This is a genomic window from Stenotrophomonas sp. YJH_SMC_73, from assembly GCF_059370155.1.
The window spans coordinates 220,260-332,505 of record NZ_JCAFTJ010000005.1; the positions used below are offsets into that span (position 1 = coordinate 220,260).

The following is a 112,246-nucleotide window of genomic DNA, read 5'->3' on the forward strand; positions in this document are numbered from 1 at the left end:
GTCCGGTTTGCGGCCGTAGCCGGCCAGTTCGCCGCCGACTTCGATCAATGCTGCAGCGATGCCTTGCGCGCGCAGCCAAGCGGCGACGTGATCGACGCCGAAGCCCTTGGCGATCGCAGAGAGATCCAGTTCCAGCCGGCCCGGTTGCAGCAGCGCATCATCCTGCCACTGCAGGCGCTGCCAACCGCAACGCTCACGGGTGGCCTGCAGGGTAGCGGCGTCGGGCTGGCGGCGTTCACCGGCCTGTGCACCGAAGCCCCACAGTGCAACCAGCGGACCGATGGTGGGATCGAAGGCGCCGTCACTGGCGGCAGCGATGGCCTGTGCGCAGGTCACAACGTGGCGGGTCTCCGCCGGCAGCACGCACCATTGGCCAGCGTCGGCGCGGTTGTAGCGGCTCAGATCCGAGCCGGGCTCCCAGGTGCTCATCTGCGCGACCACGTCGTCCAACCGCGCCTGGATGCCGGCGTGCAGCGGGTGCAGGTCGCGCTGGCGCGACGCGACCAGCGACACGCTCCAGGTGGTGCCCATGGTGGTGCCACCGAGGCGGGCGATGTCGAGATGGGAATCGGTCATGGTGATGCGTTGCGGTGGCGATGCCGGGGAATGCCCGGCATCGCGGTCCACATTACTGCGGCAGCACTTCCAGCGTGGCGACGTAGCTCAGGCGGCGCTTGGCGGCCTGCTTCACCGACGTCTTGTTGTCCTCGGTGCCGGTCTCCAGCCAGTACATGCCGGCTTCCGGCCAGGTCACCTTGATCTCGCCCTTGGCATCGCTGGTCAGCTTCAGCTCGTCCTGCGCGTTGCGGTAGCGGGTGGCGCCACGCACGATCTCGAACTGCAGGCCGGCGGTCGGCTTGCCATCGACCAGCACGCGGAAGGTGGCTTCCTCGCCGGCGAACAGGTCATTCGGGTGGCCGACGGCGACCAGCTCGATGCCACGGTTGGTCGGCTTCAGCGCGGTGTCGTTCGGCGCACCGTTGGTGACAAAGGTCTCCACGCGGCCGATCGACTGGCTCACTTCCAGCTTCTTCGCGTCCTTCGGCAGTTCACCGAAGGTAGCCACGCTGCCGCGCCAGCGCTTGCGCTCGCCGTTCTGCTCGTACGTGGCGAACAGGCCGTCATTGACCGACGCGATGCGGTAAGTGCCCGACTGCTTCAGTTCGATGTCGAACACGCTGCGGTACTTGCCGGTCGACGCGTTCTGCGGCTGCACGGTGCTGCCGTCCGGCGCGGTGATCACCAGCGATTCCAGGCGCAGCGGCACGTGGTTGAAGTAGAACAGATCGTTGGAGACCGCACCGTCGACGGTGATCCACGGCGCGTTGCCGGCGATCACGGTCTGCGAGGGCAGCAGCCAGGCCTTGTGGGCCAGGGCGGAGAAGGGAAGGGCAGCGGCCAGGGCGGCGGCGAGGACGAGCGTGCGCTTCATGCGGAAGACTCCAGTTGGAAGGGGTCGGATCCCTTTCCAGCGGAAAGGGCTCTGACCCCGAGGGATAGGGCGATGGGGTCAGAGCCCTTCCTGCGGAAGGGATCCGACCCCGGCTCAGGCAGTTATGGTTTGACGGCGAGGGTGACCTGGCCCAGTTCGGTGGCGCCCTGCGCCTTGCCGTTCTGCGCGGCGGTGGCCGGCCAGGTGAAGGGGATCTTCAGCAGTTCGCGGCCACCGACTTCGCGCACCGCTTCCACCACCAGGGTGTAGTTGCCCGGGGCCAGTTGCTTCAGTGCCGGCTGCCTGTCGTTGAACGACAGCGCGTGCTTGCCGGCCGGGCGGGTCGGGCCGGTCACGCCGTCCACCGGCACCTGCAGGGTGCGGCCGCTCTTGCGCCACCACTGGCGCAGGTCGGGCAGCCACTTGGTGCCGTGGCCTTCGCTGTTGCTGGTCTGCTGGTACCAGACCGACAGGTTGGCCGCGACCTTCTGGTCGGCGCCTTCCAGCCACACCGCCACGTACGGGCGGTGGTACTCGGCCACGTTGAGCTTGGGCACTTCGACGTTGATGTCGAGGGTGGTGGCGTACGCCGGCGAGGTGGCCAGCAGGCCGCTGAGGGCGATGGTCAGGGTGACGCGCATGGGGCGGCTCCGGAAACGAAGGAAAGTCAGTGGATCAGCAGCAGGGCGATCAGCAGCGGAATCATCAGGCCGAGGCCGACCAGCGGCCAGGTCATGCGCCGCTGGCGTGCATGCAGGTGCAGCAGGAACAGGCCGGTGATGCAGAACACCAGGCAGGCCACGGCGAACAGGTCCAGGAACCAGCCCCACGCCGGGCCCGCGTTGCGGCCCTTGTGCAGGTCGTTGAGGTAGGACACCGCGCCGCGCGAGGTTGATTCGTACTCCACCGCGCCGGTCCCGCGATCGATGCTCAGCCAGGCGTCGCCGCCGGGGCGCGGCAGCGACAGGTAGATCTCCTCGGCCGACCACTCTGCCGGGCGCCCGCCGATGGCGATGCCCAGCTGCGTGTCCAGCCAGTGCCGGGCCGGGCGCGGAATCGGTGCATTGCCGTTTTCGCGCGTGCCGAGCTGGCCGAGCAGATCGGCCGGCAGTTCCAGATGCTGGTTCTGCACCTGGGGTTTGGCTTCGATCTTCGCGGCGTGGTTGAGGGTCAGGCCGGTCACCGCGAACAGCAGCATGCCGATCAGGCACACCGCCGAGCTGATCCAGTGCCACTGGTGCAGCGTCCGCAGCCAGAAGCCACGGTTCTGTTGCTGCGCCACGGTGGAAGAGGCAGGACGGCTCACGGCACGGTTCGAGGCGGACGGGGACTGCCCATTACATCATTGATGAGAATAGCTCGCAATTGCGTGTCGTTCTGTATCGCTGGAGGGCGATTGCCGGCCAGCGGCCGGCACTACCGATCGGTAGATCCACGCCACGCGTGGATGAAGCGGTGCCGACCAAGGTCGGCACCCACCGGGGCCGGGCGCGGCGATCAGAACTTCGCGTTCAACGAGATCCAGTAGCTGCGGCGCTGGTCCTTGGTCGCGTAGTCGTCCACGCAGTTGAACTCGCTCTGGCTGATCAGCAGGCACGACTGCGAAACGAAGTCCTTGTCGAACAGGTTGTTGACCCGTGCGTTCACCGTCAGCCATGGCGTGGCCTTCCAGCTGCCACCGAGATGGAAGATGGTGTAGTCCTGGTAGTAGCGGGTGTGGCTGGCGCCGTTGGCGTCCAGCAGCGTGTCGCGGTAGCGGTCGTAGCGGCCTTCGCCGATCAGCGACAGGCTGATCGCTTCGTTGACCTGCCAGTTGAGGCTGGCATTGGCCATGTGCCTGGCCGGCATCGTGCCGCTGATCGGCAGGCCCTTCTGCGCGCCGCTGGTCTGCTCGCTCCTGGTCCAGGTGTAGTTGCCGCGCAGCTGCAGGGTGTCGAGCAGGTCGACATGCGCGGCCAGTTCGGCACCGCGGGTCTCGGCCTTGTCGATGTTCACGCTCTGGGTGAACGTGCTGTAGCCCAGTGCCGCCCAGCCCGGGCCGATGTCCACGCAGTAGCCGCTGCCGGCGCGGGCTACTTCGCAGTTCGCAAAGGTGCCGCCGCTGGCGATCTTGTCTTCGAACGTGTTGAAGAAGCCGGTGACGTTGAAGCCCCAGCGCTGGCCTTCGTAGTAAGCGGCCAGCTCGTAGTTGGTGCTGGTTTCCGGCTTGAGGTTCGGCGAACCGACCAGTGGCAGCACGCCCTGGCCACCGAAGCCGGTGATGCCCGGGAACAGCTGGTCCGGACGCGGGGTCTTGTAGCCGGTGCTGACGCCGCCCTTGAAGGTCCACGCATCGCTGGCATTCCACACCAAGTAGCCACGCGGACTGACATGGCTGCCGAATACGTTGTGGTCGTCGTAGCGCAGGCCGAAGGTGGAGGTGAGGGTGTCGGTCAGCGCCCAGTTGTCCTCGGCGAACAGCGCCCACATGCGGTGCGTCTGCTTGACGTTGCTGCGGTAGCCGGCGCCATCCATGCCGAACACACCGTCGACCATGTCAGTGTCGTTGTACTGGCCGCCCACGGTCAGCGTGTGCGCGCCGAAGTCCAGGTCGAGCATCGTGTCGAGCACGTAGCCTTCCAGTTCCATGGTGCGCAGCGGGCGCGGCAGGAACGCCTGCAGGCGCGCCATCTCGCTCGGGTTGAGGGCAGCCAGGGCGTTGCCGCGGCCGGCCGCACAGTTGTTGGCAGCACCGGTGCGGCGGCAGACGTCATTCCATAGCGTCTGCAGGTTGGCGCGCTCTTCCAGGGTCAGCGGCAGCGAACGGCCCAGGTTGCTGCTCTTGCTGTGGGTCAGCGAGGTCTGCCAGGTACCGAAGCTGTAGCGGCCCTGATGGGTCAGCGACAACTGGTCGCGTTCGTAGCGCTGGTAGGCGGTGTAGCCCACGCGCGGCTGCACCACGCGACGGGTGACGGTACCGCTGCCGTTCGGGTTGGGAATGACGGCATTGCCGACGCGCCACAGGCTGGCCAGGCTGTCGAGGGTGCCGGTCTGGCCTTCGCTGTTGTCGAACTTCTGCCGCGACACGTCGTAGTCCAGCCACAGTTCGTGATCGTCGTTGATGCGGACGTCCAACCGCACGCCGCTGTTCCAGTTGGTGTTGGCCACCGACTTGCCACCACCGCCGAAGCCGATGCTGCGCTCCCACAGGGTGCCGTCGGGCAGGGACAACGCATCCCATTCCGGGTTGGAAGCCTTCGCGTCGTAGTAGCTGCCGCGTACTGCCAGGCTGAGGCGCTCCTTCAGCAAAGGGCCGCTGAGGTAGAGGTCGGTGGTGCGTGCATCGCCGAACTGGTCGTCCTGCTGCACGGTGAAGCCCTGGCTGACCGAACCGTGCCAGCTGTCCTGGTTTCGGCGGGTGATGATGTTGATGACACCGCCCATCGCGTCCGAACCGTACAGCGTGGACATCGGCCCGCGCACGACTTCGATGCGTTCGATCGCATCCAGCGGGGGCAGGTAGGCGAACTGGCCGCCACCGAAGTTGTTCGGATAGATCTGGCCGACATTGCTCTGGCGGCGGCCGTCGATCAGCACCAGGGTGTACTCGGACGGCAGGCCGCGCATCGACACGGTGGCGCGGCCGTTCTTGTCGGTCGCTTCCAGGCCGACGTCGATGCCTTCGACGTCGCGCAGCGCATCGACCAGGCTGGTGTACGGGCGCTTGCTCAGTTCCTCGCGGCTGACCACGCTGATGCTGGCCGGGGCATCGATCACCTTCTGCTCGAAGCCGGCGGCGGTGACCACCACCTTGTCCAGCGTCTGCGGCGCGCCTGCGGCGTCACCGTGGGCGAAGGCGGGGCTGGCGCAAGCCGCCAGCACGGCGCTGGTCAGCAGGGTACGGGACAGGGACGAACGGACACGATGGCGCTGGGCCATGGCAGTTACCTCGAAGGATGCAGGGTGGCGCGGTGCCGTGCGCGAAGGGCGCGGCAGGCACGGAAGGGCCGGTCAGGGGCGGCAGGGATGAAGCAGGCAGCGGCGTGCAGGCGCGACCGCGCAGGCGGTCACGTCGGGCCGTGGATCAGGCGAGCGGCGGCGCCTGGCCGCGTTGCTGACGGCGCCCGGGCGCATCGGCCCAGGGCGTGTCCGGAGCGGCCAGCGGCCAGTCCGGGCGCACGCCGGGCATGGCCGGCATGGCGGGTACGAGGTCGAGCTCAGTGCGCAGCCAGTGGCTGGCCAGCAGCAACGGCGGGCGTGCCTTCTCGGCCGACTTCACCGGAGCGGAGGCGCCGCGGCGCAGCTTGGCCGGCGCCTCTTCCTGCAGGGGTGTTTCGCCGCCACGTTCTTCCAGTGGCATCTGCACGGCCATTCCGGCCTGGGCCTGTGGCAGCAGCGGCAGGGTGCCCAGCAGCAACGCCAGCATCGCCACCCACGCCAGCAGGCTGGCCAGCGCGGGACGATGGCCGCGCATGGCGGTGCCCATCTTGCGATGGACGAGTGGGCGAGGGCGAAGCGGGCGAAGCAAGCGGGGGTCCCCTGGGGCTGCCGGCAGCGGCGGGCATCAACGGGGCGTGATTGTAATGAGAGCTGTTAGCCGTTGCAAATGAGAATGATTGACAAATCTCGCAGGCCGGCCCGGCAAGGCTCAGACTTCGCTCCAGCGCCGCAGCAGGTTGTGGTACACGCCGGTCAGCTGCAGGATCGCCTCGGCGTCGCCGCCGGTCTGCCGCAGGCGCTCGATCGCGCCATCCATTTCCCACAGCAGGCGGCGCTGCACATCGTCGCGGATCATGCTCTGCACCCAGAAGAACGAGGCCACGCGCGCGCCGCGGGTGACCGGCCGCACCTGGTGCAGGCTGCTGGACGGGTACACGATCAGGTCGCCGGCCGGCAGCTTCACTTCGTGCTCGCCGTAGGTATCGCTGACGATCAGCTCGCCGCCTTCGTATTCGTCCGGCGCCGACAGGAACAGGGTGCAGGAGATGTCCGAACGCAGCTGTTCGCCATTGGCCAGGTTCATCACCGCGCCATCGACGTGGTAGCCATAGGTGCCGCCACCGCTGTAGCGGTTGAAGCGTGGTGGCAGGTACTTCAGCGGCAGCGCGGCACTGAAGAACAGCGGGTGCCGGGCCAGCGCGACGAGGATGATCTCGCCCAGTTCGCGGCGCAGCGGCGAAGCCTCGGGCAGCTGCTGGTTGTGCTTGGCCTGTGCGCCCAGATGCCCCACGGTTTCGCGGCCATCGGTCCAGTCGGCGGCGTCGAGGCGGCGGCGGAAGTCGGCGACCTGGTCGGCGCTGAGAATGTCGGGGATGTGCAGCAGCATGCGGGACTCCTCAGAGGGACGGCGGTGCGACCAGGGCGCGCACCTGTGGATGCGGTGACGCGGCCAGCTCCGGCACGATGTGCGCCATGAATGCCAGGCTGCCGTGCGCCAGTGCGAGCCGCAGCCAGTGCACGGCCTGCTCGACCTGGCCGGCCTGCAGCAGGATCGAGGCGTAGTTGGCCTGGCCGCGGAAATCACCGGCCTCGGCCGCGCGCTGGTACCAGGCCAGCGCCGCCTGCGGATCGGATGCGGTATCCAGCCCGTCTTCGAGGTGGCGGGCCAGCAGGTTCATCGATTTGGCGTGGCCCAGGTGCGCGGCACGGGTGTACAGGGCCAGTGCCTGCGCGCGGTCCTGCGCAATGCCGCGGCCGGTGGCCAGCAGGTTGGCCAGGTTGTACAGGCCCCAGTCCAGGCCGGTGTCGGCCGCGCGCCGGTACCACACCGCCGCCAGCGCCAGGTTGACCGCCGTGCCGTGGCCCAGCTCATGGCAGCGGCCGAGCATGTTCATCGCCATCGGCGCGCCGTTGTTGGCGGCGGTTTCGTACCAGAGCAGCGCCGCCGAGGCGTCCTGTGCGGTGCCTTTGCCTTCCATGTGCATCTGCGCGAGCAGCAGCTGTGCCTCGACCTGCCCAGCCTGCGCAGCGTCGCGCACGCGTGCGAACGCGGCCTGCGGATCGTGCTGCAGCAGCTCGGCCAGGGCGTCGCTGTCGATGGGGGTACGGGTTGCCATGGGGTGAGTATCGCCGGAAACAAAAACGGCGGCAGGAGAGCCTGCCGCCGTGGTGGAGCGAAGCTACATCAGAACTTCACGTTCAGTGCCAGGGTGGTCGAGCGACCCGGGGCGATGCTCGCGTAGTGCGAGGCATAGGCCTTGGTGAAGTAGGTCTTGTCGGTCAGGTTCTGCACGTTGAGCTGCAGGCTGATGTTGTCCTGGATCGCGTAGCTGGCCATCGCGTCGAAGCGGGTGTAGCTGGCGATCCACTTGGTGTTGGCGACATCACCGTACTGCTTGTCCGAGTAGAACGCACCGGCACCGACGGTCAGGCCGATGGGGAAGCGGTAGGTGGTCCACAGGTTGGCGCTGTGCTTGGCGGTGTTCGGGAATACGTTGCCGTTGTACGGCGAGGGCACGTAGACGTTGGACGGGCAGGTGCGGCCGACCGGTGCACCACAGACGAAGCCGTTGTCCTTCAGTTCCGAGTCCAGGTAGGTGTAGCCGCCGTACAGGCTCCAGGCGTCGGTCAGCTGGCCGGTGAAGCCCAGCTCGAAGCCGTTGATTTCCTTCTTGCCGGCATTCTGGCTGGTGCCGTTGTCGACCGTCACGCGCGCGTTGTTCATCACCGTGTGGAAGATCGCCGCGGTGAGGTTCAGGCGCTGGTCGAACAGGTCCCACTTGGTGCCCAGCTCGAGGTTCTTCGTATCCTGCGGCTTGAGGTCGGCCACGGCGGCGCTCAGGCCGTCCGAACCATCACCACCGTCCATGCCCGGCGGAGTCGAGGAGGTGCCCCACGACAGGTAGATGCTGCCGTTGGCGGCCGGCTTGAACACCACGCCGGCCTGGTAGTTCAGGAAGTCGTTGCTGTTGCGCACGCGGGTCGGTGCCTTGCCGGCCACCGGGGTGGTCAGGGTGGTGCGGAAGTCGTCGTAGCGCAGGCCGAGGTTGATCATCCACTGCTCATTGAGCTCGATGGTGTCGAACACGTAGGCCGAGGTGGTCTTGGTGCGCTGCTCTACGTCCAGTGCCTTGTCGCTGCGGTACACCGAATGGGTGGCCGCCCACGGATCGCGCGGGTTCGGATTGGCGAAATCGGTGCAGTTGTAGCCGGTGGCCGCGCCGGTGGTCGGGCACTTGCTGTTGCCGGTGAGCGGGTTGCTGGTGCCCGGGGCCATCAGATAGCTGCCGCGGGTCATCTTCTCGTCGCTGTATTCCACGCCCGCGCTGTAGCTGTGCTTGAGCGCACCGGTCTGGAAGGCACCGGTCAGGCCCAGCTGGTCGGCGAAGCTCTTGACGTCGACGGCACGGCTGTTGGTCCGGCGCCACAGGGTGCCGTAGTTGTTCGGGTTGCCCTGGCTGTCGTCCGGCTGGGTCCACAGGTAGTCGTTGCTGGTGTTGCCCAGGCGCGCGATGTTGCGCAGCTTGTGGCCGCCGAAGTCGTAGCTGGCATCCAGGGTGCTGATGTCGGCGCGGGTACGCTGGAAGTCACGGTCGACCAGGCCGTAGTAGTTGTTGCGGTCCGGCACCATCGGGCGGCCGTCGACCCACTTCGAGGCCGGCGCACCGTTCGGGTTGCCATACGGGAAGCCACCCGCGTCCGGCAGGTCATCGCTCTGCATGTGGTAGTGGCTGGCGATCAGCTGGGCCGGGCCGTTCAGGCCGAACGCGATCGACGGCGCGATACCCCAGCGGCTGACATTGGCGGCGTCACGGCCGGCGATGTCCGACTCGTGCTTCATCAGGTTCAGACGGGCGGCGATGCCATCGCCCAGCACGTAGTTGGCGTCCACGGTGCCGCGCGCGTAGCTGTCGGTGCCGATGCCCATGCTGGCGCTGGTCTCGTTCTTCAGCTTCGGCGTCTTGCTGACCAGGTTCAGGCTGCCACCGCCGGAATCACGGCCGCCGTAGGCCGAGCTCGGGCCCTTGACTACTTCCACCTGCTCCAGGTCGAAGATCTCGCGGGTCTGCGAGCCGACGTCGCGCAGCCCATCGACGAAGACGTTGCTCTGCGAATCGAAGCCACGGATGAAGGGGCGATCACCGGTGGGGTTGCCGCCTTCGCCGGCACCGAAGGTGATGCCCGGCACCATGCGCAGCGCATCCTGCAGGTTGGTCGCACCGGTTTCGGCGATCAGCTTCTCCGAGACGATCGACACCGACTTCGGGGTGTCCAGCAGTTCAGCGGTGAACTTCGGCGAGGACGGATTGAACCAGCTGCCGCGCACCTGCACCTTGTCCAGCTCGGTGGCCTTGCGGGAGGAGGCTGCGTCAGCGCTGTCGGCCGCCTGTGCGGCCAACGGCGCGAAGCCGGCGGCCAGGGTGGCGGTGGCGAGCAGGGAAACGCGCGGGGCGCGCTTGCGGGACGTGATGTGGGTCATGGCTTGGGTGGTAGTGGCTGGGATCGGAAAGGGGCGAGGGCCGAAGCGCAGACAGCGCGACGGCATGTAGAGGGCGTTTTCTGTAGAGCCGAGCCGATGCTCGGCTGGGCGGCGGACGACTCCAGGCGCACGGCAATGGCCGCAGGGCGCCTCAGCTGGCGTGCGGTGCGGGCGGTGCGTGGCCGGGGTTCAACCGCAGTGCGGGATCGTGCAGCTGCCAGTGCAGGGCATCGGAGCGCCACAGCGGAACATGCGCGACCAGGGCGGCGCGCGGGGGAGCCAGTCCGGTACAGGGCGTTGTGCCCTCGCCATCCAGCGGCGGCTCCGGTGCTGGCACCGCATGGCGCGGGCACTCGTCCGCCGGCGGGGCCGGCATCGGCATAGCCTGCTGAAGATCTTCAGCGTGTGCCTGCCAGCCGTAGGTGGCGGGTCCATCGCGCCCTTCGTGCAGGGCCGACCAGCCCAGCAGCAGCGTCAGCAGCAGGGCCACAGCCAACGGCCACCCATGGCGGGCAAGCTGGCACAGCGTGGCGGCGGGCGCGGGCAAAGCCATGGCGCAGGGGACGGAGTCGTTACGAAGATGTTACGTAGGATAACATCAACGATAATGATTCGCATATGCGCGGGCGAACGAGCGGTCTGGAGGCCCGGGGGGCCCCTGAACGCCTCTCAGCGCGCTCCGCTGGCTTCCACCCCCCTGGGCGGAGTCGCCGGCGGCCGAACGCCGCGTCAATCGCGGTCGTCGCGGGTCCAGACGGCGTCGTGTTCGCGCTTCACCGGGAACTTGGGTACCGGCGTATAGGCCGGGGCGCACAGGGCGCGGCCATCGCGCACGTCGAAGCGCGCGCCGTGCAGCACGCATTCCACGCTGCCTTCGTCGGTGTTGAACTCGCCCGAGGACAGCTCGAACTCCTCATGCGTGCACTGGTCTTCCAGCGCGTACAGCTCGCCGTCGAGGTTGAACACCACGATCGGCGTGCCGGTCACTTCGTCGAACACGCTCTTCATTTCACCGGGCAGCAGCTCGTTGCCGGCACACACGAAGGTCCAGGTATCGCTCACGCGGCGGCTCCGGCCAGTGGCTTTTCCAGGACCTCGAAGCGCAGGTCGTCGCGCTTGGGGATTCCGAAGCGTTCGTCGCCATACGGGAACGGCTTCTTGATGCCGGTACGCTGGTAGCCGCGGCGCTCGTAGAAGGCGATCAGTTCGTCGCGTACGTCGATCACCGTCATCTGCATCACCGGCACCTTCCATTCGCGTGCGGCGTGCGCTTCGGCGGCGTCCATCAGCTGCTTGCCGACCCCGCCGCCCTGCTGGGCAGGATCGACCGAGAACATGCCGAAGTAGCCGTTGCCGTCGACGTCGGCAACGTGGGCGCAGGCCACCAGCTGGCCCTCGCGCTCGGCCAGCAGGATCGTGGAGCGCGGGCGGTCGAGGTCGGCCTGGATGCCTTCGGCGTCGATGCGGGCGCCATCCAGCAGGTCGGCTTCGGTGGTCCAGCCAACGCGGCTGGCGTCGCCACGGTAGGCCGAGGTGACGAGGGCGATCAGGGCGGGGATGTCGGCCGGCGTGGCGGCGCGGAAGGTCAGGGTGCTCATGGCCCCATTCTAGGTGGGGCGTGGGCGGGCGCAAATGGGGGAGTGGGGTCAGATCCCTTTCGCAACGCGAAAGGGATCTGACCCCGGCATCTACTGACTCAACGGCAGGCCATGGACCGACTGGCACGGGCCCGGAATCGGCAGATGCTCGGGGTCAGATCCCTTTGCGCAGCGAAGGGCCCTGACCCCCTGCTACCAGGAGCAGCCCATGCCAAGGCCACGGCGCATCGATGCGCCCGGATATCCGCAACATGTCGTCCAGCGCGGCAACAATCGTCAGCGCGTGTTCTTTGCGGATGGCGACCGCGTCGCCTACCTGCGCCTGCTGTGTCATCACGCAGGTCAGCAGCAGTGCCGGGTCCACGCCTATGTGCTGATGGACAATCACATCCACCTGCTGGCGACACCCGATGTGTCCGGCGGCTTGTCTCGGATGATGCAGGCGGTAAACCGGGCCTACGTGCGCCGGGTGAACGATCGACAGGGCCGCACGGGAACCCTGTGGGAAGGACGTTTCCATTCCACGCAGGTGGATACGGATCGCTATCTGCTGGCCTGCCAGCGCTACATCGAGCTCAATCCGGTTCGGGCGGGGAAGGTGGCGCATCCCGGTGACTATCGCTGGTCGAGCTATCGTGCCAATGCGCGTGGCAGGCCCAATGCGCTGCTCGAGCCGCATTCGGCATTTGAGCTGATGGGTTCTGATGCGGATGAACGGTGCAGGCGCTATGTGGAGTTCATCGAGGCGGGTATTCCGGCGGGGGATCTGCTGGCGATCCGGCGGGCATTGCAGTCGCAACGGCGGCTGTCGGGAATGCTGGTGGGGTCAGATCCCTTTCGCGTGGCGAAAGGGATCTGACCCCGGTGTGCTGCGGGCGGTATGCCGCGTTCATCTGGTCGCGATCCGGCGGGCATTGCAGTCGCAACGGCGGCTGTCGGGAATGCTGGTGGGGTCAGATCCCTTTCGCGTGGCGAAAGGGATCTGACCCCGGTGTGCTGCGGGCGGTATGCCACGTTTATCTGGTCGCGATCCGGCGGGCATTGCGGTCGCAACGGCGGTTGTCGGGAATGCTGGTGGGGTCAGATCCCTTTCGCGTGGCGAAAGGGATCTGACCCCGGTGTGCTGCGGGCGGTATGCCACGTTCATCTGGTCGCGATCCGGCGGGCATTGCGGTCGCAGCGGCGGCTGTCGGGAATACTGGTGGGGTCAGATCCCTTTCGCGTCGCGAAAGGGATCTGACCCCGGTGTGCCGGCTCAGCCCAGAAGCTTGCGCACCTTGGTCAGCGCGGTCATGAAGCGCTCGATCTCGGCGTGCGTGTTGTAGAACGCCAGCGAGGCACGGCAGGTGGCGGCGACGCCGAAGTACTGCAGCAGCGGGTGTGCGCAGTGCTGCCCCGAGCGCACGGCCACCCCTTCCAGGTCGAGCAGGGTGGCCAGATCGTGCGCATGCGCGCCATCGATCAGGAACGAGACCACGGCGGCCTTCTCCGGCGCTTCGCCGATGATGCGCAGGCCGTCGACGCGGCGCAGCTCCTCGGTGAAGTGCGCCAGCAGTTCGGCTTCGCGGGCTTCCACGTTCTCCTGGCCGAGCTGCTGCAGGTAGTCGGCGGCCACGCCCAGGCCGATGAAACCGGCGATGTTCGGGGTGCCGGCTTCGAACTTGTGCGGGGCATCGTTGAACACGGTGCCGTCGAAGCTGACTTCCTTGATCATCTCGCCGCCGCCGAGGAACGGCGGCATCGCGTCCAGGTGCTCGCGGCGCGCCCACAGCGCACCAGTGCCGGTCGGACCGCACATCTTGTGGCCGGTGATGGCGTAGAAGTCGCAGCCGATCGCGGCGACGTCGACCTTGCGGTGCGGCACCGCCTGCGAGCCATCGACCACGGTGATGATGCCGCGCTTGCGCGCTTCACGGCAGATCTCGCGCACCGGATTGACCGTGCCCAGCACGTTGGAGACATGGGTGACCGCCAGCAGCTTGACCTCCGGGGTCATCGCCGCGCGCAGCGCATCCAGGTCCAGCGCGCCATCGGGCGTGATCTCGGCCACGCGGATGGTGGCGCCGGTACGTTGCGCGACCAGCTGCCACGGCACGATGTTGGCATGGTGTTCCATGCGCGTGATCAGGATCACGTCGCCGGCCTTCAATCGCGGCAGCGCCCACGAGTAGGCCACCAGGTTGATGGCGAAGGTGGTGCCGCTGCACAGCACCAGGTCGCTGGCGCGCACGTTGAGGAAGCGTGCCAGCTTGTTGCGTGCGCCTTCGTAGGCGTCGGTCGCTTCGCTGCCCAGTGCATGCACCGCGCGGCTGACGTTGGCGTTGTAGCGGCGGTAGAACTCATCCACCGCGCCGATCACCTGTACCGGCTTCTGGCCGGTGTTGGCGTTGTCGAAATAGACCAGCGGCTTGCCGTGCACTTCACGCATCAGCAGCGGGAAGTCGAGGCGGACGCGATCCCAGTCCGGGGCGCCGGTGCGTTCTTCGATCGGGCGTGGCGTGGACAGGTTCATGCCACACCCGCCTCGGCCAGGGCCTTGTCCAGGCGGCGTGCCAGCTGCTCGCGCAACGCGTCCGGCAGGATCTTCAGCGGTTCATGGCAGAACGCAGCGCTCAGCAGTGCCTGCGCCTGGACCTGGGGCAGGCCACGCGAGCGCAGGTAGAACAGCGCATTGGCATCGAGCTGGCCGACGGTCGCGCCGTGCGCGGCCTTCACTTCATCGGCGTCGATCACCAGCGTCGGCTGGGTGTCGATCTCGGCATCGGCCGACAGCAGCAGGTTCTTGTTGGACAGGTTCGCGTCGGTGCCGTCGGCGCCTTCGCGGATCTGGATGCCGCCATGGAACACCACGCGGCTGCGGTTGGCGGCAACGCCGCGCCACAGCAGCTCGCAGGCGGTATCGCGCGCGATGTGGTCGATGCCCAGGCGGGTCTCGACGTGGCGGCGGCCATTGCCGAGCAGCACGCCGTTGGCGGTCAGCCGGGCGTTGTCGCCTTCCAGGCGCACGTTCAGTTCGTGGCGGCTGAGCGCGGCGCCCAGTTCCAGGTCCACGCGGTGGTACTGCGCGTCGCGGGCCAGCACCGCGTCGGTACGCAGGAAGCTGGTCTGGCGGGCGCTGCCGGCCTGCACGCGGGCGTGCTTGAGTACGCCATCGCGGGCGACGTGGGCATGCAGCACGGTGTTGTCCAGGTGGGCGGAGTCACCCACGCTGAAGCGGTGCTCGACCACGCCCAGGCTGGCGCCGGCGCGCAGTTCGATCAGGTGGCGATGGTGCCAGGCCAGGTCGGCTTCGCCGGCGACGCTGGCGAATACCAGCTGCAGCGGCGTTTCGACCTGCACGCCTTCATCCACGCGCAGCACCACGCCTTCATCGGCCAGTGCGGCGTTGAGCCGGGCGAAGATCTCTTCGCTGCGCTCGTAGCGACGGCCAAGGAAACGCACGGCGTCTTCGCCAGCGGCCAGCGCGGCCGACAGCGGCTGCAGCTGCACGCCGGACGGCAGGGCCTGCACATCGCTAAGCGCGGCATCCAGGCGGCCGTTGACGAACACCAGGCGCGGCGCCGGGATGTCGTCCAGCAGCGCGGCGTCCAGCGCCGGGCCCTGCAGCGGCGCTGCAGCGAACGCACGGCGTTCCAGCTGGCGCAGCGAGGTGTACTTCCAGGCTTCATTGCGGGCGGCGGGCAGGCCGTCGCGCAGGGCCGCATCCAGCACTTCGCGGCGCGCATCGCTGCCACAGAAGGCCTGGGCCATGGAATCAAGCAGGGCGCTCATCAGACCGCCGCCTCGGGCACGACCCGGTCCTTCAGGAAATCATAGCCGTGCGCTTCCAGCTCCAGCGCCAGCTCGGGGCCGCCGCTCTTGACGATGCGACCATCGGCCAGCACGTGCACGACGTCCGGCTTGATGTAGTCCAGCAGGCGCTGGTAGTGGGTGATGACCAGGAACGAACGGTCGGCGCCGCGCAGTGCGTTGACGCCGTCGGCCACGCTCTTCAGCGCGTCGATGTCCAGGCCCGAGTCGGTCTCGTCCAGGATCGCCAGCTTGGGTTCCAGCACGGCCAGCTGGAAGATCTCGTTGCGCTTCTTCTCGCCGCCGGAGAAGCCTTCGTTGACGCCACGGTGCAGCAGTTCGTCCTTCAGGTGCAGCACGGCCAGCTTCTGCCGCACCAGCTTGAGGAACTGCATGGAATCGAGTTCTTCTTCGCCGCGCGCCTTGCGCTGGGCGTTCAGCGCCGCGCGCAGGAAGTAGGTGTTGTTCACGCCCGGGATTTCCACCGGGTACTGGAACGCCAGGAACAGGCCCGCGGCGGCACGTGCTTCCGGGTCCTGCTCCAGCAGGTCGACGCCGTCGAACTGCACGCTGCCTTCGGTCACTTCGTAGCCGTCGCGGCCGGCCAGGACGTTGCCCAGGGTGGACTTGCCGGCGCCGTTCGGGCCCATGATGGCGTGCACCTGGCCGGGCTTCACATCCAGCGACAGGCCCTTGAGGATTTCCTTGTCGCCGATGCGGGCGTGGAGGTTTTCGATCTTCAGCATGGTGGGGGTTTCCGTGGGGCGGGCCAGGGCCCGCCGGTAAAGAGAATGCGTTTGCGAGGGGCAGGGGCGGGCGGTCAGCCCACCGAACCTTCCAGCGAGACTTCCAGCAGCTTCTTGGCTTCCACCGCGAACTCCATCGGCAGTTCGCGGAACACCTGCTTGCAGAAGCCGTCGACGATCATCGACACCGCGTCTTCCTGGCTGATGCCACGGGCGCGGCAGTAGAACAGCTGGTCATCGGAGATCTTGGAAGTGGTCGCCTCGTGCTCGACGGTGGCGCCCGGGTTCTTCACCTCGATGTAGGGGAAGGTGTGCGCGCCGCACTGCTTGCCGATCAGCAGCGAGTCGCACTGGGTGTAGTTGCGCGCGCCCTCGGCGTTGCGGTCCACCCGCACCAGGCCGCGGTAGGTGTTCTGGCCACGGCCGGCGCTGATGCCCTTGCTGACGATCTTGCTCTTGGTGCGCTTGCCGACATGGATCATCTTGGTGCCGGTGTCGGCCTGCTGGCGGTGATGGGTCAGCGCGACCGAGTGGAACTCACCGACCGAATCGTCGCCCAGCAGCACGCAGGACGGGTACTTCCAGGTGATCGCCGAGCCGGTCTCGACCTGGGTCCAGGTGACCTTGCTGCGCGCGCCACGGCATTCGGCACGCTTGGTCACGAAGTTGTAGATGCCACCGACGCCGTTCTCGTCGCCCGGGTACCAGTTCTGCACCGTGGAGTACTTGATCTCCGCATCTTCCAGCGCGACCAGCTCGACCACCGCGGCGTGCAGCTGGTTCTCATCGCGCATCGGCGCGGTGCAGCCTTCCAGGTAGGAGACATAGGCCTTGTCCTCGCACACGATCAGGGTGCGCTCGAACTGGCCGGTGTGGCCGGCGTTGATGCGGAAATAGGTGCTCAGTTCCATCGGGCAGCGCACGCCCTTGGGAATGAACACGAAGCTGCCATCGGAGAACACCGCCGAGTTGAGCGCGGCGAAGTAGTTGTCACCGACCGGCACCACGGTGCCCAGGTACTGGCGCACCAGCGCCGGGTGTTCCTTGATGGCCTCGGACATCGAGCAGAAGATCACGCCCTTCTCGGCCAGTTCCTTGCGGAAGGTGGTGCCCACAGATACCGAGTCGAACACCGCATCCACCGCCACGCCGGCCAGCTTGGCGCGCTCGTGCAGCGGCACGCCCAGCTTGTCGTAGGTGTCGAGCAGTTCCTTCGGCACATCATCCAGCGAGGCGTACTTCGGGCCCTTCGGCGCGGAGTAGTAGCTGAGCGCCTGCAGGTCGATCGGCGCGATCTCCAGCTTGGCCCAGTCCGGCATCGGCAGGGTCAGGAAGTGGCGGTAGGCATCCAGGCGCCACTGCGTCATCCACTCCGGCTCGTCCTTCTTGGCCGACAGGGCACGGATGGTGTCCTCGTCCAGGCCCGGCGGCAGGGAGTCCGACTCGATCTCGGTGATGAAGCCGGCCGAATACTTGCGGCCGAGCTGCTCGTGGATCTCGCGGTTGGGGGTGTCGTCGTGGGCGACGTTTTCGATGGTTTCGGTGGCCATGGGGGCTGCCTACGGATCAGGAGACGACGTCGACAGCGATGGTGCGGCGCTGTTCGTCATCGGCAAGGGGGAGAGGGGGCAGGATCTGCGCGAGGGTGACATCGCGCAGGGCCTCGGAGACCACGTCGTTGATCAGCCGCCAGCTGCTGCGCGCGCCGCACTTGGGCGCCATGCCGCACTGGTGGTGGTCGTGGCTGCATTCGGTCAGGGCCAGTGGCCCTTCCATCGCTTCGACCACTTCGAACAGCGAGATCTCGATGGCCGGGCGGGTCAGGCGGTAGCCGCCACGGACGCCACGCAGGCCTTCGACCAGGCCGGCCTGGGCCAGTGGCTTGAGCACCTTGCTGACGGTGGGCGGCTCCAGACCGGTGAATTCGGCCAGCTCGGTGGCACTGAGCACTTCGCCCGGACGGGCGGCCAGCACGGTCAGCACGACGGTGGCGTAATCGGTGAGTTTGGTGACGCGCAACATGCGGATGCGAGTGGTTCTTAAAGCGGACTGAAATTGTACGCTTTTATTCGCCACCATCCAACCCGGGCATTCAGCCGGCGCTTGGGCCAAGCCGGGAGGACACACCGCGGCCGTTGCCGGGGCGCAATGCTGCGCCAACGGGGTGATTTTCGCAATCACCCGGAATGGGCGAGAATCCCCATTCCATTCGCTGCAAACAGCCCGCGCCGATGCCGAAGAAGATCCAAGCCCGCAAGTCCGCCATCCATGGCAACGGCGTGTTCGCCGTGGCCCCGATCAAGCAGGGCGAGCGCGTGATCCAGTACAAGGGCCTGCTGCGCAGCCACGGCGACGTTGATGCCGATGACAGCGGCGACGTCGAAAGTGGCCATACCTTCCTGTTCACCCTCAACGATGACTGGGTGATCGACGCCAACTACAAGGGCAACGACGCGCGGTGGATAAACCACAGCTGCGACCCGAACTGCGAGGCGGTGATCGAGGAGGACGAGGACGGCGACAGCCGGGGCGACAAGGTGTTCATCGAGGCACTGCGTGATATCAAGGCCGGCGAGGAGCTGACCTACAACTACGGCATCACCCTGGCCGAGCGCCACACCGCCAAGCTGAAGAAGATCTGGGAGTGCCGTTGCGGCTCGCCCAAGTGCACCGGCACGATGCTGCAGCCCAAGCGCTGATCGGTACCGGGTAGTGCCGGCCGCTGGCCGGCAAGGCGCAATCCAGTGCCGGCCAGCGGCCGGCACCACCCGGCGGCTCTCCACCTGCCGTGCACGACAGGGTCACCGCCGCGCAAGGGCCGTTCTTCCATTCTGTGGGCTCCCCCAACCGGAGTGCCTCCATGGCAGAGCGATTGAAGGGCAAGCAGATTGCCATCCTTGCCACCCACGGCTTCGAACAGTCTGAACTGATCGAACCCAAGCGTTTGCTGGAAGCGGAAGGGGCGCGCGTCAGCGTGGTCTCGCCCGCAAAGGAAGCGACGATCAAGGGCTGGAAGGAGAAGAACTGGGGCGACGCCGTCGCGGTGGATATCCCGTTGGATGAGGCGGATCCTGCACGCTTCGATGCGGTGGTTCTGCCCGGCGGGGTCATCAATCCGGACACACTGCGCACCGATGATGCCGTACTGGCCTTCATCCGTTCAGTGGATGAAGCCGGCAAGCCCGTGGCGGCGATCTGCCATGGCCCGTGGCTGCTGATCAACAGCGGCCTGGCCGATGGCCGCGAGCTGACCTCCTGGCCTTCCCTGCAGCAGGATCTGGCGAACGCGGGTGCGACATGGCGCGATGCCGAGGTGGTGGTCGACGGCAACGTCATCACCAGCCGCAAGCCGGATGACATTCCGGCTTTCAGCGAGGCGGTGGTAAAAGCGCTTGCCGCCTGATGCGCTACCGGTAGTGCCGGCCGCTGGCCGGCAGATGCAGTGACGTGCTGCCGGCCAGCGCCCGGCACCACCTCATTTGCCCAGCAGGCCTGCCGGTACCAGGTTGCCCAGGTTCTGGTTGAAAGTGACCACCAGCTTGCCGTTCTTCACCTGTGCCGACTGCACCTGCAGGGCGCCGAGCACCCCGGCCACGGCCGGGTCCAGCTTGTAGATCGGTTCGCGCTGGGCGTAGTCGCTCAGCCACGCATTGAGCAGGCCACGGGTGCGCGAGTCGAGGCGGCCGCCCTGGTTGGCCGGGGTGAAGTCATCCACGCTCGGCTGCTGCAGGTGAAAGCCCTGGGTCTGCGCGTCGTAGCGCAGGCCGCTGCTGAGCTTCACCGTGCCCAGTCGGGCCGGGTTGCCGCCGGCGGTGGCCAGCGCGACGTCCATTCCCAGGTTCAACCGTTCGCCGGCCGGAAGGCTCAGCTGCGGATGGCTCATGGTCAGGGCGATCAGGCCGCCGAGGGCGTCCTGGGTGCGCGGGAAGCTGCCATCGAGGTACTGCTGCACGTCGCTGGCGCCCACCGACAGTTCGCGGCCGGAAATGGAGGGAGCCGCCTGAGCACCGATCGCAGCGGCGATCAGCACGGTGGAGGCCGCGAGGCGGGTCATCAGGGAACGCAGGCGCATGTCGGTGACCGGTGGGAAGCAGATGGATGGATCAAAGAGTAGCCGCGCAGGCTGAATCGCGCGTGCATGCCGCTGCAACGGTTCAGTCCAGCGTTGGACGCAGCTGTGCCGACTGGATCTGCCAGGCGCTGCCGTCGCTGCTGGGCTGCACGCGGTACCAGCCGCCGAAGCGGAACGTGCCATTGGCGGTGACCGCACGGATCTGCACAGGGACTTCAAGCAGCCGCGGTGGCTGCCGGTCATCTCGGGCGATCGGGGTATCGCTGTGCAGGCGCAGCGTGCGCAGGTCCTGCAGCTGCCGCAGCGCGGCGTCGTCTGCATGCCGCGGGTCGCCGGGTGGGATCGTCCAGGCAGCATCGCTGGCGGCGCGGTCGCGGTTGAGCAGTGCGGCGACGTAGCGGTTGAGCATCGTCGACGGCGGCTCTGCGCCGTCGTCGACGGCGGACAGCAGCGTCATATCGCTCGCCTGCAATGCTGCGGGACCGGGACCGGGGCCGGTACCGGTGTCCGCTGCTGCGGCGACGGGAGCGGACGCTGCCGTGATGTGATCATTCGTCTGTGCCGCCGGGCGTGAACAACCCAGCAGCACCAGTGGTGCGATCAGGAACAGGATCCTGCGCATGCCCGCCTCCTCCCCGAGGCAACCTGGAGGGCGGCAGTGTATCGGTTGCGCCGCTATCAGCGGGAGGAGGGCAGCTGCTCCAGCGCGTCCAGCGCCGGCAGGACCTGGCCGGCGATGGCGGCCAGTGCGTGGCCGTCGGTCTCGGCGTGGCGTTGCACGATGTCGCGCAGCAGCTGGGTGGCGATCACCAGGGTCGCGCGCTCGTCGCCACTGATGCCGGCGGTACGCGGGGCCGCTTCCAGCAGGCGCATCAGGTCGCGGCCGGCGCGGTGTTCGAGTTCGATGGTGCAGCGCCCGGTGCACTGCAGCCCGTCCTTTTCGATCGGGGTTACCGAGATCCGGTAGCGGGTGGAGGGGCTGGCCATGAGGGTGTGCTCGCCGTAGCTGTGGAGGATGTGCCCACCATAGGCAAGGCCACGGCTGGCGGCGACGGCCGGCGCTGCACGCAGTGTTCCACCCGGTACGTTCCGCGCCCTTTGCGGAGCACCGGCAGCCAATGCTGGCGGGCCTGTACGGGGATTGCCGGGGCCGCGGCAACGCTGTGTTGCGGGGTGTGGTGCGGACAAAAAAAACGGGACGGCCAGAGCCGTCCCGTCGGAATCCGCGTTGGGGCGCGCGCTTACAGCGCGGCGTCCTTCAGCTTCTTCAGCGGACGCACCTTCAGCTTGGTGGTGGCCGGCTTGGCAGCGAACCACTGCTCTTCCTTGGTGAACGGGTTGATGCCCTTGCGCTTCGGCTTGGCCGGCACATTGACGGTGGTGATCTTCAGCAGGCCCGGCAGGGTGAACGAGCCAGCGCCCTTCTTGTGCACCGAGGAGGCGACGGCGCTTTCCAGCGAGGCCAGCACAGCGCGGACGTCCTTGGCGATGACGCCGGAGGCTTCAGCGATGTGTGCAACCAGGCCGGACTTGGTCAGCACTTCCTTGATCGGCTTCGGAGCGGCCGGCTTGGCGGCTGCCTTCGTCGCGACTTTCTTCACTGCCTTCTTCGGGGCAGCCTTCTTAGCGGTCTTTGCCATGGTTTCCTGTTCCGTGAACGGTTGGTTGTGTGGTCGGCGCCGAACCCCGTCGGCAAGCGCAATGTAGGGCAACTCTCGGGCGCCGCCAATAGCCCGAAGCGCGGAAAGTGCATGTTTTTTCATATCCAGGCCGATTCAGTACATGGCCGGCGGTGGGGGGGCGGGGGCGCTGCAGCGTGCGCGATGGCTGCTGCCTGCCCGTTGCTGGAATGTGCGAAACCACTGAAAACAAGGGAAAAGTCCGCGTCAGTCTGGCGAAGAAGTGACCAGCTGTCCGATGTCCGGCGGACGTGCGGCATGCGGCGGAGCGACGCAGGGCTAACGCGTCCCGTGCGAGAGTGGCCGTTCATCACCGCCACGCAGGAGCAGCACATGGGAATCTCGCGACACGCCACCGCGCACTGGGAAGGCGATCTGAAGTCGGGCAAGGGACAGCTGAGCACGCCGCAGAGCGGGCTGCTGGACAAGACCCGCTACGGTTTCAACAGCCGCTTCGGCGACGAGAAGGGCACCAATCCGGAGGAGCTGATCGCCGCCGCGCACGCCGGCTGTTTCACCATGGCGCTGTCGGCCAAGCTTGGTGAGGCCGGCTTCACCCCGACCTCGCTGGACACCGAGGCCAAGGTCGATCTGTCCCTGGAGGGCGGCCCGCAGCTGTCGCAGATCCGGCTGAAGGTGAAGGCCGTGGTGCCGGGCATCGACGCCGCACAGTTCCGTGCCATTGCCGATGACGCCAAGCAGAACTGCCCGGTGTCCAAGGCGCTGAGCGCGGTGCCGATCAGCCTGGAAGCCGAACTGGGCTGAGCCACGGTAGTGCCGGCCGCGGGCCGGCAACCGCATGATGCCGGGGTCCATGTAGCAGCCGGCCAGCGTTATGGCGGCCTTCCTGGTCCCCACCCTCCGGGCCGTCGCGTCCGACGTTGGCAGCGGCTCCTGCCGCTGCCTTCGGCTCTACCACCCGCCAGCGCGATCACCAATCAAGGGTGCCGGTAATCACCGTCTGCACCTGCCCGCCCGACCAGACCTCGCCGTCTTCATCGACGCGCAGGGTCAGGCGCGCGTCATGGCCGACTTCGCGGCCCTGGCTGACTTCGAACGGTGCACGGCCCCGCGGCAGCGCATCGCGCAGGTCCAGCCATGCGGCCAGCACCGCATTGGCAGCACCGGAGGCGGCGTCCTCGAAGCGGCGGCCATTGCCGACAAAGGCGCGCACCGCCAGATCGAAGCCTTCGCCGCCATCGCTGAAGGCGTAGGCAAACACGCCCATGCTGTCGGTGGATTCGGCCAGAGCCGCGACCGCGTCCCAGTCCGGGCGCAGTGCGCGCAGTGCCGCTTCATCGGCCACCTGCACCACCCACCAGCTGCGCCCGCCCTGCATGCGCGCCGGCGGCAGCGAGCCCAGCGGCCAATCCTTCAGCGCCGCCTGCAGGCGCGGGTCGGTGGCCTCGGCGATCTCCGCCAGCTGCGCGCGCGGGGTGCGGATGGCAATGCGCTGCTGCGCGCCCTCGCCGCTGACGCGCAGCGGCAGCGCACCGGCGATGCCGTCCTGCACGAGCACGCCGTCGACTGGCGCGGCCAGGCCCGCCTGCAGCACCGCATGCGCGGTGCCGACGCTGGGGTGGCCGGCGAACGGAACCTCCTTCTGCGGGCTGAACATGCGCAGCCGGTAGCTGGCGCCTGCGACCTGCGGCGGGAACACGAAGGTGGTCTCTGGCAGGCGCGTCCAGCGCGCAATGGCCTGCATGCTGGCATCGTCCAGGCCTTCGGCATCAAGCACCACGGCCAGCGGATTGCCGGCACCGGCGCGCGGGGAGAACACATCCAGCTGCAGGAAACGGCGGGTGGACATCGGGCGGGACTCCAGTAGACAGGCGGCATAGCGTAGCGCGGGGCACAAAAAAGGGGACGGAGGGAATTAAGTCGCTTGTGCCCCAAGTGCCATAAGCGACTTAATTCCCTCCGTCCCCTTTTTTCGTGCGCTACCAGCGAAGGTGGCCGTCGATGACCGGCTGCACCTGGCCGCCGATCCAGACCGTGCCCTGCGCGTCGACCTGCACCTGCACGTGGCCATCGCGGCCGACTTCGCGGCCCTGGCTGGCCACGTAGTGGCCCTCGCGGCCGGGCAGGGCGTTGCGCTGCCGCAGCCAGGCAGCGATCAGGGCATTGGCGCTGCCGGTGACCGGATCTTCCGGCACGCTGGCCGCATCGGCGGGGCAGAATGCGCGCACCACACGGGTGTGGTCGGTACCGGCTTCGTCGGCGAATACGGCCACGCCGGTGGCGTCGGTGGCAAGGCTCCAGTCACGCAGGGCGGCCATGTCCGGCGCCAGGCCGCGCACAGCGGCGGCATCGCGCAGCGGCAGCAGCCACCAGCGCGCGCCGTTGTCCCAGAGTTCGGGCACGTGCCCGTTGGCGGCGAGGGCCAGCAGTGTTTCGGGTGCCGCATCTGCGCCAGTCGCCAGTTGCCGCGCCGGTGGGCTGGCCAGCTGGATCTGGAGTGCTTCGGCCGGGCCGCTCACCCGCACGGGCAGCACCCCCGCCGCGCACTGCTGCAGCAGGGCGCCGTCGCGAGGCTGGGCCAGGCCGCAGCTCACCGCCGCCCAGGCCGCGCCGACGCTCGGGTGGCCGGCGAAGGCCAGCTCACGGGTCGGGGTGAAGATGCGGATGTGGTAATCGGCGCCGGGCGCGCTGGGGCGCAGGAAGTACACCGTCTCGGACAGGTTCAGCCAGGCGGCCAGGGCCTGCATCTGCTCGCCGGAGAGCGCATCGGCGTCCAGGAGGGCACCCAGTGGATTCCCGGTTCCGGGGCGGGAGGCGAAGACATCGAGCTGCAGGTAACGGAGGAGGGCCATCTACGGGGATATTGCGCTTAGAATCAAAGGTTCCGCCCCCAAGGGCGGCTTCCCCACATTCTACATAGCCAATCCATGTCAGCTTCCCCCCTTGTCGATCGTTGGATCGTACTGAAGTTCGGCGGCACCTCGGTGTCGCGTCGTCACCGCTGGGACACGATCGGGAAGCTGGCGAAAAAACGCGCGGAAGAGACCGGCTCGCGCGTGCTGGTGGTGGTGTCGGCGCTGTCCGGGGTCACCAACGAGCTGACCGCGATCGCCGATGGCGCGCCGGACAGCCGTGATCGCGTGGCCGCGCTGGTCGAACGCCATGAAGGCTTCCTGGCCGAACTGGGCCTGGGCCGCGAAGTACTGGCCGAGCGCCTGGCGGCACTGCAGGGCCTGCTCGACGACCCGCGTGCGGCCACCCGTCCGCTGCAGTGGCAGGCCGAAGTGCTGGGCCAGGGCGAACTGTTGTCGTCCACGCTGGGCGCGGCCTACCTGCACGCCTCGGGCCTGGACATGGGCTGGATGGATGCCCGCCAGTGGCTGGACGCGATGCCGCCGCAGCCGAACCAGAGCGACTGGTCACAGCGCCTGTCGGTGAACTGCCAGTGGCGTGCCGACGCGGAGTGGATGCAGCGCTTCCGCGCGCAGCCGACCCGCCTGCTGATCACCCAGGGTTTCATCTCGCGGCATGCCGATGGCGGTACCGCCATCCTCGGCCGTGGTGGCTCGGATACCTCGGCGGCGTACTTCGGCGCGCTGCTCGGCGCCAGCCGCGTGGAAATCTGGACCGATGTGCCGGGCATGTTCAGTGCCAACCCGAAGGATGTGCCGGACGCGCGCCTGCTGACCCGCCTGGACTACTACGAGGCGCAGGAAATCGCCACCACTGGTGCCAAGGTGCTGCATCCGCGCTCGATCAAGCCGTGCCGCGATGCAGGCGTGCCGATGGCCATCCTCGATACCGAGCGTCCGGAACTGCCGGGCACCAGCATTGACGGCAGTGCTGCACCGGTACCAGGCGTCAAGGCGATCAGCCGCCGCAACGGCATCGTGCTGGTGTCGATGGAAGGCATCGGCATGTGGCAGCAGGTCGGCTTCCTGGCCGATGTGTTCAACCTGTTCAAGAAGCATGGCCTGTCGGTGGACCTGATCGGTTCGGCCGAGACCAACGTCACCGTGTCGCTGGACCCGTCCGAGAACCTGGTCAACACCGATGTGCTGGCCGCGCTGTCGGCCGACCTGTCGCAGATCTGCAAGGTGAAGGTGATCGTGCCGTGCGCGGCGATCACCCTGGTCGGCCGTGGCATGCGTTCTCTGCTGCACAAGCTGTCGGACGTGTGGGCCACCTTCGGCCGCGAGCGCGTGCACATGATTTCGCAGTCGTCCAACGACCTGAACCTGACCTTCGTCATCGACGAGGCCGATGCCGATGGCCTGCTGCCGATCCTGCATGCCGAGCTGATCGACAGCGGTGCGATGCCGGTGGAAGAAACCGAAGTGTTCGGCCCGCGCTGGCGCGAGATTGCCGGCACCGTGCGCCCGCGCGGCACGCCGTGGTGGCGCGGCCAGCGTGCGCACCTGCTGCAGTTGGCCGATGCCGGTACGCCGCGCTATGTCTACCACCTGCCGACGGTGCGCGCCCGCGCCCGCGCGCTGGCCGCGATCAAGCCGATCGACCAGCGTTACTACGCGATCAAGGCCAACAGCCACCCGGCCATCCTGCAGCTGCTGGAAGCCGAGGGCTTCGGGCTGGAGTGCGTCTCGTACGGCGAGCTGAAGCATGTGTTCCAGCACCTGCCGGAGCTGTCGCCGCGGCGCGTGCTGTTCACTCCCAGCTTCTGCCCGCGCAGCGAGTACGAGGCGGCGTTCGCCCTTGGCGTGACCGTCACCGTCGACAACGTCGAAGCGCTGCAGCGCTGGCCGGACCTGTTCCGCAACCGCGAGCTGTGGCTGCGCGTCGACCTGGGGCGTGGCGAAGGCCACCATGCCAAGGTCCGCACCGGCGGCAAGGAGTCCAAGTTCGGCCTGCCGATCGCCCGCGTGGACGAGTTCGTGCGCGCGGCCACCGAGCTGGGCAGCCGCGTGGTCGGCCTGCATGCGCACCTGGGCAGTGGCGTGGAAACCGCGCAGCACTGGCGCCTGATGTGCGATGAGCTGGCCGGCTTCGCCCGCCGCATCGGCAGCGTGCACACCATCGACATCGGTGGCGGCCTGCCGATTCCGTACAGCGACGAAGACGAGCCGTTCGACCTGGACGCCTGGGCCGAGGGCCTGGCCGAGGTCAAGGCGCTGCACCCGGCGTTCCGCCTGGCGATCGAGCCGGGCCGCTACCTGGTGGCCGAATCGGGCGTGCTGCTGACCCATGCCACCCAGGTGGTGGAAAAGGACGGCGTGCGCCGCGTGGGCCTGGATGCCGGCATGAACACGCTGATGCGCCCGGCCCTGTACGACGCCTGGCACGACATCGAGAATCTCAGCCGCCAGGGTGGTTATGCCGAAGCGGCGTTCGATGTGGTCGGCCCGATCTGCGAATCCAGCGATGTGTTCGGCAAGCGCCGCAAGCTGCCGGTGTCAACTGCGCCGGACGACGTGATGCTGATCGCCGACGCCGGCGCGTACGGCTATGTGATGGCCAACACCTACAACCAGCGGATGCTGCCGCGCGAAGACGTGATCGAATGACCACCGCGCGCGCCCTGCACCCGCCCACCGACACGCCCCGCGCCATCGCGCGGGCCCGTGCCTGACCGGATACACCATGACTGCTTTCGACAAACACCAGGTTTCCCGCTTCCGCTTCGTCCGCTGCGAATTCGCCGCGGATACCGGCGTGGCCAGGCTGGTCTACGCCTTCGATGACGGCCCGGAGATGGTGGAAACCATCACCGTGCCCGGCGCCCCGTTCGTGCTGGACGAAGCGCGTAGCGCCGCCGTGCAGCGCGCGCTGCAGCTGCTGCACCTGATCGCCGGTGTCAGCTACTACAAGGCCGGCGTACCGGATACGGTCAGCATCGACAGCTACAGCATCGATGCCGATACCGCCGCGCTGGTGGAGACCATTTACCTCAACGGCCTGGGCGAATTCGCCTACCGCAACGGCCTGAACCTGCGCGGCCGCTTCCGGTTGCCGGTGCAGGGCGAGGCCGTGCAGGCGCCGGCGCTGGGCCTGCAGCCGCATGCGCTGGTGGCCATCGGCGGCGGCAAGGATTCGCTGGTCAGCATCGAAGCGCTGCGCCGTGCCGGCGTGGACGAGACCGTGACCTGGATCGGTGGCTCGCAGCTGATCCGTGCGTGCGCCGAGCGCACTGGCCTGCCGACCTTGAACCTGGGCCGCACGCTGGCACCGGAACTGTTCGAGTTGAACCGCCAGGGCGCCTGGAACGGCCATATCCCGGTGACGGTGGTGAACTCGGCGATCATGGTGCTGGCCGCGTTGCTGCACGGCGTGGACCAGGTCGTGTTCTCCAACGAGCGCTCGGCCAGCTACGGCAGCCAGATTCCAGGCACCGGCGAAGTGAACCACCAGTGGTCCAAGGGGTGGGCCTGCGAGCAGGCCTTCGGTAGCCATGTGCAGAAGTACGTGGCGGCGGACCTGCAGTACTACTCGCTGCTGCGCCCGATGTCCGAGCTGGCGGTGGCCCGCCAGTTCGCCAAGAGTGACTTCTACGACGCGCATTTCTCCAGTTGCAACCGCAACTTCCACATCCTCGGCGAGCGCCCGGTGAACCGCTGGTGCGGCGTCTGCCCGAAATGCCATTTCGTGTTCCTGGCGCTGGCCCCGTTCATGCCCAAGACGCGCCTGGTGCGCATCTTCGGCCGCAACCTGCTGGACGATGCCGAGCAGGCCGGTGGCTTCGATGCGCTGCTGGAATTCCAGGACCACAAGCCGTTCGAGTGCGTGGGCGAAGGCCGCGAATCGCGTGCGGCGATGGCGACCCTGGCACAGCGCCCGGAGTGGAAGGAAGACGTGCTGGTGAAGCGCTTCTGCAACGAGATCCAGCCGCAGCTGGATGCCGCCGAACTGGAACTGGCACCGCTGCTGCAGCTGCAGGGCGAGCACCGTGTTCCAGCTGCGCTGTGGGAACGGGTGCGTGAAGATTTCGAAGCTTGAAGGAAAGCGCGTCGCGCTGTGGGGCTGGGGCCGTGAGGGCCGCGCCGCGTTTGCGGTGCTGCGCGCGCGCCTGCCCACGCTGGCATTGAGCCTGTTCTGCCCGGCGTCCGAGGTCGAGGCGGCGCGTGCGGAAACGAAGGGCGCGCTGGACGTGCGTGGCGAGCCTTCCGCTGAAGCGCTGGCCGCGTTCGACGTGGTGATCAAATCGCCCGGCATCAGCCCCTACCAGCCGATCGCGCTGGCGGCTGCAGGGCAGGGCACCAGCTTCATTGGTGGCACCGCGCTGTGGTTCGCCGAACACGCGGCCGACGATGGCATCGTGCACGACACCGTGTGCGTGACCGGTACCAAGGGCAAGAGCACCACCACCGCCTTGGTCGCGCATCTATTGCGCGCGGCCGGCCATCGCACCGGCCTGGTCGGCAACATCGGCCTGCCGCTGCTGGAAGTGCTGGATCCGCAGCCCGCGCCCGAGTACTGGGCGGTGGAACTGTCCAGCTACCAGACCGGTGAGGTGGCACGCAGTGGCGCCCGCCCGCAGGTGGCGGTGGTGCTGAACCTGTTCCCGGAACACCTGGACTGGCACGGCAGCGAACAGCGTTACATCGAAGACAAGCTGCGGCTGGTGACTGAAGCCGCACCGCGCATCGCTGTGCTCAACGCCGCCGATCCGCACCTGGCCGCGCTGTCGCTGCCCGACAGCGAAGTGGTCTGGTTCAACCAGCCGCAGGGCTGGCACATGCGCGGCGACATCGTGCATCGCGGTGAGCAGGCCGTGTTTGATACCCGCAACACGCCGCTGCCAGGCCGCCACAACCGCGGCAACCTGTGCGCGGTGCTGGCCGCGCTGGAAGCGCTGGGGCTGGATGCCGCGGCGCTTGCGCCGGCGGTGCAGGACTTCCGTCCGCTGCCGAACCGCCTGCAGCGCATCGGCGTGGCCGATGGCCTGACCTACGTCAACGATTCGATCAGCACCACGCCGCATGCCAGCCTGGCCGCGCTGGAGTGCTTCGCCGGCCAGCGCATCGCGCTGCTGGTGGGAGGGCATGACCGTGGCCTGGACTGGACCGATTTCATGCAGCACATGGCGCACGATGTGCCGCCGGTGGAGATCGTGACCATGGGCAGCAACGGCCCGCGCATCCACGCGATGCTGCAGCCGTTGGCCGACGCCGGTCGCTTCGGCCTGCATGCGGCGGGCGATCTCGCCGAGGCGATGGCCTTGGCGCGCGCCGCGCTGGGCGAACAGGGCGGGGTGGTGCTGCTGTCGCCGGGTGCACCGAGCTTTGGTGCGTACCGCGACTACGTGGCGCGTGGCCGTCATTTCGCCGCGCTGGCCGGGTTCGATCCGGCCAGCATCAGCGCGATTCCGGGGTTGGGCATCGGGTAAGGGGTCGTATCCTTTTCCGCAGGAAAGGGCTCTGACCCCGGCGGGATCCTGTGCAGCTATCCACGCATGGCGTGGATCTACAGATCTTCGTCGATGAACGCGTAATCGCCGTCAATCAGCTGCTGCAGGTAGGCGTCGAAGCTGGGCGCGATCACCGCGTAGCTGTCCGGATCGTGCAGGTAGCGCACCACCTGGCCGACCGTACCGCCCGGTGCGGGATCGAAATCCAGGTACAGCATCGAGGTGCCGCCATTGTTCATGCAGTGCGAGAAGCACAGCCGACGGCTCATCGGCAGATCGGCGTCGATGCCCTCACCCAGGATCTCCGGTTCGTCATCCAGCCACTCTTCGTAGATCGAACGGATGCTGTCGTCCCACTGCTGCTGGTCCTCGAAGATCTGTGCGACCGAGCGCAGGTAGTACGGATAGCCGCCGTCCTCAACGTCCGAGCCGAGCATCAGCACGCAGACCTCGCCGCCGGGGTACTCGCGGAAGTGGGTGCCATCCACGCGCGACAGCAGTTCGACCAGGCTGTCCGGCACCTGCGGCCACTGCACACGCAGGCGCTGCAGGTCTTCGGCGCTGGCGCCCTGGACGTGGATCCATTGCGAGGCGTCATCAGCAGGCAGGCGCGGGTTCAGGCCAGACAGAAAGCGGTCAACAACGTTCATACGGAAAAAGGGGACGGAGGGGATTAAGTCGTATCCAACCACACCTGCGTCACGTCGCCAATGCAGAATGCGACGCGGGAGGGGCAAATGCGGCTTAATCCCCTCCGTCCCCTTTTTCTTGCGGAGCAGGCGCATGAATCGTTGGCGATGCGGTGTGGCGGTGATCCTGGGGCTGGCGGCGATGCCGGCGTGGGCGGCGATGAAGACCCAGCCGGTGGAATGGAAACACCAGGGCACGACCTTCAGTGGCGTGCTGGTCTATGACGACGGCGACAACGACAAGCGCCCGGGTCTGGTGATGGTGCCGAACTGGAAGGGCGTGAACGAATCGGCGGTCGAAAAGGCCAAGCAGCTGGCCGGCGATGATTACGTGGTGCTGGTGGCCGATGTCTACGGAAAGGGCGTGCGGCCGAAGACCGATGCCGAGGCCGGGCCGGTGGCAACCAAGCTGCGCAATGACAGGCCGCTGCTGCGCGCACGTGCGCTGGAGGCGGTGAACGTGCTCAGGGCGCAGGCGGGCAAGGTGCCGCTCGATGCCGGCCGGATCGGCGCGGTGGGCTTCTGTTTCGGCGGCACCACGGTGCTGGAACTGGCCCGTGCCGGTGCGCCGCTGGCCGGTGTGGTCAGCCTGCACGGTGGGTTGGGTTCACCGCTGCCGGCGCAGGCTGGTGGCGGCCATCCGTCGGTGCTGGTGCTCAACGGCGCAGACGACAGGAGCGTGACCGCCGAGGACATCGCTGGCTTCCAGAAGGAAATGGACGCGGCCAAGGTCGAGTGGGAGTTCACCAACTACAGCGGTGCGGTGCACTGCTTCGCCGAGCGCGATGCCAACAGTCCGCCGGGGTGCCAGTACAACGAGCGGGCGGCGAAGCGCGCATGGAAGGCGCTGGATGAGTTCTTCGAGGAACGCTTCGAGAAACGTTGATTCGTGCAGTGGTAGTGCCGGCCGCTGGCCGGCAACCTCATGATGCTGCGGATGTCATCGGGAATGCCGGCCAGCGGCCGGCGCTACCGATGCTTCAGTGCCGACCAACGGTCGGCACCCACCGGAATGCCGGTTTGGTGGGTGCCGACCGTTGGTCGGCACACCTCAGCCGGTCAATGCGAGCGCTGCACCGCGTAGCGGGCCAGGCCGCGCAGGGCGGCCACGGCATCGTTGTCGCCCAGGCCGTCGAGCGCGCGCTCGGCGGCTGCGGCATATTCCTCGGCACGCGCGCGGCTGTACTCCAGGCCGCCGGTGGCACGGATCGCGGCCAGCACTTCCGGCATCGCCGAGGCGTCACCGTCCTGCACGATGGTGCGCAGGCGCTCGCGGGTGGCGTCGTCGGAGTGGGCCATCGCGTGGATCAGCGGCAGCGTGGCCTTGCCCTCGGCGAGGTCGTCGCCCAGGTTCTTGCCCAGCTCCTCGGCGTTGGCCGAGTAGTCCAGCACGTCGTCGGCGATCTGGAACGCGTAGCCCAGGTGCATGCCGTAGTCGAACAGGGCCTGCTGGGTCGCTTCATCCACGCCGCTGGCCAGCGCGCCCAGGCGGGTGCCGGCGGCGAACAGCACCGCGGTCTTGCGCTCGATCACGCGCAGGTAGGCGGCTTCGTCGGTGTCCGGGTTGTGTACGTGCAGCAGCTGCAGCACTTCACCCTCGGCGATGCGGTTGGTGGCGTCAGCCAGGATCTGCATCACCGGCATGCGCTCCAGCTCGACCATCAGCTGGAAGCTGCGCGAGTACAGGAAGTCGCCGACCAGCACGCTGGGCGCGTTGCCCCACAGTGCGTTGGCGGTGCTGCGGCCACGGCGCAGGCTGGATTCGTCCACCACGTCGTCGTGCAGCAGGGTGGAGGTGTGGATGAACTCGATGATCGCCGCCAGCTGGTGGTGCTCCGGGCCAGCCTGGCCGACCGCATGGCCGGCCAGCATCACCAGCATCGGGCGCAGGCGTTTGCCGCCGGCGGAAATGATGTGGTCAGCGATCTGGTTGATCAGCACGACGTCCGAGGACAGCCGGCGCCGGATCAGGGCGTCGACGGCGGCCATGTCGGCCGCGGCAAGCGACTGGATCTGGGGCAGGCCCAGGGCGGGACGGGTGTCTTCGGTGATGGTCATGCGATCAGGCTTTCAGGCTCACCACCGATTATAGGCGCTGGCCGTGAATTCGGGCGCAAACCGGCCCGAGCGGCAATTCCAGCCCGGCCTGCGCGGCCCTGCGCGTGAATACGTATGCAGGTTGCGCCATGCCTGGGAGCCCGCCGCTAAGCTTGCCGGATCAGGATTTCGGCCCGCTGCCGGCGGGTCCCGCATGCCCGGAGGGGGGCTGTCGATGTCGCACTATCCATGGTGGCGCGGAGCCGTCATCTACCAGATCTACCCGCGCAGTTACCTTGATGCCAACGGCGATGGCGTGGGCGATCTGCCCGGCATCATCCAGCGCCTGGACCACATTGCCGCGCTGGGCGTGGATGCGATCTGGATCTCGCCGTTCTTCAGGTCGCCGATGGCCGACTTCGGCTACGACATCGCCGATTACCGCGATGTCGACCCGCTGTTCGGCAGCCTGGACGACTTTGACCGCCTGTTGGCCAAGGCCCACGGCCTGGGCCTGAAGGTGATGATCGACCAGGTGCTGAGCCACACCTCGATCGAGCATGCGTGGTTCCGTGAGAGCCGCCAGGACCGCAGCAATCCGAAGGCCGACTGGTACGTCTGGGCCGACCCGCGCGAGGATGGCACCCCGCCCAACAACTGGCTGTCGCTGTTCGGCGGCTGCGCCTGGCAGTGGGAGCCGCGCCGTGAGCAGTACTACCTGCACAACTTCCTGGTCGACCAGCCGGACCTGAACTTCCATCACCCGGACGTGCAGCAGGCGACCCTGGACAACGTGCGCTTCTGGCTCGACCGCGGCGTGGATGGCTTCCGCCTGGATGCGATCAACTTCTGCTTCCACGACGCACAGTTGCGCGACAACCCGGCCAAGCCCGCCGACAAGCGGGTGGGGCGCGGCTTCAGCCCGGACAACCCGTACGCCTACCAGTACCACTACTACAACAACACGCAGCCGGAGAACCTGCCGTTCCTGGAGCGCCTGCGCGCGCTGCTGGACGACTACCCGGGGGCGGTCAGCCTGGGCGAGATCTCTTCGGAAGACTCGCTGGCCACCACGGCCGAGTACACCCGCGATGGCCGCCTGCACATGGGCTACAGCTTCGAGCTGCTGGTGGACGACTACAGTGCGGCCTACATCCGCGATACGGTCTCGCGCCTGGAAGCAGCGATGACCGAAGGCTGGCCGTGCTGGGCGGTGTCCAACCACGATGTGGAGCGCGCGGTCAGCCGCTGGGGCGGCCACCCCGCCGACCCGCGCCTGGCGCGGATGCTGGTGGCGATGCTGTGCTCGCTGCGCGGTTCGGTCTGCCTGTACCAGGGCGAGGAGCTGGGCCTGGCCGAGGCCGAGGTGCCGTTCGAGGCCCTGCAGGACCCCTATGGCATCACCTTCTGGCCGAATTTCAAGGGCCGTGACGGCTGCCGTACCCCGCTGCCGTGGACCGATGCACCGCTGGCCGGCTTCACCACTGGCCAGCCCTGGCTGCCGATCCCGGCCGAACACCGGGCCGCGGCGGTCGCCGTGCAGGAGCGCGACCCGCATTCGGTGCTGGCGGCGTTCCGCGCGTTTCTGGCCTGGCGGCATACCCAGCCGGCCCTCCTGCATGGCAGCATCAGATTTCTTGAAAGCGCCGAGCCCGTGCTGCTGTTCGAGCGTATGCTTGCAGATGAAACCCTCCTGCTGGCCTTCAACCTGTCGGCCGAAGCGGTGAGCCATCCGCTGCCGCCGGGCAACTGGCAGCAGGTGGTGGTACCGGGCCCGGATGCGGGCACGGTGCAGGGCAATGAACTCCAGCTGCCGCCACGCGCGGTGTATTGCGCCCGACGCAGCTGACCGTTTTCTCCGGTGGCGGTACTTGCGGGGACGGGGCCGAAGCGCCCCGTCCCTTTTTTGTGGGTGGGCCTTGCCGACCAGCGGCCGGCATCCGCGCAAAGGAAAACCCGCTGCCTGCGCAGCGGGTTTCCGGTCCTGCTCCCTGTTTTCTGTTGCCGGCCAGCGGCCGGCACTACCGGGTCCGGGGCTGCCGGGCAGGGCCCGGCGCTGCCTCAGAACTTGTAGTTCACGCCCAGCATGTAGGTGCGGCCCCATTCGATGTACTCCAGCGGGCGGTCCTTGCTGCCGGCGTAGGTGCGGTACGGCTCGTTGGTCAGGTTGCTGCCCTGCAGCAGCAGGGTCAGGCCACGCAGGGCGCTGCTGTCGCTGAAGGTGTAGCTGACCTGCGCATCGGTCACGTTTTCGCCGACGACATAGCGCAGGCTGCGGTTGCCGTTGAAGTTGCCGATCTCACCGATGAAGTCCGACCGGCGGCGCTGGCTGACGCGTGCTTCAAAACCGCTGCGCTCGTAATAGGCAGTGAAGTTGTACACGCGCTTGGACAGGCCCGGCAGGCTGATCGGGTCACTGCCCACGCTGGAGGCGCTCTCCGGATCCAGGATGGTGATGTCGCTCTTGTTGAAGGTCGCGCTGGCCTGCAGGCCGAAGCCACGCAGGCTGTCGGTCAGCATGTCCAGCGGGAACGATGCGGTCAGTTCCAGGCCCTTCAACGTGCCGCCCTTGCCGTTCTGCGGCGCGGAGAAGGTGCCGGTGGTCAGCACCGGCGCATCACCTGGTTGAGAAACCCAGTTGGCCACTTGGTCGCTGAAATCATAACCATCAATTGTCTGCGTATAGACGTAACTCTTCAGGTCCTTGTAGAAGATCGCCGCCGCTACGTAGGCCTTCTCGCCGAAGTACTTCTCGTAAGACAAGTCGACCGCGGTTGCACGCCAGGGATCCAGCAGGGGGTTGCCGCCGCTGGCCCCGGGCTTGCCGGTTTCTCGGGCAACACCAAAATCCAGACCGGCGCGCATCTGATCCACGCGCGGGCGTGCGACCTGCTTGGCGACGGCGAAGCGAAGGGTCTGCTGGTGCGGGAACAGGAAGGCCAGGTTCAGGCTCGGCAACCAATCGTTATAAGTTTTCCCGCTGGCGATAGGAAGAACGTTCTCGCCCGCTGGGCGGGAGCGGTCAAAGTAGCGCGAATCCGAGCTCTGGTCGGTGTGCTGCATCTGCACGCCGATGTTGCCGCGCACGCCCACTTCACCGATGTCGGTGTTGATGTTCAGGCGCGCCCAGGCGGTGGTGATCTTCTCTTCGACCGTCCACGACTTGGGGATCAGGTAGTCCAGGTTGTCGACCGGGTTGAAGGTCATGTAACGACCCACAGCGGCCGGTACGTTCCAGGCCGGGATGGTGCCGAGGCCGGCGAAGCCCAGGTCCACCGGACGGTACTGCAGGTCCGAGGCGATGTTGGCATCGCCCTGTGCGCCGAGCAGGATGTTGCCTTCGGACTGGGTCTTCACCTTGCGGCGGTCGGCATAGTTCACGCCGATGTCGATGTCCGGTGCCCACGAGGCGATGGCATCAGGAAGGGCGATGGTGGCAGCCAGCTTGCCGCCCTTCAGGCGGTCTTCCACCTGCGGCACCTTGCCGTAGCCGGAGCCGTAGATCGTGTTGGTCAGGAACAGCGCATCGGGGTTGGAGTAGTTCAGGCCCGGGGTGATCTGCGAGAAGCCGTCCTGGCGGATCGACACGCCGACCGTATCCAGTTGCGGCATCGGGGTCAGCTGCAGGTTGTTTTCCAGGTTCAGCTCGTCGCGCGTGGCCTTGGAGTAGTTCAGGTCAGCGACCAGCTTGACGCCGCCGAAGTTGAACTCGTTGTTCCAGCCGAACGCATCGATCTTGTCCTTGCGCTTGTTGTACATGCCGCGCACCAGCGGATACACGCCGCTGGCGGTGCCGCCGGTGAACGAGCCGTTGGCGTTGACCTGCGGGTTGCTGACCAGCAGGCCCGGGGTGTAGTTGCCGTTGTAGTTGCTGAGGTTCAGCTCGAACTGGTTGGCGGTGTCGATCTGCTCGGCTTCGGTGTGGAAGGCATCGAAGGTGCTGGTCCAGCTGTTGTTCGGGCGGAACTGGATCGTGGCCATCACGCCGTCGCGCTTGTTGTTGCCGGTGCGGCGCAGCGCCTTGATGCCATCGGAGAAGTAGGTGCCGGCACCCACGCCCGGGCGGTCGCCCTTGTCGGTGTGCTCGGTGGTCCACGGCTCGTACAGGCCGACCTGGTTCTCCTGGATCGGCATGTCGCTGTGCGCATAGCCGATGGCGATGCCCAGGGTCTTGTCCAGGAACTGGTCGATGTAGCTGGCGCTGAAGCGGTTGCCGTACGGATCGGTGTTGGCGGCGCGGCCCAGCGAGCTCTTCTGGTAGCGGCCACTGACCGCGATCACGCGCTCGCCGAAGCTAAGCGGGCGCGCGGTCTGCATGTCGATGGTGCCTGACAGGCCCTGGCCGACCAGCGCCGCGTCCGGGGTCTTGTACACCGTCACGCCGTTGACCAGCTCGGACGGGTACTGGTCGAACTCGACGCCGCGGTTGTCGCCGGTGCTGACCACTTCGCGACCATTGAGCAGGGTGGTGGCGAAGTCCGGCGACAGGCCGCGCACGCTGATCACCTGCGCACGGCCGGCCACGCGCTGGGCGGCCAGGCCGGGCAGGCGCGAGATGGATTCGGCGATGCTGACGTCGGGCAGCTTGCCGATGTCTTCAGCGGAGATTGCCTCGACCACCGAGGTGGCGTCCTGCTTGACCGCGATCGCGCTCTCGATGCCGCGGCGGATGCCGGTGACCTGCACCGTATCCAGGTTGGTGGCGGCGGTGCCGGCCGGCGTGGTGGTGTTCTGCGTGGACTGTGCCGACGCCAGCGTCGGCGCCAGGACAACGGCCAGCGCGATGCTCAGCGCGCTGCGCTTGTGGTTCAACATTTTCCCCTCCCAGGCAATGTTGCAGATCGATTTGTGAGCGTTCCGGCGGGGCCGTGAACGTGCGACGCGGTGGCCGCTGTCGTCGCCGCTATGGTAGGCAGCGCGTTCTTCGCGGGAATCACCCTGCATACGTATTCAATGGCGTCTGCAGGGTTGTAATCGCTTTCAGGTGCCTTGTTCGGTAGAGCCGGGCCCATGCTCGGCTGCGTTTCGGTGCTACGCACCGCCGCCCGAGCATGGGCTCGGGCGCTACGGGAGCGCAGGTAGGAAAACGTTCAGTGGATGGGCGTGAAGCGAATGGCCTGCCCACCGCCCGGTGCCAGCACCAGCGTCAGTGCATCGGCACTGGTCACCTCGCGGGTTTCGCGTGCGAACGCGAACGGGTTGCTGCGGAAATCAGCGCCTTCACCATCGCGGTAGATCTCGGCGCGATAGCGCACGCCTGGCTCCAGGAAGCCCAGCGGTACCGGCAGCACGCGGCCGTGTTCGTCGGTGATGCTGCCGAGGAACCAGTCGCGGCTGTTGCGGTCGCGGCGCACGATCGTCACGTAGTCACCCACTTCGCCATCGAGCACGCGGCTCTGCTCCCAGTCCACCGCCACGTCCTCGATGAAACGGAACGCCTCGCGATGCTGCAGGTAGTGTTCGGGCAGGTCCGCGGCCATCTGGATCGGGCTGTACAGCACCACGTACAGGGCAAGCTGGCGGGCCAGCGTGCTGGGAATGGCCTGGCCGTGGCGGCCCTTCAGGCTGAGGATGCCGGGGGTGTAATCCATTGGCCCGGCCAGCATGCGGGTAAACACCAGGTTGACCTCATGCTCCGGCGGGTTCGGTGGCTGGCCCCAGGCGTTGTACTCCATGCCGCGCGCGCCTTCGCGTGAGATCCAGTTGGGATAGGTGCGGCGCAGGCCGGTATCCTTTATCGGCTCATGCGGGTTGACCGACAGGTGCCGGCGCGCGGCTTCCTGCACCACCTTCAGGTGGTGGCGGGCCATGAACTGCCCGTCGTGCCACTCGCGCCACAGTGGGCCCCCGGCCGGATTGCGGCGGTCGACCTGGCCGTCGTCGCAGACGTAGCCGGTCTTGAACTGGTCCACGCCCAGCCGTGCATACAGGTCCAGCGCGGCACCCAGCTGGTCCTCGTAGTGCTCGATGGCGCAGCCGGTTTCATGATGGCCGATCAGGTGCACGCCCTTCTTCAGGCCATACGCCGTCAGCGCTTCGATATCGAAATCGGGCGTGGCACGGGTGAAATCGAAGTCGTAGCCATTGCCCACCCAGTTGCCGTCCCAGCCCGGGTTCCAGCCTTCCACCAGCACGCCACGGAAGCCATGCGCGGCGGCGAAGTCGATCACCTTCCTGGTCTTGGCGGTGGTGGCCGCGTGCTTCGGTCCGGTTGCCCAGCTCTCGTTGTCCAGGTGCATCGACCACCACACGCCCAGGTACTTGGCCGGCTTCACCCAGCTCACATCGCCCAGCGCGTTGGGTTCATTGAGGTTGAGGATCAGGTCCGATTCGACCAGGCCACCGGCACGATCGGCGATCTGCAGCGTGCGCCACGGCGTGGCGAAGGGCGGGGTGCGGCGTACCTTCCAGCCTTCGGCAGAGGGCGACAGCTGCGCGCGCAGGCGCTGCCCCTCGGTGCGCCGCAGCCACATGCCGGCATAGTCCACCAGCGCGGCCTCGTGGATCGCCACGTGCAGGCCATCGCGGCTGCGCAGGGTCATCGGCGTATGCACCAGCGGCACTTCGCGCAGCGGCGTGCGCTGATACAGGTATTCGTAGTGCATCGGTTCGCCGGCGGGAATCCACCAGGCGGTTGATTCGGGCGCGATGGCGAATTCGGTCAGTTCGTCATCGATGATGGCTTCGCGCAGGTTCGGTTGCTCAGGGAACACATAGCGGAAGCCAAGGCCATCATCGTAGACGCGGAACACCACATCCAGCCGCCGCTTGCGGCCGGTGGTTTCAGTCAGCTGCACGGTCAGCTCGTTGAAGTGGTCGCGGGTGAGCCGGCGCTCGCCCCACGGCTGCTCCCAGGTGTCGTCGACGCTGCGCCGCTGCTGGCCCAGCAGGGCGAAATCGCGGTCCAGGCGACCGTCGCGCAGGGCAAAGCCAAGCTTCGAATCCTCCACCACGGTGTCGCCCAGGCGCTCGACACGGTAGCGGGCGGTGCCGCCGTCCAGCAGCAGACTGACCTTCAATACCTTGCCCGGCGATTCGACGCTGGCCACCTGCGGCGTGGCCTGTACCAGCGTGGACCACCCGATCAGGGCCAGCCCAAGCATGTGCGCGAACACCGCGCGTACAGCAGTGGATGACATCGGCAATTCCCCTCCCAAGGCGCCGTTGGCAGACCCGGACCATAAGCCAGCGCGGCGGGCGCGCCACCGCGCGATGCCATGAATACGTATGCAACTGGACGCAGCCGACAGCCCCGCGTCTACCATGGGGCCCAGGCACCTTGAGGGAGGGGCCGCGCCCGCCCGCCGGCAACGACGGTGCGGACCTACAACGCGTGCAGAGAGGGAGGGAGGCCGACGGGCGCAAGCCGGTCCGCCGCTTCGATGCTGAAGATCATTTGCCTGACCGCTGCCCTGGGGGCAGCGCTGGGATCGACCGCGCAGGCGGCCGACCTGCAATTCGACGGTCGCCATGCGCGCGCCGAAGCCGCTGCCAAGGGCAGCTTCGTGCTGCATGCGCCGAAGGGCGCAGTGCAGATCGCAGCCGCACCGATGCGCAGCCAGACCGGCAGCGTGATGTTCGATGCCCTGTTCGCGCTCGCCCAGCAGGAGATGTCCCAGGACCGCGTGGACGCGATCCGTGATCCGGCGTTCGACGAGGGCCGGCCGGTCCCGTGCGAGTGCTTCCAGACCGGTGCACGCTGGCCCTATGTGTGGACCCGTGATGTCAGCTTCGCCGCCGACCTGGCGCTGGCGCGGCTGGACCCGCAGCGCACCCGGCAGTCGCTGCAGTTCAAGCTGTCGGCAGCCCGTGACGGGCGTACGCCCGGCCTGTTCGTGGCGCAGGACACCGGTTCCGGCGGCAGCTGGCCGATCAGCAGTGATCGCGTGGTGTGGTTCCTGGCGGCACGCCACCTGCTGGAGGACCGAGCGTTTGCCGATCAGGTCTGGCAGGCGCTGCAGGGCACGCTGGCGCAGGACCGCGCGATGGTGTTCGACGCGCAGATGGGCCTGTACCGCGGCGAGACCTCCTTCCTGGACTGGCGCGAGCAGACCTATCCAGACTGGACCCGCGAGGACGTGCGTTTCATCGGTGATTCCTACGCACTGTCCACCAACGTGCTGCACTACCAGGCACTGCGCCTGGCCGAACGCCTGGCCGGGCAGCACGGCGATGCCCGCGCGACCGACTACAGGGCCTGGGCCGATGCGTTGGCGCAGCAGATCGATGCGCGCTTCTGGCGCGAGGATATCGGCCAGTACATGAGCTACATCGGCGAGGCCGCGCACCCGGTGCCGTACGCCAAGGTCGATCTGCTCGGCCTGTCGCTGGGCATCCTGGCCGAGGTGCTGCCGCCCGAGCGCGCGCGGCGTGCGCTGGCGGCGTATCCGATGGGCCCGGCCGGCAGCCCGGTGGTGTGGCCGCAGGAGGCGCAGCAGCCGATCTACCACAACCGCGCGATCTGGCCGTTCGTCAGTGCCTATTCGCTGCGCGCGGCGCGCCAGCTGGACGATGCACCGCGCATCGCCGCCGAGATCCGCTCGCTGATGCAGGGCGCCGCGCTGGCCGGTTCCAACATGGAGAACTACGAGCTGGTCAGCCAGGCGGTGCATGTTGACGAGGGCGTGCTGAGCGGCCCGGTGGTCAACTCCGAACGCCAGCTGTGGTCGGTGGCCGGCTATCTGTCGATGGTGGTCGAGGGCGTGTTCGGCGTGCAGGACGATGGCCGCGTGCAGCCCAAGCTGCCGGCCGTGCTGGTGCCCGAACTGTTCGGCAATCAGCGCCGCATCTCCCTGGAGGCCGATGGCAGGCGTTATGTGCTGGAGCGACCGAAGCAGGTGGGTGATGGCCTGCTGGTGGCGGGCAAGGTGAAGACCCGTGGCGCCACCACCACCGTGCAGCTGGTGCCCGCCGCAGCCGCGCCACGCAGCGCGGCGACGACGGCCGACGCAGATGCGCGCGCACCGGCCACGCCGGCCGCACCGCAGGTGCAACGCAAGGGCAGGGGCTGGAATGTCGTGGTCGCTGCCGGCCAGGTGCTGTGGCAGGACGGCCGGGCGCTCGCCGCCAGCAATGGTCTGGCACGCATCGGTGACGATGGCCTGCAGCATTGCCTCAGCCTGACCCGGCGCGACGGTGCAATTGAATCGCTGCACAGCCCGATGGTCTGCGTCGGTCCGCAGCAGCGACTGAAGGGTACGCAGCGCTGGCAGTTCACCTCCGCCAGGGCCGGGCAGGTGCGCCTGCGCCTGCAGTACCGCAATCCGAACGGGCCGATCAACACCGGCGTCACCGCTGCGGTGAAGCAGCTGGTGCTGCAGTGCCCGGGCCAGCCGTTGCAGCGGCACACCGTCACCCTGCCGCACAGCGTGGCCGTGCAGGACTCGACCTCGGCGACATTCACGGTGCCCAAGGGCCGATGCACGGTCACGCTTGAAGAAGGCTTCAACATGAGCGCGCTGCAGCACTTCGCGCACTACACCGGGGGCAAGGGCGGACGCGATGGCGTGCTCAACCAGGCCCAGGTGCAGGCGCTGATGGTGGCGCCGGTGGCCGCGGCAGAGGGCGCACGATGAATCGTACCGCCAAGCCGCAGCTGTCGTTCTGGCAGATCTGGAACATGTGTTTCGGCTTCCTGGGCATCCAGTTCGGCTTCGCCCTGCAGAACGCCAATGCCAGCCGCATCTTCGAGACGCTGGGCGCGGACATCGACGCGGTGCCCGGGCTGTGGATCGCCGCGCCGCTGACCGGCCTGCTGGTGCAGCCGGTGATCGGTTACCTGTCCGACCGCACCTGGACGCGCTGGGGGCGCCGCCGTCCTTATTTCATGATCGGAGCGGTGCTGACCACGCTGGCGCTGCTGGTGATGCCGAACTCGCCGACGCTGTGGATCGCCGCCGGCACGCTGTGGGTACTCGATGCCTCGATCAACGTGTCGATGGAGCCGTTCCGCGCCTTCGTCGGTGACCAGCTGGCGCCGCGCCAGCGTCCGGCCGGTTATGCCATGCAGAGCTTCTTCATCGGCGTGGGCGCCATCGTCGCCAGCTTCCTGCCGTTCATCCTGGCCCACTTCGGGGTCGCCAATACGGCTGCCGCAGGTGAGGTGCCTGATACCGTGCGCTATGCGTTCTACTTTGGCGCGGTGGTGCTGTTGGCGGCAATCACCTGGACGGTGGTCAGCACCCGCGAGTACTCACCGGCGGAGCTGGCCGGTTTCGATGACGCCGAACCTCCGGCACGTCACGCAGCAGCGCCGATCAGCGGCCCGGCGCCCTGGGTGCAGGTGGCCGCATGGCTGGGGCTGGGCGTACTGCTGGCGCTGCTGATCACCTGGCGGCAGGGCGACCGGATGCTGTACGTGCTGGCCGGCCTGTGTGCCGGCTATGGCCTGCTGCTGGCGCTCGCGCGTACGCTGCCGGCCACGCACATGCTGGCCGCCATCGTCGGCGACCTGCGCGCGATGCCGGTCACCATGCGTCGCCTGGCGTGGGTACAGTTCTTCTCGTGGTTCGCGCTGTTTGCGATGTGGATCTACACCACCGCCGCGGTGGCTGGCGCCCATTTCGGTTCGACTGAACCAGAGTCGGCGGCCTACAACGAGGGCGCCAACTGGGTGGGCGTGCTGTTTGGCGCCTACAACGGGTTCGCCGCGTTGGCGGCGGTGCTGATTCCACTCATGGTGCGTGCGATCGGCCTGCGCTGGAGCCACCTGGTCAACCTGTGGCTGGGCGGTGCCGGCCTGGTCTCGCTGATGTTCATCCGCGACCCGCACTGGCTGCTGCTGTCGATGGTCGGCGTCGGTTTTGCCTGGGCGTCCATCCTCTCGCTGCCGTATGCACTGCTGTCCGACAGCGTGCCGGCATCGAAGATGGGCGTGTACATGGGCATCTTCAATTTCTTCATCGTGATCCCGCAGCTGGTGGCGGCCAGTGCACTCGGCTTCGCCCTGCGCACGTTGCTGGGCGGCCAGCCGATGCATGTGCTGGTGCTGGGCGGCTGCAGCCTGTTCATTGCCGGCCTGTGCGTGTTGTGGGTTCCGTCCCGTCCGGAGGTGGTGTGATGCGTGCTGCGTTGTCTGTTGCTGTTTCCTTGATGCTGCTGGCCGGCCATGCGGCGGCCGCGCCGCGCCCGGACTATGTGGGCACCACCGAACCGTTCGCCAGCGATGCGGTGTACTTCGTGGTCACCGACCGCTTCGTCAACGGTGATCCGTCCAACGATCACCGTGACCAGGGGGGCGTGCACCGCACCTTCGATATCCCGGTGCCCTGCCCGGACAAGGTGGACGGCAACATCGGCTATCTCGGCGGCGACTTCCGCGGCGTGCTCGACAATGCGCAGTACATCCGCAACCTCGGCTTCGGCGCGGTGTGGATCACGCCCATCGTCGACAATCCGGACGAGGCCTTCACCGGCAGCAAGCCGATCAGCTGCACCAGCACGCTGACCGACCGCGGCAAGACCGGTTATCACGGCTACTGGGGCATCAACTTCTACAGACTTGATGAGCACCTGCCCAGCAAGGACCTGGATTTCGCCGGGCTGACCAAGGGCCTGCACGGTGCCGGCTTGAAGGTGGTGCTGGACATCGTGGGCAACCACGGTTCGCCGGCCTGGACCATGCCGACACGGCAGCCGCAGTTCGGCCAGATCTTCGACAAGGACGGAAAACTGATCGCCGACCACCAGAACCTGCCGCCGCAGGAACTGGATCCGAAGCACAACCCGCTGCACGCGTTCTACAACGGCATTGGACCGGTCGACAGCAAGGACGGCTCGATCTTCGATGGCAACCTGGCCGAGCTGTCCGACTTCAACCAGGACAATCCGGCGGTGATGGACTACCTGGTCGGTGCTTACCTGCAATGGGCCGCTCAGGGCGTGGATGCGCTGCGCATCGACACCATCGGCTGGTTGCCGCACCCGTGGTGGCATGCCTTCGTCAAGCGCATCCGCGCCGAGCACCCGGGCATGTTCATGTTCGGCGAAGCGTTCGATTACGATGCCGCGCGCATTGCAGAGCACACCTGGCCGGCCAACGCCAACGTCAGCGTGCTCGACTTCCCGTTGCGCGGTGCACTGGAGCAGGCGTTCGGCACCGCCGGCAAGGGTTTCGAGACCCTGGCCGAGCCGCTGCATCTGAGCGGTGGGCCGTATGCCAACCCGTACGAGCTGATGAGCTTCTACGACAACCACGACATGCCGCGCCTGCAGGCCAGTGACAACGGCTTCATCGATGCGCACAACTGGCTGTTCACCGCGCGCGGCATTCCGGTGGTCTATTACGGCTCGGAGACGGGCTTCATGCGTGGCCGTGCCGAGCATGCCGGCAATCGCGCTTACTTCGGCCAGCCGCGTGTGGATGCTGCGCCGAAGAGTCCGATCTTCGCGCCGCTGCAGCGTATCGCCCGGCTGCGCGCAGCCACTCCGGCGCTGCAGCGCGGCCTGCAGGTGAACGAGCGCCTGCAGGGTGATGAGGCGGTGTTCTTCCGCGTGCTGCAGCATGGCGAGGTGGCGCAGACCGCGCTGGTGCTGCTGAACAAGGGCGACAGTGCGAAGACCTTCACCGTGGCGCGGTACGTCCAGGCGGGCCGCTGGCGTGATGCGCTGGACGGCGGTTCGTTGCAGGTGGATGCTTCCCTGAAGGCCGAAGTGCCGGCGCACGGGGTGAAGGTGTACGTGCTCGATGCCGCCGTGCAGCAGCCGGCGCTGCAGGCCGAGCTGGACAAGGCGATGGCCGACCAGCGGGCGCGGGACGTGCGTCTGGGGCGGTAGTGCCGGCCGCTGGCCGGCAACCCATGAATCCATGGCACCTTCAGGTGCCGGCCAGCGGCCGGCACTACCGGGGTGACCATATCCGGCACAATAGGCCCCCCTCACGCCCCGCCGTATCGCCATGACCGACCTCGCCCCGCAGACCCCGATCGAAACCCTGCTGAAGGCGGCGATGGACGGGTCGGTGCCGATCCGCGCCTTCATGGAGGCCTTCGTCGCCTCCAAGGTGGTACTGCTGACCGGCAGCCTGGTGACCCCCGATGGCAGCGGCTTCGACCCGCTGCTGTTCGACAAGCAGGGCACCCTGCACGTGGCCGTGTTCACCGATCCGTCGCGGGTGGGCATCTACAGCCAGCAGGCCGAACACCAGATCCGCTGGCGGATGCTGGACGTGCTGCGCCGCGTGCCGGGTGGCTACGGCGTGGTGATCAACCCGGGCACTTCGCTGGGCTTCGAGATCTCGCCCAGCGGCGTCGGCGAGATCCTGAAGGACTTCGCCCAGGGTTGATTGTCATGTAGAGCCAAGCCCATGCTCGGCTGCCGTTCGCGCAATGCCGGATCAGTCGAGCACGGCTCGATACTACAGAGAGCTTCCCTACTACAGAGAGCTTCCCTTCGGGCACCGTACGTGATCCCCTTTGGACTACATCGGGATCGAGGCACTCTCCATGGAATTCAGCGAATCACCCGCCGACGCACCGGCACGATCACGCCATTCCCGCTCCGCACTGGTCTTCCTGATCGCGGCCATCGTCGCCGCACTGGTGTCCATGCCTGTTCTGCGTGCGGTGGGCATGGTGCTGTGGCCGGTGTTCGCCATTGCCTGGCTGATCAACCTGGGGGCGGCCTGGCATCTGGGCCAGTGGGCGCGCCAGCAGGGCCGTCCGGCGTGGGCATTCGGGTTGCCGGCGGTGCTTGGCACCGTCGCCTCGATCGTGGTCTTCGTGCTGCTGGCGTTGCTGGGGCCGAAGGCCCCGGTGCGCTGAACTTTCGCGGTTGTCGTGGACGGTGTGCGGGGCAGGGCTCGGCACTACAGCAAGGCCAAGCCAAGCCCGCACGCGTCGCGCGGAGCACCGGCACATCGGCCGGCGCCCCGTTGCTTCACATCGTCACCTTGCGCCGGTTGTCATCGCTCACCCGGTCGATCAGCTTGTTGTAGGGATCGAAGCCTGCTTCGTCCGGCTTTTCATCCACCGTCACCGTGATCTTCGGCGCGGCGCTGGTGATGTGGTGGCGCTGCAGGTACAGCACCTTCTGGTCGCGCTCCTTGCCCGACGGTCCGGTGGCGAACACGCCGATCTCGACCCAGTCATCCATCTTCGCGTCGCTCTCCCTGCCCTTGCCATCGGCGTACTGCTTGGCGGCATGCAGGTCCAGGGTCACGTCGTAGCGGCCGTCAGCACGTTTGCGGGCGCTGGCGGCCATCACCCGGTTGTCGTAGAAGCTGATCTTCTCGAACAGGTCGGTGACCAGCTGCTGGCGGTCGGCCGGGGTCTCGGCGCGGATGTAGCCCAGCAGCTCGCGTGAGGTGGTGTACGGCGGCTGCTGGTAGCCCTTGTCCTGCAGGAAGCGCTTCAACGCACGGTTCAGCGCCTGCTCGCCGATTTCCTCGCGCAGGCGGTAGAACACCAGCGAACCCTTCTGGTAGTGGATGTACTGCTGGTTTTCCACGCGTTCCAGCGGCTGTTCCTCGATGGCTTCGCCACCGCGGCCGGACAGGTAGCCATCCAGTTCGCGCTTGAGGAACTGGCGCATGTGCTGGCGGCCGTATTCCTGCTCCATCACCATCAAGGCCGAGTACTGCGACAGCGATTCGGACAGCACGGTCGCGCCCTGCACGTTGGCGCCGATCACCTGGTGCGCCCACCACTGGTGCGCGATCTCGTGCGCGGTCACGTAGAACACGTAGTCCACCTTGTCCGGGTCGCGCAGGTCGGCGATGAAACCGATGGCCTCGGAATAGGGGATGGTGTTGGCGAAGGACTGCGCGAAGCGGGCATAGCCCGGGAATTCGATGATGCGTACCTGGCGGTGCTGGTACGGGGTGAAGTTCGCCTCGTAATAGGCCAGCGACTTCTGCACCGCCTCGATCATCCGGTCCACGTTGTAGCCGTGCGCCGGATCGAAGTAGACCTCGATCGGGATGTCCTTGTACTTCGCCTTGCGCACCTCCCAGCGTGCCGATAGATAGGCATAGAAGTTCAGCATCGGCCGGTCCATGGCGTAGCTGAAGCAGCGCCGGCCGTTGACCGTGGTCTCGCGCTGCAGGTAGCCCGGGGCCAGCGCCACCTGGTCCGGTGCGGTGCAGACCGTGGTGCGGAAGTCGAGCCAGTCGGCATCGTTGGCAATGTACGTGTTGGCACGCGCCGCTTCGTCCTCCAGCCTGGGCATGCGCCGCGGCTCACCCAGGCCGCGCTTGCGCCGCTCGTTGCGGTCGCTGATCTCGGCGCCCTCGTTGTAGCCGAACGAGGGCAGCACGCGGCTGTTGAAGAAGGTGCCGTTGTCCACGATGTTGCTAGGCGCCAGCCCGGCGGTGATGCCGTTGGGTTTCTGCACCACCCGGAAATGCACGCTGCGGGTTTCGCCCGGCTGCAGCGGCTTCTGCAGGCGGTAGATGCGGTAGCCGAGATCGGCATCGTGCAACGACAGCGTCTGCCCACCCAGGTCGACGTCGACCAGCTGCTTGTCATCGCCCATCGAGACATGCACGTCCTGGATCGGCGTGGCATGGGTATTGCGCACCGTCCAGTTCGCATCGATCACCATCGACTGCGATTCCGGGAACAGGTCCACGCGGTTGTCCACCGCCACGATGCGCGGCTGCGGCTGGGTGCGGTACTTCGACAGCTCGCGCTCGTAGCGGGCCTGCAGGTCCAGCTGCTGGTCGGGCGAGATGAACTCGTTGCGGATATTGGTGCTCCAGTACAGCCAGCTGCCCACGCCGGCGAAGGCCAATGCCGCAAGTCCGGCGAAGACGCCGGTCGGGCCGCGCAGGCGGCGGCCGGCCAGGACCAGGCGCTGGCGCAGGCCCTGGCTGACACCGCGCACCCAGAGCGCCGATGCCAGGCACATCAGGGTCAGCAGGAACAGCGCCCAGTAGCCCTGGAATGCCAGCTGCCCCGGCAGGAAGTGGCCGTAGCCGTTCATGTCCGAATAGGGAGCGTTGGGCCAGCCACCGAAGGTGTACAGGTTCTGCGTGTAGTCCAGCATGCCGAGCACGCCCTGGCCGATCATCACCACGATCAGCAGCGCGTAACCGACGAACTTGTTGTTGGTGAGCACCTGCAGCACCAGTGCCAGGCCCCCCATCAGGATGTAGATCACCGAGTCCAGCGCCAGGCTGCGCAGGTACAGCAGCGGCTCCAGGTGGGTGTAGCCCTTGACCAGCTGCACGCCCATCGCCGCCAGTGCACCGGCGGCCTGGAAGCAGATGATCACTGCCAGCAGTGCGGTGAACTTGGCCAGCAGCGGTACCCAGTTCGGCACCGGCATGGCATCGGTCACTTCGTTGATGCGCGCGCTGCGTTCCTTCCACACCAGCTCACCGGCGAAGAACAGCACGATGATCACCAGCAGCCAGCTGAAGGCCCCCTGCAGGCCCATGATCATCTGCGAGGTGACCGGCCAGATCGAGGTGCCGTACAGGGTCTGCCGGAACAGCGCGTTGGGCAGGAAATTGGCCAGGCCCAGCACCAGCAGCACGATGAACGGCACGCTGCGCAGGACGCCGCGCGTGTCGAAGCGCACCTGGCGCAGGAACTGTTGCCACGCGGTGGTCGCGCTGAATGCCGGTACCACGCGCGGCAACGGGTTGCGGTTGGGCCGGAGGGCGGCGGCGTCGGCAACCGGCTGCGCCTGCCGGCGGCCCCAGCGACGACGGCCGCTGCCGCTGCGCTCGGTGCGGAACAGGGCGAACGTGGCGGCGAACAGCAGCGCCGTCACGCCCAGCCACAGGGCACGGTTGGCCAGCAGGTAGCCCGCCAGGCCGGGAACGCCGCTGTTGTGCTCGGCGGTGGACCAGTAGCGGATGGTGCGCGACAGGGCGCGCATGCCCAAAGGCTCGCTGAGCACCGCCAGCCAGGTGTTGTCGATGTCGCGCAGCACCGCCGCGCTGGCGCCGAACAGGACCAGGTAGGCCACCAGCCCGATGTAGACCCACAGGATCGAACGCGTGACCGCTGCCAGCAATGACAGCAGCGCGGTGGTGAACAACAGGTTGGGAATGACGATGACCGCAAAACTCCAGGCATAGCCCTGCCAGCTGATCGGCCCCATGCGCTCGGCGTCCACCCAGGGCATGAACGGTGCCAGCCAGAGCCCGAAAGCGACCAGCAGGTAGAACAGCAGGCCGGTAGCCAGGGCGGCGGCGATGCGGCCGGCCAGGTAATCGCGGCGTTTCACCGGGCTGGCGAAGATCAGCTCGGCGGTGCCCAGTTCGAAGTCACGCAGCAGCGCATTGCTGACGAACAGGGCGGTGACCAGCATGCCGAGCAGGGTGAAGATGCCCAGCATCTGCGCGATCACGGTGGGAGCGTTGCTGTGCACGTTGCCGCTGCCACCACCGATCTGTACGGCGTCGGTGGACGCAGCGGCGAAGGCGAGCAGGGCGAACAGCGCGGCCAGCAGCCACAGCAGCGGGGAACGCAGCTGCTCGCGCAGCTCGAAACGGAAGAAATTGAGGATCATGGCGTGCTCCGCTCAGGCTGCCGCGCGAGCACGGGCCTGCAGGCGCAGGCGCTGGAAGTACACGTCTTCGAGGTCGGGAGCCACGGCCGCAAAGCCGTCGCCGGGGTCGTTGGCGCTGTGCACATGGATCACCGGGCGGCCACCGACCAGACGGGTCGACAGCACCACGTAGCGCGCTTCATGGTCGGCCAGCTCCGAAGGATCGACCTGCTTGCGCCAGACCTGGTGCTGCAGGGCGTTGATCGCTTCGCTGGGGCGGCCGGTCAGCAGCACCTGGCCCTTGTTCATGATCGCCATCGTCGGGCACAGGTCGGTCACGTCCTCGACGATGTGGGTGGACAGGATCACCGCTACGTTCTCGCCGATCGCCGCCAGCAGGTTGAGGAAGCGGTTGCGTTCCTCCGGGTCGAGGCCGGCGGTGGGCTCGTCGACGATCACCAGCCGCGGGTCGCCCAGCAGCGCCTGGGCAATGCCGAAGCGCTGGCGCATGCCGCCGGAGTAGGTGCCCAGCTTGCGCTTGCGGGCATCCCACAGGTTCACCTGCTGCAGCAGCCCATCGACCACCTCGCGGCGCTGCGCACGCTGGGTCAGGCCCTTGAGCACCGCGAAATGCTCCAGCAGGTCCAGCGCGCTGACTTTCGGGTACACGCCAAAATCCTGCGGCAGATAGCCCAGCCGACGGCGCACGGCGTCCTTGTCGCGCAGCACGTCGATCGACGCCTCACCCGGAATGCTGAGCGTCACCGTACCGCTGTCGGCCTCCTGCAGGGTGGACAGCGTGCGCATCAGCGAGGACTTGCCGGCGCCGTTCGGGCCGAGCAGGCCGAACATGCCCCGCGGGATGTCCAGGGTGACGTTGTTGAGGGCATGCACGCCGTTGGCGTACGTCTTGGACAGCGAATCGATCTTCAGCATGCGACGTACACCTTTCCATGGGCAATGTCTGCGCGTTATCCGCGCAACCGCCTCCGTGCGCATCCGCCGTTGGTCATGGGGGGAGAATCCCGCCGTCGTGCGTTGGCCAGCGCGCCGGCCCTGTGGGGGCCTACCCGCGCAGCGACGATTCCCGCACCACCAGCTTCACCGGGATGCTCTGGCTGTCCACCGGCTGCCGGCCGATCAGCGCCAGCAGGCGTTCCACCAGCAGCTGGCCGGCCTGCTTGGTGTCCTGCTGCACCGTGGTCAGCGCGGGGGATACCGAAGCGGCCAGCGGGATGTCGTCGAAGCCGGTCACCGCCACGTCCTGCGGCACCCGCAGCCCGGCCTCGCGCAGGGCGCGCATCGCACCGATGGCGATCAGGTCGCTGGCCGCGCAGATCGCATCGATCGGCTCGCCGCGCGCCAACAGGGCCTGGCAGGCTTCCTGGCCGGAGGCTTCAGTGGTGATCGCATCGTGCTGCAGCGCCGGTTCGGCGGCCAGGCCGTGGTCCTGCAGGGCCGCGACGTGGCCGCGGTAGCGCTCCTGGAATTCGGGGTAGTGGCTGGAGGCATGGCCGAGGAAGGCGATGCGGCGGCAGCCCTGCTGCAGCAGGTGGGTGGTGATGTCATGCCCGCCCTGGAAGTTGTCGCTGCCGATCGAGACACCGGGCTGGCCGGGCAGGGCGGCGCCCCAGCGCACGAAGTGCGTGCCCTGTTCGACCAGCCGCTGCAGGCGGTCGCGCGATTCGTGATAGTCGCCGTAGCCGAGCAGGATGATGCCGTCGGCCTTGTTGCTGTCCTCGTAATCGGCCTGCCAGTCGGTGGACAGCTGCTGGAACGAGACCAGCAGGTCCTGCCCGTGCAGGGCGCAGGCGCGGGTGATCGAGCCCAGCATCGAATGGAAGAACGGGTTGATCAGCGAGTCGTCGTTGGTCGGGTCCTCGAAGAACAGCAGGGCCAGCGTGCCGGCATTGCGCAGGCGCAGGCTGGAGGCATTCTTGTCGACCTTGTAGTTCAGCTCGCGGGCAATGCGCAGGATGCGCTCACGGGTCTCGGCGTTGACCATCGGGCTGCCACGCAGGGCCCGCGACACGGTCGGCTGGGAGACCCCGGCCAGGTGGGCGATGTCCAGGGAGGTGGCTTTGCCTTTGATCGTCATGTGTGGGCGGAGCGGGCATGTGGGAGGTGCCCGGGCATGATGCCATGCGCAGACGCGAATGCCCCTCTTAACGTCGGCCTGGGCACAGGTAAGTCATTGCCGGACAAGGAAATCAGCGTGATCCTTCGGTGTGGTCGGGGTCTCCTGACCGGGCGGATGGCGGCGGCAATGGTAAGATGCGTCGTTCTCGCATTCCCCCAAATTTCAACAGGGGCGGCCCAGCGTACTGCACCCCCGGCCGGGGCTGTGCTATCACTGGCGGTCTGCCCCTGGACAACGGACGAAGGTACCTATGGCGCGCGGCATCAACAAAGTCATCCTGGTCGGCAATCTCGGCAACGACCCGGACGTGAAGTACACCCAGGGCGGCATGGCGATCACCCGCATCAGCCTGGCCACCACCAGCGTCCGCAAGGACAAGGATGGCAACCAGCAGGAGCGCACCGAATGGCACCGCGTGGTGTTCTTCGGCAAGCTCGGCGAGATCGCCGGCGAGTACCTGCGCAAGGGCAGCTCGGTCTACGTCGAAGGCAGCCTGCGCTACGACAAGTACACCGGCCAGGACGGCGTGGAGAAGTACTCCACCGACATCATCGCCGATGAAATGCAGATGCTGGGCGGCCGCGGTGAAGGCGGTGGCGGTGGTGGTGGCAACTACGGCGGCGATCGTCCGCAGCGCCAGCAGGCGCCGCGCCAGGAGTATGGCGGTGGCGGCGGTGGCCAGCGTGGCGGCCAGGGCGGTGGCTATGGCAACCAGGGCGGCAACCAGGGCGGGGGTTACGGCAACCAGGGCGGCAACCAGCGCCCGCAGCCGCAGCAGGCGCCGCCGATGGACGACTTCGCTGACGACGATATTCCGTTCTAATCGGACGCTCGCCTGCAGCAGAAAAGAAAGCCCCGCTCATGCGGGGCTTTTCTTTGTCCGCGATTCCTTCGGAGTTGTGCTTCGCAGCATCAATTTTCGTGCACCGCAACTTGCAAGCATCCAATTTCCTCCCCTATGGTGCAATCGATTGCATTGCTGTGAATCGTTGCGTTTGATACCGGTTGGGAGGCCGGTAGGTGGATGTCCATCCATTCGATCAGACCGGCCCCGGCGATGGGGCTCACGCGGCGTGATGCGCTGCGCATGGCGGTTGCGGGAGGCGTAGCCCTGGGTATTGCGGGAGCGTTGCCTGCATTCGCCGCCACTGCACCGCTGAAGGGCAACCTGAAGCACTCCGTGGCACGCTGGACCTTCCCGCAGCTGTCGGTCGCCCAGCTCTGCACGACGGTGAAGGACATCGGCTTCGCCGCCATCGACCTGGTCGGCCCGGAAGACTGGCCCACGCTGAAGGCAAATGGTGTCTACAGCTCGATGTGCAATGGCGCGGAGCTGGGCCTGACCAAGGGCTTTGCCGGCCGCGAATTCCACGACCCGCTGGTGGAGCGCTACACGCGGCACATCGACCTGGTCGCCGATGCCGGTTACCGCAACCTCATCTGCTTCTCCGGCAACCGCAATGGCATGGACCCCCATGACGGCATGGCCAATGCCGAAGCCGGCCTCAAGCGCATCCTCGGGCATGCCGAGAAGCGCGGCGTGGTGCTGGTGATGGAGCTGCTGAACTCCAGGGTCGATCACCACGACTACCTGTGCGATCACTCCGCCTGGGGCGTGGAGCTGTGCCAGCGGCTCGGCTCGGACAATTTCGGTCTGCTCTACGACATCTACCACATGCAGATCATGGAGGGCGACATCATCGCCACCATCGGCAAGCATCACGCCTGCTTCAAGCATTACCACACTGCAGGCGTGCCGGGCCGGAACGAGATAGGAGACCAGCAGGAGCTCCACTATCCGGCCATCTGTCGCGCGATCCGCGACACCGGTTTCAAGGGGTATCTGGCGCAGGAATTCACGCCTGCAGCGCCCGATCCCGTTGCCTCATTGCGCGAGGCGATCCGCCTCTGCGACGTCTGAAACGATATCCACCCAGGTGAGAGACCATGGCAGATAATCACTACGACGCCATTGTTGTTGGCTCGGGAATCAGTGGCGGTTGGGCAGCGAAGGAGCTGACCGAGAAGGGCCTGAAGGTCCTGATGCTGGAACGCGGGCGCAACATCGAGCACGTCAAGGACTACGTCAATGCGATGAAGGAAGCGTGGGACTTCCCGCATCGCAACCGGCCGACGCAGGCGATGAAGGCCGCCTTCCCGGTGCTGATGCGCGACTACGGCCTGGCCGAGAACCTGGAAGGAATGTGGGCCAACGAGCAGGACTCACCCTACATCGAAACCAAGCGCTTCGACTGGTTCCGTGGCTACCACGTAGGCGGGCGCTCGCTGATGTGGGGCCGGCAGAGCTATCGGTTTTCCGACCTGGACTTCGAAGCGAACCTCAAGGATGGCATCGCCACCGACTGGCCGATCCGCTATGCCGACATCGCGCCGTGGTACGACCATGTAGAGAGGTTCGCCGGCATCGCCGGCACGCGCGAAGGACTGGACGTGCTGCCGGACGGCGAGTTCCTGCCGCCGATCCCGTTGAACATCGTCGAGAAGGACGTGGCCGCGCGGATCAAGAAGGCCTTTGGCGGAACGCGGCACATGATCCACTCGCGCACCGCCAACATCACCCAGCCGATGCCCGAGCAGGGGCGCGTCAACTGCCAGTACCGCAACAAGTGCATCCTGGGCTGTCCCTTCGGTGCCTATTTCTCGACCCAGGCGGCGACGCTGCCGGCGGCGATGAAGACCGGCAACCTGACCTTGCGGCCGTTCTCGATCGTCAAGGAAGTGCTCTACGACAAGGATCGCAAGCGTGCGCGCGGCGTGGAGGTGATCGATGCCGAGACCGGGCAGACCTACCAGTACACCGCCAAGGTCATCTTCCTCAATGCATCGTCGTTCAATTCGACCTGGCTGCTGATGAACTCGGCGACCGATGTGTGGGAGGGGGGACTGGGTTCTTCGTCGGGCGAGCTGGGGCACAACGTGATGGACCATCATTTCGGTGCGGGCGCCTCGGGCCGGGTCGAGGGCTACGAAGACAAGTACTACTTCGGCCGCCGTCCGTGCGGTTTCTACATTCCGCGCTTCCGCAACGTCGCGGCCGACAAGCGCGGCTACCTGCGCGGGTTCGGTTACCAGGGCGGTGCCAGCCGCACCGGCTGGTCGCGCGAGATCGCCGAGCTGAACATCGGTGCCGACCTGAAGGAGGCGCTGACCGTACCGGGCGACTGGCGCATCGGCATGACCGGGTTCGGTGAAATGCTGCCGCACCACGACAATACGATCCGCCTGGACCACGACCGCAAGGACAAATGGGGGCTGCCGGTGCTGGCGATGGACGTGTCCATGCGCGCCAACGAACTGGCGATGCGCAAGGACATGGCCGCCGATGCTGCCGAGATGCTGGAGGCGGCTGGCGTCAAGGACGTGAAGATGCACGACCACGACTATGCCCCGGGCAAGGGCATCCACGAGATGGGGACGGCACGCATGGGACGTGACCGGAAGAGCTCGGTATTGAACGCGCACAACCAGGTCTGGGATGCGCCCAACGTCTATGTGACCGACGGTGCCTGCATGACCTCCAGCGCCTGCGTGAATCCTTCGCTGACCTATATGGCGCTGACCGCGCGCGCGGCCGACCACGCGGTACGCGAACTGAAAGCGGGGAACCTCTGATGGATCGCCGCGAACTGTTGAAGATGATCGTTGCCGCCACCGGCGCGGCCATGGTCGGCCTGCCTGCGCTCGCGCAGGGAAACGCCGCTGCGGCACCGGTGAAGACCCTGTTCTCCGATGCCGACATCGGCACGCTGGACGAGATCGCCGAGACCATCCTGCCGCGGACCCGGACGCCAGGGGCGAAGGATGCCGGCGCCGGCCTGTTCATGGCGACCTTCGTCAGCGATTGCTACACCGCCCGGCAGCAGGCAACGTTCCGGGCAGGCCTGGTCGATATCGACAAGCGCGCCGGCGGCCGGTTTGTGGCGCTTGCGCCGGAAGCCCGCACCCAGTTGCTGCGAACGCTGGACGCCGAAGCCAAGGCGCGCTCTGCCGACGTGACCGAGACCGGTACGCCTGAAGAGGGCGAGGCGATGCCGCATTACTTCACGATGATCAAGCAGCTGGCCATCTTCGGCTTCTTCACCTCCAAGGTCGGGGCGACCGGCGTGCTGCAGTACGTCGCGGTGCCCGGCCGCTACGACGGCGACCTCGCCTATGTCCCCGGTACGCCCGCGTGGGGGACCAGCTGATGGACACCACCCTGATGATCCGCCCTGCGTTGATCACTGTTGGCCTGCTGGCCGCTGCATCTGCATTCGCGCAGGACAGTGCCGACGCTGCGCGCGACCCGAAGAAGACCGAAGTGTGGACCCCCGTGCCCGCTGTCGTGGCCACGCCGCCAGGCAAGGCCCCCTCCGACGCGATCGTGCTGTTCGATGGCAAGGATGTCTCCGCGTGGGAATCGGAGCAGGGCGGACGCGTGCCCTGGAAGGTTGCCGGGGGCGCCATGACCGTCGTTCCGGGCAGCAAGGGCATCCGCACCCGGCAACGCTTCTGCGATGTCCAGCTGCATGTGGAGTGGCGCACGCCCACTGACACGAAGGGCTTCGACGGCCAGAACCGGGGCAACAGCGGGATCTTCCTGCAGGAACTGTATGAACTGCAGGTGCTCGACAGCTACAACAACCCGACCTATGCCAATGGCCAGGCGGGCTCCATCTACAAGCAGGCCATGCCGCGGGTGAATGCCTCGCGCGCGCCGGGCCAGTGGCAGGCCTACGACATCATCTGGAAGGCACCGCGCTTCTCGGTGGGCGGTGGGCTTGTGTCGCCCGCGCGCATCACGGTGCTGCACAACGGCGTGCTGGTGCAGGATGACACCGTGCTGGCAGGCAAGACCGAGTACATCGGGGCGCCCTCGTATTCGCCCCATGCGTGTGCGCCGCTCTATCTGCAGGAGCATGACTCCAGGGTCAGTTACCGCAACATCTGGGTGCGCGAGCTGTAGCCGCACACGGCCGGCGTGGTCGCCGGCCGCTTACTTCGCCAGGTAGCTGGCGATATCGTCGATCTCCTGCTGTGACAGCTGGGAGAAGGGCGGCATCAGGCCGCCGCCCTTGCTGATCTTTTCCTTGATCTGTGCAGGTGCCATGCGCTTGCCGATGTCGGTGAGTGCCGGGAACGCGCCCGGCATGCCCGCGCGATCGGCGCCGTGGCAGGCCACGCAGTTCGCGGTGTAGAGCTTTGCTCCCGCAGCCGGGTCGCCCTTGCACCAGGCGGCTGTCGCAACACTCATGCCGCTCAGGGCCACCGCCATTGCCAGGATCATTTTCATGTGGGGCTCCTTGATGCGTCAGCGCCGCGCACGGGCAGGCGTATTGGTGGTCAGGTGTTCACGCAGATAGTCGGCGCCGGCCTGGACGACCTTGGCCGGCTCGCGTGGCTGGTCGTGTTCGATGATGTACCAATGCACGCCGGCGACCGCCGCGGCAGGCAGGATCGCGTTCCAGTCCAGTACGCCCTGGCCGACCGCAGCGAATCCGCCCTCGTCTTCGGCCTGGCCCTTGGGCGCATTGTCCTTGGCGTGTACCGCGAATACGTGGCCGCGGAACTTTCCCAGCATCACCGCCGGGTCCAGGCCCGCACGCGCGACCCAGGCCAGGTCCAGCTCGGTCTGCAGGTCGGGGCCGGCGGCGGCGAACAGCAGTTCCAGCCCGGTCCTGCCATCGAAGTCGACCAGCTCGAAGTCGTGGTTGTGATAGGCCAGGCGCATGCCCTTGCCGCGCACCTGTTTCGCGATCCGGCCCAGTTCCTGTCCCAGGGCGGTCCAGCCGGCGGCATCTCTCGGGCGTTCCTTCCTGTCCAGGTACGGCACCACCAGCGTGGTGTTGCCGATCGACCGGTTGAAGGTCACCACCCCATCCAGGTTGCTGCGCAGCTCGGCCAGCGGCACATGCGATGAAATGGCCTTGATCGAATATCGGTCCAGCAGCTGCTTCAGTTCCGCGGCACTGACGTTCTGCGTGCCGACGGTTTCCACCGCGTGCACACCGGCATCGTGGACGATCTTCAACTGTTGCTCGAGCGAGCCGGCATTGCGCAGGGTGTACATCTGCACCGCGATCGGCTTCTGCGCGCTGGCGGCTTCGACTGCGAAGGCGGGCAGCGCCGCGAGCAGCAGGACGAGGCTTGCACTTCGACGGACAAGGGCTTTCATCAACAGATCCTCCCGGGATTCAACCGATGGTGGTCCAGGCGCGTGACCTGGCCGATGCAATGACACGATCAACGATCCGCGCCGAACGCATGCCGTCCTCGAAGGTGGGCAGGCCGTCCGGTTGCTCGCCGTCGATGGCGCGATAGGTGTCGGCGACAAACGCCTCGAAGCACTGGGCGTAGCCCTGCGCGTGCCCGGCCGGCAGCACCGACAGCCGGCGCTGTTCGGCAGTGCCCGCGCCGGGCCCGCGCACGAAGATTTCCTCGCGCTGGTCGGGCAGGCCGATCCACAGCCGCTCGGCGTCCTCCTGGTCGAAGGCGATGCTGGCGTTGGCGCCGTCGATCTCGAACCAGAGGCGGTTGCGGCGTCCGGCCGAAACCTGGCTCACCGTCAACGACGCCAGCGTACCGGCGCCGGTCCTGAACATCGCCGTTGCCACGTCCTCGCTCGCGACCGCCTGCGTCGCGCCGTTCGCTGCCGGTGTGCTGAAGCTCTGGCCGGTGACGGCGCTGCGTTCGGCGATCACCGTGGCAAACGCCGCGTTCACTTCGGTGAAGCGCTCGCCACTGACCCATTCGACCAGGTCGCACCAGTGCGAACCAATGTCGGCGAACACGCGCGAGGTGCCGCCCAGCGCCGGGTCCACGCGCCAGTTGTTGCTGGCCGGGTCCAGCAGCCAATCCTGCAGGTAACTGCCATGGATCAGGTGCAGCGGCCCCAGGTCACCCTGGGCGATGCGTGCACGCGCCTCGCGCACCACCGGGTGGTAGCGGTAGACGAAGGGGACGGTGGCAACCAATCCGGTCGAGGCGGCCAGTATCGCCAGCGCCTGCGCATCGTCCAGCGTCGTCGCCAGCGGCTTCTCGCAGATCACGTGCTTGCCGGCTTCCAGCGCAGCCTGTGCCATGGCGCGGTGCAGATGGTTGGGCGTGCACACGTGCACCACCTGTACCTGCGGATCGGCGATCACCTCCTCGATATCCAGGTAGGCGCGCGGGACATTCCAGGAGTGCGCTGCCTCATGCGCGCGCTGCGGTGACGAGGCGGCCACGCCGCGTACCTCGGCGCCGGCGAGCAAGGCCGCGCGGCGGTGCACGGCGCCGATCATGCCGGTGCCGACGATGGCGATTCCAAGCTTGGGCATCGACGGGGATCCTCAGGGTGTGGAGGCCGCGGCCGCAGCCGCCGGCCGGTCGCGGAACAGCAGCAGGAAGGCGACCAGCACCACCAGCGCAACAGCGGCCGGGAACAGCCAGATCTGCTGCCAGTCGGGACCGGCCTCGGTGGTGAAGTGCTCCACCACCGCGCCGGACAGGAAGGTGCCGATCAACATGCCCACGCCATAGGTGGCCAGGGTGATGAACCCCTGTGCGCTGCTGCGCGCGGCAGGGCCGGCATGTGCATCGGTGTAGATCTGGCCGGTGACGAAGAAGAAGTCGTAGCAGATGCCGTGCAGCACGATGCCGATCACCAGCAGCGGGAAGCCGCCACCTGCATCGCCGAAGGCGAACAGCGCGTAGCGCACCACCCAGGCGGCCATGCCGACCGCCAGCATGGTTTTCACCCCCAGCCGAACGAACAGGAACGGCATGGCCAGCATCAGCAGCACTTCGGAAACCTGGCCCAGCGACTGCAGGCCCGCCGCGCCGCGCACGCCGAGGTCGTTGAGATAGGGATTGGTGAAGTTGTAGTAGAACGACAGCGGGATGCAGATGGCGATGGAGGCCAGGAAGAACACCAGGTAGGCGCGCGACTTCAGCAGCCGCAGCGAATCCAGCCCCAGGATCTGCCCCAGCCCGGCCTCGCGCTGCTGCGCCAGTGGCGGTGTGTGCGGCAGGGTGAACGCATACAGCCCGAGCACCAGCGACGCCGCCGCCGCCATCCGGAACGTCAGCTCAAGCCGATGCGCCTGTTCCCAGCCCAGCCAGCCGATCAGCACGCCCGCCACGATCCAGCCGATGCTGCCGGCCACGCGGACCAGCGGGAACTGCTTCTCGGGTGATTGCATGTGCCGCATGGCCACGCTGTTGGCCAGTGCCAGGGTCGGCATGAACAGCAACATGTAGCCCATGACGCACGCAGAGAACATGCTGAAGCTGGTTGCCGTGGACGCCAGCCACATCAGCGCGGCACCGGCCAGATGCAGTACCGCAAGAATGCGCTGCGCCGCGAAGTAGCGATCCGCGATCAGCCCGACCAGGAACGGCGCCACGATGGCACCGATCGACTGGCTGAGGAACGCGGTCGCCACCTGGCTCGCGCTGGCCTGCAGCGGGCCCTGCACCAGGTAGGTGCCCAGGGTGACGAACCACGCCCCCCAGATGAAGAACTGCAGAAACATCATCGCGCCCAGGCGCGACATGGCGTGCGTCATGGCTTGCCCTCCCGGGGCGGTCTTGGCTCAGATTCCCAGCATGCGGTGCAGTGATGCGGCGTCGGTGCCACTGTCGGCGAAGTCATCGAAGGCGCGTTCGGTCACGCGGATGAGGTGGTCGCGGATGAAGGCGGCACCCTCGCGCGCGCCGTCTTCCGGGTGCTTCAGGCAGCACTCCCATTCCAGTACCGCCCAGCCGGGGAAGTCGTACTGCGCGAACTTCGAGAAGATCGCCTTGAAGTCGATCTGGCCGTCACCGGGTGAACGGAACCGGCCCGGACGGTCGATCCAGTCCTGGTAGCCGCCGTACACGCCGCTGCTTGCGCTGGGGCGATGTTCCGCGTCCTTGACGTGGAAGATGCCGATGCGCGCGTGGTAGCGGTCGATGAAACCGAGGTAATCCATCTGCTGCAGCAGCAGGTGGCTGGGGTCGTACAGGATCTTCGCGCGGGGATGGTGGTCGACCTCATCGAGGAAGCGCTCGAAGGTTGCACCATCGTGCAGGTCCTCGCCCGGGTGGATCTCGAAGCACAGGTCAACGCCGCAGGCATCGAACGCATCCAGGATCGGGCGCCAGCGACGGCCGAGTTCGGCGAAGGCTTCTTCCACCAGTCCCGGCGGGCGCTGCGGCCAGGGGTAGAAGTAGGGCCAGGCCAATGCACCGGAGAACGTGGCATGCGCGGTCAGCCCCAGGCGCTGGCTGGCCTGCGCCGCCAGCCGCAGCTGCTCCACCGCCCAGGCCTGGCGGGCGGCCGGGTTGCCGCGCTTGTCCGGTGGCGCGAATCCGTCGAACAGGCTGTCGTAGGCAGGATGGACGGCAACCAACTGCCCCTGCAGGTGGGTCGACAGTTCGGTGATCTGCAGGCCGTGCCCGGCCAGCATGCCGGCAATGTCGTCGCAGTACGCCTGGCTGCGCGCCGCCTCCGCCAGGTCGAACAGGTGGGGCGCGGAGGTGGGGACTTGTACGCCAGAATAGCCCAGACCCGCGGCCCATCCGGCCAGCGTGTCCAGCCGATCAAAAGGAGCTGTGTCGCCGATGAACTGCGCCAGGAACAGCGCTGGACCCTTGAGCGTCTTCAACGTGATTCGCCCTCGATGCAATCGATTGCATTATCCTAGCAGGGGCTTACGCAGGACCTGTTGTGCAGTGCACAGCGGGCAGGAGGACTAACGCCATGGCCACCATCTACGACATCGCAAAACACGTCGGCGTGTCCGCCGGTACGGTGTCGCGCGCGCTTTCCCGGCCGGACAAGGTGCTGCCGGCCACCCGCGCGCGCATCGAGCAGGCCGCCGCCGCACTGGGCTATGTGCCCAACACGGTGGCGCGCACGCTCAAGACCCAGCGCAGCGGCAAGATCCTCGTCACCGTCCCGGACATCGCCAATCCGTTCTTCGCGCAGATCCTGCAGGGGGCGGAGGAGGCCGCGCAGGCGGTGGGCTATGCGGTCCTGCTGGGCGATACCCAGCATCAACCCGATCGTGAGGAGCGCTACGCGCAGATGCTCCGGCGCAACGAGGCCGACGGCATGATCGTGCTGGGCCATCGCCTGCCACCGACCGCGCGCGAGATCGTCGAGCAGCGCGGCGCCGCCGCACCGGTGGTCAACGGCTGCGAGTTCGACCCCGCGCTGGGCATCCCCAGCGTCCACATCGACAACGCCGCCGCCGCACGCGCGGTGATGGAGCATCTGTACGGGCTGGGACACGAACGGATTGCGGTGGTCGGCGGGCCGCCTGACAACCCCCTGCACCAGCAACGGCTGGAAGGGGTCCGCGCGGCCGGCAAGGCGCGTGGCCGCCTGCGCCAGCTGAGCATCGTGCCGGGTGACTTTTCCGTGGAATCCGGCCATGCAGCGGCGATGGCGCTGCTGGATGGCACGGCCGCGCCGACCGCGGTGTTCTGCTTCAGTGACCAGATGGCACTGGGTACACTGGCCGCTTGCCGGGACCTGGGCATCCGCGTGCCGGACGAGCTGTCCGTGGTCGGCTTCGATGATCTGGCGTCCTCCCGCTACCTCACGCCCCCGCTGACGACCATCCGGCAGCCGATGCGGGAGATTGGCGAGCGTGCGGTCAACCTGCTGCTCGCCATCATCGAGCACGTCGATGTGCCGCTTCAGCAGACGCTGGAGTTCAGCTTCAAGCTGCGTGGCTCGACGGCTGCGCCCCGCCCCGGGTAACCACGGGGAGCGGGAGGGGCAGCGGCAGCGGCCCGCGCGATATCGCGCAACCTTGATCCCGAATTGACGCAAAGCTGTCAGACTCATCGCAGGCAGCCCGGCAAGGGCCGTAGCACCAGGTGCGATCGCGCAAGGGGGTCGGCAATGCCATTCTTCACCGATTCGGCGGAAGGCGCGGTCGAAGGCATTGGCGCGGCACGTCGCATCGGCTGGATGCGTTTCGTCGGCAATGGGCTGGGGGCGATCCCCATCGCTTCGATCATGCTTGAACGCCATGACGGCGGGCTGGCCTGGGTCCTGCTGCTGCTCAACGCGCTGGCGTGGCCGGCACTGGCACTGCGGCTGACCCAGCGCTCCCGCCAGCCGGCGGTCGTCCAGTTCCGTTGCATGGTGGCCGACTCCTTCTTCGGCGGTGGCTGGATCGCCTTCATGGCGTTGAGCGCGGTGCCCAGCGCACTGTTCGCCGCGCTGCTGGTGGCCGACAAGATCGCCGCCGGTGGCGTGCGCCTGGCGATGCGCGCCACGCTGGCCCTGCTGCTGGGCTTCGCACTCACCTGGTGGTTGCTCGGCTTCCCTTACCAGCCGGTCACCTCGCAGCGCACGATCGTGCTGAGTGTCCCGTTCCTGTTCGTGTATGGCATCGGCCTCAGCATTCTCAGCTGGCAGCTGGCGCGCCGGGTCAAATCGCAGAACCGTCAGCTGCAGCGGCTCAGCCGGATGGACCCGCTGGTCGAGCTGGCCAACCGTGGCTTCCTGATCCTGCGTGCGCAGCAGGCGCTGGACCGGGCACAGGGCCAGGGCGGTTTTGCCTGCCTGCTGATGCTCGATGTGGATGATTTCAAGCGCATCAATGACTCGCATGGCCACCGCGCCGGTGACGAGGTACTGCGGCATATCGCGGCGACATTGCGCACCTTTGCCCGGCCCGGTGATACGCCCGCGCGGCTGGGGGGCGATGAGTTCGTGGTGCTGCTGCGCGACTGCGCACCCGTCGATGCGATGCACGTGGCCGAGCGGGTGCGCCTGCACCTGCTGGAGGCCGCGCAGCAGGCCACGCCGGGTGTGGAGTTCAGCGTCAGTATCGGCATTGCCGCCACACCGCGTGGCGGCAGTGTCGAGGACTGGTTGGCACTGGCCGACCGCGCGCTGTACCACGCCAAGCGGCAGGGCAAGAACACGGCCAGCTACGGCGAGTGAGTGCGGCACCGCCGCCGCCGAACGAGGGTGAAATGCCGGTTCATCCTGCACGCGGAATCGGCACGCCAATCCTCTACCATGGGCCACCCCGCCCGGACGCGCTCCCATGCAAGACGCTCTCGTTGCCCAGCCCAAGCCCCCCATTCCAAGGATCGCGGCGTGGCTGATGATGCTGCTGGGCATGTGGCTGGCGCTGAAGCTGGGCCTGGTGGTGACCCTGCTGTCCGGCCTGCTGGTGTTCCAGCTGACGCACGTGCTGGCCTCCACCGTGGAGGGCAAGCTGCCGCCGGGGCGGGCACGAGCGATCGCAGTGATCGTGCTGTCGGCGATCATCATCAGCGGGCTGGTACTGGCCGGCATCGGCGTGGCCTCGTTCTTCCGCAACGAGACCGGCGGCCCGGACGCATTGCTGGCGCGCCTGATGGAGATCCTCAACACTTCGCGGCACCAGGTGCCGGCGCTGCTGCAACCCTACATTCCCGAAGACATGCCGGCGTTGCGCGCGGCGCTGAACGACTGGGCTGCCGAGCACCAGCGGCAGCTGGGCGTGGCCGGTACCTCGGTGGTACAGGTCGGTGTACGCGTACTGATCGGTATGGTGCTGGGCGCGATGATCGCGCTGTATGACGAACTGCCGCTGCCGAAGATGGGCCCGCTGGCGCAGGAGCTGGTCGGGCGCACCAGCCGCCTGGCCACCGCGTTCCGCCAGGTGGTGTTCGCGCAGGTGAAGATCTCGCTGCTGAACACCGTGTTCACCGCCATCTTCCTGCTGGGCGTGCTGCCGTTGTTCGGCGTGCACCTGCCGCTGTCCAAGACCCTGGTGCTGATCACCTTCCTGGCCGGCCTGCTGCCGGTGGTGGGCAACATCATTTCCAACACGATCATCGCCATCGTCGCGCTGTCGGTCTCGTTCTATGTGGCGGTGGCGGCGCTGCTGTACCTGATCGTGATCCACAAGCTGGAGTACTTCCTCAACGCGCGCATCGTCGGTGGCGAGATCCAGGCGCGTGCCTGGGAGCTGCTGCTGGCCATGCTGGTGATGGAGGCGGCCTTCGGCCTGCCGGGCCTGGTCGCCGCACCGGTGTTCTATGCCTACGTGAAGCGCGAACTGGTCGACCAGCGCTGGATCTGACGCGGCGGGGCATGACGTAATTTGCCCCGATTCGACAACCCGTGCGGCCTTTGTCGGTGCGTTCGCGGCGGACGCGGTATACCCATGGCAACGATTGATCCGGTAGCGGCTTGGCGCCTGTGCAGGCGGCCGCTACAGTGTTGTGCACTACAGGGGAAATGTGCATGGCCCGCAAGGCGTCGCCCATCGGATTGCGGACCTGGGTCTGGATCCTGGCCGGGCTGTTCGTAGTCTGTACGCTGCCATTGATGGCCATCGCGCTGGTGCAGGGCACGCTGCGCTTCACTGCCGCCGAGGACAACCTGGTCAGCCTGCGCCAGCTGCGGCAGACCTTCGACCTGGCCAACCTGGTGTCGGCCGAGCGCGGCCCCGCCAACAGCCTGCTCGGGGCCAACACGGCCGATGCGGGCGAACAGGCCCGGCTGGCGGCGGAGCTGGCAGTCGCGCGCAAGCGGGTCGATACCGCCCTGCAACGCCTGGACACCGTGTTCAACGCTGACCCGGGCGTGGTCGACGAACACGGGCTGCTGGCCGATGCGCAACGTCGCCTGCAATCGGCGCGGGCCGCGGTGGACCGGGTGGCGGCACAGCCGCATGGCGCGCGCCAGGTGGAGGACGTGGAGCGCGCGATCAGCAGCATGTTCGCCGTGGTTGATCGCCTGCACGTGCTGACCTCGGCGCAGATCAACGTGCTGGTCAGCGCCGACCGCGAAGCGGCGATTCCGGCGATGCAGGGCCAGGTACTGATCGACCTGCGCGAGCATGGCGGCCGCCTGGCCTCGAACGTGATGGCGCCGGTGGCGGTACCGGGGGCCTGGCGTGACGAACAGGTGCGGGCGGCATTGCAGACCGAAGGCCGCCTGCTGGAGCTGTGGCGGCTGGCAGGCAGCCATGAAGCGGTGTTCCGCAGTGATCCGGCGCTGTCCTGGCATTGGGACATGGCGCGCCGGCAGTTCTTCGGCGAATCGCTGCCGATGATCGAACAGTTGATCGAGGATGGCCGGCGCGGCGTGCCGCCGCCGTGGACCACCGCCGAATTCACCACCCGCTACGTGCCGACCCTGCGGTCGCTGGAAGCGCTGCGGGACGGCTACCTGAGCGTGTCCATCGCCCGTTTCGAACGCACCCGCAATCGCGAAGCGACGCGCCTGGTGGTGCTGGTGGCGACGGTGCTGGGCACGCTGGTGGTGCTGGGCGTGGCGCTGCGCATCGCGCATCTTCAGATCCTGCGGCCGCTGCTGCAGGCGCAGAAGCAGGTCATCCAGATCGCCTCGGAAGCGCCCGGCCCGGAGCAGCATGTGACCCACCCGCTGGCCGAGATGCAGCGCCTGTTCGATGCCATCGAAGTGCTGCGCGAGAAGTCGCGCGAGCGCTCGGCATTGACCAGCGAGCTGCGCCAGCTGGCCGGCACCGATGAGCTGACCGGGCTGTTGAACCGGCGCGCGCTGGACGAGTTGGTGCAGCAGCGTCATGCCGACGGCGGCAACAGCGCGGTGGTGATCCTGCTGGACGTGGACCGCTTCAAGGCGATCAACGATGGGCACGGGCATGACGCCGGTGACGAGGTGCTGGTGCGGGTGGCGCAGCTGCTGCAGCGCCACCTGCGCCGCAGCGACAGCATTGCCCGCTATGGTGGCGAGGAGTTTCTCGTGTTGCTGGCCGACGGGGATCTGGCCGGTGGCCGCCAGATGGCCGAGTCGCTGCGGGTGGCGCTGCAGCGGCTGGACATCGCCCTGGTCGGTGGCAAGGTGCTGCGCGTCACCGCCAGCTTCGGTGTGGCCGAGGGCGGCACCGACGCGCTGGGCTGGCGCACCCTGCTGCGTGCCGCCGACGCGGCCATGTACCAGGCCAAGGCGCAGGGCCGCGACCGCGTGCGCGTGGCTGGCGGCGGCCGCAACGCACGTTGACGGCACCCATCAGCCGATCTGCGCATGCACGCGCCGCAGCGTGCGCGCAATCATCCGGCGCGCGATGGGACGCGGCACCGAGAGTCCACGCCAGCGCAGCGCACCCACGCGGAAGGTGGCGCTGGCAGTGGCCAGCACCTTGCCGGCCGGGTCGGTCAGCCAGCCGCGGGTGAAGGCGATGCTGCCCTTGCTGTGCTCGACTTCGCCCCAGCCGATGATCCGCCCGGGCCGTGCGGGGCTGACGAAACTGGTCTTGGATTCGACCGTGACCGCGATGCGGTTGGCAGGCAGGGTGGCGTAGATCGCTGGCCCCATGCAGTCGTCCAGCATCGCTGACAGGAAACCGCCCTGCACGTTGCCCATCGGGTTGGTGAGCACCGGCCCGGCCTCGAACTCGACCTGGATGCGGCGCAGTGCATCGTCGTAACCGACGAAGCGCCAGCCGAGCAGGGTGCCGGCCTGGGAGCGTGGAAGATCACCGTTGACCACGCTGTAGAAGATCGATTCGGGATTCATCGTGGAGCCTCGCGGGGGAGAGGGGAGAAAAAGAACTCACTGCGGTAGCGACAACAGGGCCAGCACGAATCCGATGACCGACAGCAGCACCACCGCGGCGCCGGCGGGCACCGGTGTACGCGCACCGGTGCGTCGCCGCACGCCGGAAGCGACCAGGACCGGCGGCAGGGTGGCGACCAGGCAGAACAGCTGGAACGCCAGCAGCTGCGGCAGTGCGAAGTGACCTCCGAAGAAGATCAACCAGGCCAGCATCACGCCGGCACCGGCCAGTGCGATCCAGGCAGCGCCGACCACGCGGATGAGTGCCATCAGCAGCACCTGCATGCGGGGGTCGATCTGTGCCCACGGCCTGTCCACGGCCTGGCCGTGGTAGGGCATGAAGTCGGAGCGTTTCAGATAGGCCGCAGCAAACAGGGAGACAATGAAGAACGCCAACAGGTAGCAGCCGAACGCGAGCCAGGCGGACAGGTCCATGTGGAGGCCATGCGGTTGCGGAGGAGAGGCCGCGTTTGTACCGGCAGCCATGCCGGTCGCGCCACGGGGTTGCGCGATTCTGGGGCAGCACGCCGTTAGGGGCGTGTCGCGGCTTGCAGGGCCGTTCCTCCATCTGCCGTTAACGCCAGTGTGGTGGTGAGGAATGCGTCACGTACGCGCCATGCGCTCTATCTCGTTTCCTGTGAAGAGGCCGCAACTACCCGTCCACGCCCAGGTCACCGCGCTGCGCAGACGCTGGGATTCCATTCCATGAAGGACGACGCCATGACCCAGCTCACCCTGCCCGAACTGGCCAGGAAAATGGCCGGCATTGATTTCACCCTGCTGCAGACCCACGCCGGTGGAGAGATTGCCGGCCGTCCGATGAGCAACAATGGCGACGTGGACTATGACGGTGACAGCTGGTTCTTCACCACCGAAGACACCGACATGGTGCGCGAGATTGAAGCTGACCCCGCCGTTGCGCTGGGTTTTTCCGGCAGCAAGTCGCTGCTGGGCAAGCCGCCGCTGTTCGTGCACGTGCAGGGCAGGGCTGTGCTGGTGCGCGACCGGGCCACGATGAGCCAGCACTGGGTGAAGGACCTGGAGCGCTGGTTCGAACAGGGCGTGGATACACCGGGGCTGGTACTGATCCATGTGCGTGCCAGCCGCATCCACTACTGGGATGGCGAGGACGAGGGCGAAATCGTGATCTGACCGGAACCGCGCAGCGCCCGGCGCATCGCGTTCCAGGGTCAGCAGTGCGCAGGGTGTGCTGCCGGATCCTCAAGGTTGGCCAGTTCCGGTGCCAAGGCGTGCTCCACCGCGCGCCGCAGCAGTGCCGGTGCGACATAGTGCCGGTGCCCGGCGTCGATCAGGGCCATGTACATGCCGCCGAACGCATTGAGGGTCTGCACGCGTGAGCCCAGGCTGATCTCGACATGTCCATCGCGATGCCGCTGCACGCGCACGCTGCTGCGGAAACGCAGGTGCCGATCGTCGGCGCCGAGCAGGACTTCGGCGTCGTTGTCCTGCGTATCGATGTGCGAATCCAGCACCGGGAATCGACCAGCGAACAACCGGCTGCGATCGGTCGACAGCAATGACGACACCGGGCATCCCAGCGGCGACGTGCGCAACCGCAACGGTGCCACCAGTCGGTTTCGCAGCGCCATCAGCTGGCCTACGCCGCTGGGGGGATTGCGCAGGAAGCCCTCCAGTACGTCGGCCAGCAGCGCCGACGCGGAACGGTGGACCACCTGCGAGGGTTCCAGGCACAGGGTGGTCAGGTCCTGGTAGTGGCTGTGCGGCAGCGCTGTGGTCAGCTGGCCATCGGTGGGCGCGGGCCGCGAATGGATGGGATAGGCCGGTGTGGCACGTTCGACGAACCCGCGCAGCGGCCGCATGGGGATGCGGCGCAGCGGGCCGAGCAGGGCACGGGTACGCGCGCACAGGTGCGCGCACACGCTGGGAGGTGCCGCCTGCAGCGACAGCTGCAACAGCGGTGCCGCCGCAAGCGAGGTGCACGAAGGCCAGTACGATTCCGGAAGCACCTCGGTCAGGCTGGGGATATCGGCGGCATTGCGCTCCACCTGCGCACGGGTCTGCTCGCTCATTCGGCCTGCCAGTTCATCGCTGTGGCAGGACAGCGCAAACAGCGCCGGATGTGCAGGATGGTTCGACGCGAACTGGTGCCAGGTGCCGCCGCCGAAGCGCACGGTAAACAGGCAGTCCGGTGGGATGCGGACGCGCCGAAGCGTGCGCGCGAAGGCACCAGGACCTGCTGCCAGCTGCGTGTCGGAGGCGGTGGCGAAACGCAGCTCGGCTCCCGCGCTGCCGGCGATGGCGGTGAACATGCGCGGGCCTGCATGGCGATGAAACGGGTGGCCACCGGCACCGACGGTGAAGCTGTACAGCGAGGAGGCATCCCCGTGCTGCAGGTGCATGCCACCCAGTCGCGCCGAAGGTTCATCCAACGCATCGATGAACGCCGGGTGGTGGCGCTGACGCTGGCCGGCGTCACTCACCAGCGCGTCGCCGGCACCGATGCCGAGCTGCGCGATCAGGGTGACTTCGGTCGGACTGCCGCCGTCCTGTGCCGGAAGCTGCACTGCTGGAAACGAACGGCGATCGCGGGTCGAACCAGGCATGGTCATGCTCCTTGGCGGGGCGGATCAGCGGGCGGGGGACTTGCGACGGGCGCGGGCTTCACGCTTGAGCGGGCCGCCGACCGGGCAGACTTCGGCCGCCCACGAGAACAACGTGTTGGCCAAACGGTCGGGTACCTGCCTGAAGTACACGAACTGGCCGCGCTTCTCGCGTTCGATCAGTCCGGCTTCCTCGAGGATGCGCAGGTGGCTGGACAACGCCGGCTTGCTGAAGTCGAAGCGCTCGGCCAGCTCGCCCGCGCTGAGCTCGCCGGCGCTGAGATAGGCCAGGATCTGCCGGCGGGCGGTGGAGGCAAGGGCTTCGAAGATGCGGTCCATGGAGAGCTAGTTAACTAATTCGTTAATTCATGTTGCTCCCGCAGCTTAGGACTGTCAAGCCATGACCCATTGCGCGGCGCGCCCGGGCTTTGCCATCCTCCCTGCTGTTTTCCGTAGCGTGGAATCCCGATGCGTCCTGCGTTCTGGCTGGCTTTGGCCCTGCTGCCCACCCTGGCGGTGGCGCAACCCGCGCGTACTCCCAAGGCCAAGGCCCCGGCGCAGGATCCCTTCAGCGAGTTGTTCGATACCGCCTGCATGCAGCACATCGGCGCGCCGGCGCGGTTGCAGTCGCTGATGGAATCCAACGGGCTGTCACCGCTGCAGCCTGCCGAAGCGGCAACGTTGCTGCAGGGGCAGTCGGGCGTGGCCTGGATGGTGCCGCTGGCCAGCGGCCGTTATGCGGTCAGCTGGGCCGACGACGGCACCTGCTCGGTGTATGCGGAAAAGGCCGAAGCGGCGGTGGTGCAGAAGGGCTTCGCACGGCTGGTGCAGGCGGCACCGAAGCCATTGCAGGCGCGCTCGCTGCCGGGCCGTGGTCCGCTGTCGGCCGACCAGGTGGCGATCCAATACGGCTGGGCCACGCCGGGGCAGGCCAAGCTGCAGGTGCGCTTCCGGCTGGTGACGCGGCAGGCGGCCGAGGCCGGCGTACAGGCGATGGCCTCGGTGACGCCGGGGGACGCGATGCTCGAACCCGCGGCTCCCACCCGATAACGCCTGCCGGGGCCCGCGCCCAGCCGGTGGACCATGCTCGCGATTCAGCCTTTCACGCAGGATGTGGTATATCGTTTATCGATAAATCCACCCTGGGGCGGCGAGGCCACCCCAATGCCGGAGGCCGCTTGACCGCTCGTCCCGCCCGCGCCAGACCCGCGCGAGGCTTGTTCACCCTGGCCCAGGCCGCCGTACAGGCCGTCCGGGCGATGTGCTGGCTGGGCATCCTGGCCGCACTGCTGGCGGTGCCACTGGTCGCCTATGACCGCCGCTGGCTGCTCGACAGCGTGCATGACGCCGAGGCCGCCGCCGCGCATGGCAACGACCTGTTCCTGCACTTCTGCCTGGGCCTGGGCGCGATCGTCGCGCTGCTGGTGCTGTGCCTGCTGTTCCTGCGCCATCTGCTGAGGCTGCTGAAGTCGGCGGCGCGCGAGCGGCCGTTCACCCATGCCAATGCACAGCGCCTGCAGCGCATGGCCTGGCTGATGCTGGCAATGGAACTGCTGTCGATCCTGATCGGTGCCTACGCGGCCTGGATGGGCCCGGATTTCACCTGGATGGAGGTGGGCGGCGGCATGTCGATCACCGGGCTGGTGGCGGTGCTGATGCTGTTCGTGCTCGCACGCGTGTTCGCCGTGGGCGCGGCGATGCGCGATGACCTTGATGGTGTCATCTGATGGCGATCGTCATCACCCTGGACCGCATGCTGCAGGCACGGGGCATGACCCTGTCCGAGCTGGCCGGGCGCATCGACATCACCCTGGCGAACCTGTCGATCCTGAAGACCGGCAAGGCGCGAGCCATCCGCTTTTCCACGCTGGATGCGATCTGCCGCGAGCTGCAGTGCACGCCCGGCGACCTGCTTGGGCATGACCCAGCGCAGGCGCAGGATGCCGACTGAGTGGACGCCCTCTTCCCTTACCCACTGACGAAACGGACCTGAAATGGAATGGTTGGCTGACCCCTCGATATGGATGGGCCTTGCAACCCTGGTCGTGCTGGAGATCGTTCTCGGCATCGACAACCTGGTGTTCATTGCGATCCTTGCCGACAAGCTGCCGCCGCACCAGCGCGACCGCGCGCGGGTGATCGGCCTGGCGCTGGCACTGCTGATGCGGCTGGTGCTGCTGGCGGCGCTGGCCTGGATCATGAAGTTGACCGAGCCGCTGGTGACCTTGTTCGACCACAGCTTCTCCGGGCGCGACCTGATCCTGCTGGGCGGTGGCCTGTTCCTGCTGTTCAAGGGCACCATGGAACTGCACGAACGGCTGGAAGGCCGCGCGCATCACGAGGATGGCAAGAAGGTCTATGCCAGCTTCGCGATGGTGGTGGCACAGATCGTGGTGCTCGACGCGGTGTTCTCGCTGGACTCGGTGATCACCGCCGTCGGCATGGTCGACAACCTGGGCGTGATGTATGCGGCCGTGACCATCGCCATGGCGCTGATGCTGCTGGCCAGCAAGCCGCTGACCCGCTTCGTCAACAAGCATCCCACCGTGGTGGTGCTGTGCCTGGGCTTCCTGCTGATGATCGGCTTCAGCCTGGTGGCTGAAGGCCTGGGCTACAAGATCCCGAAGGGCTACCTGTACGCAGCGATCGCTTTCTCGATCCTGGTCGAGGCGTTCAACCAGTGGGTGCGTTTCAACCGTGAGCGCAACGAGCGCCGCCAGCCGTTCCGCCAGCGCACCGCCGATGCTGTGCTGAGGATGCTGGGCGCGCGTCCAGCGAACGGCCACGACGACGAAGGCGTGGACGAGCAGGTGGACGCCGACGAGCGCCTGCAGCCGGCGGAGCACGAAATGATCCGCAGCGTGCTGGGCCTGGCCGATCGTCCGGTGTCCAGCGTGATGACTGTGCGTGCCGACGTGCAATGGATCGACCTGGCGCGTGGTCAGGAGGATGTGGTGGCGCGCCTGGTGGCCTCGCCGCATACGCGCCTGCTGGTCGGCGACGGTGACCTGGACAGCCTGCGTGGCGTGGTGCAGAGCCGGGACGTGCTGGCCGACCTGCTGCAGGGCAAGCCACTGCAGCTGGAGGGCAACCTGCGCGAACCGCAGTACGTTCTGTCCACTGCCAGTGCGCTGCAGGCGCTGGAACTGATCCGCCAGCATCCGGTGCCGCTGGCGGTGGCGGTGGACGAGTACGGCAGCGTGGAGGGCCTGGTGACCGCCAACGACCTGCTGGCGGCGATTGCCGGTGACCTGGTCGATACCCAGGACGAGCGCTATGGCGTGGTGGCGCAGGGCGAGGATCAATGGGAGGCCGATGGTGCGCTGACCCTGGACGACCTGCAGCGTTTGGCGGGCGTGTCGCTGCCCCGCAGTGCCGACTACATGACCATCTCGGGTCTGGTGCTGGAGCAGCTGGGCCGCCTGCCGGACGTCGGCGACGCGGTGGAGGTGGCCGGCGTGCGCATCACCGTGCTGGCAATGGAGAAGCGCCGTATCGCCCGCCTGCGGGTGGAGCGCCTCGACGGAATGGCCTGACCGCCTGTTGTTGTAGAGCCGGGCCCATGCCCGGCTGCGTGTCGAGAAGCCGAGCATGGGCGTGGCTCTACACAACACGACCCGCAGCCGTCACCATGGCGGGCCCGCTTTCTGTCATGGATGGTTGCAGTGCTGAGTACGATCGGTTTGTTGATGGGCCTGTATGTGGCCTGGCGCCTGTTCTGGCCGCTGCACATGCCCATCGGGTTGAAGGTCGTGCTGTCGCTGCTGGTGGTGGCCATGGCCGTGCAGTTGCGCATCGTGGCCACCTTCTGGGGCACGATGGCATCACCGGAAATCCCGAGGATGGCCATCGCCGTCCTGGCCACCGGCTCCACGGCGGTGCTGCTGCTGGCGTTGCTGATGCTGGTGCTGGATGTGGGCCTGCTGCTTTCGCGCCTGCTGCGTTGGCCGCGCATCGTATCGGCCCTGCGCGCCTCGAAGCTGCGGCCGTTGGCCGGCCTGCTGGCGCTGCTTGTGAGTGGCTATGGCGTCAGCCAGGGCATGGCCGTGCCCCAGCCCAGGCAGATCGACGTGGCGATCAAGGATCTGCCTGCTGCGTTCGACGGCTATCGCGTGCTGCAGCTGACCGACATCCACGCCAGCCGCCTGCTGACCGGCGACTGGGTGCGCAGGTTGGTGGACGAGAGCAACGCGCTGAAGCCGGACCTGATCGTGATCACTGGCGACCTGATCGACGGCAGCGTCGAGGCCCGCCGTGACGACGCGCGTCCTCTGGCCGATCTGCGAGCGCCGGACGGTGTCATCGCCATCACCGGCAACCACGAGTACTACGCGCAGTACCAGGACTGGATGCAGGCATTCCGCGCACTGCGCATGCAGGTGCTTGAGAACAGCCACCTGCAGGTGCGGCGCGGCGACGCGGCGCTGACCATCGCCGGTGTCACCGATCCGGTGGCGGCGCGCTATGGCCTGCCGTTGCCGGATCTGGATGCTGCGCTGGCCGGTTCCGATCCGTCCGCACCGGTGATCCTGCTTGACCACCGCCCGCGCAATGCGCGCGAGGCGGCGGCGCGCGGGGTAAAGCTGCAATTGTCCGGGCATACCCACGGCGGGCAGATCATCGGCATGGACCAGCTGGTGAAGCGGGCCAATGGTGGCTTTGTCTCCGGCCGCTACGACGTGGAGGGGATGACGCTGTACGTGGGCAACGGCGCGGGCCTCTGGGCCGGTTTCCCGGCGCGCATCGGCGTGCCTTCGGAGATCACCCTGATCACGCTGCGCCGCGCGCCTTGATCTGACCCCGGCCCGTCAGGCCGCCCGCAGCGGCGGCCGCGCATGCGCACTTCGACGCAGGGCCTGCGCCCGCTTGGCGATCCAGCGCACCACGAAGGCGGTGAACAGCAGCGCCGACGGCACCGCATACCAGAAGTTGCCGGGCACGCGCTTGAAGTACGAGTAGGTGAACACCGCCGCGATGATCCACATGCCGGTGACGTGCAGGCGACGCCAGGCGGTGGGTCCCATGCGCCGGGCGAGCCCCCGGTGCGAGGTGATGGCCAGCGCCAGGATGGCGATGTAGCCCACCGTGCCCGGGAGGTTGGCCAGCGCGGAGCGTGCTGGCCAGAACGCCGGGTTGAGGATGCCGAAACCGGTGATGGCGACTGCGTGCAGCAGGTGCGAGAACGCGAAGGACAGGCCGATGATGCGCCGTTCACGCAGCAGGAACCGGGTGAACGGGCCGGGCAGCAGGGTGGCGAAGGAGGATGCCGTGAATGCCGCCAGGAACAGCAGGAACGATGTGCGGGCGGTGAGCCGGATCGCCGCGCGGCTGCCTTCGGCTGCATCGGGATTCAGGGCGAAGGCGGTCAGTGCGAACGCGATCAGGACCACAGCGATGGCTACGAACAGGCGCCAGCCGTGCAGGAAGGAAATGTTGGAAGCAGCCATGATGAGACCTCGAAGTAGGGGGCGGGTAGTGCCGGCCGCTTGCCGGCAACCTCAGAAAGCAGGCAATGCAACCAGCACCCCCGCCGTGCACAGCTCGCCCACAACGGGCACGCAGGCAGCACGCAATGCGTCCGTTGCCACGTCATGTGTTTCGGACAGCGCCTGCAGTGCCTCATCCACACGCGCGCCGTCGTCACCGAAGACCGAAAGCAGCGCGTAGGCCAGCGGTGACGGTTGCTCGACCTTCAGGCTGAAATCGGCGCGACGCTGGATCACCAGCAGCGTGGGAGCTGCGCCCAACTCCGGCTCCAGCCCCTCGTCCTCATGCACCGGCCACCGGTACCCAAGCACCCGCACCAGCGGCGAAGCCGCCAGCACATCACTGTCCCCGGGTACGCGCTGCAGCAAACACCCAGCGCCACGCGGTTCAATGTGCAGTGACTGCTGCGTGCTCTCGTAGTGCGCCAGTTCCGCCGCCCAGTCCGGCAGTGCCAGCGTGTCCTGCACTGCCAGCCAGGCCGCGAACTCGCCGGCGATCCGTGGGAACAACGGGGTCTGGCAGGCGTGGTGGGCGTAGTAGTGCGCCACGGTGTCGCGCCAGCGCGACGTGCCCAACTGGTGTTGCAGGCGCGGCAGGCTGCCGGCCAGCAGGGTCTCCAGGCTGTCGATGCACAGGCGGCGGTATACCGCCAGCCTGCGCGCCTCCACGCCATCGGGTGCGGTCTTTGCAGGGTCCCGCACATGATCGGCCCAGCGCCGTTGCAGGGTAGCCAGCGACTCAGCCATGGGCCACCTCCGGCCAACGTGCCTCAGCCTGTGCCTGGCGGATCTGCGCGACCTCGGCCAGCAACCCGGCCAGCGGCGGGAAGTTGAAGTCGCGCTCGAGCAGCGTGGGACGCACGCCCACCCGCATGTAGGCCTCGCGCAACAGGGCCCAGACCACGCCTTTCACCGGCGCACCATGGGTATCGATCTTGAAGCCGTCGTCTTCATCGAAGTGGCCCGCTACGTGCAGCGAGGCGACACGGTGGGACGGCACGTGGGCCAGAAATTCGAAGGCGTCGTAACCGTTGTTGCAGGCATTGACGAAGACGTTGTTGACGTCCAGCAGCAGGTCGCAGTCGGCTTCGGCGAGCACGGCGTTGATGAAGTCGATCTCGCTCATGTCCGCGCCGGCAACGGCGTAGTAGGAAATGTTCTCCACGGCGATGCGCCGGCCCAGCATGTCCTGCACCTGGGCGATACGGCCGGCGACATGGTGAACGGCCTCGGCGGTGAACGGCAGTGGCAGCAGGTCGTAGACATGGCCACCGGCGGCGCAGTAGCTCAGGTGTTCGCTGTACAGCTGCACCTGGTGCAGGTCGAGGAAGGCACGGGTCTGTGCCAGCAGGGTGCGGTCCAGCGGATCAGGACCGCCCAGCGACAGCGACAGGCCGTGGCAGGTCAAGGGGTGGCGCTCGCTGAGTTGGCGCAGCGCGTCGCCGTGTGCACCGCCGACGCCGATCCAGTTGTCGGGGGAGACTTCGAGGAAGTCGATGGCACCGGCCGGCATGGCCAGCAGTTCGTCGATCAGGCCACGGCGCAGGCCAAGACCGGCGGCATGGGTGGGCAGGGGCAGGGACATGGCGGATGCTCCACAGAGAGCGCCGCCTTGAAGGCGGCGCCGGGTGAACGTCGATCAATCGGCAACGCGGGAGAACAGGCCCTTCGGCATCGGCTTGCCGTTGGCGGTGTAGACGCTGCGCAGGTAGTCGTGCGCTTCCTGCTCGCTGATGTAACCGTCGTGGTCGGTGTCGATGCGGTCGAACTCGGCGGCACGCTTGGCGGCCACAGCGTTGAATTCGGCACGCGAGACCTTGCCGTCGTGGTCGCGATCAGTGCGGGCAAACGAGGCGTCGCCGCACTTGCCTTCGCCACACTGGCCCTCGGCCACCTTGGCCTTGCCGGCGGGCGTGCCGGTGGTGGCCTTGTTGGCCCCGCACTTGCCTTCACCGCACTTGCCTTCGGCGGCGGCGCTCATGGCCACCGCGCTGATCGCCAGCGGCTGGATCGCCGCGGCCTGGCCGGCCAGCAGCAGGCCACCGGCCAGGGCGATGCCGATGGCACCGATGCGCGGCAGGCGGGAGGAAGAGGTATTCTTGGTCGAGATGGACATGGTGGTGACTCCTTGGGAAAGCACGCGGGGCTGCGGGATGGACGCCGCCGAAGAGGCGACGGAAAGCGAAACGCGCGGGAACAGGGGAGTCGGCTCAGGCGGCGCGGCGACAGCGCAGCAGATGGCCCAGCAGCAGCACACCGCCGAGCAGGGCACCGCCGAAGCCGATGCCGGGCAACAGCGCGGCAACCGGCAGCAGCAGGGCGATCAGGCTGACGCCCCAACCCAGGCCGTCATTGCGTGCCGTGGCACGGCCGGACCCGGCCAGCAGCCGGTCCACGCTGAGTGCGCCACCGCCGTTGAGGATCAGTGGCAGCAGCATGGCCAGGAACAGCAACGGCAGCTTGAAGTTGCCGTAGCCCTGGTCGGTGATAGCATAGCCCTGCCAGAGTTCACCCAGGCCGTTCCATTGGTCGGGCCAGTGCACGGCGGCGATGGCAACGATGGTGAGTACCCAGAACACGTAGGCCACCGAGCGCGTGGCCAGGCCGAGCAGCAGCATCACTGCACCCACCAGTTCCAGCCACGTTGCCAGCTGCCAGTTCAGCGACGCGGGCAGTGTGGAGAACGGGAACGGGAAGCGGCCTTCCAGGTCGGCGAACCAGTTCTGGCCGCCCAGCTTCTCGCGGCCGGATTGAAAGAACTCCCAGGCCAGCAGGGTGCGCAGCGCCAACGGCGAGAGCCAGCGGCCGACGGCGTCCAGGCGGGGCGTATACACGGAAGAAGCGGTGCTGATCATGGTGGTGTCCTGCGGGCCAGTGGTCGATGGAAGCCATTCCAGGCGGCGCAGGTATCGGCAACGTGTGCCGTTGCCCGGGGTTTTGTCAGCGACTGTGGCCGCGGCCGGGGTTTCGTACAGTCAGATACAAAGACGATGCGCGGATGCGCATCGGGGCGTTGCGCGCCCGCGTGCGGGCAGCGATATCCACCCGAAAGCGCCCGGCCAGGACCGGCGCGCGAATGTATCCCACTGTAGAAACCCGCCTGCGCCCTACAGTCCGGTACAACTCCGCGCTGCGGAGAAACAGCGCCGATACACCGGCAGGCGGAAATGGCCACTCCCAACTCCGGAGTGCCCCCATGATCCGTACCTGCTTGCTGGCCGCCGCTCTCGCCCTTGCCGCCGCCGCCCCTGCCTTCGCTGCCCGGGCCGATACCGCTGCACCGCCCACCGTCATCCTGGTGCACGGCGCGTTCGCTGATGGCTCCAGCTGGAGCAAGGTCATCAGCACCCTGCATGACTGGAAGCTGCCGGCGGTGGCCGTCCAGAATCCGCTCACCTCGTTGGCCGACGACGTCGCCGCCACCCGTCGTGCGATTGCCGCTGCGCCTGGCAAGGTGGTGCTGGTCGGCCACAGCTGGGGTGGCACGGTCATCACCGAAGCGGGCAATGACCCGAAGGTGCAGGCGCTGGTGTACGTGGCGGCGTTCGCGCCGGATGCAGGGCAATCATCGGCGCAACAGGGCGAAGGCTTCCCGGTCGGTCCGGGCCTGGCCCGCCTGCAGGAAAGGGACGGCTACCTGACGTTGCCGGCTGACGCTGTCGCCCAGGACTTCGCGCCGGACGTGATGAAGAAGTCGGCCGCACTGCTGTACAGCACGCAGGTCCCGTTGAAGGCCAGCGCGCTGGGCGAAGTAGTGAACGTTGCGGCGTGGCGCAGCAAGCCGAGCTGGTACGTGCTCAGCCGTGACGATCGCATGCTGTCGCCGCAGCTGCAGGCCGCCACCGCAAAACGCATTGGCGCGCAGCTGCAATCGATCGGCAGCAGCCATGTGTCGCTGCTTTCGCATCCGGCGCAGGTGGCCGACAGTATCCTGGAAGCGGCGGGGGTGAAGCCGGCGGAACTGCCACTGGCCGAGCAGGGGGGCTGAGCGATGGCCGGCCTGCGTGCGTACGTGCTGCCGTTGCTGATGGGCGTGCTGGGTGGGGCTGCGCTGTTGATGGCCTGGCCCAGCCCGGAGGCCGATGCGCAGCCGGCACAGGCCGTTCCCGCCGCCGGGTTCGACGGTGGCGGGCCCTGGCACAACAGCCCGCCGCTCACACTGGAGCAGTTGCGGGGGAAGGTGGTGCTGGTCGAGTTCTGGACCTACACCTGCAGCAACTGCCTCAACGTGGCGCCGTATGTCCACCAGTGGCATGCGCGCTACGCGTCGCAGGGCCTGAGGGTGATCGGCGTGCATACGCCGGAGTTCGCCTATGAAGGGCTGCCTGGCAACGTGCGCAAGGCCATCGCACGGTTGGACATCGCCTGGCCGGTGGTGCAGGACAACCAGTACCGGATCTGGAACGCCTGGGGCAACCGCTTCTGGCCCGCACTGTACCTGCTCGACCGGCAGGGGCGGGTGGTCTACCGCCATTACGGCGAGGGCGACTACGCACGTACCGAAAGCGAGATCCAGCGCCTGCTGGCCAACCCCTGAGCCGCGCTACCATGGCCGCACCGCGCGGCCTTGACCTTCGTCCTCATCGAGAACGCAATGAACCACGTACCGCACATCCTGGTCGTCGACGATGACAGCGAGATCCGCCAGATGCTGGCCGATTACCTGCAACGCAACGGCCTGCGCGTGAGCCAGGCCGACGGTGGCCGGGCCATGCGCGCGCTGATGGATACCCATGCCGTGGATCTGGTCGTGCTGGACGTGATGATGCCGGGCGAGGACGGACTGAGCCTGTGCCGTAACCTGCGCGCCGGCAAGCATCGTGCGGTGCCGGTGGTGCTGCTGACCGCCCGCGACGACGAAACCGACCGCATCATCGGCCTGGAAATGGGCGCTGATGACTACGTGACCAAGCCCTTCTCTTCGCGCGAACTGCTGGCACGCATCAATGCGGTGATCCGCCGCACCCGGATGTTGCCGCCGAACCTGCAGGTGAGCGAAGCCGGTCGCCAGCTGGCCTTCGGCGAGTGGCGCCTGGACACCACCGCACGCCATCTGCTGGATGCACAGGACACCGCGTATCCACTCAGTGGCGCCGAATTCCGCCTGTTGCGCGTATTCCTCGATCACGCCAATCGGGTGCTCAGCCGCGACCAGCTGCTCAGCCTCACGCAGGGCCGCGATGCCGAACTGTTTGACCGCTCGATCGACCTGCTGGTCAGCCGCGTGCGGCAGCGCCTGGGTGACGACGCACGCGAGCCGACCTACATCAAGACCGTGCGCAGCGAAGGCTATGTGTTCAGCGTGCCGGTGCAGTTGCTGGGGCCGGACGAATGAACGCCACCGCACGCCGCCCACGCTGGCCGCGCACGCTGTCGGCGCGGCTGCTGCTGGTGCTGCTGGGCGGACTGGCGCTGGCCCACGCACTGTCCTTCGGCCTGCTGTTCTTCGAACGCTACCAGTCCACCCGCAGCATGATGCTGCGCAACCTGGACGAAGACGTGGCCGTGAGTGTTGCGCTGCTGGAGCACCTGCCCGCGGACCAGCGCGATGCCTGGGTGCCGCGGCTGGAGCGGCGCACCTACCGTTACCTGCTGCGCCCGGCCGCGGCCGGACCGGGGCTGCAGACCGATCGTGCACGCCAGGTCACGGCGATCATCGATGACAGCCTGCAGCACCGCTATCCGTTGCAGGCGCGCCAGGTGGCTCGCCTGCCGGAGCGGTTCGAGGTGGAACTGCGCCTGCACGACGGCACTCCCTTGACCATTGAAGTCACCCCGTCGGGCCTGCCGCTGGCGCGCTGGCTGCCCGCCGTGCTGCTGGTGCAGCTGGCGCTGCTGCTGGTGTGCGCGTGGCTGGCGGTGCGCCTGGCCATGCGCCCGCTGCAGCAGTTGTCGCATGCGGTGGAGCATCTGCAGCCGGGCAAGGACGGGCCTGCACTGCCTGAAGATGGCCCGGCCGAAGTGGGCGGCGCAGCAGCCGCGCTCAACGCACTGCAGGCACGCATTCGTGGCCATGTCAGTGAACGCCTGCAGATCCTGGCCGCGATCTCGCATGACCTGCAGACCCCCATCACGCGCATGAAGCTCCGGGTGGAGACCCTGCCTGAAGACAGCACCCAGCAGCGGCTGCTGGCCGACCTCGACCACCTTGGGCAACTGGTGCGCGAGGGTGTGGCCTATGCGCGCAGCAGCCACGTCGCCAGTGGCGCGCCGGTGTCGATGGACCTGGGCGCGTTCCTGGCCAGTGTGGTCGGCGATTACGAGGACATGGGCAAGCCAGTCAGTGGCGGTGCGCCCGCTGGACTGGTCGTGCAGACCTGGCCGCAGCTGCTGCGACGGGTGGTCGGCAATCTGGTCGACAATGCACTCCGCTACGCCGGCGCTGCCGAGATCGAGGCCGGCCGTGACGAGGCCGGAAGGGTATGGATCGGAATTTCCGACCGTGGCCCGGGCATCCCCGAGGACCAGCTGCAGGCAGTGCTGGCGCCGTTCCATCGGCTGGAAAGCTCGCGCAATCGCGATACCGGTGGCACTGGCCTGGGACTGGCCATCGCGGTGCAACTGGCGCAGTCGCTGGGCGGCTCGCTGCGGTTGCGCAACCGCGAGGGTGGCGGGCTGATGGCTGAGCTGCAGCTGCCGGGGTAACGGGCGGGGTCGGATCCCTTTGCGGGAGCGAAGGGCTCTGACCCCGATGTGGGATCTGTGACATTCCTGCACGGCCTTGGGATCGGCGATCATCTGCAGGGAGTGTCGAAACCAGGAAGCACGCAATGCAGGGAACGCAGCATTCAATCCAGCGCCCGCGCCACGTCGCGCTGCTGGTCGGTCTGCTCGCGCTGGCGGCCTGCCAGCGCACACCGGACGCACCGACCGACCCACTCGCAGCGGGCACGCCGCCTGCCGCCCCGGCCACCGCAACAGATCTCTCTCCGCTGCTCGACGCCTTGCCGACCTGCGCGCTGGACGGCTGGTACATCGATCAGCAGACCGGGCGCCCGGCCCATCCCTGGTTGGCGGCGAACGCGCCGAAGCCCTGCAAGGAAGACGTGGAGAACGAGATCGCCACGTTCTGCGTGCAGGGGCAGTGGAAGGGGCTGCCGGTGGAAGAGGTGATCCTGCCGACGATGACATTCGTTTCGTTCCGTGGGGCCAGGATCGGCCTGCCGCTGGAGAAGGCACGTCCCATCGTCCGCCAGCGTTTCGGCCAGGACTTCCCGGGTGGTGCGGCTTACGAGGAGGGCCGCGAGCCGAAGCTGATGGCCGATCCCGAAGATGCGCAGCGTTCGTGGCTGCTGTGCAGCACCCCGGAACTGGGCCACGACGTGGACAGCGAGGGAAGCATCAGCTATTCCGGCATGAACCTGCCCTACGACCACGACGGTTGCAGTTACCGCTACAGCCCGGTCGACTTCTGCGATGCGCGGCACCGCGCAGCCATCGAAGATGCCCTCCAGCATCAGAAACCCAATTTCAACCGGCACTACCTGCTGGTACAGGTCGATGATCGTCCGGAGTATTTCCAGCGCACGCTGGTGCTGGTCGATACCCGCACGGGCAGGGCGACGCCACTGCCGTTCGATGCCTTCACCGGGCCGGCGGGAAAGGGCGGTGATGCTACCGGCTACGGGACACTGGAGACGGGCGTGGACCGGCAGCAGTTCTGCCTCGATGGCGCGTTGCTGGTCTACCGCGTGTTCGAGGAAGGGCGCTTCTGCTTCGGTTTTGACGGTGAGCGCTTCACCGGCCATGAAACCCAGTACATGCAGGCAGCGGATGGCCGATGACCGGTATTTCACCCGGGCCATGACATCCTGCCCCGAACCTGCGCAACCGGGACCGAGGCTGTTGAAGGCGAACACGCAATGACCGCGGCGCGGCAGCGCTCGATGTGGGTGGCGGGCCTGTCCACGGTAGTGGAGTGGTACGACTTCACCCTGTACCTGTATTTCGCCACGGTGCTGTCGCGGGTGTTTTTCGGCGGCGGCGAACAGGCGCTGCTGGTCACGCTGGCAGGCTTCGCGGTGTCCTACCTGATGCGCCCGCTGGGCGCGCTGTGCTTCGGCCACCTGGGCGACCGCCTGGGCCGGCGCTGGATGCTGCTGGCTTCGATGGCGTTGATGGCGGCGGCGATGCTGGCCACTGCGTTGCTGCCGACCGCGGCCACCGCAGGTACCACGGCGGGCGTGCTACTGCTGGTATTGCGCTGCGTGATGGCGTTTTCGGTGGGCGGTGAGTACACCGGCGTGGTGGCGTACCTGCTGGAAAGCGCACCGGCGCGGCGGCGTGGCCTGGTGACCTCGCTGGCCTCGGCCGCCAGTGAAGTAGGCGCACTGCTGGCGGTAGCGATCTCGGCGGTCACCGTGGCGCTGCTCGCGCCCGCGCAGCTGGACAGCTGGGGCTGGCGTATTCCGTTCTTCGTCGGCGCTGCGCTGGCACTGGTGATCCTGGTCGCGCGCTCGGGCATGCACGAATCGCCTGAGTTCGAACGCCAGCGCCGCGAAGGCAGCATTCCTGCCACGCCGCTGCGGCATGTGCTGCAGCACCACCCGCTGGCGGTGGCGCGCACCTTCGCGATCTCGGCCTTGGGATCGATCACCTACTACGTGGGCATCACCTATGTGCCTGCGTTCCTGCACGCGCAGGGCCACGATGAGGGCGATGCACTGTGGCTTTCGACAATTGCGGCGGTCGCAGTGATTGCGATCACGCCGCTGTGTGGCGCATTGTCCGACCGCGTCGGGCGGCGGCCGATGCTGCTGGGCCTGACCCTGCTGGCAGCGTTGTTGCCGCTGTCCCTGTTCGCCTGGATGGCACAGGCGCCGCCGTTGGGCATTGCGCTGGCGGCGGTGCTGCTGGCCTGCGTGGCCGGCGGCGTGAGCGCGGTGGCGGCCCCGGCCACGGCCGAGCAGTTCCCCGGCGAAGGGCGGGTGAGTGGGCTGGCACTGGGCGTGACCATGGCCACGGCCTTCTTCGGCGGGGCAACGCCATGGCTGGCGCAATGGTGGGTGGAACGCAGCGGCTGGGCGGCGGCGCCGGGCGCGATGATCGCGCTGGTGGCGGTGCTGGTGCTGCCGGTGCTGTGGACCCTGCCCGAGACGGTCCCGGGCAGGGCCAAGCGCTAGCAGGTCAGACCTTCAGGGTCTGCTCGATGTCGGCCAGCACGGCGGCCGCATCGACGCCGATGGCAATCGACTGCACCACGTGGCCGTCCCACACGCTGGGGCCGAACGCCAGGCCTTCCGGCTTGGGAATGGTCATGCCGCGGGCGACGCCGTCGGTGGCCACGCGCACGCTGGCGCGCTCGAACTGGAACAGCTCCGGACGGGTCAGCGCGATGCAGGCGCAGCAGTCGTGCACGACCATGCCCTTGTGGCCGGCCTGCAGGTAGAAGTCCACGTAATCCTGCGACAGCGCACGCACCAGTTCGGCATCGGCACCGCCGATGGCGGCCAGCTTGTCCAGACCGTCACGGTCCATTTCCACGCGGGTGGTCACGTCCAGGCCGATGGCGGTGACCGGCCAGCTGGCAGTGAACACCACGTCGGCCGCTTCGGCATCGCCCCAGATGTTGGCTTCGGCGGCCGGGGTGATGTTGCCGTTGACGTGGAACGCGCCGCCCATGATCACCACGCCGCGCACCAGGCCGGCGATGTCCGGGGCCTGCTGCAGGGCCAGCGCGAGGTTGGTCATGCGGCCGACCGCGACCAGGGTCACTTCGCCCGGATGGGCGCGGACCAGGTCGATGATCAGCTGGTGAGCGGGGCGCGCGTCGGCGGCCACGTCCAGTTCGGTCGGCACCGGGTGGTTGCCCAGGCCGTTGTGGCCGTGGATGTGCACCGGCCAGGCTTCCGGGGTGGCTTCCGGCTGCAGCGGGCCACCGGCACCGCGCGCGACCGGGGCGGCGAAGCCCCAGGCCTGCTTCAGGTACAGCGCGTTGTGCGTGGTCGACTCCACCGAGGCATTGCCGAAGGTGGTGGTGACGCCGATCAGGTCAATCTGGGCGTGCTTGTGCAGGTACAGCAGGGCCAGGGCGTCGTCGACGCCCGGGTCGGTATCGAAAATGACTTTCAGCATGTTGTTGTTCTTCTTCTTCCGTGTGGTGCGGGGGGCGCCGGCGGCCTGGAAGCAGGCCGGCGCGCCCTGCATTGTCCCATCTTCATGACGGGCAGGGCCATTGCCGGGCTGGCAGGCCCATAATGCCCTCCAGTCCAGGCATGGAGCCGCCGAATGTTGATCGTTGCCCTTCTGCTGGTCCTGCTGGTGCTGGGCCTGAACGTGGCGGCTACCGTGGTGATCGTCAGGCGTGATGGCCTGTCGGCGGGTGGCCGCGCGGTGCAGCTGCTGCTGGTCTGGCTGCTGCCGCTGGTCGGCGCCATCCTGTGCCTGGCAGTGGCCACGGCCGATGGCTCAGGCAGCCGGGGGGATGGCGGTGCAAGCCATGACACCTCCGTTGGCTATTCCAGTGACAGCCACAGCCATCACAGCCACAGCAGCTCCGACTGCAGCAGTGATGGTGGTGGGGGGGACGGCGGCAGCTGCGGTGGCGATTGATCAGACGTTTCGGGATGCCGGCCAGCGGCCGGCACTAACCCGCCGAGGTCACGTCCCGGTAGTGCCGGCCACTGGCCGGCAACCTCTTCCCCTCAGCCGCCGCCTTCGGCGGGCAAGCGGCCACGGCACGTTCAGCAGCCCAACCAAGGTCACGTCCCGGTAGTGCCGGCCGCTGGCCGGCAACCAAATCCGCTCAGCCGCCGCCTTCGGCGGGCAAGCGCCCACGGCACGTTCAACAGTCCAACCAAGGGCACGTCCCGGTAGTGCCGGCCGCTGGCCGGCAACCACATCCGCTCAGCCGCCGCCTTCGGTCGGCAAGGGCGCCGGCACGTTCAACAGCCCGCCTGCCGCCACATAGGCGGCCAGGGCCTGGCCCTGGCTGAGCAGATGGCGTTCCATGGTGCGTTCGGCGGCCTGCGCGTCGCGGCGGCGGAAGCACTCCATCAGCTCGCGGTGCTCGGCCAGCGATTGCGCGGTGCGCCCTGGGGTCAGCAGCTGGCGGCCGCGATGCATCTTCAGGATGCGGTGCAGGTCGTGGGTGATGCGGATCAGCCACGGGTTGCCGGCGTAATGCTGCACGGTTTCGTGGATCAGGTAGTTGTTGCGGTAGTACTCGGCGATGTTGCCCTCGGCCGCCGCCGCTTCCATCGCCGCATGCAGGGCCTCCAGCTGTTGCACGCCGGCATCGTCGATGTGCCTCACCGCCTCGTGTGCGCAACGGCCTTCCAGCATGGCCATCACCGGGAACAGCTGGTTGAGGTCTTCCAGCGTCAGCCGGGTGACCCGGCTGCCACGACCGGCATCGATCTGCACCAGGCCTTCGGCTGCCAGCAGCTTCAACGCCTCGCGCAGGGGCGTACGGCTGATACCCAGTTCCTTGCACAGCGCGGGCTCGTCGATCCACTCGCCCGGCGGCAACCGGTAGTCATAGATGCGCTCGCGCACGTGTTCGGCCACCTCTTCGTACAGAGGCGCGCGCTTCTTCGGTGACCGCGGGGCAGGGGCAATGGCCATGCGCAGAGTGTAACGCCAGGTCGCGCCGGCCAGCGGCCGGCACGACCCGATGGCGGTTACATCCAGCCCGGCACCACGAACACCAGCCAGGCCAGCAACGGCCCCAGCGCCACCACCAGACCGCTGTACACCAGGAAGCGACGGAACAGGCTCTCGCGCTCTTCCTTGGCTGCCGAAGCCACCACCAGTGCGCCATTGGTGGAGAACGGGCTGACATCGACGATGGTGGACGACACCGCCAGCGCGCAGATCACGCCAGCGGCGCTGAGGTGACCCTGCATCAGGAACGGCACGGCCAATGGAATCGTTGCGCCGAGCACCGCGGCCGACGAGGCGAATGCAGAGACGATGCCACCCACGTAGCAGACCAGCAGTGCACCCAGCAGCGGGATGCCGATGTCGGACACGCCATTGCCGATGAAGTCCACCGCGCCGGCATGTTCCAGCACGCCGATGTAGGTCACCACACCGCAGATCAGCAGCACGGTGGACCAGCTGATGCCATCGACCGCGCCCTTCTGGCTTTGTGGCGACAGCAGTGCCAGCGCGACAGCCACGGTGATCGAGACCAGGCCGACGTTGAGGTTGTAGATCAGCGCGGCCACGCCCAGGCCGAGCAGGCCGATCAGGGTGAACAACCGCTCGCGGGTCAGGCTGACCTCATCCAGTGCCGCCGGATCGTTGGACAGGGTGCCGCCGCCCGCCGCGACCAGCGCGCCATGGCCTTCGATCGCGAACTGGCGCGAGGATGCCTGCGGGCCACCGGCCATCGCCAGCTCGGCATTGCCGATCGTTCCCGCTGCCGTGATCGAACCGCGACGCAGCAGGGCGATGCCACCGAAGGCGAAGAAGCAGATCGTCGCCATCATGAAGTTGAAGCCCAGGCTGGTCAGGAACACCGCCATCTCGGTCACTTCCAGCCCGGCTTTCTGCACCACGCCATTGGTGATGCTGCCGTACACGCTGATGGGCGAGAAGCCGCCGGCCTGCGCACCATGGATGACCAGCAGGCCCATCATCAGTGGATTGATGTTGTACTGCTTGGCAAAGCGCAGGGCGACCGGGCCGATGATCGCGACCGCGGCCGGGCCCAGAGCGCCGAACGCGGTGAGGACCGCGGTGATCACGAACATCACCCACGGAATGGCCACGATATGGCCGCGCACCGCTTTCACTGCCCAGTGCACCAGCAGGTCGATGGTGCCGTTCTTCTGCGCGATGGCGAACAGGTAGGTGATGCCGACCAGGGTCAGGAACAGATCGCCGGGAAAGCCGGCCAGGACCTCCTTGCCGCCCATGTCGACCCACAGCCCGCCGATGATGAAGGCCAGCGCGAAAGCGACGGCACCCATGTTGATTGGCATCGCGGTGGCGACGATGAACATGATCACCAGACCGATGATCGTTGCGATTTGTGGACTCATGCGCCCTCCCAGACACGTGACTCACGTACAGCGCGGATGGAGACCCGCCATCCCGGGGTAAGGCGACGTACGGCGTGTTGCGTGATACGTACTGCTCGAACCCGTTACTGCAGCCGTTCCAGCGCGCTGCGGACCCATGCCGCCGCGCCTTCAAGGCTCTGGAACTCTTCCACCGCGCGCACCTCGCAGCACGGATAGGCCGGCGCGACCATGCGCGCCAGCGCGTTGCCCGGGCCCAACTGCAGGAATACCCGCGCGCCGCGCTCGAAGGCCTGGCGCATCACCTGCGCCCATTCGATGGTCTGCGCCAGTTGCAACGAAAGCGTGTTGACTGCCGTTGCGCGATCCCGCACCGGTCGCGCATCGATGCCGGCCAGCAGCGGCAGGCGTGGGGCCTGCAGTGGCGATGCATCGAGTGCGGCAGCGAACGGTGCGACCGCCGCCGCCAGCAATGGTGTGTGTGCGGGCACGCGCACCGGCAGCAGACGGATGTCCGCGCCCTGCGCCCGCGCTGCATCGGCCAGCCGCTGCAACGAGGCGTGCGTGCCGCCCACGATGAAATGGTCCTGCCCGTTGGCGATGGCCACGTGCGCACCGTGCAGATCGCACAGCGGCTGCAGTACATGGCGTTCCAAGCCAAGCACCGCCTGCAGGCCTGCATCGGCGGGGCTGGCGCTGTCCATCAATCGCGCGCGCTGCGCCGCAAGGGCAAGGCAGGTGGCCGCATCGAAGCTGCCGGCAATGGCGTGCGCGGCGAGCTCGCCGATGCTGTAGCCAGCGATCAGCGTCGGCGCTGGCACGCAGTCGCGCAGTCCTTGCCACTGCGCCAGGCTGGCCGCGCACAGCAGCGGTTGCGCCTGCGCATTGTCGAAGCGGTCTTCGGCCCCAGCGGCGGAAAATACATCGCGTCCGAGCACCGTGCTGGCCAGATCAAGGATGTGGCGTGCGGCCGGAAGATCGCGCACGCGTTCGAACATCTCCGCGTGCTGGACGCCTTGGCCGGGGCAGAGCAGGGCAAGGCTCATGCGACCTCCTGCTGCAGCAGGAACCAGGCACAGGCCAGCAGGTCGGCACTGCCGCCGGGGCTCAGCCGGCGTGCGACGAATCCATCACCGATGCTGTGCAGGCGTGCCTGCCAGCCGGGTACGAAGGCGCCACCGGCATCGAGGAAGCCTCGCGCCTGTTGCTGGGCCCAGCGCAGGCCGTTGGCGCCGCCACGGTGCAGCAGGTTGAGGTCATCCACGCACGCGATCAGCTGCATCAGCGTCTGGCACATCGCGGCCTCGCGTGGCAGGCCGCTGGCCAGTGCGTGGCGCAGGACAGGCAATGCCACGTCGCGCAGCAGCGGGTAGCCGGCGGCCGCTTGTTCGCGCACGCCCTGCACGCCGTGCCGCGCGCGCGCGCGTTGGCCGGGGCTGTTCGCATCCAGAGGTGCGTCGGCGAGCTCGGCAGCCCAGCGGCGCACTTCCTGGCAGACCTGTTCGGCTGCGGCGGTACGGCCCGCGCGGTCCCGGCAGGCAGCGGAGGCGGCCACCAGCAGGCCAAGGCTGAAGACCGCGCCGCGATGAGTGTTGATGCCGGCGGTCGCGCGCAGCATCGCGATTTCGGCGGAGATGCCACACCGGCGCAAGGCATTGAAGTCCGCCTCGGCTGCACCGAGGCAGGCCACGGCGATGAAGTAGTGGCGCAGCGTGAACAGGCTGCGCAGGAACGTGCCGGCGTCCATGTCGTGGTGGCTGCCGCTGTCGAAGGGGGTGACCAACCCTGGCTTGGGTGCAAGGGCCAGTTCGGCGTGCAGGCTGGCGATGGCGAGGCGCCCCAGACGCGCGCTGTCCACGGCAGCTGGTCTGACCTCCGGTTGCACGAGGGCGTTCACGCGCTCACCCCGGTGGAGGCGAACAACGCATCACGTAGTTCCAGTGCGGCACCATCGAGGCGCTTGACCAGTACCTCGCGGCTGCGCCCGGCGTATTCGCGCCAGTTCACCGCGCCACCATCCACCAGGCACAGTTCGCCATCGACCCGATGCCCGAAGGCGCTTTCCCAGTGCTGCAGGCGCTCGACCAGCAGGTCGGCCTGGCGCGCGTCGCCCACCTGCCACAGCAGGTCGATGTCCGAGCGTGCGTGCACATAGGGCAGACCGCTGAGGTGCTGCCAGGCGAAGGCGCCGAACACGCGGGCCGGTGCAAGCCGCAGCATTGCCTGCAGTGCCGCCTGCCAATCAGCCGGAACGCCGCCGGCGAGAATCTGATCCAGGGCAGGGGGAGGCTGCAGGTGCTGGATGTCCTGCAGGGCCACGCGCAGCGCCAGCCGTTGCTTGCCTTCGCCTGGCGGCAGCGGCACCCCCAGGCGAAGCCGCGGGTCGGGATCATCCGCCGCACTGCGTGCCACCATGGCTGGCAGGCCCTGTGCGAACCATGCTGCCAGGCGCGGTTCGTGTCCAGTCACGTCAGCCCGCCAGTCGGCTTCGGCCGACAGCCAGGCCAGCGTGTGGCGGGCGGGCCGCTCAGGCATCGCCGTGGGCCACCGCAGTCGAAACCGCTGCCGCCAGGGCGCGACCGCCGCGCTGTGCGCCGCGTGCGGCACGTCGGTCGCCTTCGGCGCGTGTGCGCAGGGCCTGCAGCAGGTGCTGGGAAAGATCGCCTTCCCACAACGAGTCCACCGCACCCATCGCCACGTAGTTGGCGACGCCCGGCGCGAATACCGGCGAGCTCTGGCTGAGCTCCTGCAGCTTCTCCAGCGGTTGCTTGGTCACCCGCGCCATTGCGCGCAGGTCCATCACCCGCACCTGTGCATCGGGCAGGGCGTGGATGTGGTCGGCCATCAGGCCGAATGAGAGGAAGCCGCCACTGACGGATTCGCCGTAGACCAGGGTGATCAGGCGCGCACCACGGCGGCGTGCCAGATCGAGCGTCTGCGCGAGATGCGCAAAGTAACCACTGATGCCCAACAGTTCGTCGCGCCGCGCCAGGCGCTGTCCGGCGGTATCCACCAGCATCACGATCGGTCGCTGTGGATGAGCGCCGGTGCTGGCAAGCACGGTTTCGGCCAGTGCCAGTGCGTGGTCCACGCCGACTTCAAGTTTGTCGGCGGTACCGATCACGGTCACCTCGCCATCCTCGGTGGTGGCGCTGCCGGTCAGCACCGAATCGTTCACCGCAATGGCATGCCCATGCGGGAACAGGGCATCGAGCAGGTTCTGCAACGGCATGCTCATGGCAGGCTCCGGTCGGCGGTGGCGATGAGGAACTCATCGGTGTCGAGCAGCGGTAGTCGCTCGGGGGCTGCGATGCCTTGGCGGGCCCAGATCTCCAGGCCATCGCGGCAATCGCCCCAGGCCTGCACGCGCGCCTTCAATGCCGCATGGCGTTCCTGCAGCGCAGCCAGTGCAGTATCCGGATCGGTGCTACTGGTATCAGGCTGCAGCGCGTTGCTGGCCGCCTGCGCGAAGGCCTCGATGGCATCGGGCACCAGCACCTGTGCCTGGTCGATCAGGTAGCGGTGCTTGCCTCCCGTTACGCGCCAGACCAGCGCGCGATCGCGGGAATCGAACTCTTCCACGCCGCGCACGGTTTCGATCACTTCCGGGCCGGACAGCGACAGGCGCCCCTCTTCGGACATGATGACCGTGCTGCAGCAGCGGGCGACGATGCCCATGCCGCCGAAGGCGCCGTTGCCGCTGCCGATCAGCGCGATCACCGGCACACCCGCTGCACGCGCGTCCAGGGTGGCGCGCATGATCTCGGAAATGGCGATGAGCCCTGCATTGGCTTCGTGCAGGCGCACACCACCGGTGTCCAGCAGCAGAAGCACGCCTTCGGGATGTGTTTCGGCTGCGCGGCGCAGCAGCCCGGTCAGTTTGGCACCGTGCACTTCGCCCACGCCGCCGCCCATGAATTCACCCTGCTGCGCGGCCAGCAGCACGCGTCGGCCACGCAGCGTGGCTTCGCCGACAACGATGCCGTCGTCGAACGCCGCGGGCTGGTCGAGCTGTGCCAGGTGCGGGCTCATCATCCGCCGCGCCGGGCCGAGGAATTCCCTGAAGGAACCGGCATCGACCAGGCTGGCGATACGCTCGCGCGCATCGGCTTCGTAGTAGCTGCAGCGCTGCGTCCGGTTCATCGTGGATCTCCAGCACGCAGGGTTTCCACGGCCTGGTCCAGGCGCAGGCTGACTACCGCCGGGGTCGCACCGGCATCGTTGATCGAGATGCGTACATCGCGCAGCGGATGACGCTGTGCGAAGTCGCTGATCACCGCTTGCCACACGCTGCCGAAACCCTTCGCGGCGGTGATGATGCGCACCGTCATCGCGCCGTCCAGTGCGGCCGGCTCCAGCAGGATTTCCAGGTTGCCCGAGGCCAGCACGCCGACCAGCACCGCGTCGCGCGGAAACTGCACCGCAGTGTGCCCTTCGAATCGATAGTCGAGGGTTTCCATGCTCAGCCCCTTACCAGTTGCGGAAGCGCTTGGGCGGGTCGTACAGACCGCCGGACCAGCGCACCAGGTCCTTCACCGAACGCGCCGCCAGCAGGTCACGGCTGGCATCGCGCACGGAGATGCCAAGGTCGTCGGGACGGCGGATCACGCCGCGGTCGCGCAGGTTTTCCACCATCGCGCGGTCGCGGCCCAGGCCCACGGCGGTATAGCCGGCCACGCCACGGATCGCCTGTTCGCGCTCCTCAGGGGTGCGGCACAGCAGCAGGTTGGCAATGCCTTCCTCGGTCAGCACATGGCTGACGTCGTCGCCGTAGATCATCACCGGCGGCAGCGGCATGTTCGCGCGTTCGGCCAGTTCCCAGGCATCGAGCCGCTCGACGAAGGCCGGTGCCATGTGCTCGCGGAAGGTTTCCACCATCTGCACCACCAGCTTGCGCCCGCGCGGCATCTCGCCCGGGCGCGCGGCCTGCTGGCCGGCCTTGATCCAGGCCTCGCTGGCATGGCGGCGGCCGCGTGCGTCCGAGCCCATGTTCGGTGCGCCACCGAAGCCGGCAATGCGGTCGCGGGTGGCGGTGGAGCTGTTGCCCTGCAGGTCGATCTGCAGGGTGGAACCGATGAACATGTCGCAGGCATACAGGCCGGCGGTCTGCGAGAACGCGCGGTTGGAACGCATCGAGCCATCGGCGCCGGTGAAGAACACATCGCCTCGCGCGGCGATGTACTTCTCCATGCCCAGTTCCGAACCGAACGAATGCACCGATCTGACGAAGCCCGATTCGATTGCCGGAATCAGTGCCGGGTGGGGGTTCAACGCCCAGTGCTGGCAGATCTTTCCCTTCAGGTCGAGCGATTCGGCGTAGGTGGGGAGCAGCAGTTCGATGGCCGCCGTATCGAAGCCGATGCCATGGTTGAGGCGGTTCACGCCGTACTCGGCGTAGATGCCCTTGATCGCCATCATCGCCATCAACACCTGGATCTCGGAGATCTGCGCCGGGTCGCGGGTGAACAGCGGCTCGATGTGGTTCGGCTTCGGCGCCTGCACCACGAAGTTGACCCAGTCAGCGGGAATGTCGACGCGGGGGAGGGTGTCGACGATCTCGTTGACCTGGGCGATGACGATGCCGCCACCGAAGGCAGTGGCTTCGACGATCACCGGCGTGTCTTCGGTGTTCGGGCCGGTGTACAGGTTGCCGTGCCGGTCTGCGGCCTGCGCGGCGACCAGGGCCACGCGCGGGGTCAGGTCGATGAAGTAGCGGCCGAACAGTTCCAGGTAGGTGTGGATGGCACCGATCTGGATGCGCCCTTCAGCCACCAGGTTGGCCAGGCGCACCGACTGCGGGCCGGAGAACGAGAAGTCCAGCTTCGAAGCGATACCACGCTCGAATACATCCAGATGCGAGGGCAGCGACAGCACCGACTGCACCATGTGCAGGTCGTGCACGCGGGCCGGATCAAGATCGGCCAGGGCCTGGGCGAGGAAATCGGCCTGCTTCTGGTTGTTGCCCTCCAGGCAGACCTTGTCGCCGGGCTCCAGCAGCGCATGCAGCAGCTCGCCTACGTCGCCGGCGGCGACCTCGCGTCCCCGGGCCCACGGCGCGGCACGTTCCAGGCGGGCCTGGCGACTGCGTTCCAACGTATCCCAGCTCGGGTTCATTGACCGGCTTCCGACGGGTGTTGGAATAATTACGGCATAATTACGGCGTAGGGTGCAACCTGCAGTGCAGCAAAAGGAAAGGCCCGCACGGAGACGGGCCCATTCAGGTAGCCCACGACCGTGGTCGTGGCGGAGGGCGTGCCGACCAACGGTCGGCACCCACCTTGCACCCGTCGTTTGCTCAGAACTTCCAGCGCAGGCTGGCCGACACGAAGCGCGGCTCGCCGAAGTTGTTGTAGTCCAGGTTGGCCCAGTAGGTCTTGTCCAGCGCGTTGCGCACGCTCAGCGTCGCGGTCCAGTTGTCGCTGATGCGGTAGTTGGCGTTGAACTGCACCAGCGAATACGCCGGCTGGTTCACCGTCACCGTGCCGCCGAGCGGGTAGGCGATGTTGTAGCCCTGCACCCGGCTCTGCCACTGCAGGCCACCGCCGATGCTCAGTCGCTCCAGCGCGCCGCGCAGCTGCAGCTGGGTGTTGAGCTGCAGCAGGTCCTTGGGCGGATTGGCGTACAGCAGGTCGGTGGCGGCGCGGGTCACCTTGACGCGGGTGTAGCCGGCATTGACCGTCCAGCCCGGCAGGATCTCGCCGTTGACGTCCATCTCCCAACCGCGCGCCTTGGTGCCGTTGATGCCGATATAGGCCGAGCTGCCGTCGCTCAGCGTACCTTCCGGCACGCTCATGTCACGCACCGCGTAGTTGTCCTGCTTGGCCTCGAACACCGCCGCATTGGCGGTCAGGCGGCCATCGAACCACTGCGTCTTGATGCCCGCTTCCAGGTTCGAGCCCTGCACCGGTGCCAGCAGGTTCTCGTTGCGGTCCTTGTAGTTCTGCGGATTGAAGATCTCGGTGTAGCTGGCATAGGCCGACACGTTCGGGGTGATCTCGTAGACCAGGCCCACGTACGGAGTGACCTCATCGCTCACCTTGTATGCACCGCTGGTGCCGGTATAGGCGCCGGCAGCGTTGTACGAGCGGCTGAGCGTTTCCCAGCGGCTCAGGCGCGCACCGGCAATCAGCGACAGCGGCTCGGCCAGGCGCAGGCGGGTGGCCAGGTAGACGCCGCTCTGCGTGGTCTTGGCCACGCGGCGTGCGCCGGTGCGGGTGTAGGTCACCTCGGAGATGTCGCCGTTCCAGTTGAACACGTTGGGGATGTAGTAGCAGCGCTCACGCCCGCAGGTCGCCCAGTCGCCCGGGAAGTTCAGCGCCACGGTATTGGTGGTGCCTTCCAGGTCCGACCACTGCGCGCCGACGGTGAGGTCGTGGTCGCGGCCGAACAGCGGGAAGCTGCCGGTCAGGTAGGCATCGACATTGCGGCGGGTGTCCTTCGAATCACCGGCGGCCGCGCGCAGGTAGATGCCCGCGCCGGTCACCGGGTCCGGGTTGCCGGTGCCGTACAGGCGCACGTTCTGCACGTTGCCGCGGGTGTAGGCGGTGTTGATCTTCAGCAGCCAGTGGTCGCCGAAACGCTGTTCCAGGTTGGCGAAGGCGGTATTGCTTTCGCGTTTCCAGTAGCTCCACTTCGGCGACAGGTTGGTCGAGCGCGCCAGATGGGCGAAGTTGCCCTGGTTGTCGAAGAACGCCACGGTGCCCCAGGTCGAACCGGTCGGGTTGTTGTCCTGGGTCTGGTAGCCGACGGTAACCGTGGTGCTGTCGGTGACATCGCCTTCCAGCACCGCCATGCCGGCCATCTTGTTTTCCTTGTAGCGGTCGTAATACAGGCCACGATCGGTGTAGGCGGCGACCACGCGGCTGCGGAAGCGGCCGTCGGCGGTCAGCGGCGCGGTTACGTCGGCTTCCATGCGGCGGTAGTCCCAGCTACCGGCGCTGACCGCGAACGACGCGTCGAATTCCTTGCCGGGGCGCTTGCGCAGCAGGTTGACCGTGGCCGACGGCACGCCGGCGCCGCTGAGCAGGCCGTTGGCACCGCGGATCACTTCGATGCGGTCGTAGAAAGCGGTGTCGTACTCCTGGTTGGTCGAGCCGCTGTAGGTGGGAATGCCGTCGACCTGGAAGTCGGTGATGGCGAAGCCGCGCGCGTAGTACAGCGGGCGTTGCGTGTCATAGAAGGACACGCTGACGCCGGTCACGTTGCGCATCACGTCATTGATGCTGAACAGCGATTCGTCCTGCAGGCGCTGCAGGCTGATCGCGGTGGCCGACTGCGGGGTTTCCTGCAGGGTGATCGGCAGGCGCGTGGTACTGGCCGGCGGCGCCGACTGTTCGGCACGCACGCTCACCCGGTCCAGGGTCTTGGCGTCGGCAGCGCCATCAGTGGCGGCGAACGCGCTGGGCGCGGCCAGCAGGGTCAAAGACGAAAGCAGGGCGGCCGGCAGCAGCGCGCGGCGGGGCAGGCGGTTATCGAAGGTCAGGCACATGGTGGGCTCGAAGCGTGGAGGCGGGGAGGGGCGGCAACAGTCGTCCAGCACCCGGGGCGGCGGCTTCGGGCACGGTCAGGTCCGTCTGGGGCGAGGCGCGGTCACTGCGCAGGACGCAAATGTAAATAATTCTTAACAACATTACAATTCGCGTCATTGTGCGCAGGGTTCCCGGCACGGGGCATCGCTTTCTGTAGAGCCGAGCCATGCTCGGCTGCTTTTTGCCGGAGCCGAGCATGGGCTCGGCTCTACAGGCGGTAGCCTGCCCAAACGCAAACGGCCACCCGAAGGTGGCCGTCCGTCTGCATCGAAGGGAACCTGCGGGCTTACAGCGCCTGCAGTTCCTCGTTGGCGTTGCGCTTTTCCTTGGCCGGCGCCGGAACCGCCGCCGGAGCGGGCGATGCCGCGTTCGCGTCCACCGGCACCTCCAGGTAGGGCAGCTGCAGGGTCTGGCTGGTCAGCGTGCGGATCTCGTTGACCAGCGCGGCGCTGTCGTTGAGCTTGCGCCCGTACGACGGCACGATCTCGCGCAGGCGGGTTTCCCAGCTGGCCTTCATCTGCTCCGGGAAGGCCTTGGCCATCAGGTCAAGCATGATCGGCGGCGAGGTCGACGCGCCCGGCGACGCGCCGAGCAGGGCGGCGAGGGTGTGGTCCTTGTCGGTCACGATCTCGGTACCGAACTGCAGCACCGGGCCCTTCAGCGGATCGCGCTTGATGATCTGCACGCGCTGGCCGGCGGTGACCAGCTTCCAGTCACCCGGCTTGGCATTGGGGAAGTACTTGACCAGTTCGGCCTGGCGGTCGGCATCGTTCAGGCGCGCCTGTCCCATCAGGTACTGCACCAGGTCCAGGTTGTCCTTGCCCACTTCCAGCATCGGGCCAACGTTGTTGTGGGTGACCGAGGAATACAGTTCCCACCACGAGCCGTGCTTGAGGAACTTGGTGCTGTACAGCGCGAACGGCCCGAACAGGACCACCGGCTTGCCGTCCAGCTTGCGCGCATCCAGGTGCGGCACCGACATCGGCGGCGAGCCGGTCTCGGCCATGCCGTAAGCCTTCACCCCATGGCGCGAGGTCACGTCCTGGCCCTGGAAGGCGAGGAACTGGCCGCCGACCGGGAAGCCGGCGTAGTCCTTCGATTCCGGAATGCCCGACATCTGCAGCAGCTTCAGTGCGGCGCCACCGGCACCGATGAACACGAAGCGGGCGTGGGTGGTGGATTCGGTGCCGGCCTTGAGGTCCTTCACTGTCACGTTCCAGCTCTTGTCGGCGTTCTGCCGCAGCGCGCTCACTTCATGGTTCAGGTGCAGGCTGAAGTTCGGGCTGCGCTGCAGGCCGGCGGTCAGCTGGCGGGTGATCACGCCGAAGTTGACGTCGGTGCCCAGCGGCATCCAGGTTGCGGCAACCTTCTGCTTCGGGTCACGGCCTTCCATCAGCAGCGGGGCCCACTGCTTGATCTGGGCCGGATCCTCGGAGTACTGCATGCCGTAGAACAGCGGGTTCTTGACCAGGGCCTGCTGGCGCTTGTGCAGGTAGGCGATGTTGTCATCGCCCCAGACGAAGCTCATGTGCGGGGTCGGGTTGATGAAGTCGCTGGGCTGGCTCAGCCGGCCCTCCTTCACCTGGTGCGACCAGAACTGGCGCGAGACCTCGAACGATTCGGCGATGCCGACCGCGCGCTTGGTCTCGATGCTGCCGTCGGGCAGTTCCGGGGTGTAGTTCAGTTCGGCGAACGCCGAGTGGCCGGTGCCGGCGTTGTTCCAGCCATCGGAGCTTTCACCGGCGACGCCGTCGAGGCGTTCGTAGACCTGGATGTTCCAGTCCGGCTGCAGTTCCTGCAGGTAGGTGGCCAGGGTGATGCTCATGATGCCGGCGCCGACCAGCACAACATCGACGGGCTTGTCGTTGCTGGCGGCGGGCACCGAGCGCTGGGTCAGCGGCCAGTACAGGAACAGCGCGGCGGCCAGCAACAGCAGCACGAGCAGGGCGAGAAGAGCCTTGCCAAATTTCTTCATGGGGGCGGGATCGTTGGCGGAGGGGAAGGGGTCAGGATGCGCGTGGGGCAGGGAAAGGGCGTGAAGAAACAACGCCTTGCATCATCCACCGGTGATTCTAACCGGATCCGGTCCTTTTTTGATGCAACGCAGCATCCGACGTTTCGCGGTGCTGCCACATGGGCGGCAGGCGATGCCCGGCGACGGTGGGATCAGACCAGCTCAAGGATCTCGTCGCCAGCCTCATCGACCCCGCCGGTCGGGCGCCAGCCCAGGCGGCGGTAGAAGCCGTGCGAGCGCGAACGCGGGTCGGCCGAGCAGGCCAGGAACAGCCGCCGGTGGCCGGCATCGCGGGTCAGGCTGACCACTTCCTGCAGCAGCTGGCGGCCGATGCCGCGGCCCTCGTAGTCCGGCAGCAGGGCCAGCACCAGCACCTCGCCGCTGTCGCGGTCGGCGAAGCAGTAGCCGGCCATGCGCTCGCCCTCCCAGGCGACGCGGCCGATCGAATCGCCCTGGGCGATGCCGGCCGCCCAGCTGTCCACAGTGATGCCCAGCTGGGCCAGCTGCTCGGCGCTGAAGGCGTTCTCGCGGGTGCGCCCACGCAGGTCGATGCAGGCAGCGGCATCCTCGGGGCGGGCGTCGCGCAGGTACACGGGCATGCCGGACATCCTTGTAATGGTCGGCCCGCCAGTATCCGCATCGCGCATGGACCCGGTGTGTAGGCTTGATGGAGATCCGATGGAGCCCCGAAAAAGGGGACGGAGGGGATTAAGCCGTATTTGCCTTGGATGTCGTATTGGCCTTAAGCGACTTAATCCCCTCCGTCCCCTTTTTGCGCTGTGCGTCAGCGCTTGCGCCGGATCAATGCCGAGGATGCATCCAGCACGGCGCGGGTCAGCAGGGCCATGGTCTGCACGTCGCCCTTCCAGTGCTGCCAGTACAGCGGCACGTCTTCCCACGCGCGCTGGCGTACGTAGACCAGGCGGCCGGCGTCCAGGTGCCGCTTGACCAGCGGCAATGGGTTCATCGTCCAGCCCATGCCGCCCAGGTTGGCCTGCACGAAGGCGCGGGTGGAGGGAATCCACCAGGTCGGTGCGGTGCTGGGCAGGTCATCGCCGGCCATGCGCCGGGCGAAGCGCGACTGCATTTCGTCCTTGCGGTTGAACACCAGAACCGGTGCCTGCGCCAGTGCCTGCGCGGTCACGCCCTTGGCGAAGTAGCGTTCGCGGAACTCGGGGGTGCAGGTCGCCGCGTAACGGATGCTGCCCAGCGCGTGAATCTGGCAGCCCTGCACCGGCTCGTCCAGCGTGGTCACCGCACCCAGCACCGTGCCCTGGCGCAGCAGTTCGACGGTGTGGTCCTGGTCCTCCACGCGCAGGTCCAGGGTGGTCCCGGTACCCTGCGCGAACTGCGCCGCGGCCTGCGGAAACCAGGTTTCCAGGCTGTCGTGGTTCACTGCCACCGGGATGCTGGCCTGGGGCAGGTCCTCGTCGGCCAGGCCCATGCGGTGCAGCGCATCGTGTTCCAGCAGGGCGGTCTGCTCGGCCAGCTGCACCAGCAACTGGCCCTCGGCGGTCGCGGTGGCCGGGGTGCCACGCTTGACCAGCAGGCGGCCGATCCGGTCCTCCAGTGCCTTGACCCGCTGCGAGATGGCCGAGGGCGTGACATTCAGCGATTGCGCGGCGCGGTCGAAGCTGCCTTCGCGGATCACCGCGGCCAGGGCGCGCAGCTGGGCGTGATCGATGCGCATCGAATTAAGCTCCGCTAATGTTGGTTTAGGAAGTTTAGCTCGTCTTTTTCATGTTGCGGCGCGACAATGGCGCCCGTTCCGGTGCTGTCCGCCTTCGCGAGGCACCGTCCCCCAAGCAATACAAGGCAGTGAATCCCATGTTCTCGGTCATCTCCGCCAGCACCGGCCTCGGTGCCTGGTTCTCTGGTGCAGCCACCGGCATCGGCCTGTTCGCCGTGGTCGGGGCCCAGAGCGCCTTCATTCTGCGCCAGGGCATCCTGCGCAAGCACATCGTGCCGGTGGTCGCCACCTGCGCGGCCATCGATGCCATCTTCATCTTCGCCAGCGTGGCCGGCCTGCGCACGCTCACTTCAGCGCTGCCGTGGCTGACCACCGCCGTGCTGTGGACCGGTGTCGCGTTCCTGGCCTGGTATGCGATGAAGTCGGCACGCCGTGCGATCGCCGGCGGCGGTGGCATGGGCGAGGCCGACAGCGACGACGGCAGCCGCCGCGCGGTGCTGATGGCCGCGGTCGGCTTCTCGCTGATCAACCCGCACTTCTGGCTGGACATGATGGTGATCGGCTCCATCGCCGAGAACTTCGGCAATGCCCGCATGGCCTTCGCTGCGGGCGTGGTCACGGCCAGCTGCCTGTGGCTGACCGCGCAGGGCCTCGGCGCACGCCTGCTGGCGCCGCTGTTCACCAAGCCCAGCACCTGGCGCGTGCTCGACGGCACCATCGCCGTGATCCTCAGCATCCTGGCCCTCATGTTGGCGGTGCGCGGGGTCCACTGACCCGGCGCACGCCCCCCGAACCCACGTCCTGACTCTCTCTCCAAGGTAGTGGCAACGACGGCACCGGCAACGGTGCCGTCGTCTTTTCCGGCTCTGGCGGGAAACCCATTGCCCTGCCTAGAATCGGAGACCAGGACAAGGTGTCCACAGGAGCAGGGGAAGGATGCACAGGACGATTCTGGCGGCCGCACTGGCCGTCATCGGGGGCGTTGCCGCAGGCAGCGCGGGGGCGGTGGAGCTGACGCAGTACCTGCGCCGGGAGACCTTCACCGACATCAAGATCTCGCCGGGGGGCGAGTACGTAGCGGCAACGGTGCCGAGGGAGGACAGCACCGCGATCGCGATCCTGCGCCTGAAGGACAAGGAGGTGGTCGGCAGTTTCTGGCCGCCCAGCCGCAACCACGCGCAGGAATTCGATTGGGTCAGCAACGAGCGCCTGTTGATCGGCCTGGCCCAGAAGTGGGGCTCGCTCGACCAACCCAATCCCACCGGCGAACTCTATGCCATCGACGCCAACGGCAACCGCGGCGAACTGCTGGTCGGCTATCGCGTCGAAAGCAAGGGCCCGGGGACCCGCATCCAGCCGAAGAAGGTCGAAGCAGTGGCCGCCTTCCTGGCCGACGACCTGCCGGGCGACGAGCGCAACGTGCTGGTGACCGTATGGCCGCTGGCCGAGGATCCGTACACCCGCGTAGATCGCATGGATGTGACTACGGGTCGTCGCTCGCGGGTGGCGTCCTCGCCGGTACGGCGCGGCGAGTTCACCACCGACGGCGCCGGCGAAGTGCGCTTCGTGCATGGCTCGGGCAGCGACAACATCAACAAGCTGTACTTCCGCGAACGCAGTGGCGACAGCTGGAAGCTGATCAACGACGAGGCCGTCAGCAAGCGCATCGAAACCGCCCTCGGCTTCTCGGCCGATGACAGCCTGGCCTACCTCAACGTCGAGCAGACCCAGGGCCCGGACGCGATCGTCAGCTGGAACCCGCAGACCGGCGAGCGTGCCACGCTGCTGCGCGACGAGGTGGTCAATCCGTATCGGATCATCCATCGGCCCGGCACCCACGTGCCGGTGGGCGCGCTCTATCTGGGCGATACGCCGCGTACCCGGTTCTTCGACGAGAAGTCGCCGGAGGCGCGCCTGTACCGCAGCCTGGAAGCCGCCTTCGGAGGGCCGGTCTACATCACCTCCAGCACCCGCGATGGCCGTGTCGTGCTGGTGGAAACCTGGTCGGGCTCGAACCCGGGCGATTTCTACGTCTACGACACGGTGGCGCGCAAGGCTGACCACCTGATCAGCCGCAGCGACTGGATTGACGTGGACCGCAGTGCCAGCGTGAAGCCGATTGCACTGAAGGCGCGGGACGGGCTGCCGTTGCATGGCTTCCTGACCCTGCCGGCCGGCAGCAACGGCCGCAACCTGCCGATGGTGGTGATGCCGCATGGCGGTCCGTTCGACATCTTCGATTCCGGCCAGTACGACCGCGAAACCCAGATGCTGGCCGCCGCCGGGTATGCCGTGCTGCAGGTCAACTTCCGTGGTTCGGGCAATTACGGCCGGGCCCACACCCAGGCCGGTGCGCAGCAGTGGGGCGCGGCGATGCAGGACGATGTCACCGATGCCACCCGCTGGGCAATCAGCGAAGGCATCGCCGATGCTCGTCGCATCTGCATCTATGGCGCCAGCTACGGGGCCTACGCGGCGATGATGGGGGCCGCCCGCGAACCCGGGCTGTATCAGTGCGCGGCCGGCTATGTGGGGGTCTACGACCTGCCGATGATGTACACCCGTGGCGATATCCAGGACCGCGGCTCAGGCGTGACCTACCTGCGCGAATGGCTGGGTGATCCGGCCAAGCTGGGCGCGGTGTCGCCGGTGAACCTGGCCGAACGGATCAAGGTGCCGGTGTTCCTCGCGGCCGGTGGCGAAGACAAGCGTGCGCCGATCCAGCATACCGAGCGCATGGAAGCGGCGCTCAAGCGCGCCGGCACACCGGTGGAAAGCCTGTACTACAAGACCGAAGGCCACGGCTTCTACACCGAGGCGCATCGCAGCGAGTACTACGACAAGCTGCTGGCGTTCCTGGCGCGCAGCCTGGGGGGCAAGACCGCGACGACCGCGCCCGTGGCCGGCAAGGACAAGGCGCCCTGAGCTGACAGGGCGGCGGATGAATTTTCCGCCGCCCTGGTCTTCGGCACGCGGGACTTACTTCACCCCGTGCATCATCTTCTTCAGCAGCGGCGCGGCGATGAAGGCCACCAACGCGCAACCCAGGCCGATCCACATCAGCAGCCAGAACAGGTGCGCGTAGGCACCGGCGGCAGCCACCATGTCCAGCGATTCGCCTTCCGGCACCTCGATCGCGGCCAGCTTGCCGAACAGCGCGGCCAGCGTTTCCGAGAATGCGGTGGCCAGGAACCAGGTGCCCATCATCAGGCTCATCACCCGCGGCACGGCCAGCTGGGTCACCGCCGACAGGCCGACCGGCGAGAGGCACATCTCGCCGCTGGCCAGCAGGAAGTAGGCCAGCACCAGCCACCACACGCTGGCCATCTCGCCGGTGGCGCCCACCTGCTGTGCGGCCAGCGCCAGCGGCACGAACGACAGCGCGCCGATCACCAGGCCCCAGGCCGACTTCACCGGCTTGCCCGGTTCCCAGCCGCGGCGGTCCATCCACGTCCACAGCGCGGCGAAGGCCGGAGCGAGCAGCACCAGGAACAGGCCGCCGAGGTAGGTCAGCGAGCCGGCGGTCTGCGGAATCACCAGGCAGTCGCGCACCAGCAGCACCAGCATCAGTACGACGATGGCGGCGAAGAACGTGCGCGGCGCGGCCGAGCCCGGGCGCCGTTCCGACAGGCGCGCGCTGACCACGAAGCCGAGCGGTGCCAGCAGCAGCGAGAGGATCGACCACGGCAGCGGCGTGCCGCCGGTGATCACCAGCGAGGGCACGATGTCCTTGGTCAGCAGGCGGTCGGTGAAGGTCACCCACGAGCCGTAGGACTGCTCGTACATCGTGAAGAACACCAGCGCCATGAAGATCAGCACCATCAGCGCGATCATCTGCTGGCGCTGCACCGGCGTGCATTTCGTGCCGGTGAACCAGGCGAACCAGACCAGCACGCCGCCCAACACCACCAGCATCAGCATCAGCGCCAGGCTGATTTCACCGCCCAGCGCGAATGCGCCGTTGCCGGCGGCCCACATCAGCCATGCCACCGGCAGCACGCCGAGCACCGCGCACAGATAGATGAGCCATTCGCGTGGCAGGCCCAGCACCTTCTGCTTCAGCGCCGCCGGTTGCGGCGGTTCGGCATGGCCCTGCAGGTACTTCTGGCCCCACAGGAACATCGCCAGGCCGGCCAGCATGCCGATGCCGGCCGCACCGAAACCGTACTTCCAGCCGTAGGCCTCACCGAGGAAGCCACACACCAGGGACGAGAACAGCGCGCCGAGGTTGATGCCGGCGTAGAACAGCGAAAAGCCCGAGTCGCGACGCGGGTCGTCCTTGGCGTACAGCTTGCCGACAATGGTGGAGATGTTCGGCTTCAGGAATCCGACGCCCATGATGATCAGCGCCAGCGACAGGTAGGTCACCGCCAGCGCCGAGGTGTCGCGCACCACTTCGCCGTTCACCCGGTACGCGGCGTGGCCCTCGAAGGCCATGCCGAGGTGGCCGAGTACCAGCAGGATGCCGCCGAACAGCACTGCCCGGCGCATGCCCAGCCAGCGGTCGGCCAGCATGCCGCCGAACACCGGGATGCAGTACACCAGGCCACCGTAGGCACCGAGCAGGTCCAGGCCGGCCTTGTCGCCGAACAGGTGGTATTTGGTCAGGTACAGCAGCAACAGCGCCTTCATGCCGTAGAAGGAGAAGCGCTCCCACATTTCAGTGAAGAAGCAGACGTAGACGCCCTTGGGGTGGCCCAGGAAGTCGTCGGAAGCAGAGGCGGCAACGGTCATCGACGGCGGGGACAGCGGAAAGGGCGCGATTATAGGCCTCTGGGCCTGGGCAGGCAGCCGCCGGTGGATCCACGCCATGCAGGGATGGCGCTCCCCCGGCGGGCACCGCTCACAGGTATCGCAACCAAGGCAGATCGCGCCTTCGCGCTTTGAACCGCGCGAAGGCCCGCGTCGGCGGGTACAGCACCACCGCCAGCGCACAGGCCACCAGCAGCAGGCCGCTGACCGAATCCAGGGCATACAGTTCGCCATGGGTCGGCCCCCAGGCCGCCAACGCGGCCAGGTACAGCCCTTTCAGCACGTACAGGTGCAGCAGGTAGAAGAACATCGGCGCGGCGCCGATATCGGACAGCGGGCGCAGCGCACGCGCGAGGGGCGGCCATTCGTACAAGCGCAGCAGCAACAGCCCCACGCCCAGGGTCTGCAACAGGAACTGCAATGACGGCGGGTACTTGGTGACGTTGAAGATGCTCAACCACGTGCGCAGCGTAGTGGTCTGGTACGACCAGGGAGCATCCCCATACTGGTTGGCGAACCGCAGCAGCGCGAACAGGGCCAGCGCGCCGACGCCTGCCCACAGCAGCCAGCGCTGGCGCTGCTCCGGCGCGCGCGCGCGGCCGAACCAGGGCCCCATCAGATAACCCAGCGCAATCACCCCGATCCACGGCAGTACCGGGTAGGAGGTGCGCAGGCGCAGCGCGCCGGCCTCGATCCAGTCGCGCTGGTGCAGCACTTTCCACAGCACCGCCAGCAGGCCGTTTCCTTCCACCCGCACACCATCCAGCAGGTTGTGCCCGGCCACCACCGCGACCGCGACCGCCAGCAGCACGGGGCGGGGCAGCCACAGCAGCCCGGCCAGCGCGATCATGCTCAGCCCGATGGCCCAGATCACCTGCAGGTACAGCGTTTCCGGCGGCAGCTGGAAGGTCCAGGCGAAATTCACCAGGGTCAGTTCCAGCACCACCAGGAACAGCCCGCGCTTGAGCAGGAACGCAGCTGTGGCCCCGCGCGGATCCGCCTGGCGCTGGCCGTACAGCCAGGCCGACAGCCCGGTCAGCAGCACGAACACGGGGGCGCACAGGTGGGCCAGCAGACGGCAGGCGAACAGCGCAGGGGAGACCGTCGCCGCGTCCATCGGGTCGCTCACCTGGTGCTGCAGGAAGAAGGTCTCGCGCACGTGGTCCAGCAGCATCAACAGCATCACGGTGCCGCGCAGCTGGTCGATGGAGGCCAGGCGGGGGGAGGGGGAAAGGGGCATGCGATGCAGTAACAACAAGGTATCATTAAGATATAACATATCATTTACGGCGTGCCCAGCCGGACTTTGCCGGGTCGGTCGATTGCCGGTCCACGTACCGGCCCATTGCGCCGCAGCACACGCCCCCATCCTTTGGCACGCTGGACTTGATCTGCCCTGAACGCTAGCGTGGCAGGGATTTTTTGCCAGCAGGGGCTTCCATGAACCACGACGCTGCGCCCAAGCAGCTCACCTTCCGCGCAGTGGCCCTGGCCATCGTGCTGGCGGTGGTGCTGTCGGCCGCAAACGCCTACCTCGGTCTGTTCGCAGGCCTGACCATCGCCACCGCCATTCCCGCCGCGGTGATTTCCATGGGCGTGCTGCGCCTGCTGGGCGGTGGCTCCATCCTCGAGAACAACATCGTGCAGACCGGCGCCTCGGCCGGTTCATCGATCGCCGCCGGTGTGATCTTCACCATCCCGGCGCTGGTGATCATGGGCTACTGGCCGGACTTCAAGTACTGGTGGGTGCTGGGCATCGCCGGCCTCGGTGGCCTGTTGGGCGTGCTGTTCTCGGTGCCGCTGCGCCGTTCGATGATTGTCGAAGACCCGCTGCCGTTCCCGGAAGGCAAGGCTGCGGCCGAAGTGCTCAAGGCCGGTGAGAACCCGGGCCCGGGCCTGAAGATCCTCGGCCTGTCGGCGGTGATCGGTGCCTTCGTCAAGCTGGCCGCGGAAAGCGGCATGCGCCTGATTCCCGATGCCTGGGCCACCTCGGCCTACGTCGGCAGTTCCAAGGTCACCGCCTTCATCGGCACCAACCTGTCGCCGGCACTGCTGGGCGTGGGCTACATCGTCGGCCTCAACGTCGGCATCGTGGTGGTGTCCGGCTCGATCCTGACTTGGCACATTGCCATCCCGATCTACCAGGCGTTCTTCATGAACACCGACCCGGCGCTGGCCGCGTCGGTTGCCGCTGCCTCGTCCACCGAGGCCGCGTTCGCCATCTGGGGCGCGAAGATGCGCTACCTGGGCGTCGGTGCGATGCTGATCGGTGGCATCTGGACCCTGATCTCGCTCCGCAAGTCGCTGCTCAACGGCGTCAAGAGCGGCTTTGCCGCCGCCCGCAAGAGCGGTGGCCCGGTGCTGGCGCACACCGAGCGCGACCTGCCGATGAAGTGGATGCTGGTCGCCCTGGTGGTGTTCGTGCTGCCGCTGCTGGCCCTGTACCAGGCCATCGTCGGCCAGTGGCACGTGTCCATCCCGATGACCCTCATCATGATCGTCGCCGGCTTCCTGTTCGTTTCGGTCTCGGCCTACCTGGCTGGCCTGATCGGCTCGTCCAACAACCCGGTTTCGGGCATCACCATCTCCACCATCCTGTTCGCTTCGGCCGTGCTGGTGGTGCTGCTGGGCAAGGATGGCCTGCAGCCGGTCGGCGCCTTCGGCGCGCCGCTGGGCGCGGTGGCCGCGATCATGATCGGCGCGGTGGTGTGCTGTGCTGCAGCGGTCGGCGGTGACAACCTGCAGGACCTCAAGGCCGGTTACATCGTCGGTGCCACCCCGTGGAAGCAGCAGCTGATGCTGGGCATCGGTGCGTTCTCGTGCGCGCTGATCATGGCCCCGGTGCTGAACCTGCTGGCCACCGCCTACGGCATCGGCGTGAAGTCGGAGCTGCACCCGAACGCGCTGGCCGCGCCGCAGGCCAACCTGATGGCCTCGGTGGCCAAGGGCCTGTTCGGTGGTGAACTGCCGTGGACCTTCATCGGCATCGGTGCCGTGGTCGGTGCCGCCATCATCGCGTTCGACAGCTGGCTGAAGTCGCGCAACGCCCGCTTCCGCGTGCCGGTGCTGGCCGCCGCCATCGGCATCTACCTGCCGCTGGAACTGATGGTGCCGATCTTCCTCGGCGGCCTGATCGCCTACCTCGTCGAGCGCTTCCACAAGGTGCGTGCCGATGACGAAGAAGGTCGCGACCGCGTGCACAAGCCGGGCGTGCTGTTCGCCGCCGGCCTGATCACCGGTGAGGCACTGATGGGCATCGCCATCGCGATTCCGATCGTGGTGAGCAGTCGCGCCGACGTGCTGGCCGTGCCGTTCCACCTGCCGGGCGCACAGTGGATCGGCCTGGCCGTGCTGTTCCTGGTCGGCTGGCTGATCTACCGCACCGGCAAGCGCGCCATGGCGTAAGGGTTGGGGTCGGATCCCTTCCCGCAGGGAAGGGCTCTGACCCCGGGTTGACAGCGTCTGGGGTCAGAGCCGATTCCGTCGGAATCGGATCCGACCCCGGTGTCCCCACAAACCGCGCCACGGCGCGGTTTGCTTTTTCTGGCGGCGGGGCCGCGCCCCACCGGCAGCCATGACCGATGGCCTTGGCAGCCCCGGCCGCACGGGCCTACCATCGGTTTTTTGCCGTCCTGCGGAGACCCCGATGAAACTGCGTCATGCCCTGCTGCCACTGAGCCTGCTGGCCGCCCTGCCCAGCGTCGCCGCTGCCCGTGGCCTGGAAGTCCGCGACATGGTGGCCATGGACCGCGTCTCCGCGCCGGTACTGACCGCTGACGGCGGCACCGTGGTGTTCGCCAAGCGCAGCGTGGATGCCAACCTGAAGGCCTCCACCGCGCTGTACGCGCGCAACCTGCGTACCCGCGACGCAGCGCCGCCGAAGCAGATCACCCCGGCCGGCTGGAACGTCAATTCCGCTTCGCTGTCGGCCGATGGCCAGACCGTGTATTTCCTCAGCGCCAGGAACGGCAGCCAGCAGTTGTACGCGCAGCCGGTCAGCGGCGGCGCCCCGCGCCAGCTGACCGACTTCCCGGTCGACGTGGACAGCTACCACGTGTCGCCGCAGGACGACCGCGTGCTGTTCAGCGCCGGCGTGTTCCAGGCCTGTGCCTCGGACCTGACCTGCACCGAGAAGAAGCTCAAGGACGTCGCCGGCGCCAAGGCCAGTGGAAAGGTCTTCGATTCGCTGTTCGTGCGCCACTGGGATACCTGGAACGACGGCCGCCGCAACACCCTGTTCGTCGCGCCGCTGCCGGCAGCCAAGGCCGGTCCGGTCAAGGGCGCTTCCGCGCTGAGCGCCACCATCGACGGTGATGCCCCGTCCAAGCCGTTCGGCGGCAATGATGATTTCGCGTGGTCGCCGGATGGCGCCAGCGTGGTCGCCAGCATCCGCGTGGCCGGCAAGCAGGAGCCGTGGTCGACCAACTTCGACCTGTACCGCTTCGACGCGGCGGGCAAGCAGGCGCCGGTCAACCTGACCGCCTCCAACCCGGCCTGGGATGCCGGCCCGGTGTTCAGTGCCGACGGCAAGACCCTGTTCTACCGCGCGATGAAGCGCCCGGGCTTCGAGGCTGACCGCTTCGGCCTGATGGCGATGGACCTGGCCAGTGGCAAGACCCGCGAGATCGCCCCGCAGTGGGATCGTTCGGCTGGCGGCATCACCCTGTCCGCCGACGGCGCCAGCATCTACACCACTGCCGATGACCTCGGCGAACACCCGCTGTTCCAGATCGACGTGGCCAGCGGCAAGGCCACCAAGCTGATCGGCGACGGCAGCGTGACCTCGGTCGATGTGGCCGGCAACAGCGTGGCGATCACCCGCAACAGCCTGAAGAGCAACGACCAGGTGCTGGTTGGCTTGCTGCCGGCCGCGGGCGAAGCCATCGGCGAGCTGCGCGCGCTGACCCCGGCCGCTGGTGAGGTGCTCAAGGATGTCAGCTTCGGCGACTACGAACAGTTCGAGTTCAAGGGCTGGAACAACGACACCGTGCATGGCTACGTGGTCAAGCCGCACAACTACCAGGAAGGCAAGTCGTACCCGGTCGCGTTCCTGATCCACGGCGGCCCGCAGGGCAGCTTCGGCAATGGCTGGAGCTACCGCTGGAATCCGCAGACCTACGCGGGCCAGGGCTATGCGGTGGTGATGATCGACTTCCACGGCTCCACCGGCTACGGCCAGGCGTTCACCGATGCGATCAGCCAGCACTGGGGCGACCGCCCGCTGGAAGACCTGCAGAAGGGCTGGGATGCGGCGCTGAAGAAGTATTCCTTCCTCAATGGTGACAAGGCCTGTGCGCTGGGCGCCAGCTACGGCGGCTTCATGGTCAACTGGATTGCCGGCAACTGGAACAGCCCGTTCAAGTGCCTGGTCAACCATGACGGCGTGTTCGACCAGCGCATGATGGGCTACGCCACCGAAGAACTGTGGTTCACCGAGTGGGAGCAGGGCGGTACGCCGTACCAGAAGGCGGCGAACTACGAGAAGTTCAACCCGGTCAACCACGTGGCGGACTGGAAGAAGCCGATCCTGGTCATCCACGGCCAGCAGGACTTCCGCATCCCGGTCGAGCAGGGCCTGGCCGCGTTCACCGCTGCCCAGCGCCAGGGCATCGAATCGAAGTTCCTGTACTTCCCGGATGAAAACCACTGGGTGCTGAAGCCGAACAACAGCATCCTGTGGCATGACACCGTCAATGCCTGGCTGAAGCAGCACATCGGCAACTGATGGTTGCGGCGCCGCCCTCCGGGGCGGCGCTTCTGTCTCACCATCTGCTTTACCGGTGGGTGCCGACCGCTGGTCGGCACACCTTCCTGATCTGCCGCCACCAGCAGCCGGCCAGCGGCCGGCTCTACCAGAGCGCCTGCATGCCTTCGACTGCCCTGATCCAGAACGACATCGTCGTCTTCGGTTTGATCGCCGCCACCCTTGGCGCCGTGTTCTGGACCGCCTCGCGCGAGCAGGGGCTGTGGAAGCGCTTCTATACGTTCGTGCCAGCGCTGCTGCTGTGCTACCTGATTCCCGGCATCTACAACACCGTCGGCCTGATCGACGGCCAGAACACCAAGCTCTACAACCCGATCGCGCGCGACATCCTGTTGCCGGCGGCGCTGATCCTGCTGACCCTGGCAGTGGATATCAAGGGCATCCTGCGGCTCGGCCCGAAGCTGGTACTGATGTACCTGGGCGCCTCGGCCAGCATCATGCTCGGTGCGGTGGTGGCGTTCCTGGTGATGCGCGCGATCCATCCCGACACCGTGGCCGGCGATACCTGGGCCGGCATGGCGGCACTGGCCGGCAGCTGGATCGGTGGTGGTGCCAACATGCTGGCGATGCGCGAAGTGTTCGACGTCAACGCGACCA

At 67.4% G+C, this 112,246-nt stretch carries 101 protein-coding genes (2 of these 101 only partly in view); 41 read left to right on the forward strand and 60 right to left on the reverse strand.

Annotated elements, in window-relative coordinates:
* The 12 genes from AC5P8R_RS10405 to AC5P8R_RS10460 all read right to left on the reverse strand — a co-directional run.
* A protein-coding gene (locus AC5P8R_RS10405; RefSeq protein WP_481440953.1) for an FAD:protein FMN transferase crosses the window boundary here: on the reverse strand, positions 1 to 576 show its 5' portion. It extends 396 nt beyond the left edge of the window; the window shows 576 of its 972 coding nt (coding positions 1-576); it begins with the start codon at positions 574 to 576; the stop codon falls past the left edge of the window.
* 52 nt (positions 577 to 628) lie between these two features.
* Positions 629 to 1,432 (reverse strand): DUF4198 domain-containing protein, encoded by an 804-nt coding sequence (locus tag AC5P8R_RS10410; protein ID WP_049405594.1) that lies wholly within the window; start codon positions 1,430 to 1,432, stop codon positions 629 to 631.
* A 122-nt stretch (positions 1,433 to 1,554) separates the two neighbouring features.
* Positions 1,555 to 2,073, reverse strand: coding sequence for a DUF2271 domain-containing protein (locus AC5P8R_RS10415; protein ID WP_005408420.1), 519 nt, complete (start codon positions 2,071 to 2,073; stop codon positions 1,555 to 1,557).
* A 26-nt stretch (positions 2,074 to 2,099) separates the two neighbouring features.
* The gene (locus AC5P8R_RS10420) at positions 2,100 to 2,738 is read right to left on the reverse strand and encodes a PepSY-associated TM helix domain-containing protein (protein ID WP_014646258.1); all 639 of its coding nucleotides are present in this window, start codon (positions 2,736 to 2,738) and stop codon (positions 2,100 to 2,102) included.
* A gap of 191 nt (positions 2,739 to 2,929) precedes the next feature.
* A complete protein-coding gene (locus AC5P8R_RS10425) occupies positions 2,930 to 5,350 on the reverse strand; it encodes a TonB-dependent receptor domain-containing protein (RefSeq protein WP_495223360.1) in 2,421 nt (806 codons plus the stop codon).
* 145 nt (positions 5,351 to 5,495) lie between these two features.
* Positions 5,496 to 5,897: a hypothetical protein gene (locus AC5P8R_RS10430; protein ID WP_495223361.1), complete on the reverse strand. Its 402-nt coding sequence runs from the start codon at positions 5,895 to 5,897 to the stop codon at positions 5,496 to 5,498.
* A gap of 162 nt (positions 5,898 to 6,059) precedes the next feature.
* Positions 6,060 to 6,737, reverse strand: coding sequence for a Fe2+-dependent dioxygenase (locus AC5P8R_RS10435; RefSeq protein ID WP_495223363.1), 678 nt, complete (start codon positions 6,735 to 6,737; stop codon positions 6,060 to 6,062).
* 10 nt (positions 6,738 to 6,747) lie between these two features.
* Complete coding sequence (locus AC5P8R_RS10440) at positions 6,748 to 7,467, reverse strand: tetratricopeptide repeat protein (RefSeq protein ID WP_495223364.1); 720 nt, start codon at positions 7,465 to 7,467, stop codon at positions 6,748 to 6,750.
* Positions 7,468 to 7,535: 68 nt separating this feature from the next.
* The gene (locus AC5P8R_RS10445) at positions 7,536 to 9,830 is read right to left on the reverse strand and encodes a TonB-dependent receptor (RefSeq protein WP_495223365.1); all 2,295 of its coding nucleotides are present in this window, start codon (positions 9,828 to 9,830) and stop codon (positions 7,536 to 7,538) included.
* A gap of 151 nt (positions 9,831 to 9,981) precedes the next feature.
* The gene (locus AC5P8R_RS10450) at positions 9,982 to 10,383 is read right to left on the reverse strand and encodes a hypothetical protein (RefSeq protein ID WP_041863144.1); all 402 of its coding nucleotides are present in this window, start codon (positions 10,381 to 10,383) and stop codon (positions 9,982 to 9,984) included.
* 176 nt (positions 10,384 to 10,559) lie between these two features.
* Positions 10,560 to 10,892 (reverse strand): non-heme iron oxygenase ferredoxin subunit, encoded by a 333-nt coding sequence (locus tag AC5P8R_RS10455; protein ID WP_014646265.1) that lies wholly within the window; start codon positions 10,890 to 10,892, stop codon positions 10,560 to 10,562.
* Positions 10,889 to 11,428, reverse strand: a complete 540-nt coding sequence (locus AC5P8R_RS10460) for a GNAT family N-acetyltransferase (protein WP_014646266.1) — start codon at positions 11,426 to 11,428, stop codon at positions 10,889 to 10,891. Before AC5P8R_RS10460 ends, AC5P8R_RS10455 begins: the two co-directional genes overlap by 4 nt.
* A 208-nt stretch (positions 11,429 to 11,636) precedes the next feature.
* On the opposite strand from AC5P8R_RS10460, the gene AC5P8R_RS10465 reads away from it, so the two are divergent.
* Entirely contained in the window at positions 11,637 to 12,287 is a 651-nt protein-coding gene (locus AC5P8R_RS10465; protein WP_014646267.1) for a transposase, read from the forward strand.
* Positions 12,288 to 12,683: 396 nt separating this feature from the next.
* Here the strand turns inward: AC5P8R_RS10465 and AC5P8R_RS10470 are convergent, their stop codons facing one another.
* The 5 genes from AC5P8R_RS10470 to AC5P8R_RS10490 form a co-directional block, all read right to left on the reverse strand.
* Positions 12,684 to 13,940 (reverse strand): cysteine desulfurase, encoded by a 1,257-nt coding sequence (locus AC5P8R_RS10470; RefSeq protein WP_032957821.1) that lies wholly within the window; start codon positions 13,938 to 13,940, stop codon positions 12,684 to 12,686.
* A complete protein-coding gene (gene sufD, locus AC5P8R_RS10475; protein WP_049405940.1) occupies positions 13,937 to 15,199 on the reverse strand; it encodes a Fe-S cluster assembly protein SufD in 1,263 nt (420 codons plus the stop codon). The genes AC5P8R_RS10470 and sufD overlap by 4 nt, the downstream gene beginning before the upstream one ends.
* On the reverse strand, positions 15,199 to 15,963 hold the full coding sequence (gene sufC / locus AC5P8R_RS10480) for a Fe-S cluster assembly ATPase SufC (RefSeq protein ID WP_032957818.1): 765 nt from the start codon (positions 15,961 to 15,963) through the stop codon (positions 15,199 to 15,201). The genes sufD and sufC overlap by 1 nt, the downstream gene beginning before the upstream one ends.
* Before the next feature lie 74 nt (positions 15,964 to 16,037).
* Positions 16,038 to 17,513, reverse strand: coding sequence for a Fe-S cluster assembly protein SufB (gene sufB, locus AC5P8R_RS10485; protein WP_014646271.1), 1,476 nt, complete (start codon positions 17,511 to 17,513; stop codon positions 16,038 to 16,040).
* Positions 17,514 to 17,529: 16 nt separating this feature from the next.
* Positions 17,530 to 17,985, reverse strand: coding sequence for an SUF system Fe-S cluster assembly regulator (locus tag AC5P8R_RS10490; protein WP_005408436.1), 456 nt, complete (start codon positions 17,983 to 17,985; stop codon positions 17,530 to 17,532).
* Between the two features lie 209 nt (positions 17,986 to 18,194).
* On the opposite strand from AC5P8R_RS10490, the gene AC5P8R_RS10495 reads away from it, so the two are divergent.
* Positions 18,195 to 18,662 (forward strand): SET domain-containing protein, encoded by a 468-nt coding sequence (locus AC5P8R_RS10495; RefSeq protein ID WP_012479369.1) that lies wholly within the window; start codon positions 18,195 to 18,197, stop codon positions 18,660 to 18,662.
* 161 nt (positions 18,663 to 18,823) lie between these two features.
* The gene (locus tag AC5P8R_RS10500) at positions 18,824 to 19,366 is read left to right on the forward strand and encodes a type 1 glutamine amidotransferase domain-containing protein (protein WP_032957815.1); all 543 of its coding nucleotides are present in this window, start codon (positions 18,824 to 18,826) and stop codon (positions 19,364 to 19,366) included.
* Positions 19,367 to 19,438: 72 nt separating this feature from the next.
* Here AC5P8R_RS10500 and AC5P8R_RS10505 read toward each other — a convergent pair whose 3' ends face one another.
* From AC5P8R_RS10505 to AC5P8R_RS10520, 4 genes are all read right to left on the reverse strand, one after another.
* Positions 19,439 to 20,035, reverse strand: coding sequence for a YceB family lipoprotein (locus AC5P8R_RS10505; RefSeq protein ID WP_014646273.1), 597 nt, complete (start codon positions 20,033 to 20,035; stop codon positions 19,439 to 19,441).
* A gap of 82 nt (positions 20,036 to 20,117) precedes the next feature.
* Positions 20,118 to 20,657 carry a hypothetical protein gene (locus AC5P8R_RS10510; RefSeq protein WP_134808588.1) on the reverse strand — a complete coding sequence of 180 codons (540 nt, stop codon included), beginning with the start codon at positions 20,655 to 20,657 and terminating at the stop codon, positions 20,118 to 20,120.
* A 56-nt stretch (positions 20,658 to 20,713) separates the two neighbouring features.
* On the reverse strand, positions 20,714 to 21,022 hold the full coding sequence (locus AC5P8R_RS10515; protein WP_014646275.1) for a DUF3861 family protein: 309 nt from the start codon (positions 21,020 to 21,022) through the stop codon (positions 20,714 to 20,716).
* Between the two features lie 254 nt (positions 21,023 to 21,276).
* A complete protein-coding gene (locus AC5P8R_RS10520; RefSeq protein ID WP_010483539.1) occupies positions 21,277 to 21,675 on the reverse strand; it encodes an HU family DNA-binding protein in 399 nt (132 codons plus the stop codon).
* A gap of 372 nt (positions 21,676 to 22,047) precedes the next feature.
* Here AC5P8R_RS10520 and AC5P8R_RS10525 point away from each other — a divergent pair, with 372 nt between their 5' ends.
* A complete protein-coding gene (locus AC5P8R_RS10525; protein ID WP_014646276.1) occupies positions 22,048 to 22,479 on the forward strand; it encodes an OsmC family protein in 432 nt (143 codons plus the stop codon).
* A gap of 166 nt (positions 22,480 to 22,645) precedes the next feature.
* On the opposite strand, the gene AC5P8R_RS10530 is transcribed toward AC5P8R_RS10525, so the two are convergent.
* Together AC5P8R_RS10530 and AC5P8R_RS10535 are read right to left on the reverse strand one after the other, a co-directional pair.
* The gene (locus AC5P8R_RS10530) at positions 22,646 to 23,524 is read right to left on the reverse strand and encodes a PhzF family phenazine biosynthesis protein (protein WP_053496181.1); all 879 of its coding nucleotides are present in this window, start codon (positions 23,522 to 23,524) and stop codon (positions 22,646 to 22,648) included.
* 130 nt (positions 23,525 to 23,654) lie between these two features.
* On the reverse strand, positions 23,655 to 24,527 hold the full coding sequence (locus AC5P8R_RS10535) for a PhzF family phenazine biosynthesis protein (RefSeq protein WP_495223366.1): 873 nt from the start codon (positions 24,525 to 24,527) through the stop codon (positions 23,655 to 23,657).
* 75 nt (positions 24,528 to 24,602) lie between these two features.
* Here AC5P8R_RS10535 and AC5P8R_RS10540 point away from each other — a divergent pair, with 75 nt between their 5' ends.
* The 3 genes from AC5P8R_RS10540 (at position 24,603) to murD (ending at position 30,016) form a co-directional block, all read left to right on the forward strand.
* Complete coding sequence (locus AC5P8R_RS10540) at positions 24,603 to 27,197, forward strand: bifunctional aspartate kinase/diaminopimelate decarboxylase (RefSeq protein ID WP_046429381.1); 2,595 nt, start codon at positions 24,603 to 24,605, stop codon at positions 27,195 to 27,197.
* Between the two features lie 76 nt (positions 27,198 to 27,273).
* Positions 27,274 to 28,626 (forward strand): UDP-N-acetyl-alpha-D-muramoyl-L-alanyl-L-glutamate epimerase, encoded by a 1,353-nt coding sequence (gene murL / locus AC5P8R_RS10545; protein ID WP_049441093.1) that lies wholly within the window; start codon positions 27,274 to 27,276, stop codon positions 28,624 to 28,626.
* A complete protein-coding gene (gene murD, locus AC5P8R_RS10550) occupies positions 28,607 to 30,016 on the forward strand; it encodes a UDP-N-acetylmuramoyl-L-alanine--D-glutamate ligase (RefSeq protein ID WP_495223367.1) in 1,410 nt (469 codons plus the stop codon). The genes murL and murD overlap by 20 nt, the downstream gene beginning before the upstream one ends.
* A 77-nt stretch (positions 30,017 to 30,093) precedes the next feature.
* Here the strand turns inward: murD and AC5P8R_RS10555 are convergent, their stop codons facing one another.
* On the reverse strand, positions 30,094 to 30,687 hold the full coding sequence (locus tag AC5P8R_RS10555) for an SMI1/KNR4 family protein (protein ID WP_495223368.1): 594 nt from the start codon (positions 30,685 to 30,687) through the stop codon (positions 30,094 to 30,096).
* Between the two features lie 133 nt (positions 30,688 to 30,820).
* Here AC5P8R_RS10555 and AC5P8R_RS10560 point away from each other — a divergent pair, with 133 nt between their 5' ends.
* Positions 30,821 to 31,612 carry a dienelactone hydrolase family protein gene (locus AC5P8R_RS10560; protein WP_495223369.1) on the forward strand — a complete coding sequence of 264 codons (792 nt, stop codon included), beginning with the start codon at positions 30,821 to 30,823 and terminating at the stop codon, positions 31,610 to 31,612.
* Positions 31,613 to 31,785: 173 nt separating this feature from the next.
* On the opposite strand, the gene AC5P8R_RS10565 is transcribed toward AC5P8R_RS10560, so the two are convergent.
* Positions 31,786 to 32,784, reverse strand: a complete 999-nt coding sequence (locus tag AC5P8R_RS10565) for a polyprenyl synthetase family protein (protein WP_049404967.1) — start codon at positions 32,782 to 32,784, stop codon at positions 31,786 to 31,788.
* A gap of 214 nt (positions 32,785 to 32,998) precedes the next feature.
* Between AC5P8R_RS10565 and AC5P8R_RS10570 the strand changes: the two genes are divergently transcribed.
* Positions 32,999 to 34,612, forward strand: coding sequence for an alpha-glucosidase family protein (locus tag AC5P8R_RS10570; protein WP_014646287.1), 1,614 nt, complete (start codon positions 32,999 to 33,001; stop codon positions 34,610 to 34,612).
* Between the two features lie 212 nt (positions 34,613 to 34,824).
* Here AC5P8R_RS10570 and AC5P8R_RS10575 read toward each other — a convergent pair whose 3' ends face one another.
* Entirely contained in the window at positions 34,825 to 37,578 is a 2,754-nt protein-coding gene (locus AC5P8R_RS10575; protein ID WP_185741874.1) for a TonB-dependent receptor, read from the reverse strand.
* Positions 37,579 to 37,853: 275 nt separating this feature from the next.
* Positions 37,854 to 39,908 (reverse strand): glycoside hydrolase family 97 protein, encoded by a 2,055-nt coding sequence (locus AC5P8R_RS10580; RefSeq protein WP_495223371.1) that lies wholly within the window; start codon positions 39,906 to 39,908, stop codon positions 37,854 to 37,856.
* Between the two features lie 237 nt (positions 39,909 to 40,145).
* Between AC5P8R_RS10580 and AC5P8R_RS10585 the strand changes: the two genes are divergently transcribed.
* The 5 genes from AC5P8R_RS10585 (at position 40,146) to AC5P8R_RS10605 (ending at position 46,523) form a co-directional block, all read left to right on the forward strand.
* Positions 40,146 to 42,338 carry a glucosidase family protein gene (locus tag AC5P8R_RS10585; protein ID WP_014646290.1) on the forward strand — a complete coding sequence of 731 codons (2,193 nt, stop codon included), beginning with the start codon at positions 40,146 to 40,148 and terminating at the stop codon, positions 42,336 to 42,338.
* Positions 42,335 to 43,822: an MFS transporter gene (locus AC5P8R_RS10590; RefSeq protein WP_014646291.1), complete on the forward strand. Its 1,488-nt coding sequence runs from the start codon at positions 42,335 to 42,337 to the stop codon at positions 43,820 to 43,822. The genes AC5P8R_RS10585 and AC5P8R_RS10590 overlap by 4 nt, the downstream gene beginning before the upstream one ends.
* On the forward strand, positions 43,822 to 45,537 hold the full coding sequence (locus tag AC5P8R_RS10595; RefSeq protein ID WP_495223372.1) for an alpha-amylase family glycosyl hydrolase: 1,716 nt from the start codon (positions 43,822 to 43,824) through the stop codon (positions 45,535 to 45,537). Before AC5P8R_RS10590 ends, AC5P8R_RS10595 begins: the two co-directional genes overlap by 1 nt.
* A 121-nt stretch (positions 45,538 to 45,658) precedes the next feature.
* Positions 45,659 to 46,045, forward strand: coding sequence for an SseB family protein (locus tag AC5P8R_RS10600; protein WP_495223373.1), 387 nt, complete (start codon positions 45,659 to 45,661; stop codon positions 46,043 to 46,045).
* 160 nt (positions 46,046 to 46,205) lie between these two features.
* Positions 46,206 to 46,523, forward strand: a complete 318-nt coding sequence (locus tag AC5P8R_RS10605) for a hypothetical protein (RefSeq protein ID WP_049404961.1) — start codon at positions 46,206 to 46,208, stop codon at positions 46,521 to 46,523.
* 115 nt (positions 46,524 to 46,638) lie between these two features.
* Here AC5P8R_RS10605 and AC5P8R_RS10610 read toward each other — a convergent pair whose 3' ends face one another.
* The 3 genes from AC5P8R_RS10610 to AC5P8R_RS10620 form a co-directional block, all read right to left on the reverse strand.
* On the reverse strand, positions 46,639 to 50,223 hold the full coding sequence (locus AC5P8R_RS10610; protein WP_495223374.1) for an ABC transporter permease/M1 family aminopeptidase: 3,585 nt from the start codon (positions 50,221 to 50,223) through the stop codon (positions 46,639 to 46,641).
* A 12-nt stretch (positions 50,224 to 50,235) separates the two neighbouring features.
* Entirely contained in the window at positions 50,236 to 51,138 is a 903-nt protein-coding gene (locus AC5P8R_RS10615; protein ID WP_495223375.1) for an ABC transporter ATP-binding protein, read from the reverse strand.
* A 130-nt stretch (positions 51,139 to 51,268) separates the two neighbouring features.
* Entirely contained in the window at positions 51,269 to 52,300 is a 1,032-nt protein-coding gene (locus AC5P8R_RS10620) for a LacI family DNA-binding transcriptional regulator (RefSeq protein ID WP_014646297.1), read from the reverse strand.
* Between the two features lie 292 nt (positions 52,301 to 52,592).
* Between AC5P8R_RS10620 and AC5P8R_RS10625 the strand changes: the two genes are divergently transcribed.
* The 5 genes from AC5P8R_RS10625 to AC5P8R_RS10645 all read left to right on the forward strand — a co-directional run bounded on the left by AC5P8R_RS10625 (position 52,593) and on the right by AC5P8R_RS10645 (position 57,308).
* Positions 52,593 to 53,165: a single-stranded DNA-binding protein gene (locus AC5P8R_RS10625; RefSeq protein ID WP_043034165.1), complete on the forward strand. Its 573-nt coding sequence runs from the start codon at positions 52,593 to 52,595 to the stop codon at positions 53,163 to 53,165.
* 201 nt (positions 53,166 to 53,366) lie between these two features.
* Positions 53,367 to 54,263, forward strand: a complete 897-nt coding sequence (locus AC5P8R_RS10630) for a hydroxypyruvate isomerase family protein (protein ID WP_495223376.1) — start codon at positions 53,367 to 53,369, stop codon at positions 54,261 to 54,263.
* 26 nt (positions 54,264 to 54,289) lie between these two features.
* Positions 54,290 to 55,975 (forward strand): GMC oxidoreductase, encoded by a 1,686-nt coding sequence (locus tag AC5P8R_RS10635; protein ID WP_046429409.1) that lies wholly within the window; start codon positions 54,290 to 54,292, stop codon positions 55,973 to 55,975.
* A complete protein-coding gene (locus AC5P8R_RS10640) occupies positions 55,975 to 56,550 on the forward strand; it encodes a gluconate 2-dehydrogenase subunit 3 family protein (RefSeq protein ID WP_014646300.1) in 576 nt (191 codons plus the stop codon). The genes AC5P8R_RS10635 and AC5P8R_RS10640 overlap by 1 nt, the downstream gene beginning before the upstream one ends.
* Entirely contained in the window at positions 56,550 to 57,308 is a 759-nt protein-coding gene (locus AC5P8R_RS10645) for a 3-keto-disaccharide hydrolase (protein ID WP_046429464.1), read from the forward strand. The genes AC5P8R_RS10640 and AC5P8R_RS10645 overlap by 1 nt, the downstream gene beginning before the upstream one ends.
* 30 nt (positions 57,309 to 57,338) lie before the next feature.
* Here AC5P8R_RS10645 and AC5P8R_RS10650 read toward each other — a convergent pair whose 3' ends face one another.
* From AC5P8R_RS10650 to AC5P8R_RS10670, 5 genes are read right to left on the reverse strand one after another with little or no spacing between them, the layout of a single operon-like run.
* The gene (locus AC5P8R_RS10650) at positions 57,339 to 57,635 is read right to left on the reverse strand and encodes a c-type cytochrome (protein ID WP_014646302.1); all 297 of its coding nucleotides are present in this window, start codon (positions 57,633 to 57,635) and stop codon (positions 57,339 to 57,341) included.
* Between the two features lie 18 nt (positions 57,636 to 57,653).
* Entirely contained in the window at positions 57,654 to 58,517 is an 864-nt protein-coding gene (locus AC5P8R_RS10655; RefSeq protein WP_014646303.1) for a sugar phosphate isomerase/epimerase family protein, read from the reverse strand.
* A gap of 19 nt (positions 58,518 to 58,536) precedes the next feature.
* Positions 58,537 to 59,661: a Gfo/Idh/MocA family protein gene (locus tag AC5P8R_RS10660; RefSeq protein WP_197621334.1), complete on the reverse strand. Its 1,125-nt coding sequence runs from the start codon at positions 59,659 to 59,661 to the stop codon at positions 58,537 to 58,539.
* Positions 59,662 to 59,673: 12 nt separating this feature from the next.
* Positions 59,674 to 60,891: a nucleoside permease gene (locus AC5P8R_RS10665; RefSeq protein ID WP_495223377.1), complete on the reverse strand. Its 1,218-nt coding sequence runs from the start codon at positions 60,889 to 60,891 to the stop codon at positions 59,674 to 59,676.
* Positions 60,892 to 60,918: 27 nt separating this feature from the next.
* Complete coding sequence (locus AC5P8R_RS10670) at positions 60,919 to 61,971, reverse strand: sugar phosphate isomerase/epimerase family protein (RefSeq protein ID WP_049441133.1); 1,053 nt, start codon at positions 61,969 to 61,971, stop codon at positions 60,919 to 60,921.
* Between the two features lie 95 nt (positions 61,972 to 62,066).
* Between AC5P8R_RS10670 and AC5P8R_RS10675 the strand changes: the two genes are divergently transcribed.
* From AC5P8R_RS10675 to AC5P8R_RS10690, 4 genes are all read left to right on the forward strand, one after another.
* Positions 62,067 to 63,074: a LacI family DNA-binding transcriptional regulator gene (locus AC5P8R_RS10675; RefSeq protein ID WP_046429416.1), complete on the forward strand. Its 1,008-nt coding sequence runs from the start codon at positions 62,067 to 62,069 to the stop codon at positions 63,072 to 63,074.
* 144 nt (positions 63,075 to 63,218) lie between these two features.
* The gene (locus AC5P8R_RS10680; RefSeq protein ID WP_014646308.1) at positions 63,219 to 64,271 is read left to right on the forward strand and encodes a sensor domain-containing diguanylate cyclase; all 1,053 of its coding nucleotides are present in this window, start codon (positions 63,219 to 63,221) and stop codon (positions 64,269 to 64,271) included.
* A 106-nt stretch (positions 64,272 to 64,377) separates the two neighbouring features.
* Positions 64,378 to 65,403: an AI-2E family transporter gene (locus tag AC5P8R_RS10685; RefSeq protein ID WP_032961540.1), complete on the forward strand. Its 1,026-nt coding sequence runs from the start codon at positions 64,378 to 64,380 to the stop codon at positions 65,401 to 65,403.
* 164 nt (positions 65,404 to 65,567) lie between these two features.
* Complete coding sequence (locus AC5P8R_RS10690) at positions 65,568 to 67,310, forward strand: GGDEF domain-containing protein (RefSeq protein WP_495223378.1); 1,743 nt, start codon at positions 65,568 to 65,570, stop codon at positions 67,308 to 67,310.
* Between the two features lie 9 nt (positions 67,311 to 67,319).
* Here AC5P8R_RS10690 and AC5P8R_RS10695 read toward each other — a convergent pair whose 3' ends face one another.
* A complete protein-coding gene (locus AC5P8R_RS10695) occupies positions 67,320 to 67,826 on the reverse strand; it encodes a PaaI family thioesterase (RefSeq protein ID WP_046429424.1) in 507 nt (168 codons plus the stop codon).
* A 36-nt stretch (positions 67,827 to 67,862) separates the two neighbouring features.
* Positions 67,863 to 68,300 carry a hypothetical protein gene (locus tag AC5P8R_RS10700; protein ID WP_049418964.1) on the reverse strand — a complete coding sequence of 146 codons (438 nt, stop codon included), beginning with the start codon at positions 68,298 to 68,300 and terminating at the stop codon, positions 67,863 to 67,865.
* Between the two features lie 285 nt (positions 68,301 to 68,585).
* On the opposite strand from AC5P8R_RS10700, the gene AC5P8R_RS10705 reads away from it, so the two are divergent.
* On the forward strand, positions 68,586 to 69,017 hold the full coding sequence (locus AC5P8R_RS10705) for a pyridoxamine 5'-phosphate oxidase family protein (protein ID WP_032961543.1): 432 nt from the start codon (positions 68,586 to 68,588) through the stop codon (positions 69,015 to 69,017).
* A gap of 38 nt (positions 69,018 to 69,055) precedes the next feature.
* On the opposite strand, the gene AC5P8R_RS10710 is transcribed toward AC5P8R_RS10705, so the two are convergent.
* Positions 69,056 to 70,450, reverse strand: a complete 1,395-nt coding sequence (locus AC5P8R_RS10710; protein ID WP_495223380.1) for a DUF2867 domain-containing protein — start codon at positions 70,448 to 70,450, stop codon at positions 69,056 to 69,058.
* 24 nt (positions 70,451 to 70,474) lie between these two features.
* Entirely contained in the window at positions 70,475 to 70,786 is a 312-nt protein-coding gene (locus AC5P8R_RS10715; RefSeq protein ID WP_004147836.1) for a metalloregulator ArsR/SmtB family transcription factor, read from the reverse strand.
* A 129-nt stretch (positions 70,787 to 70,915) separates the two neighbouring features.
* On the opposite strand from AC5P8R_RS10715, the gene AC5P8R_RS10720 reads away from it, so the two are divergent.
* From AC5P8R_RS10720 to AC5P8R_RS10740, 5 genes are all read left to right on the forward strand, one after another.
* Positions 70,916 to 71,497 carry an NMCC_0638 family (lipo)protein gene (locus tag AC5P8R_RS10720; RefSeq protein ID WP_032960801.1) on the forward strand — a complete coding sequence of 194 codons (582 nt, stop codon included), beginning with the start codon at positions 70,916 to 70,918 and terminating at the stop codon, positions 71,495 to 71,497.
* Between the two features lie 209 nt (positions 71,498 to 71,706).
* Positions 71,707 to 72,174 carry a DUF2975 domain-containing protein gene (locus AC5P8R_RS10725; RefSeq protein WP_401728299.1) on the forward strand — a complete coding sequence of 156 codons (468 nt, stop codon included), beginning with the start codon at positions 71,707 to 71,709 and terminating at the stop codon, positions 72,172 to 72,174.
* Positions 72,174 to 72,398, forward strand: a complete 225-nt coding sequence (locus tag AC5P8R_RS10730) for a helix-turn-helix domain-containing protein (RefSeq protein WP_012479411.1) — start codon at positions 72,174 to 72,176, stop codon at positions 72,396 to 72,398. Before AC5P8R_RS10725 ends, AC5P8R_RS10730 begins: the two co-directional genes overlap by 1 nt.
* A gap of 43 nt (positions 72,399 to 72,441) precedes the next feature.
* Entirely contained in the window at positions 72,442 to 73,983 is a 1,542-nt protein-coding gene (locus AC5P8R_RS10735; RefSeq protein WP_041863153.1) for a TerC family protein, read from the forward strand.
* Between the two features lie 120 nt (positions 73,984 to 74,103).
* Entirely contained in the window at positions 74,104 to 75,240 is a 1,137-nt protein-coding gene (locus tag AC5P8R_RS10740) for a metallophosphoesterase (RefSeq protein WP_495223381.1), read from the forward strand.
* 15 nt (positions 75,241 to 75,255) lie between these two features.
* On the opposite strand, the gene AC5P8R_RS10745 is transcribed toward AC5P8R_RS10740, so the two are convergent.
* The 5 genes from AC5P8R_RS10745 to AC5P8R_RS10765 form a co-directional block, all read right to left on the reverse strand.
* Positions 75,256 to 75,894, reverse strand: a complete 639-nt coding sequence (locus AC5P8R_RS10745; RefSeq protein ID WP_495223382.1) for a ferric reductase-like transmembrane domain-containing protein — start codon at positions 75,892 to 75,894, stop codon at positions 75,256 to 75,258.
* Positions 75,895 to 75,945: 51 nt separating this feature from the next.
* Complete coding sequence (locus tag AC5P8R_RS10750) at positions 75,946 to 76,680, reverse strand: HvfC family RiPP maturation protein (RefSeq protein WP_495223383.1); 735 nt, start codon at positions 76,678 to 76,680, stop codon at positions 75,946 to 75,948.
* Positions 76,673 to 77,518 (reverse strand): HvfB family MNIO-type RiPP peptide maturase, encoded by an 846-nt coding sequence (locus AC5P8R_RS10755; RefSeq protein WP_164109912.1) that lies wholly within the window; start codon positions 77,516 to 77,518, stop codon positions 76,673 to 76,675. Before AC5P8R_RS10755 ends, AC5P8R_RS10750 begins: the two co-directional genes overlap by 8 nt.
* A 54-nt stretch (positions 77,519 to 77,572) precedes the next feature.
* Positions 77,573 to 78,049: an HvfA family oxazolone/thioamide-modified RiPP metallophore gene (locus AC5P8R_RS10760; protein WP_142234403.1), complete on the reverse strand. Its 477-nt coding sequence runs from the start codon at positions 78,047 to 78,049 to the stop codon at positions 77,573 to 77,575.
* 94 nt (positions 78,050 to 78,143) lie between these two features.
* Positions 78,144 to 78,788 carry an HvfX family Cu-binding RiPP maturation protein gene (locus AC5P8R_RS10765; RefSeq protein ID WP_495223384.1) on the reverse strand — a complete coding sequence of 215 codons (645 nt, stop codon included), beginning with the start codon at positions 78,786 to 78,788 and terminating at the stop codon, positions 78,144 to 78,146.
* A gap of 341 nt (positions 78,789 to 79,129) precedes the next feature.
* Between AC5P8R_RS10765 and AC5P8R_RS10770 the strand changes: the two genes are divergently transcribed.
* From AC5P8R_RS10770 to AC5P8R_RS10795, 6 genes are all read left to right on the forward strand, one after another.
* On the forward strand, positions 79,130 to 79,921 hold the full coding sequence (locus AC5P8R_RS10770) for an alpha/beta fold hydrolase (protein ID WP_014646324.1): 792 nt from the start codon (positions 79,130 to 79,132) through the stop codon (positions 79,919 to 79,921).
* A 3-nt stretch (positions 79,922 to 79,924) separates the two neighbouring features.
* Entirely contained in the window at positions 79,925 to 80,470 is a 546-nt protein-coding gene (locus AC5P8R_RS10775; protein ID WP_014646325.1) for a redoxin family protein, read from the forward strand.
* A gap of 57 nt (positions 80,471 to 80,527) precedes the next feature.
* Positions 80,528 to 81,268 (forward strand): response regulator, encoded by a 741-nt coding sequence (locus AC5P8R_RS10780; protein WP_032960784.1) that lies wholly within the window; start codon positions 80,528 to 80,530, stop codon positions 81,266 to 81,268.
* A complete protein-coding gene (locus AC5P8R_RS10785) occupies positions 81,265 to 82,578 on the forward strand; it encodes a sensor histidine kinase (protein ID WP_032960782.1) in 1,314 nt (437 codons plus the stop codon). The genes AC5P8R_RS10780 and AC5P8R_RS10785 overlap by 4 nt, the downstream gene beginning before the upstream one ends.
* Before the next feature lie 125 nt (positions 82,579 to 82,703).
* Positions 82,704 to 83,717, forward strand: coding sequence for a hypothetical protein (locus AC5P8R_RS10790; RefSeq protein ID WP_495223386.1), 1,014 nt, complete (start codon positions 82,704 to 82,706; stop codon positions 83,715 to 83,717).
* A 78-nt stretch (positions 83,718 to 83,795) separates the two neighbouring features.
* The gene (locus AC5P8R_RS10795) at positions 83,796 to 85,055 is read left to right on the forward strand and encodes an MFS transporter (protein ID WP_075076132.1); all 1,260 of its coding nucleotides are present in this window, start codon (positions 83,796 to 83,798) and stop codon (positions 85,053 to 85,055) included.
* A 4-nt stretch (positions 85,056 to 85,059) separates the two neighbouring features.
* Here AC5P8R_RS10795 and AC5P8R_RS10800 read toward each other — a convergent pair whose 3' ends face one another.
* Entirely contained in the window at positions 85,060 to 86,007 is a 948-nt protein-coding gene (locus AC5P8R_RS10800) for a nucleoside hydrolase (protein WP_049441242.1), read from the reverse strand.
* A gap of 153 nt (positions 86,008 to 86,160) precedes the next feature.
* Between AC5P8R_RS10800 and AC5P8R_RS10805 the strand changes: the two genes are divergently transcribed.
* Positions 86,161 to 86,484 (forward strand): hypothetical protein, encoded by a 324-nt coding sequence (locus AC5P8R_RS10805; protein ID WP_014646331.1) that lies wholly within the window; start codon positions 86,161 to 86,163, stop codon positions 86,482 to 86,484.
* 294 nt (positions 86,485 to 86,778) lie between these two features.
* Here the strand turns inward: AC5P8R_RS10805 and AC5P8R_RS10810 are convergent, their stop codons facing one another.
* From AC5P8R_RS10810 to AC5P8R_RS10870, 13 genes are all read right to left on the reverse strand, one after another.
* Positions 86,779 to 87,498, reverse strand: coding sequence for a GntR family transcriptional regulator (locus AC5P8R_RS10810; protein ID WP_014646332.1), 720 nt, complete (start codon positions 87,496 to 87,498; stop codon positions 86,779 to 86,781).
* Between the two features lie 56 nt (positions 87,499 to 87,554).
* Positions 87,555 to 88,922 (reverse strand): SLC13 family permease, encoded by a 1,368-nt coding sequence (locus AC5P8R_RS10815; protein WP_014646333.1) that lies wholly within the window; start codon positions 88,920 to 88,922, stop codon positions 87,555 to 87,557.
* A gap of 104 nt (positions 88,923 to 89,026) precedes the next feature.
* Positions 89,027 to 89,947 (reverse strand): malonate decarboxylase subunit epsilon, encoded by a 921-nt coding sequence (gene mdcH, locus AC5P8R_RS10820; RefSeq protein WP_014646334.1) that lies wholly within the window; start codon positions 89,945 to 89,947, stop codon positions 89,027 to 89,029.
* A complete protein-coding gene (gene mdcB / locus AC5P8R_RS10825; protein ID WP_014646335.1) occupies positions 89,944 to 90,759 on the reverse strand; it encodes a triphosphoribosyl-dephospho-CoA synthase MdcB in 816 nt (271 codons plus the stop codon). The genes mdcH and mdcB overlap by 4 nt, the downstream gene beginning before the upstream one ends.
* 35 nt (positions 90,760 to 90,794) lie before the next feature.
* Positions 90,795 to 91,436: a malonate decarboxylase holo-[acyl-carrier-protein] synthase gene (gene mdcG / locus AC5P8R_RS10830; protein ID WP_495223387.1), complete on the reverse strand. Its 642-nt coding sequence runs from the start codon at positions 91,434 to 91,436 to the stop codon at positions 90,795 to 90,797.
* Positions 91,429 to 92,133 carry a biotin-independent malonate decarboxylase subunit gamma gene (gene mdcE, locus AC5P8R_RS10835; RefSeq protein WP_495223401.1) on the reverse strand — a complete coding sequence of 235 codons (705 nt, stop codon included), beginning with the start codon at positions 92,131 to 92,133 and terminating at the stop codon, positions 91,429 to 91,431. The genes mdcG and mdcE overlap by 8 nt, the downstream gene beginning before the upstream one ends.
* Before the next feature lie 2 nt (positions 92,134 to 92,135).
* Positions 92,136 to 93,044, reverse strand: a complete 909-nt coding sequence (locus tag AC5P8R_RS10840) for a biotin-independent malonate decarboxylase subunit beta (RefSeq protein ID WP_495223389.1) — start codon at positions 93,042 to 93,044, stop codon at positions 92,136 to 92,138.
* Positions 93,041 to 93,361: a malonate decarboxylase acyl carrier protein gene (mdcC, locus tag AC5P8R_RS10845; protein ID WP_014646339.1), complete on the reverse strand. Its 321-nt coding sequence runs from the start codon at positions 93,359 to 93,361 to the stop codon at positions 93,041 to 93,043. The genes AC5P8R_RS10840 and mdcC overlap by 4 nt, the downstream gene beginning before the upstream one ends.
* 10 nt (positions 93,362 to 93,371) lie before the next feature.
* Complete coding sequence (gene mdcA / locus AC5P8R_RS10850) at positions 93,372 to 95,015, reverse strand: malonate decarboxylase subunit alpha (RefSeq protein WP_014646340.1); 1,644 nt, start codon at positions 95,013 to 95,015, stop codon at positions 93,372 to 93,374.
* Positions 95,016 to 95,196: 181 nt separating this feature from the next.
* A complete protein-coding gene (locus AC5P8R_RS10855; protein WP_075076127.1) occupies positions 95,197 to 97,389 on the reverse strand; it encodes a TonB-dependent siderophore receptor in 2,193 nt (730 codons plus the stop codon).
* 326 nt (positions 97,390 to 97,715) lie between these two features.
* On the reverse strand, positions 97,716 to 99,404 hold the full coding sequence (gene mqo, locus AC5P8R_RS10860; RefSeq protein ID WP_495223391.1) for a malate dehydrogenase (quinone): 1,689 nt from the start codon (positions 99,402 to 99,404) through the stop codon (positions 97,716 to 97,718).
* Positions 99,405 to 99,595: 191 nt separating this feature from the next.
* Positions 99,596 to 100,042, reverse strand: a complete 447-nt coding sequence (locus AC5P8R_RS10865; protein WP_014646343.1) for a GNAT family N-acetyltransferase — start codon at positions 100,040 to 100,042, stop codon at positions 99,596 to 99,598.
* Between the two features lie 185 nt (positions 100,043 to 100,227).
* Positions 100,228 to 101,133 (reverse strand): LysR family transcriptional regulator ArgP, encoded by a 906-nt coding sequence (locus tag AC5P8R_RS10870; RefSeq protein WP_014646344.1) that lies wholly within the window; start codon positions 101,131 to 101,133, stop codon positions 100,228 to 100,230.
* Positions 101,134 to 101,270: 137 nt separating this feature from the next.
* On the opposite strand from AC5P8R_RS10870, the gene AC5P8R_RS10875 reads away from it, so the two are divergent.
* Both AC5P8R_RS10875 and AC5P8R_RS10880 read left to right on the forward strand, forming a co-directional pair.
* Positions 101,271 to 101,906, forward strand: a complete 636-nt coding sequence (locus tag AC5P8R_RS10875; protein ID WP_005415673.1) for a LysE/ArgO family amino acid transporter — start codon at positions 101,271 to 101,273, stop codon at positions 101,904 to 101,906.
* Between the two features lie 163 nt (positions 101,907 to 102,069).
* The gene (locus AC5P8R_RS10880) at positions 102,070 to 104,058 is read left to right on the forward strand and encodes an alpha/beta hydrolase family protein (protein WP_046429487.1); all 1,989 of its coding nucleotides are present in this window, start codon (positions 102,070 to 102,072) and stop codon (positions 104,056 to 104,058) included.
* A gap of 54 nt (positions 104,059 to 104,112) precedes the next feature.
* On the opposite strand, the gene AC5P8R_RS10885 is transcribed toward AC5P8R_RS10880, so the two are convergent.
* Both AC5P8R_RS10885 and AC5P8R_RS10890 read right to left on the reverse strand, forming a co-directional pair.
* Positions 104,113 to 105,867 carry a peptide MFS transporter gene (locus tag AC5P8R_RS10885; RefSeq protein WP_049441185.1) on the reverse strand — a complete coding sequence of 585 codons (1,755 nt, stop codon included), beginning with the start codon at positions 105,865 to 105,867 and terminating at the stop codon, positions 104,113 to 104,115.
* Between the two features lie 109 nt (positions 105,868 to 105,976).
* Entirely contained in the window at positions 105,977 to 107,125 is a 1,149-nt protein-coding gene (locus AC5P8R_RS10890; protein WP_014646347.1) for an acetyltransferase domain-containing protein, read from the reverse strand.
* 200 nt (positions 107,126 to 107,325) lie between these two features.
* Between AC5P8R_RS10890 and AC5P8R_RS10895 the strand changes: the two genes are divergently transcribed.
* The 3 genes from AC5P8R_RS10895 to AC5P8R_RS10905 all read left to right on the forward strand — a co-directional run.
* Positions 107,326 to 109,290 carry an OPT family oligopeptide transporter gene (locus tag AC5P8R_RS10895; protein ID WP_014646348.1) on the forward strand — a complete coding sequence of 655 codons (1,965 nt, stop codon included), beginning with the start codon at positions 107,326 to 107,328 and terminating at the stop codon, positions 109,288 to 109,290.
* Positions 109,291 to 109,531: 241 nt separating this feature from the next.
* On the forward strand, positions 109,532 to 111,610 hold the full coding sequence (locus AC5P8R_RS10900; protein WP_134966955.1) for an alpha/beta hydrolase family protein: 2,079 nt from the start codon (positions 109,532 to 109,534) through the stop codon (positions 111,608 to 111,610).
* A 140-nt stretch (positions 111,611 to 111,750) separates the two neighbouring features.
* On the forward strand, positions 111,751 to 112,246 hold the beginning of the coding sequence (locus AC5P8R_RS10905; protein WP_046429580.1) for a DUF819 family protein. It continues 749 nt past the right edge of the window; the window shows 496 of its 1,245 coding nt (coding positions 1-496); the start codon lies at positions 111,751 to 111,753; its stop codon lies off the right edge, out of view.

Excerpts from the sequence above, each read along its gene's own strand:
- AC5P8R_RS10410 (WP_049405594.1), bottom strand. The coding sequence starts at position 1,432 with ATGAAGCGCACGCTCGTCCTCGCCGCCGCCCTGGCCGCTGCCCTTCCC.
- AC5P8R_RS10415 (WP_005408420.1), bottom strand. The coding sequence starts at position 2,073 with ATGCGCGTCACCCTGACCATCGCCCTCAGCGGCCTGCTGGCCACCTCG.
- AC5P8R_RS10425 (WP_495223360.1), bottom strand. The coding sequence starts at position 5,350 with ATGGCCCAGCGCCATCGTGTCCGTTCGTCCCTGTCCCGTACCCTGCTG.
- AC5P8R_RS10430 (WP_495223361.1), bottom strand. The coding sequence starts at position 5,897 with ATGGGCACCGCCATGCGCGGCCATCGTCCCGCGCTGGCCAGCCTGCTG.
- AC5P8R_RS10435 (WP_495223363.1), bottom strand. The coding sequence starts at position 6,737 with ATGCTGCTGCACATCCCCGACATTCTCAGCGCCGACCAGGTCGCCGAC.
- AC5P8R_RS10440 (WP_495223364.1), bottom strand. The coding sequence starts at position 7,467 with ATGGCAACCCGTACCCCCATCGACAGCGACGCCCTGGCCGAGCTGCTG.
- AC5P8R_RS10445 (WP_495223365.1), bottom strand. The coding sequence starts at position 9,830 with ATGACCCACATCACGTCCCGCAAGCGCGCCCCGCGCGTTTCCCTGCTC.
- AC5P8R_RS10450 (WP_041863144.1), bottom strand. The coding sequence starts at position 10,383 with ATGGCTTTGCCCGCGCCCGCCGCCACGCTGTGCCAGCTTGCCCGCCAT.
- AC5P8R_RS10460 (WP_014646266.1), bottom strand. The coding sequence starts at position 11,428 with ATGAGCACCCTGACCTTCCGCGCCGCCACGCCGGCCGACATCCCCGCC.
- AC5P8R_RS10465 (WP_014646267.1), top strand. The coding sequence starts at position 11,637 with ATGCCAAGGCCACGGCGCATCGATGCGCCCGGATATCCGCAACATGTC.
- AC5P8R_RS10470 (WP_032957821.1), bottom strand. The coding sequence starts at position 13,940 with ATGAACCTGTCCACGCCACGCCCGATCGAAGAACGCACCGGCGCCCCG.
- sufD (WP_049405940.1), bottom strand. The coding sequence starts at position 15,199 with ATGAGCGCCCTGCTTGATTCCATGGCCCAGGCCTTCTGTGGCAGCGAT.
- sufC (WP_032957818.1), bottom strand. The coding sequence starts at position 15,963 with ATGCTGAAGATCGAAAACCTCCACGCCCGCATCGGCGACAAGGAAATC.
- sufB (WP_014646271.1), bottom strand. The coding sequence starts at position 17,513 with ATGGCCACCGAAACCATCGAAAACGTCGCCCACGACGACACCCCCAAC.
- AC5P8R_RS10490 (WP_005408436.1), bottom strand. The coding sequence starts at position 17,985 with ATGTTGCGCGTCACCAAACTCACCGATTACGCCACCGTCGTGCTGACC.
- AC5P8R_RS10495 (WP_012479369.1), top strand. The coding sequence starts at position 18,195 with ATGCCGAAGAAGATCCAAGCCCGCAAGTCCGCCATCCATGGCAACGGC.
- AC5P8R_RS10500 (WP_032957815.1), top strand. The coding sequence starts at position 18,824 with ATGGCAGAGCGATTGAAGGGCAAGCAGATTGCCATCCTTGCCACCCAC.
- AC5P8R_RS10505 (WP_014646273.1), bottom strand. The coding sequence starts at position 20,035 with ATGCGCCTGCGTTCCCTGATGACCCGCCTCGCGGCCTCCACCGTGCTG.
- AC5P8R_RS10510 (WP_134808588.1), bottom strand. The coding sequence starts at position 20,657 with ATGCGCAGGATCCTGTTCCTGATCGCACCACTGGTGCTGCTGGGTTGT.
- AC5P8R_RS10515 (WP_014646275.1), bottom strand. The coding sequence starts at position 21,022 with ATGGCCAGCCCCTCCACCCGCTACCGGATCTCGGTAACCCCGATCGAA.
- AC5P8R_RS10520 (WP_010483539.1), bottom strand. The coding sequence starts at position 21,675 with ATGGCAAAGACCGCTAAGAAGGCTGCCCCGAAGAAGGCAGTGAAGAAA.
- AC5P8R_RS10525 (WP_014646276.1), top strand. The coding sequence starts at position 22,048 with ATGGGAATCTCGCGACACGCCACCGCGCACTGGGAAGGCGATCTGAAG.
- AC5P8R_RS10530 (WP_053496181.1), bottom strand. The coding sequence starts at position 23,524 with ATGTCCACCCGCCGTTTCCTGCAGCTGGATGTGTTCTCCCCGCGCGCC.
- AC5P8R_RS10535 (WP_495223366.1), bottom strand. The coding sequence starts at position 24,527 with ATGGCCCTCCTCCGTTACCTGCAGCTCGATGTCTTCGCCTCCCGCCCC.
- AC5P8R_RS10540 (WP_046429381.1), top strand. The coding sequence starts at position 24,603 with ATGTCAGCTTCCCCCCTTGTCGATCGTTGGATCGTACTGAAGTTCGGC.
- murL (WP_049441093.1), top strand. The coding sequence starts at position 27,274 with ATGACTGCTTTCGACAAACACCAGGTTTCCCGCTTCCGCTTCGTCCGC.
- AC5P8R_RS10555 (WP_495223368.1), bottom strand. The coding sequence starts at position 30,687 with ATGAACGTTGTTGACCGCTTTCTGTCTGGCCTGAACCCGCGCCTGCCT.
- AC5P8R_RS10560 (WP_495223369.1), top strand. The coding sequence starts at position 30,821 with ATGAATCGTTGGCGATGCGGTGTGGCGGTGATCCTGGGGCTGGCGGCG.
- AC5P8R_RS10565 (WP_049404967.1), bottom strand. The coding sequence starts at position 32,784 with ATGACCATCACCGAAGACACCCGTCCCGCCCTGGGCCTGCCCCAGATC.
- AC5P8R_RS10570 (WP_014646287.1), top strand. The coding sequence starts at position 32,999 with ATGTCGCACTATCCATGGTGGCGCGGAGCCGTCATCTACCAGATCTAC.
- AC5P8R_RS10575 (WP_185741874.1), bottom strand. The coding sequence starts at position 37,578 with ATGTTGAACCACAAGCGCAGCGCGCTGAGCATCGCGCTGGCCGTTGTC.
- AC5P8R_RS10585 (WP_014646290.1), top strand. The coding sequence starts at position 40,146 with ATGCTGAAGATCATTTGCCTGACCGCTGCCCTGGGGGCAGCGCTGGGA.
- AC5P8R_RS10590 (WP_014646291.1), top strand. The coding sequence starts at position 42,335 with ATGAATCGTACCGCCAAGCCGCAGCTGTCGTTCTGGCAGATCTGGAAC.
- AC5P8R_RS10595 (WP_495223372.1), top strand. The coding sequence starts at position 43,822 with ATGCGTGCTGCGTTGTCTGTTGCTGTTTCCTTGATGCTGCTGGCCGGC.
- AC5P8R_RS10600 (WP_495223373.1), top strand. The coding sequence starts at position 45,659 with ATGACCGACCTCGCCCCGCAGACCCCGATCGAAACCCTGCTGAAGGCG.
- AC5P8R_RS10605 (WP_049404961.1), top strand. The coding sequence starts at position 46,206 with ATGGAATTCAGCGAATCACCCGCCGACGCACCGGCACGATCACGCCAT.
- AC5P8R_RS10610 (WP_495223374.1), bottom strand. The coding sequence starts at position 50,223 with ATGATCCTCAATTTCTTCCGTTTCGAGCTGCGCGAGCAGCTGCGTTCC.
- AC5P8R_RS10615 (WP_495223375.1), bottom strand. The coding sequence starts at position 51,138 with ATGCTGAAGATCGATTCGCTGTCCAAGACGTACGCCAACGGCGTGCAT.
- AC5P8R_RS10620 (WP_014646297.1), bottom strand. The coding sequence starts at position 52,300 with ATGACGATCAAAGGCAAAGCCACCTCCCTGGACATCGCCCACCTGGCC.
- AC5P8R_RS10625 (WP_043034165.1), top strand. The coding sequence starts at position 52,593 with ATGGCGCGCGGCATCAACAAAGTCATCCTGGTCGGCAATCTCGGCAAC.
- AC5P8R_RS10630 (WP_495223376.1), top strand. The coding sequence starts at position 53,367 with ATGTCCATCCATTCGATCAGACCGGCCCCGGCGATGGGGCTCACGCGG.
- AC5P8R_RS10635 (WP_046429409.1), top strand. The coding sequence starts at position 54,290 with ATGGCAGATAATCACTACGACGCCATTGTTGTTGGCTCGGGAATCAGT.
- AC5P8R_RS10640 (WP_014646300.1), top strand. The coding sequence starts at position 55,975 with ATGGATCGCCGCGAACTGTTGAAGATGATCGTTGCCGCCACCGGCGCG.
- AC5P8R_RS10645 (WP_046429464.1), top strand. The coding sequence starts at position 56,550 with ATGGACACCACCCTGATGATCCGCCCTGCGTTGATCACTGTTGGCCTG.
- AC5P8R_RS10650 (WP_014646302.1), bottom strand. The coding sequence starts at position 57,635 with ATGAAAATGATCCTGGCAATGGCGGTGGCCCTGAGCGGCATGAGTGTT.
- AC5P8R_RS10655 (WP_014646303.1), bottom strand. The coding sequence starts at position 58,517 with ATGAAAGCCCTTGTCCGTCGAAGTGCAAGCCTCGTCCTGCTGCTCGCG.
- AC5P8R_RS10660 (WP_197621334.1), bottom strand. The coding sequence starts at position 59,661 with ATGCCCAAGCTTGGAATCGCCATCGTCGGCACCGGCATGATCGGCGCC.
- AC5P8R_RS10665 (WP_495223377.1), bottom strand. The coding sequence starts at position 60,891 with ATGACGCACGCCATGTCGCGCCTGGGCGCGATGATGTTTCTGCAGTTC.
- AC5P8R_RS10675 (WP_046429416.1), top strand. The coding sequence starts at position 62,067 with ATGGCCACCATCTACGACATCGCAAAACACGTCGGCGTGTCCGCCGGT.
- AC5P8R_RS10680 (WP_014646308.1), top strand. The coding sequence starts at position 63,219 with ATGCCATTCTTCACCGATTCGGCGGAAGGCGCGGTCGAAGGCATTGGC.
- AC5P8R_RS10685 (WP_032961540.1), top strand. The coding sequence starts at position 64,378 with ATGCAAGACGCTCTCGTTGCCCAGCCCAAGCCCCCCATTCCAAGGATC.
- AC5P8R_RS10690 (WP_495223378.1), top strand. The coding sequence starts at position 65,568 with ATGGCCCGCAAGGCGTCGCCCATCGGATTGCGGACCTGGGTCTGGATC.
- AC5P8R_RS10695 (WP_046429424.1), bottom strand. The coding sequence starts at position 67,826 with ATGAATCCCGAATCGATCTTCTACAGCGTGGTCAACGGTGATCTTCCA.
- AC5P8R_RS10700 (WP_049418964.1), bottom strand. The coding sequence starts at position 68,300 with ATGGACCTGTCCGCCTGGCTCGCGTTCGGCTGCTACCTGTTGGCGTTC.
- AC5P8R_RS10705 (WP_032961543.1), top strand. The coding sequence starts at position 68,586 with ATGACCCAGCTCACCCTGCCCGAACTGGCCAGGAAAATGGCCGGCATT.
- AC5P8R_RS10710 (WP_495223380.1), bottom strand. The coding sequence starts at position 70,450 with ATGCCTGGTTCGACCCGCGATCGCCGTTCGTTTCCAGCAGTGCAGCTT.
- AC5P8R_RS10715 (WP_004147836.1), bottom strand. The coding sequence starts at position 70,786 with ATGGACCGCATCTTCGAAGCCCTTGCCTCCACCGCCCGCCGGCAGATC.
- AC5P8R_RS10720 (WP_032960801.1), top strand. The coding sequence starts at position 70,916 with ATGCGTCCTGCGTTCTGGCTGGCTTTGGCCCTGCTGCCCACCCTGGCG.
- AC5P8R_RS10725 (WP_401728299.1), top strand. The coding sequence starts at position 71,707 with ATGTGCTGGCTGGGCATCCTGGCCGCACTGCTGGCGGTGCCACTGGTC.
- AC5P8R_RS10730 (WP_012479411.1), top strand. The coding sequence starts at position 72,174 with ATGGCGATCGTCATCACCCTGGACCGCATGCTGCAGGCACGGGGCATG.
- AC5P8R_RS10735 (WP_041863153.1), top strand. The coding sequence starts at position 72,442 with ATGGAATGGTTGGCTGACCCCTCGATATGGATGGGCCTTGCAACCCTG.
- AC5P8R_RS10740 (WP_495223381.1), top strand. The coding sequence starts at position 74,104 with ATGGTTGCAGTGCTGAGTACGATCGGTTTGTTGATGGGCCTGTATGTG.
- AC5P8R_RS10745 (WP_495223382.1), bottom strand. The coding sequence starts at position 75,894 with ATGGCTGCTTCCAACATTTCCTTCCTGCACGGCTGGCGCCTGTTCGTA.
- AC5P8R_RS10750 (WP_495223383.1), bottom strand. The coding sequence starts at position 76,680 with ATGGCTGAGTCGCTGGCTACCCTGCAACGGCGCTGGGCCGATCATGTG.
- AC5P8R_RS10755 (WP_164109912.1), bottom strand. The coding sequence starts at position 77,518 with ATGTCCCTGCCCCTGCCCACCCATGCCGCCGGTCTTGGCCTGCGCCGT.
- AC5P8R_RS10760 (WP_142234403.1), bottom strand. The coding sequence starts at position 78,049 with ATGTCCATCTCGACCAAGAATACCTCTTCCTCCCGCCTGCCGCGCATC.
- AC5P8R_RS10765 (WP_495223384.1), bottom strand. The coding sequence starts at position 78,788 with ATGATCAGCACCGCTTCTTCCGTGTATACGCCCCGCCTGGACGCCGTC.
- AC5P8R_RS10770 (WP_014646324.1), top strand. The coding sequence starts at position 79,130 with ATGATCCGTACCTGCTTGCTGGCCGCCGCTCTCGCCCTTGCCGCCGCC.
- AC5P8R_RS10775 (WP_014646325.1), top strand. The coding sequence starts at position 79,925 with ATGGCCGGCCTGCGTGCGTACGTGCTGCCGTTGCTGATGGGCGTGCTG.
- AC5P8R_RS10780 (WP_032960784.1), top strand. The coding sequence starts at position 80,528 with ATGAACCACGTACCGCACATCCTGGTCGTCGACGATGACAGCGAGATC.
- AC5P8R_RS10785 (WP_032960782.1), top strand. The coding sequence starts at position 81,265 with ATGAACGCCACCGCACGCCGCCCACGCTGGCCGCGCACGCTGTCGGCG.
- AC5P8R_RS10790 (WP_495223386.1), top strand. The coding sequence starts at position 82,704 with ATGCAGGGAACGCAGCATTCAATCCAGCGCCCGCGCCACGTCGCGCTG.
- AC5P8R_RS10795 (WP_075076132.1), top strand. The coding sequence starts at position 83,796 with ATGACCGCGGCGCGGCAGCGCTCGATGTGGGTGGCGGGCCTGTCCACG.
- AC5P8R_RS10800 (WP_049441242.1), bottom strand. The coding sequence starts at position 86,007 with ATGCTGAAAGTCATTTTCGATACCGACCCGGGCGTCGACGACGCCCTG.
- AC5P8R_RS10805 (WP_014646331.1), top strand. The coding sequence starts at position 86,161 with ATGTTGATCGTTGCCCTTCTGCTGGTCCTGCTGGTGCTGGGCCTGAAC.
- AC5P8R_RS10810 (WP_014646332.1), bottom strand. The coding sequence starts at position 87,498 with ATGGCCATTGCCCCTGCCCCGCGGTCACCGAAGAAGCGCGCGCCTCTG.
- AC5P8R_RS10815 (WP_014646333.1), bottom strand. The coding sequence starts at position 88,922 with ATGAGTCCACAAATCGCAACGATCATCGGTCTGGTGATCATGTTCATC.
- mdcH (WP_014646334.1), bottom strand. The coding sequence starts at position 89,947 with ATGAGCCTTGCCCTGCTCTGCCCCGGCCAAGGCGTCCAGCACGCGGAG.
- mdcG (WP_495223387.1), bottom strand. The coding sequence starts at position 91,436 with ATGCCTGAGCGGCCCGCCCGCCACACGCTGGCCTGGCTGTCGGCCGAA.
- mdcE (WP_495223401.1), bottom strand. The coding sequence starts at position 92,133 with ATGCCGTTGCAGAACCTGCTCGATGCCCTGTTCCCGCATGGGCATGCC.
- AC5P8R_RS10840 (WP_495223389.1), bottom strand. The coding sequence starts at position 93,044 with ATGAACCGGACGCAGCGCTGCAGCTACTACGAAGCCGATGCGCGCGAG.
- mdcC (WP_014646339.1), bottom strand. The coding sequence starts at position 93,361 with ATGGAAACCCTCGACTATCGATTCGAAGGGCACACTGCGGTGCAGTTT.
- mdcA (WP_014646340.1), bottom strand. The coding sequence starts at position 95,015 with ATGAACCCGAGCTGGGATACGTTGGAACGCAGTCGCCAGGCCCGCCTG.
- AC5P8R_RS10855 (WP_075076127.1), bottom strand. The coding sequence starts at position 97,389 with ATGTGCCTGACCTTCGATAACCGCCTGCCCCGCCGCGCGCTGCTGCCG.
- mqo (WP_495223391.1), bottom strand. The coding sequence starts at position 99,404 with ATGAAGAAATTTGGCAAGGCTCTTCTCGCCCTGCTCGTGCTGCTGTTG.
- AC5P8R_RS10865 (WP_014646343.1), bottom strand. The coding sequence starts at position 100,042 with ATGCCCGTGTACCTGCGCGACGCCCGCCCCGAGGATGCCGCTGCCTGC.
- AC5P8R_RS10870 (WP_014646344.1), bottom strand. The coding sequence starts at position 101,133 with ATGCGCATCGATCACGCCCAGCTGCGCGCCCTGGCCGCGGTGATCCGC.
- AC5P8R_RS10875 (WP_005415673.1), top strand. The coding sequence starts at position 101,271 with ATGTTCTCGGTCATCTCCGCCAGCACCGGCCTCGGTGCCTGGTTCTCT.
- AC5P8R_RS10880 (WP_046429487.1), top strand. The coding sequence starts at position 102,070 with ATGCACAGGACGATTCTGGCGGCCGCACTGGCCGTCATCGGGGGCGTT.
- AC5P8R_RS10885 (WP_049441185.1), bottom strand. The coding sequence starts at position 105,867 with ATGACCGTTGCCGCCTCTGCTTCCGACGACTTCCTGGGCCACCCCAAG.
- AC5P8R_RS10890 (WP_014646347.1), bottom strand. The coding sequence starts at position 107,125 with ATGCCCCTTTCCCCCTCCCCCCGCCTGGCCTCCATCGACCAGCTGCGC.
- AC5P8R_RS10895 (WP_014646348.1), top strand. The coding sequence starts at position 107,326 with ATGAACCACGACGCTGCGCCCAAGCAGCTCACCTTCCGCGCAGTGGCC.
- AC5P8R_RS10900 (WP_134966955.1), top strand. The coding sequence starts at position 109,532 with ATGAAACTGCGTCATGCCCTGCTGCCACTGAGCCTGCTGGCCGCCCTG.